Origin of the sequence: Paraburkholderia dinghuensis (genome assembly GCF_003837865.1) — a bacterium.
Classification (GTDB): domain Bacteria; phylum Pseudomonadota; class Gammaproteobacteria; order Burkholderiales; family Burkholderiaceae; genus Paraburkholderia; species Paraburkholderia dinghuensis.
Map to the genome: position 1 here is coordinate 56552 of NZ_RQIS01000003.1, position 115343 is coordinate 171894.

A 115343-nucleotide genomic window follows, 5' to 3' on the forward strand; every position below is an offset into this window, starting at 1 on the left:
CAACCAATCGGGCGCCATGAACCGGAGTTCCACTTTCTGGACGCCTGCGAGCGGAGCAGTTTGCACCTTTAGACTGTCGCCGAGCCAGCCGTCGGCGTGCACACCGGTTAGCAGATTCTCGTTTCGCGGTTGGCCCATCGCATCCTGGAACAACGTCCAGTATTCATCTGCCATGCGTTTCGAGTCCGAGAATTCGGCCACGCGCGCTCTCCCTGCCTCCACTAGCCGGGCACGTAGCGCGTCATCGTGAACGAGAGAACTCATTGCGGCTGCCATCGCACTGGGAATACGCGGATCAAAGAGAATCGCCGCATCAGCCGCCACTTCCGGAAGCGACGTGGTGTTGCTGCACGCGACCGGGACCCCTGCAGCCATTGCTTCAAGGACCGGAAGACCAAAGCCCTCATAGAGCGACGGAAAGACCACGCCGCTGCAATTCGATATCAGGGCCGACAACTCTGCGCCAGGCAAGTACCCTGGGAATATCACTCGATCACCGATATTCATGCCGTGCGCTGCGCTCTTCAACCATTCCTGGCGCGGACCGGGTGCGCCGGTGCAAACCAGTTTGATGTCCGTCGAGAGCCTGCCGTCGGCGCAAGCCATACCGAATGCGGTTAACAGCATTTCGTGGTTCTTATGCTTCCAGAAATTAGCCGGGTAGATCAAATATTGGCGACGTGTGAGGCCCAAATTATTCAGAACTTCCGTATTCTGACCCGATTCCGGCGCAATCCGCTGCGCCATGCGTAAATGAATGGTACGGATACGCGACGGATCAAGCTCGCCGTGTGTGATTGCCGAGTGCCGCGAATAGTCGGAAATTGCCGCGAGTGCGGTCGCACGACGCGAAGCATCGGTAAATGTTTGTGACCGATGCGCCACGTCCTCCGGCGCGAAGAACTCCGGATAAGTTTTGTACTGGAGATCGTAGATAGTGCAGACCGTTGGAATGCCAGGTTCGTAGTATGTGGGCGCTGTAAACGGGCAAAAGAGCAGATCGACTTCCAGATCGCGCAACAACGTTCCGGCACCGCGTCGCTTCAGGTTCCTGTTGAGCAAATATCCGGCGCGACCGAGCACACGCCGAAGCCTGCCACCTATCAACGGCGTGATGCGCGAAGCGATTCGCCTTAGGCGTGGTCGAACGGAGCTGGCTTGGGCCGCACCAATGACCATTCTGCGCTCCACATTTGGCCGATCGAGAGCCGCCAGTTCTTCGTGAGATGCTGCTTGGGTAAGCAGAATAAACCGCGTATCCGGTGCCATCGCCGTTATCTGACGGAGCAAATCCAGCACAAAAATTTTTGCTCCGCCATTCTCACCACCAGGTAGAATGGGTGTGAGGTCCACCGCAACCTTGAGAGGTACTTTGCTCATGGCTGTTTAATCCGGGTTTCGAGCTTTTTCGCTTCCCGCCACCGTGCGATTTTCGCCAATAAACGAAACGCACGATGACCAAACAACCTCCGAAGGTCCGTTTCGAGCGAGTGAATCTCCTCGTCTCGGGCAGCGGTTTCTGCTTTCAACTTATCAACTGAACTCGCCAATGCCGTAACGCTTTCGGTTTTTGCGTTTCGGTCGGCCTCTGCAGTGGCGAGCCGGGCAATCAGTCTGTAAATCTGTTCGTTTCGCCTGGCGCGGTCGGCTTCAACCTCTTTGATTATCCGGGAAAGCGTCTCGACTTGCTCACCACGCCCGGCGCGGTCGGCCTCAACCTCTTTGATTATCCGGGAAAGCGTCTCGATCTGTTCACCACGCCCGGCGCGGTCGGCTTCAACCTCTTTGATTATCCGGGAAAGCGTCTCGATCTGTTCACCACGTGCAGCGCGGTCGGCTTCGGATTCTTTTACCATCCGCGTAAGTGTCTCGATTTGTTCGCCGCGCGCGATCCGGTCGGACTCGGAGGCCAATTCGCGCTCGCGCAAGTCAAGCAGAGCCAAAGTCATGCGCCCATTGGGCACGGCCATCAGTGCGGCCTCAACTTCCTGCGGCGCATGAGTTTGCAGCGGAACTCGGCTGACCGCGAAAAACATATCGTAGCGGCTAAAGATCGCCGGCTCGAATTGCATGTGTTCGGCGCCGATCTGCCGGAACAGACGTGTCGCAGATTCCGCAGTAAACAGGAAGAGGTGCTCGTCAGATTTCAACTGCTCAAGAAACGCGCCGTTTGCTTCCAGGAGTTCGGTGTACTTCATCTCTCGCTTGAATTGCGGAGTCTGGATCAGCAACACGCCGTCAGGCTTCAACAGCTTTAAACAGTGGGTCAGCGTGGCGACCGGATCCGGCAGATGCTCCATCACGTCCATAAGCGCTATGACATCGACGCTTCCTTCCGGGATGTCAAGATTCTCGACTGGTCCGACGTAGATGGGAACGTTGAACGTCTTCTTGCCGAAATCGACAACCCAAGGGCTCATTTCCACCCCGGACGCTTCAAACCCTGCATGGCGCAACAAAGCGACGAAGCTGCCATGAGAGCAGCCAAGTTCCATCACTTTGGACCCGGGCAATCGATATTTCAGAAGCGCCTTCAACCAATGGAGATTACGCTCTGTCAGGTCAGTGCGAGCTCGCTTGTAGATATCGGGAAACCTGAGATCTTCACTTTGATGCTCCAGCCAGTAGGCCTTGCCGTAGAAATCGGCCTCGTCGTCGCTTACCGTCAGTTCTTCCGGAGTCAAACCCACGAGTGAAACCAGCGTTCCGCACGCACCGCATACTGCATACTCGACGCTGAACGGGAGGAATTCGGTGCTTCCGCACCAACACGTAGTCATATTGTCTGCCCGAGTTTGCGCATGAGGAAAACGGCGCCACAACAATCCAGCATATCCTGTTCCATCTCCAGCAGGCCGTCGACGATCTTGCGAAACGCAGATGGGAAGTTAGGATTATTTGAAAGGAAGGGAAAGGCTACATCGCCGCCCTCGCCGCCGGCGGCTTTCTTCACATGCCAGAGGTTGTCCATCAGCAGGAATGCGCCGGCATTGTGCTTGGGCAGAAGTGATATGTGCGCTTCTGCGACCAAGCCGGCCCGCTGAAAATTCGTCGTCCAGCCATCAACCGTAAGCGGATTGACGAGATAATGATAGTCGAGAAATTGATTGCGCAGCGTATCGGCCGACCTGTCGAATCCGGCCAATCGGACGAGCTCGGGCAACACCGACCACTCAACGAACCGCTCGGTGACGACACTGCAAAGCAGCATGCCGCCGGGACTCAGGTAACGTGCAATTTCAGCCAGTCCGGCATCGAGATGGTCCACGTGCTCGATAGAGCAGTTGACGAATACATGGTCGAAGCTCTCAGCCGGTTTCGGTTCCGGAACCGCGTTGGCCACGGCGACGTGAGTCCGGACGTAAACGCCGCTTTGCCGTCCGAGTTCGGCGACTTCGGGATCGATGTCGACGCCGATTACTTCCGCAGCGTGAGGCCAAATAAGGTGGAAATAGCGTCCGTCTCCGCATCCCAAATCGAGAATGCGGCCATCAACCCGGAAGTGCCTGTAAGCAGCGCATTCCCAAGCCCGCCAGTGACTAAGGGAGGGAACGTGGGGATACAGTTGGAAAACGGAATCATAGCCGCGCAATACTTCACTTGCCGGCAAGATTGCGCGCTCCATTACCGAATTCCCGGTTCGGCTAACTGATAGCCTGTCTCGACAAGAAGACGACCGAATAGTCGATTAAACTCATCTGTCACAAGCGGAGTGAAGTAATTCTGCCAGTCACCGGAAATCCCTTTTCGCTCATGAGCCATGCGATCTTCATCTCCCGGTTTTCGACCGTTGGTCAAATTCTCAAAACGGTTCTTCAAAATAATTTTTTCCACGGTATCTTGGGAAACTCCAATATCACACTGTCTAATTAGAACATCCTGCAGTATCTCAGTGTCACCGTGGAGTAAATCTTCATAGCGAATGAAGGTTTCGCCTGAATCGACCCATGAGCGTTGAATATTCGCAGACAAGGGAAGCCATTCTTCCATCAGCATGAGCAGCCCGTCCTCTAAGCTGATCGACTCGAGGCGTTGTCGCCATTCGGCAAGACTTTTATGGATGATCGCATGGCTATAGCGAATGCTGAAATACGCAGAAACAAGGGTATCTCTCAGATCGCGGATCACGACAAACTTCCTGTAATTCGCAGGAAGGTTTACCGAGTAAAACTGTTCTTTGGTTACGTATACGGTGGGATAGACCGCTCCGGTAACGAGCGGCGTGTCGAGAAACTGTCGCTCGAACAACTGTGGGTCGACGATCCGGCTCGGCGCGATATCGCGCAATATCCTGTGCAGCCACTGAGATCCGGCTTTCCAATGCGTCACGTGAAATACGGTCGACAATTGATTTTGATCTTGGTTCATTTGCGCTGGTGCGTTAGGACGCAATCGAGGTTTTTTGCGGATGCTCCGCCGTTATAGAGATCTTTCCCGGCAGGTCCGCAACACCATGGTGTGTCAGTATTGGCACACCGTTGCTGAGCGCCAGTCCTACGGAGAAAGAGCCAGCGTTTGCAATGTGGCACTTCCGGATGTGTAGGGCCGACATTTCATCGTGCGAGATACTCGCGCGTGCCGCCCAAGCATCTCTCGGCACTGAAGCGAGGCCGATTTCGAAGACATATTCTCCGGGGCCGATGTTAAGGGCAATTTCCTGTCTGCATAATATCTTCGTTCCGCGGTAGCATATCGCGGGAGCATCGCCATCCAATTGCCAGCTATTTTTTCCGTGAACCAGCGTGCCGCGTTCGTTTTGCACAACGATACCGCATATTGGTACGTCAATATCGCCGACGATGTCGAACTCATAGTAGAAGACGGCAACGTCTCCTTGGCGGAAGCTATTGCAGGGTACGCCGGCTTCGTTGCAGATCGCCACTCCGATGCATCGAGCGCTTCCGTCGCTGATCTGTGATTTGCCGGTCAGATCAATATAGGCTGCTGAATCGGGGCGCGCGGGCGCCTCGCCTACCAAATCGACAGCTTGAAGCGGTGTTGGTTTTGCCACTCGTTCAGGCTGAGCTGGCTTGCTTGTTTGATGCAACAAATAATAATGTTTCGCCGCTTCCGATGACGGCCCGATAAATTTCGTAACCCCATGATCGAGCAAGATAGCGCGCTCACAATATTGCTCGATTTCCGGCATCGAATGCGAGACCAGCAGGATAGCGACACCTGCGTCGCGCAACTGCTCGAGCCGCGTGTAGCACTTTTTCCTAAAGAATACGTCGCCAACCGCGAGCGCCTCATCAATGATGACGATGGACGCGTCAATATGTGCCTGCACCGCAAACGCAAGACGGACGAACATCCCGCTCGAATACGTCATGACAGGTTGATCAATGAACTCACCGATGTCTGCGAATTCGACGATCTCGTCGTAGCGCTCTTCGATCTCTCTTTGACTCAGACCCAGAATGCGTCCGTTAAGGAACACGTTTTCCCGGCCACTGAATTCCGGATTGAAGCCACTTCCCAATTCCAGCAATGCCGCTACGCGGCCGTTCACTTCCACCTCTCCTGCCGTGGGGGTCAAAGTTCCGGCCAGAATTTGCAGCAGCGTGCTCTTGCCACTGCCATTGCGGCCGATGATGCCCATCGTCTCGCCGCGGCGTACGTGAAACGAAACGTCCCGCAACGCCCAGAATTCCTGGAAATAGTGGGGCGCCGGCCAGGGCCCGGAAACATGCATAGCCACGGCAGCCCGATTGATCGTTCGATGCAGGCGCGGCAAGACGAGTTGTTTCAGCCGATCTCTCGGCGCGCCGTAGATTTCATAGCGCTTACTAAGATGGCGGACGTCAATGACCGTGTCTTCAGACGACATCAGCAAAGCCTCTACGTGACTTCTGGAACCACCAGTAACCTGCCTGGAAAATGCCCAGACCGAATACCAGACTCACGGCCCATGGATACCATTGGAAAGGATTGCCAAAGAGCAGTAAATTTCGCAGTTGAATGACCGGTAAGGTAATTGGATTCCACTGAAGTACCACCTTGTACGCGCTGGGCAGTGAGTCAATCGGGTAGAAGATGGGCGCGAGAAACAGTGTGATCGTGACCAGCATCCCGATCACCTGCGAGAGGTCGCGCAGGTACACGCCGAGCGATGCCAGGATCCATGACGCTCCCATGGTCATCAGGATCAGGGGAATTAGAGCCAGAGGAATCAACAACGCCTGGATATGCAGTGTCGTGCCGGACAGAATGCAAAATGCGAGCAGGGCGCCGAAGCTCACCAGAAAGTGCAGGAAGGCCGAAAGCAAGGCCATCCACGACAGTATCTCAAGGGGGAAAACAACCTTCTTTACGTAGTTGGCGTGGCTCGTAACCAGGCTCGGTGAGCGATTGAGGCATTCCGCGAAGAACGTGTGAACGATGATTCCCGAGAACAGCACTATGGCGAACGCCACTTTGCTTTCATCGCTATGTCCGCCCCAACGGGCTTTGAACGCCACGCTGAAAACGAACGTATAGATCGCCAGCATTAGCAGCGGGTTAAGAAGCGACCAGGCGACTCCCAGCACCGAACCCTTGTAGCGTCCGATGAAGTCCCGCTTTACGAGATCGCGGAGCAAATCCCAGTGTTGCACGAGGCCACGAAGCATGGTCGCTGGCGAGGCGGAGTGTTGATTGCTCATTAACTGTATGAACGGCTGGTTGAGGGAGTACGCGATATCCGCACCGTGCTTAACCAACTATGGGCTCGGCACGGCAATGGCCGGGTCATGCGCGTCCGTATCGGTCTTCAAAGCGGACGATATCGTCTTCGCCAAGATAGGGTCCGCTCTGAACTTCGATCATTATCAGGCTGAGAATGCCGGGATTCTCGAGTCTATGCTTGTGCCCCGCCGGGATGTAGGTGGACTCGTTCGTGTTGACGTACAACTCCTTCTCGCCATTGACGACCTTCGCCATGCCATGCACCACGATCCAGTGCTCGCTGCGGTGATGATGCATTTGCAGGCTGAGACTAGCACCTGGCTTTACCTCGATGCGCTTGATCTTGAAGCCGTTGCCCTCTTCGAGTACGGTATAGGTGCCCCAAGGTCTATGGACCGTGCGATGCAGTTTGTAAGCTGCATGACCCGATGCCTTCAACTGCGCGTAGATGTGCTTGACATCCTGCGCACTCGACTTGTGAGCGACCAGCATCGCGTCTGGCGTGTCGATCAGAATGAGGTCGTCGACGCCGACAGCGCCCAGCAGACGGTCGTTACTCTGGATGATGCAGTTATGTGTATTGTGTACAACCGCCTCACCCTGGATACGGTTGCCCGCACTATCCGGTTCCAATAGATTGCCCAACGCCGTCCACGAGCCAATGTCGCTCCAGCCGATGCTGCACGGGACGACGGCGATCTGGTCAGATTTCTCCATCACGGCGTAATCGATCGAGAGATCAGGTACGCTGGAAAAGGTCTTCGCATCCAGTTCGATTTGTGAATAATCCTCGCCTGCAGCGGTCCTTGATTGCTGCACACACGCGGCGCTGGCCGCAAGAATTTCCGGGCAATGCTGCTTCATCTGCTGGAGCATGGTGCCCGCTGCGAAGCAGAAGATTCCGGAATTCCACAGGAAGCGCCCCGAGTCGATGTACTCTCGCGCCTTCTCGAGCGATGGCTTTTCGACGAAGCGGCGTACCTTGTTGCCTTCCGCTTCAATGTAGCCATAACCCGTTTCGGGACTATCAGGCTTTATGCCGAAAGTGACCAGCTTGCCGGCCGAAGCCAGATCGCGTGCCTTCGACACAGCGTCTGCGAACGCTCTCTGATCGGTGATCAAATGGTCTGCTGCAAGCACCAGCATAAGCGCCTCAGGGCCGTGCTTTTCTGCAACTCGCAGAGCGGCGATAGCGACTGCGGCGGCCGTGTTGCGTCCGCACGGTTCGAGCACGAACGACATCATAAGTCCTGCCGAATTCACCTCGCGATATGCGTCCTGAGTGGCGAACAGCAGCTCACGGTTGGTGACCGTCATCACTTCGGTCACGCCGGGAAGACCTACGCCGCGGAGGAATGCTTTCTGCAGGAGACTCTGCCCATCTCCGAGGCGAATGAACGGTTTCGGATGGAGTTCACGCGAAACTGGCCATAGCCTCGAGCCGGCCCCGCCACAAAGAATGGTCGTAACGAACTGCATAGACTTCCCTTGTCGGTTACTCGGCCTTTGCAGCGCCTTGACGTGGATAAGTATTTGCCAACTCATTCCTGTTCCGCGCAGTTCGCTTCGAAGCTACGCCTGCGTGGCATGAAAAGCGCGTTGCGAACTACGATGACGCTAGAGCGACTACTGAGTTTGCGCCCTTGTCATGTTGGCGGGCGACCTTCCTGGTACTTTTGCCAGCTGAGGCTTCGTCGTTTGGTGAGGCGTTGATCGGTGGCCGGGTCGAGCCCGACATGGGCCGTATCTGCAAGATGCGGCATCACGGTCGCGGCTATCATCATCAGCTTTCGCGCTTGTTACCGTTTTCTTACCACGCAGTGCGTCAATCACCGGCTCCAGCAGCCGCGCCCGAACACTTCACACCGGCCGCGCCGACGGACGTCTACTGAACCAGATCACCTGCTCAGTTGGTCTTTGGCACGTCAACTGCTTTCCGCTACAAAACCTAGTATAACTAGACGGGCAATTTCCGTGCACCTGAGGGGCTGACAGCCAGTTCAGGATGTTTCGATTTGTAACCCCGTCATGCTTTGCCCTATCTTTGCCGTCTTTCATTGCCATGTTGGGCCCTGTTAAATGGCGATTACTTGCGGCGGTGCGAGATGCGACCTCGTGGACTGATGAGAGTCTTATACAGGTCGCGGTGATGGAATAGATTTGATCTGTCCGCTGCGTCGGACGGTGGCGCTGGCTTGGCGCGTATTGCCTGGAGGTGGTCGGGGTTTCTTCATACGGTCGCGCTCTTACAAACAGCAACACTTTTGCATGGGGCGTTGTGCCACGATGTCGTTTCAGAACGAGTCGTACGTTTATCGGCATCTATTGTTTGGCCCCGGGCATGAGGGTCAGCCCCAGCAGCAAGTGTATTCAGCGTGCAGATAGCCAGCGCTAAACGGAGGGGCATGTTGCGAGAATATGTCGGCAACTGGCGAAGCCCCAAAACTTGCGCTGGGGTTGAGTCAACAGGGTTCGGCTTCGCGTGGATCGGGCGTTGGGCTTCGAATTCCCGTCGCACTTTCCCGTCCGTCCGGAGGTTGGCACGGTGTCGGGGTACTGTACCGTGTGATGCGGTGCGCCAGTGGGGACTCTGAGGCGATTGGATGCGCGCGGCAAACGAGCGGCGGTATGTTGGCAGGCACAAACCAAGCAATCTGTAAGATCAGGGTGAAAATGTCGTCTCGTCAAATCTATTTGCAGCTCGTTTAAGGACGAAGTCCGGACTATGCATATAGGATTCGATGTTTCTCAAACCGGGTCCGGCAAGGCCGGGTGTGGTTATTTCGCGCATGCCATGGTGCAGGCAATATTGGACATCGCGCCTCAGAATAATTATTCGTTGTATCCAAGTTTTGGGGATTTTTATTTTGATCCACTAATGCCGGTTCTAAATCCTTATTCTGGAAGAAATGTGCAGTATGGGCCGCGGCATTTGACGCGAGAAAAGGCTCGCGCATTTTGGGCTGGAGGAACGCTGGATGAATCGCTAGGTGAGCCAGACATTATTCACTCCAATAATTTCTGGTCGCCAGAAAAAACGCCGTCAGGCCGTCTTGTTTATACCTTTTACGATATGGGATTTCTTGTCGATCCCTCGTGGACAACTGAGGCTAACCGTCTTGGATGCTTTGAAGGTGTATTCCGCTCTTCTATTTCGGCTGATTGGGTTGTTGCGATTTCAGAGGCGTCAAGAGCTCATTATCTTAAGATATTCCCGCATTTTAGTGAGGATCGTATAAGGGTTGTCTACCCGTGTTCGCGCTTCGCCGATTCATCCGCAACCGGAAAACATCCCAAGGCGCTTGAGGGCCTGCCGGCCGGTGGTTTTTTACTTAACGTCGGAACTATTGAGCCGAGGAAAAACCAGCGCCGCCTGACTGAAGCGTATGCGCGCTATCTCGCGCAGGGCGGCGCACCGATGCCGCTCGTCCTCGCGGGGGGAAAGGGCTGGTTAATGGAGGACTTCCAGAAGCATTTGAGTGCACTGGGCATTAAGGAGCGCGTCGTGATGACTGGATACGTGACCGACGACGAACTGATCTGGTTGTATCGCAACTGTTATGCCAATCTGTATCCGTCACTGTTCGAAGGTTTTGGTTTGCCGGTGCTCGAAGGTATGCAGTTCGGCGCGCCGACCATTACTACGACGTCCAGCTCGGTGCCAGAGGTTGCGGGCAATGCGGCCATCCTCCTCGATCCAGCGGATGTGGATGCGTGGGCTCAGGCCATGTTGCGCCTAACCGCGAACCGGAACGAGCGTGACGCCCTCAGTGCGGCAGCCATCGAACAGGCTGGCCGTTTCGACTGGCGGGTCAGTGCCACCGCTTTGTTGCAGCTGTATGACGAGGCGTTGGCTTCACCGAAGCGGCGCGTAGCTCAATGAAAAAAGCACTTATTACAGGTGTCACGGGGCAAGACGGCTCTTTCCTGGCGGAATTGCTGCTTGAGAAGGGGTACGCTGTCTATGGTTTGAGCCGACACGAAAGCTGGATGCATGCGCACAGCGCGAGCCATCTTGCGGGTCGGATCACTGTGTTATTTGGCGATATGTCGGAGGGGGTGGACATCGCGTCTGCGATACAGCAGACGCAACCCGACGAAGTTTACAATCTCGCGTCGCAATCGCGCCCGGGCGAGTCCTGGGCGCGCGCGCAGGAAACGCTCATGATTAACGGCATGGGTGCGATCCGGCTGTTTGAGGCGATACGTCACGCATGTCCAAAAGCGCGCGTCTACCATGCGTCTTCTTCGGAGATGTTTGGTGGCACGACCAGCGGGCCACAGAACGAGGAGACGCCTTTTCTACCCGCCAATCCGTACGCTGCTGCCAAGGTCTATGCCCACAATATGGTTCGCATTTGCCGCGAGAGCTATGGGCTGTTCATCTCAAGCGGGATTCTGTTCAACCACGAGAGCGAGCGGCGACCTCTGCATTTCGTCACGCAGAAGATTGCCTATGGTGCAGCCTGTGCGGCGTTAGGCATCAGTAATTCGCAGGATCTGAACGAACTTGGCCATCCTATCGTCGCGGACGGACGGCTGGCGCTTGGGAATCTCGACATCGCACGCGATTGGGGGCATGCGAGCGACTTCGTGCGGGCGATGTGGCTGATGCTGCAGCAGGAGAAGGCAGACGATTTCGTCGTCGGTACAGGCAAGCTGCACACGTTGCGCGATTTGTGTCAGGCAGCCTACGGTCACGTTCGGCTTGAGTGGAAAAATCATGTGGTGAGTGATCCCGCGCTGGTCCGGCCGCTGGAAACGAGGCAGACGCTGGCGGACGCTTCTAAAGCGCGCAAGGTTCTCAATTGGGAGCCCACCATTAGTTTTGAAGAGATGGTTGGCAAGATGGTTGATGCCCAGATCGAACGGCTGCAAGCTCGGGGTAGCCGTTGAGGAGCTGCTGTCGGCTCGGTTTTGCTTACTTTCGTAATTTGTTTACGGGGGATGCTTAAGATGAAAAAAGCGTTGATTACCGGGATCACGGGGCAGGATGGTTCGTATCTGGCGGAATTTCTGCTCGAGAAGGGCTACGAAGTCCACGGCATCAAGCGGCGCGCTTCACAGTTCAACACAGGCCGCATTGATCACATCTATGAAGATCCGCACGCGGAGCACCAGCGACTCAAGTTGCATTACGGTGACCTGTCCGACACGTCGAACCTGATCCGCATTCTTCAGGAAGTTCAGCCGGACGAAGTCTACAATCTCGGCGCCCAGTCGCACGTGGCGGTGAGTTTTGAGGCGCCCGAGTACACGGCGGATGTCGACGCGATCGGCGCGCTGCGTCTGCTCGAGGGCATCCGCTTCCTTGGACTCGAGAAAAAGACTCGCTTCTACCAGGCCAGCACCTCGGAGCTCTATGGTCTCGTGCAGGAAACGCCCCAGAAAGAGACGACCCCCTTCTACCCGCGTTCTCCCTACGCGGTTGCCAAGCTGTACGCGTACTGGATCACCGTGAACTACCGGGAGGCCTACGGTCTTTACGCGTGTAACGGCGTCCTCTTTAACCATGAATCCGCGCGCCGTGGTGAAACGTTTGTCACGCGCAAGATCACGCGCGGTTTGGCCAATATTGCACAGGGCCTCGAAAATTGCCTGTTCATGGGTAACCTCGATGCTTTGCGCGATTGGGGACACGCAAAAGACTATGTCGAAATGCAGTGGCTTATGTTGCAGCAGGACAAGCCCGAGGACTACGTGATTGCCACGGGCGTTCAATACAGCGTGCGGACCTTCATCAACAAGGCTGCTGCACAGCTTGGCATCACGCTGGAATGGGAAGGTGAGGGCGTGAACGAGCAAGGGCGGGTGAGTGCGGTCACAGGAGAAAAGGCGCCGGCGGTCGAGGTCGGCGACGTCGTGGTTGAAATCGACCCGCGATATTTCCGGCCGTCGGAAGTTGAAACCCTGCTTGGCGACCCGACCAAGGCGAAGACCAAGCTTGGCTGGGTGCCCCGGATCACGCTGGATCAGATGGTCGCGGAAATGGTCGCTCATGATCTCGACAAGGCGAGGCAGCACGCCTTGTTGAAGAGCGTTGGATTCACAGTCTCAGTCGGGCACGAATGATGGACAGTCTTGCGAAAAACGCGAAAATCTATGTGGCTGGCCACCGTGGGATGGTTGGCTCCGCGTTGGTGCGCAATCTCGTGTCGAAGGGTTATACGAACCTTCTGACTCGAACCCGTGCAGAACTGGATCTGCTCGATCAATCGGCCGTCCGTGATTTTCTTGAGTCTGAGAGGCCCGAATATATCTTCGTCGCCGCAGCCAAAGTGGGTGGCATCTACGCAAACAACACCTATGGCGCGGATTTCATCTATGAAAATCTGGCGGTCGAGACCAATGTCATTAACGGGGCGCACCGGGCAGGTATCGAGCGGCTGTGCTTTCTCGGCTCGAGTTGCATCTACCCGCGCGACTGTCCGCAGCCGATCAAGGAGGAATATCTCCTGACGGGGCCGCTCGAGCCTACAAACGAGCCCTATGCGATTGCCAAGATTGCCGGGGTGAAAATGTGCGAGAGCTACAACCGCCAGTATGGGCGACGTTATATCTCGGTGATGCCGACCAATCTGTACGGCGCCAACGACAACTATGACCTGAACAACAGCCACGTGTTACCCGCGTTGATCCGCAAAACGCATGAAGCAAAGATACGTGGGGAGGGCGAACTGAATGTTTGGGGTTCGGGTAGGCCGATGCGTGAGTTCCTGTTCGTCGACGACCTTGCCGATGCCTGCGTATTTCTGATGGAGGCGGCCGTCAACGAGGGGCTCTTCAACGTTGGTACGGGCGAGGATGTGACGATTCGCGAACTGGCCGAGACGATCATGAGCGTGGTCGGCTTCAAAGGCAGAATCGTGTTTGATGCTAGCAAGCCCGACGGTACGCCGCGCAAGCTGCTGAACGTAGCCCGAATGCGTGATCTCGGCTGGCAGGCGAGGACCGGATTACGCGATGGAATTGCGCAGGCTTACGCGGACTTTCTGAGCAGGCCGGAAAGCTGACTGCGCTGTCGATGTGCGCTGCGGTGCGTCGACCTGATGACGCTGCGACGCCGGCATCCGCCGGTGGCCTCCGGTAGCGCGCCAATTGGCGAATGATGACCGTTCGTCGATTTGCGGCAGCTCGACGCCTATGCCTGGAAAAATGCTTCGTGCAATCCTGATCCGTGCTGTCCAATTCGCTAACTCACAGTCATGACCTTGTCCGTCGTCGTCTCTGGTGCGAGCGGTTTCGTGGGCCGCGCCGTCTCAGCTGCTGTCCTTGACTGCGGCGGCAGTGTCATTGGACTGGTGAGGCGTCCTCAAACTGCCGGTCAGGGCGTGCACGAGCGGGTCATCGCTGGCGACGATTTTGTCGACGTGGAGGCTGCCTTGCCGCGAGACCGGAAGTGCGATGCAGTAATCCATCTCGCCGCGCGCGTACATCTGATGCGCGACACGGAGGTCGATCCGTTGGCGGCATACCGCAAGACCAATGTTGACGGTTCACTACGCGTCGCGCGTGCGGCGCACGCGGCGGGCATCCGTCGTTTCGTTTTCGTTAGCAGCATCAAGGCGCTGGGGGACAGCGACCCCGGCCGGCCGTTGCGTGAGTCCGACGAACCTGGTCCGACCGATCCGTATGGCGTTTCCAAACTCGAAGCGGAAAACGCGCTTTTGAGCTTCGGCGAGGAAACGGGCATGGAAATCGTGATCGTTCGGCCGCCGCTTGTCTACGGGCCGGGCGTCCGTGCGAACTTCCTTCAGCTCATGCGCGCAATCGCGAAAGGGATTCCGTTACCGCTAGGTGCGATCGCCGCCCGTCGCAGCCTGATTTACGTGGAGAACCTGTCATCTGTGCTGATCGAGTGCGCAACAAACCCATCTGCCCCGGGCAAGACCTTTCACGTTGCCGATAGTCTTGATCTGTCCGTTACGGAACTCGCGCGAATGTTGACTGCGCAATTGGGCGCGCCGCAACGCCTCGTACCTGTTCCGGCTTCGTGGCTTCGCCTGGCAGGGGGGGTGACCGGACGTTCGGCGCAGGTCGAGCGCTTGATCGGCAATCTGCGACTGGATTGCACGCGCGCGCGTGAGGTGCTGGGATGGAATCCGCCGTATCCGGTTGAGCAAGGACTGTCGAAGACGGCCGCCTGGTACCGCTCGGCATATTGATCTCGCCATGCATTACGCTCTTTCGTCCCTCGGCCCCGTGTATGGCGCACTTTTGTGCGCGGTCCTTTCGCTATGCATTAGTGCCGTCGTTCTGTGGAGCCTGCTTCGGACCGGTATCGCCTGGCGCCTTGCAACCGATATTCCGAACGATCGCTCGCTTCACACTCGCCCGACTCCCCGAGTTGGCGGATGGGGTGTCGTGCCGATTTCGGCCGTGCTGATCTGGTGTTTCGCACCGGCGTTATGGCTGCCTGTGCTGGCCGCTGTCCTGCTGGCCATTCTGTCGCTGATCGACGACCGTAGCGGTCTTCCGGCTCGCGTGCGTTTTGGTTGCCATGTCATAGCGGCCGTAGCGCTTCTAGCGGTTTATCCTGGGGGCATGAGTTGGTGGGCATTGGCACCGGTGGCGTTTTTACTCGTCTGGCTTGTCAATTTGTACAACTTTATGGACGGCTCCGATGGCCTTGCGGGCGGAATGGCGCTGTTCGGATTCTCCGGGTACGCAATAGCAGCGCTGACGGGTGCACAGCCGGACATGTCACTGGCCTATGCGTGCGCTGCTGTGGCCGGTGCCGCCGGCGGTTTTCTGCTGTTTAACGTACATCCAGCGAGGATCTTTCTCGGCGACGCGGGTTCGATTCCGATAGGCTTTCTTGCAGGCGCCTTCGGCTATTGGGGGTGGATTGGACACGTCTGGCCCATCTGGTTTCCTGCAGTAGTATTTTCTCCTTTTATAGCCGACGCCTCGGTTACGTTGCTCAAGCGAGTCGCTCGCGGCGAAAAGTTCTGGCAGGCACACAGGGAACACTATTACCAGCGCATGGTGCGCTCCGGTCTGGGACACACCGGAACGGCGCGGATAGGGTATGCGGTGATGGCGGCGGGCATAGTGCTTGCCTGCACGGCACGTGGGTTTTCTCCGGCAGTCCAGTGGTGGGTCGTGGTTGGGTGGACTTTCGTTCTTTGCCTCATCGGTGTTGCCGTCGATCTTCGGTGGCGGCATTTTCAAGCAAGACCAATCGAACAGTCCTCTGAGGTACGTCGCTGATGACAAAAAGCAAAGGCAACTGGCTATCACTCAGCGCTTTCGTTTTTGATCTGTGCGCAGTTGTGGCCTCATGGCTTGCCGCATACGTCGTTCGGTTCAACGGCTCGGTCCCGCTCGACTTCAGACAAAGTGCACTGCATTCCCTTGTCTGGGTTTTACCGGTCTATGGCGTGATGTTCCGCATCTTCGGCCTCTACAGGGGCATGTGGGTATTCGCCAGTCTGCCCGACATGATGCGTATTTCGAAGGCGGTCATCACCGGTGCGATTGTCGCCATGGTGGCGTCCGTGATGATTCAGCCCGTGCCGATCACGCCACGCTCGGTTCTCGTGGTTTCTCCGCTACTGTTGTTTCTCATGATGGGAGGCGCGCGTGCGCTGTATCGAGCGTCCAAGGAGTTCTACCTGTACGGCGGTCTCGTAGGGCAGGGCAAGCCGGTACTGGTGATCGGCGCAGGCACGGCCGGCGCGAACCTGGCGCGTGAACTGTCGCACTCGGGAGAGTGGCGTCTCGTTGGCCTGCTGGATGACGACGTCATGAAGCACGGTCGCGAAGTTTACGGCTACAAAGTGCTCGGTTCACTCGACGACCTCGCGCAGTGGGCCGATGCGATGAAGGTCGAGTACGTGATTATCGCGTTGCCGACGGCGTCGGTTGAGGTGCAGCGCCGGGCAGCGACCCTCTGCGTGCGCGCGGGTATGAAGGCGATGGTGTTGCCATCGCTGACCGCGCTGATGCCGGGCCAGGGTTTCCTGTCGCAGGTTCGGCAGATCGACCTCGAGGACCTGCTCGGCCGCGACGAAGTGACGATCGACACGCCCCATGTCGAAGCGCTTCTCGGCGGACGCGTCGTCATGGTGACCGGCGCGGGCGGCTCGATCGGCTCGGAATTGTGTCGGCAGATTCTGCGTTTCTCGCCGGTGCAACTCGTTGCGCTCGACGTGTCCGAATATGCGATGTACCGGCTGACCGAGGAGATCCGCGAGCGCTTTCCCGATCTTTCAGTTGTGCCAATCGTCGGCGACGCGAAGGATGCGCTTCTGCTCGATCAGGTCATGGCGCGTTACACACCGCACATCGTATTCCATGCGGCAGCGTACAAGCATGTGCCGCTGATGGAAGAAGTGAATGCGTGGCAGGCGATTCGCAACAACGTGCTCGGCACGTATCGCGTGGCGAGCGCAGCGATCAAGCACCACGTCGGTCACTTCGTGTTGATCTCGACCGACAAGGCTGTGAATCCGACGAATGTGATGGGCGCGAGCAAGCGCCTCGCAGAAATGGCTTGCCAGGCGCTGCAGCAGACGAGCGAACGCACGCAGTTCGAGACAGTGCGCTTTGGCAACGTGCTTGGCAGCGCGGGCAGTGTGATTCCGAAGTTCCAGCAGCAGATTGCGAAGGGCGGACCGGTCACGGTCACTCACCCGGAAATCACGCGCTTTTTCATGACGATTCCAGAGGCGTCACAACTCGTGCTGCAGGCGTCGAGCATGGGGAAAGGGGGCGAGATTTTCATTCTCGACATGGGCCAACCGGTCAAAATCGTCGATCTCGCGCGTGACTTGATCCGTCTCTACGGCTTCACCCAGGAGCAGATCCGCATCGAGTTCACAGGGTTGCGCCCTGGCGAGAAGCTCTACGAAGAACTGCTCGCCGACGCCGAAACGACCACACACACGCCGCATCCGAAGCTGCGGATCGCGCGCGCGAGAGAGGTGCCGGAAAACCTGATCGACGAGTTGCTGCCGTGGCTCATGCAGCATCGTGTGCCGGGAGACGACGAGGTGCGCCGCGATCTGCGGCGTTGGGTACCGGAGTATCAACCGGCGATGGTGCCGATGCTCAAGGACGTAAGCGCGCCCCAGGTACGTGTGATCAGGTGAGGTTGCGGGAATGGCGAAGCGCGCTTCGTTGCAGCGCTTGCGCTTCGAGGGTGTCTGGGCCGCAGTACATTCTCCACTACCGCGTGTATTCGGCTGCTGGATCGGCGATAGAAACGGGCCGTTCGTGTCTAGTTGCGGCCGGCGATTGACCGTGCGCGTTGCATTCCACTTGACAGGCTATCGCGCAGCTTCTGTTTCGATTCGAACTGTCGCGCAACGATCAGATAATCGATGATTTGCTGCGCACATTCATCCACGCTGGCGTCCTGAGTCCGGAGGACAAGATCGGGATCGACCGGTGGATGGTACGCCGCGCCAATCCCGGTGAACTGAGGTATCTCTCCGCGGCGAGCCCGCTTGTACAGGCCCTTCGGATCGCGCATCTCACAGAGGTGAAGGGGCGTGTCGATGAACACTTCGACGAACGATTCAGCACCCACGATGTGCCGCGCGTTTGTGCGATGCTCGGGCTCCGGCGAGATCGTTGCCGTGACGGCGATAAACCCCTCGTTTCTGAAGAGCGCCGCCACATGCGCCACGCGCCGCAGGTTTTCCGTTCGGTCCTCGTTGCTGAAGCCGAGGTCGGCGTTGAGTCCGGTGCGCAGGACGTCGCCGTCCAGTAACGTCGAACGGATATCCAAGGTTTGCATTCTTGCAACCAGGGCGCGGGCAATTGTCGATTTTCCTGCCCCCGACATGCCGGTGAGCCAGATAACGATTCCAGCCGATTTGTACGATTCCACGTTTTACGTTTCCCCGTGCTGAAGGCTGCCGAACTGAAAGTCCATTCTAGCCTCGCAGCACACGGCTGTAACGCGGACGTAATAATCTGCAACAATATTTGAAGGCTTTAAAACTGCGGTCGACGGGGCCGGAATCGCAGGCGAGGGGACTTCACAGGGCGTCGCTATGATTTACGGTTTACGCAAACCCGCGCGGGTTTTTTTCCTGCCACCGCCAGTGATCCTCGCACATGCGTTCGATTCCAAACCGCGCTTCCCAGCCCAGCAGGCTTTGTGCCAGCGCGGCGTTGGCATAGCATTCGCCGATGTCGCCCGGTCGTCGCGCGACGATCTCGTAAGGCACGGGCCGGCCCGAGGCCTGCTCGAACGCCTTCACGACTTCGAGCACGCTATATCCGCGCCCGGTGCCGAGATTCACGACAAACCCCGAATCGCGCTTCACTAGGGCATCGAGTGCTGCCAGATGCCCGCGCGCGAGATCGACCACGTGGATATAGTCCCGCACGCCTGTGCCGTCCGGTGTCGGGTAGTCGTTGCCGAACACACGCAGCGTTGCGAGCTTGCCGACTGCCACTTGCGCCACGTATGGCATCAGGTTGTTCGGAACGCCCGCGGGGTCTTCGCCGATCAGCCCGCTTTCGTGGGCGCCGACGGGGTTGAAATAGCGCAGCACCGCAATGCGCCACGACGGATCCGCCTGGGTGACATCGCGCAGGATCTGCTCGGCGATGACCTTGGACTGGCCGTAGGGGTTCGTGGCCGAGAGCGGAAACGTCTCGTCGATAGGCGAGCGCTCAGGCACGCCATACACCGTCGCCGATGAACTGAATACGAATTGCTTCACGCCGTGCTTGCGCATGACGTCGAGCACGACGAGCAGGCCATCGACATTGTTGCGGTAGTACTCGATCGGCTTCGCGACCGATTCGCCCACGGCCTTGAGCGCCGCAAAGTGAATCACGCCCGTGATTGCATGCGCCTCGAAGATGCGGTCCAGCGCGGTCTCGTTGCACACGTCGATTTCGTAGAACGTAACCGGTTTGCCGGTGATCTGCTTTACGCGCTCGAGCGATTCACGATGACTGTTGATGAGGTTGTCCGCGGCGATGACCTCGTAGCCGCTATTCAGCAGTTCAAGACACGTGTGCGAGCCAATGTAGCCCGCGCCGCCGGTGACCAGGATGGTGCCTCTCGAAGTCGTCGTCATACTTTATTTCCGGATTCCGAACAGGGTGTTGTTCACTCAGAACGTTACGCCAGTGAGCTGGCGAACGAGTTTCCGGTAGCGTTGTACCACAACACGCTCATCGAATTCTTTCTCAATTTTTTTTCTGCCGCGCTTGGCCATCGCCTGACGCTCGCCCTGATCGAGTTCGAGCATTTGCGCGAGTTGTTGCGCGAGCGACGTCGCGCTGCGCGCATCGCAGAGCAGCCCGTTGACCCCGTTTTCGACGACCTCGCGGCAACCCGGCACGTCCGTCGCGACAATGGGGCGGCCCATTGCACTCGCTTCCATCAGCGTGCGCGGCACGCCCTCGCGGTAAGAGGGCAGTACGACGCAGTCGGCACCGGCGATGAACGGACGCACGTCGGCGGTTTCACCGAGGTACTCGATCACGCCTTCGCGCTCCCAGGCGGCCACTTCTTCGCGCGAGATTGCGCTCGGATTATCGACGCCTACGGGCCCAAGCAACTGGAAGCGCGCATGCGGGTAGTTCGCGCGTAGCGTGCGAGCGGCTTCGACATATTCGCCGACGCCCTTGTCCCACAGCAGCCGGCCGATCAACACGAACGAAAAGGTGTCGCGTTCCGGCAGCGACGTGAAGGCAAACTGTTCGAGGTCGACACCTTCACCGTGTAACAACCGCGCCCGGTCGGGGTGGGCGAGCAGATTTCGCTCCCTGAATGCCGCTTCGTCGTCTTGATTGAGAAACCAGACTTCGCGCGGGAAGCGGAACGCGAAACGATAGAGCAGCTTCGCGACCTGCGCTGCGCGGCTCTTCTGGATGAACACATAGCCGAGCCCGGTCGTCACCGCAACCGACGGCACGCGCGCAAGCCATGCTGCAATCGATCCGTAGATATTCGGCTTGATCGTGTAATGGAAGACGACATCGGGCTTGAGCGCCCGATAGCAGCGATAGAGCGCACGCAGCGTGCCAAGATCATCGACGGGATTCGTGCCCTTCGACGCGACCGGGAGTTCGACGCAGCGGCAGCCCATCGCAGTGAGCGGCTCGAAAGTGCGGTCGCGCGGTGCGATCACCGTGACCTGCGCACCGGCGTCGGTCAGTGCGCGCAGCAAGCCTTGCCGGTAGGTGTAGATCGCCCAGGCCGTGTTGCAGACGAGGGCGACGTGCAGCGATGATGCAGGTCGGGCGGCCAGAGCGGCAGAGGTTTTCACAGTGCGGAGTCGGGGTTGGTTCAGGCGAGCAGCACGCGCTTTACGCGCTGCAACGCGCGATACGGCGTAACGAAGTGCAGGAGGCTCTTGGCGAGCCCGGCCCAGTCGCGCCAGTTGAGCGCATTGAAGTGCACCAGTTGCAGGCGCAGCGTGGAAACGATCTGCCGCCGCCGCTTCGTTGCACTAATGCCGCCTTCGTTCAGTTCGTAATAGAGGCCCGGTTCCGGCAGATTGGCGCATTCGTAGCGATCCATCAGCCGCAGAAACAGGTCGAGGTCCTCGGCCGCGGGATACTTCGCGCGATAGTTGCCCACTGCCTTGACGGCATCCACGCGGAGCATCACCGACGGATGGGCCATGGGCGAGCGCAACAACCGCTCGCGCCGCAGGCGCGCTGGGTCCGCAGCCGGCCTGAGCATGAAGAGCGGCTCCCCCGCGCGATTCACGACCTGCGTCCACATGCCGAGTGCCGCGAGCGTCGGCGACGCCTCCATGCGCGCGCGCTGCTTCGCAAGCCGATGCGCGAAGGCGAGATCCCCTGCATCGATGCGGGCGGCGTAACGAAAACCCCGTTCGGCGAGCGCGTCGATGCCCGCTTCAAGCGCACGCTCGATGCCGCCGTTCTTCGGCATGCGCAGGATTTCGATGTGCATGCCCGGCACGTCGGGTGCGACGATCGGCGGCGTGCTGCCGTCATCGACGATGAGTGCGTAGACCGGTGCCTCCTCCTTGAACGACGCCAGCGTGCGTTCGACGTCGGCCTGGCCGTTATACGCGGGCATCAGTACGGCGACGTCGGCTAGCGCACCCTCACGCGCAGCGCTTTCGATGGAATTCGTCATGAAGCGAGCTTGAAGCGGATGTAATAGAAGTTCACGCACGCGGCGGCGACATAGCCTGCCGCGAGTCCTGCGAGCGCGCCATACGCACCGAAGCGTCCAATGGCGACGAGATTCACGGCGAAGGCCACTGCGAGCGCGAGCAGCCACTTGGTGAGCAGCACGAATTTCGCCTGGTACTTGAGCACGACGAGGTTGCCGATTGCCTCGATGCCCGCAGGCACGGAAAGCCACACGGCCCAGCGGAAGATGCCGGTCGCTTCCGCAAAGTCCGGTCCGAAAACGTGGCCGATGATAAAGCCCGCGAGCGCGTCGAGTACAAGCGCGCCCGACACCATCAGCACAGCGGTCATGGCGAAGAGTCGCAGCAGATTGCGGCGCAGTTGCGCGGTCTGTTGCACGCGATAGACGAACGCGGGCGCGATCGTCTGCGCAAGCATCAGCGCGAGGGTGATCCAGTTTTCGTTGAGCTGCTGCGCGGCCGAATAGCGGCCGAGATCCGCGAACGAGATGGCGCGTTCGAGCATCAGGCGGTCGAGCTTCAGGAACAGGTACATGCAGATCAGACCGAGCCAGAATACCGTGCCCGCCGTGGCGAAGTGCTTGAACAGCGCACGGTCGACGCGCCAGCCGAGCTTGCCGCCGTGACGGCGCCGGAAGTAGAGCACGAGGACCGCGCCGATCACCGCAGATTCGAGCGCCCACAGCCAGCCGAAGCTCGCGGGCCCGAACGCCGCGCGTGCGAGCAGCCAGACGAGGATCGCCTTGACGATGGCCGTCGACATGCTCGCCAGCAACTGCGGCTTGCTGTAGGTCATGCTCTGCAGCCAGGCGTTGATTACGCCGACGAAAGGTTCGCGGAACAGCATCGTGACCGCAAGCCCGGCGAGCATGGCACCGACGAGCGGGTCGGTTGCGCCCATCGCGATGCCGGCCCAGGTCACGAGGAGCGCCGCCGCGGATACGCCGATGCGCAACGCGAACGCGCTGCCGAGCACCGTGCCCAGCTCCTGCTGCGGCCGGTTGACGATGGTCGGGACGAGGATTTCCGCGCCGCAGACCCACGTGATGGGCGCGAGGACGAGTAGCAGCGTGTTGGCGTACTGCCACTTGCCGAAGACATCGGGGCCGAAATAGCGCGCCAGCACGCCGCTGATCGCGATGGCGACTGCGATCTGCGTGACCCGTTCGAGGCCGAGCCACATGATGTTCGCAAAAGCGCGGGCGACGTCGGGGTTGGCGTAGCGCTTGAGGCTCAGCATGGGCGGGCGGCGCAAGTCCCGGCCGGGCGGGCAGGCGCTGCGCACGCCCGGCGCCGCGCAGGCATCATTGATTTTCCAGACGGGAGAAAATGGCCAGGCATTAAAATAAGCGCCTGACGTTCAGGCAGCACGGAAGAAAGCAGCAATTATAGTTTGTAAAGGATTCGACTTTTCGTAACAGCCTGCAGAATAATGCAGCCCGGCTGTGTTACGAATAGGCACGGTATTAACGGACTGTGAGCCCCATCATGATTTCTCAATCGATTTTCAAGGCCTACGACATTCGCGGCGTGGTCGGCAAGACGCTCGACGCAGACACGGCGCGCGCCATCGGCCGGGCATTCGGCAGCGAAGTGCGTGCGCAGGGCGGCGACGCGGTCGTGATCGCGCGCGACGGCCGGCTCTCCGGGCCGGAACTGATTCGCGCGCTCGCAGATGGCCTGTGCGAAGCGGGTGTCGATGTCGTCGACGTGGGCATGGTGCCGACGCCGGTCGGCTACTTCGCGGCCAGCGTGCCGCTGAAGCTGGCCCAGGCGGCCGGCGGCGAGCGCAGCGTGGATTCGTGCATCGTCGTGACCGGCAGCCACAACCCGCCCGACTACAACGGTTTCAAGATGGTCCTGCGCGGCAAGGCGATCTACGGCGAGCAGATCACCGCGCTCTACGAGCGCATCGTCGCGGGCCGCTTCGAGGCGGGCAAGGGCAGCTACACGCAATACGACATCGCCGACGAATATCTGCAAAGAATCGTTAGCGACGTGAAGCTCACGCGCCCGATGAAGATCGTCGTCGATACGGGCAACGGCGTGGCCGGCAAGCTCGCGCCGATGCTGTTCAAGGCGATGGGCTGCGAACTGGTCGAACTCTTCACCGAAGTGGACGGCACGTTTCCGAACCACCACCCGGACCCGGCGCATCCCGAAAATCTGCAGGACGTGATTCGCGCGCTCAAGGAAACGGACGCCGAGATCGGCTTCGCATTCGACGGCGATGGCGACCGCCTCGGTGTCGTGACGAAGGACGGCCAGATCATCTACCCGGACCGTCAGTTGATGCTGTTCGCGCAAGACGTGCTGACGCGCCATCCTGGCGAGCAGATCATCTACGACGTGAAGTGCACGCGCAATCTCGCGACTTGGGTGAAGGACCACGGCGGCGTGCCGCTCATGTGGAAAACCGGACACTCGCTCGTGAAGGCGAAGCTGCGCGAGACGGGCGCGCCGCTGGCGGGCGAGATGAGCGGCCACGTGTTCTTCAAGGACCGCTGGTACGGCTTCGACGACGGCCTTTATACAGGCGCGCGTCTGCTCGAAATTCTCTCGCGCGTCGCGGACCCGAGCAAACTGCTCAACGATCTGCCGAACTCGCACGCCACGCCGGAACTGCAGTTGAAGCTCGAAGAAGGCGAGAACTTCGCGCTGATCGCGAAGCTGCAGAAGAACGCGAAATTCACGGGCGAGGATGAGGTCATTACGATCGACGGCCTGCGCGTGGAGTATCCCGATGGCTTCGGGCTTGCGCGCTCGTCGAACACGACGCCGGTGGTCGTGATGCGCTTCGAAGCCGACAACGACACCGCACTCGCGCGCATCCAGGCCGACTTCAAGCGCGTGATTCTCGCCGAGAAGCCGGACGCGAAACTGCCGTTCTGATGACGCAGCAGACGGCCCGGTGCCCGCCGGGCCGTGCGCACGTGGCGCGAGCATAACGTCGCCTCGACGTCCCTATGTGGACTCCCGAACGAATTCGCACACTTTCTGGCTGACGGGTGCCTTTCCGTTCCCTCATACTCCGCGAAACGATCTATTGCGAGGCATGGCCGGCATAAGATGCGCGCTGTCGCGTGTCCCGGCTTCCCGGCCCGAGCCTCGCATATCTTCGGGAGCGTCGGGGGATGCCGCGGATCATCAGGTTCGTACTCGCCGGGGGCGTGGCGACGCTCGTTCATGTTTCGGTCGCCTGGTTAGTTTTTAACTGGCTCATTCGCGACTCGACCGTCGCGAACGTGGCGGCGTTCGTCGTCGCCAACGTTGTTTCGTTCCTTTTGCAGACGCTGTGGAGCTTTTCCTCGCGTCCGACCGTCACGCGCTTCCTGCGCTTCGGCACGGTTTCGATCGGCGGATTTCTGATTGCCGCGCTCGTTCCTCTCTTGTGCGGGCGGCAGAATCTCTGGCTGCCTACCATCGCGGTCGTCGTCTGCATTCCCGCGCTTTCTTATGTCATGCATGCCCGATGGACCTTCCGGGAGGCCTGACCGTGCGCGATGAATGGCCTTCGCATTTCAGGTGTGCGCTCGCATCATGCGACCGATACGGAACTCTGCGTAATGGTTGTCGATCGTGGCTTTTCCCGCGGTACGGCGCGCGGCGGGCGCTGGACAAAACTCATTCATGACGTTCGGACGCCTGTGGACGGGGCTGCTCTGTCTCGACAGGCGTCCACGGCTCGCGGGAGTTTTCTTTGGTGTGGTTACCATCAAGCCGCAAATTGGGTCTATTCGCCAGCGGTCTGCGAACCCGGCGGAATACGCTGAACCCGATTCGCCACGTCGCCACGGGTTTGCGCCGGCGCCGGATGCGTGGTGTTGCGCATGCAGGCTTCGTGACCGGCGTAGCGAGTTGTCGCGAGATGACGTCGCATGACGATGACGAGCAAAGCAATCATCACGGCGGGAAGGATGTTCAGGTACTGGCGACAGTACGCGGAGAGGAGTGCCTGGGCTGGCGCCAGCCAGGCTGCTGCGATGACGACCCATTCCATTCGCACGAGCACCGACGTCCTGTTATCGCGTATGAGCAGAACAAGCGGCAAAATGAGCCAGGCCAGGTCGTAGAACATGACATAGGGTTGCACCAGCAGCGTGGCGATAATCAGCGAGCTTGCCCGCAGTTCGAATCTGGCGCGCTGCGCCCACAGGAACGCCATCGCAAGAACCGCTGGTACTGCGACAAGACCGTGCAACAGGTAAGCGGCATTAACGGATAAACCGGCGCTTCGGCCCAGCGCGAACGTTGTCGGCATGCCTGGCCACATCATGCTGCCGCCTTGCGTTACCGCCATCGTGTTGAATTGCGGCAGAAACGTCGCAAATGCGCTCCAGGCATCCAGTCCGAATACCACAACGCTGATTGCGACAAAGGCAAGTGCGCAAAGTGCGGAAACGCCGAATACCTTCCAATGCCTGCCGCAAACGAGTGCGAGTGGAAACAGCACGCCGAATTGCGGTTTGATGGCGAGCATGGCGATGCACAGCCCAGCAAGTCCCGCATCAGTCTCGATCAGTGCCAGCGCCGCACCGGCAGCCGCAACCGTGAATAAGGAATTCTGGCCAAGCCCGATGGCAATCGCGATACCGGGGAACGCCAGAAGTGGCGGAAGCCAGGCACGGTCGAGCCTGCGAACGAAGTGCGCCAGAACGGCGCCGTAGAGCAGCACGCCGAGAAGTGAATACAGCATCAGCGCGGCACCAAAGCGCAGCAGCCCAAATGGCAAGACCGCTAGCAGGAATGTGGGCGGATACGGCCATACAGAATACTGGTCAAGCCCCAACGCAACTTCGGTCGGCAGCATCCACTGCGGTGAGAATACGGACGCTGCCCCATGCACCATGGCCACTCTTGCCGCAGACCAGAAAATCGCGAAATCGATGCCAACCATCGGCGATGAGTGGTCTTCGAGGAAGTAGAAACGGACGATCCAGATCGCGAGCGAAATAATCTGGACCGCGAGCGCCGCCAGGGCGTAGACGGTCAGGCGTGACACGCCTGCGCGTTTTGCATGCAGCGATCTCATGGGCGCCCTGCCGAATGGTCTGGTCGCAGAGTTTGATTTATCTAACGCCGCCCTCAAGCGGCTTGCTGACCGGCAAGGTGGTCTCGCGGGCCAGCAGCCGTTGCCGGGAAGGACGCACGATCACCTGGCGGTCGCCCGCAACCGGGATGCGCCCCGCTTGCGAACCAGTTCCAGCGCAGGGCTATCGCTTCGGGCGTCTGCTCGCTCGACCGGCAGCGTGCTGACTTTTGCACGCGCTTCGTAACGTTGGCGCACGAGATAAACGGGGCGCGCTTTCGACTCGTCATAGATGCGCCCGATGTATTCGCCTATCACGCCGATTCCCGCCAACTGCATGCCGCCGATGAACAGCACAACCGAAATCAGCGAAGCGTATCCAGGGACCGGATTACCGAATAGCACCGTGCGGCCGACGATCACTCCGCCATAGCAAAACGCCAGCGCGGCAATCCCGCAACCGATATAGGTCCAGCTGCGTAGCGGAACGGTGCTGAAGCTCGTAATCCCTTCGAGAGCGAAATTCCACAGACGCCAGCCCGAGAATTTGGTCTTCCCGGCGCTGCGCGGCGTTCGTTCGTAGTCGATCGTCACGGTGTTGAAACCGACCCACGCGAAGAGGCCCTTCATGAACCGGTGCCGCTCTGGCAGGCTGCGCAGCGCGTTGACGACCTGGCGATCCATGAGCCTGAAGTCCCCGACGTTTTCGGGAATCTTCACTTCGGACAGCGCATTGTGAACGCGATAGAACAGCGCCGCACTAGTGCGTTTCAGAACCGAATCGCACGCGCGATTCGCTCGCCGCGCAAGCACGACTTCGGCGCCTGCCAGCCAGCGTTCGACCATCTCGGGGATCAGTGACGGCGGATCCTGAAGGTCAGCATCTATCACAACCACGGCATCGCCGTTGGCCTCATCGAGCCCAGCCGTGAGCGCCGCCTCTTTGCCGAAATTGCGCGTGAAGTCGATCACCTTGACGCGCCGGTCGCGCTCGCCCATGGCGACCAGCTTTTCGAGCGTGCCATCGCGACTGCCGTCGTTGATGCAGACAATTTCGTAGCGAATCGTGTCGACGGATTCGAGCACATGCCGGACCTCCTCGAAGAACCGGTCGACCGCCTCGCACTCGTTGTAGAACGGGGCGATCAGCGAAATCAGCGGTTTCTTCGAGGCGGGCGTACCCGCAGCCGTGTCCTCGATGGGTGCGTTTTTCATGGCATCTCCTGCGTGGCGAGGAGGGTGGCGGAATGGGCGGCGTTGCGTCGTTCGGCGGCGATGCGTCTTAGCACGATCGCAAGCGATGCGACCGTGATCAACGGAAGAAACTGAAAGTGCAGGCGCGTGATGACCGCTATGCCAGCGAACGGCGCGACCCACAGCAGTACAAGCCATTCACGCTCGCCGCGATTAAATCCGTTCGCCATCGCATAACGAGCGAACCATACGATCACAATTCCATACCATGTGAGGTCGTAGTCGAACAGGTAGGGGCTCACGAGCAGGCTTGCGCAGACGAGCGTGGCGGCCCGCAGCTCGAACGCGCATTCGCGCTTCCATGCGTACACGACGGCGAGCGCGGCGGCGCAGGCAGCTACGGTCTGCAGCGCGTAAGCGAGCGTAGTGGGGACGTGGAGCATTCTCGCCATGGCGAAGAACGTGGGAATGCGCGCGAGCGCGGCCTGACCGCTGTCCACGTAACCTGAAATCAGGCCCATGTTGTGAACCCATGCCATGAGCGTCGCAGTTCCGAAGGCCCAGATGGACGCTGCGAGCATTGCGAGCGCGGTGAGGGCGGTTGCCGCAAGCGCACGCCAGGACCGCGAGCACAGCAGCGCGAGCGGGATCAGAACCGCCAGATGCGGCTTCACGCAGAGCAGGCCGAAGCTGATGCCCGACAACACAGGATGCCGGCGCAGCAGCACGAGCCCCGACCCGATGAGCGTTGCCGTCAACAGGCCGTTTTGTCCTGCCGCGAGCACGAGAGCGGAACAGGGAGCTGCGAACGCGATGAGCGCAACGCGACGGCTTTTCAGCGTTGCGTAGCAGACACCTGTGAACCCGAGAAGCGTCAGGCCGAGAAAGATGGTCGCCGATAGACGGTAAGACACCAGGGCGAGCGGCAAGACAAGGAGCAGGTAGGTTGGCGGATAGAGCCACGGAAGGATGCCAACCGGTCGCGCAAGAGCGGCCGTTTCCACGGCAGTGATCTTGACGAGGTCATAGGCGTCGATCGCATGGCCTTGCAGAGCGAGATGCGAGCCACTCCAGAACGCGACGTAATCGAGCGCGATGGGCCCGAGTTGTTCGCCGGTGTGCAGCCAGTTCACGCGCACCAGATACGACAGCACTGCCAGTACGTAACACGCCAGAGCGACGCAAGGGTAGAGCCACAACCGCTCGCTGTTGAGCCAGTGGCCCTTGCGGTCCGCACTCTGCGAGTGCTGCGGGCTGCTGGTGGTGTCGATGCCGGCGGGTGGCGATGCCGACGCGGGCGTGTTCATACGCGATCTCCAGGTGAGACACGCTGGCGGCGCAGCGCTGCGAGCAGCAGAAAGAGAAGGACGACTGCGCCGGGTTGCGGCATGTGAACGAAGCCGTTGAACAGTTCATAGACGGGAAGCAGCCAGCCGATGACGATCGCTTCCTGTTCACCCGCCATCCAGCCGTCACGCAGACCGATCGCGAGGAGGCAAGCCAGTGCGAGTCCGAGCCAGGCGAGTTCGTAATGCCAGACGTAGGGGTTGGCCAGCAACGTTGCGATGGTGAGCGCGGCGGTGCGCAAACGGACATCGCGTGTCGCGCGCCACACCACGCAAGCTGAGCCGATCACGACGAGCGCAACGCATGCCTGTACGGAATAAGCAGTAAGCAGCGTGTACCCTGCGCCGCGCAGGGCGGCAAACGCAGTAGGCGAGGACTGCCAGAAGTGCTGGTTGTGCTCGAGTATCGCTTCGCGCACGAACCGCGTGTTCGCGAAGAACATCGTCAGCGTTCGCGTGCCGCAGATCAGCGTGCTGATCGACGTGAATGCGCACGCGCTCGCGGCTGCCGCGAAGAACGTGCGCCAGTTCCGCGTGGCAACGAGCACGAACGGAAACACCACCGCCAGTTGTGGTTTGATGGCGAGCAGCCCGATGCAGATACCGGCGACAAGCGGTTTCCTGTCGGCCCACCAGATTGCGAGCGCAGCAAGCGCGGCGGTGAGCAGGGCGTTCTGTCCATACAGCACCGCGATGAAAACACCGGGGCTCGCGATCAGCGCAAGGACGCCCACGTCGCGCCGGACCGTCGTCTGGCCGAGCGCTGATACTCGCATCGCGGCGAAGGCATACGCAACGATCCCGCCAATCGCAGTCAAGGCATACGCGAACGTAAGCGGTAGCAACGAAAGCGGCGTCACAACGAGCAGGAACGTGGGCGGATACAGCCACGGCAGCAGGGTGAATTCTGGGCGATTGCCGAACAACGATCGTTCGATGGCGGCGAACGATGCGTAGTCGTAGGCCTGCCAGCTTTCGCCGTGCAGCATGACGTGGGAAGCGGCCCAGAAAACGGAGAAGTCGCTGGCAGGTCGAGCGACCGTGATCGATGTGAAGCCGTTAGTGTGCTGGGCCCAGACGGCTACGAATACCGCGTAAAGCGCCAGCATTGCGACGCTGTACAGTCCGATTCGCGACCGCGTGATCCAGTGGCGAACGGGTCGAGCCACCCCCGTCAGGTCGTTCGTCAACAGGTCCATTTCCCCGCCTTTGGTCATTGCCCGAAGTCGCCGGAACATCGGCATCACGACGCATCGGGCGTCTTGTATATACCGCTTTTATCGCCGTCCTGAAGCTGGAGCGCCAGCATCGGCGGCTTGGTTGGGGAATTATGTTCGACGAAAAATGCGTCCTTCAACGGCGTTTCGCGTGCGAACGTGTCCGATCCCACATAGCGGGCGAAAAGCCAACGAGAAGTTATGCGCCTGCATAAAGCCATTGCCGGGTGATCGCGACGAAAGGCGCTGCGGTATGGCGGACGCTGATCGGTAAAGGCTCAAAGGCAAACGTTTGATTTGCCAGGTGATCGACGGACATGGCGCATTCCGGTGCCAAAAGAGCTCAGGCGGTTGCGACGATGTCGATGGATACGTGTCCCATCCAACAAACAATTGGTTTTTCGTCACCTAAAACCTAAGCGCCTGACCTGCTTCGCAGTTACGTCGATCGTCGTTCCGACGACATCAGGCCATCAAACGTCAGCGTTCTGATTTCGCTAAAGGGGGAAAGCCATGAAATTTCTCGTCGTAGCCGCGCAACGTTTTCTGAAAGACGACGCGGGGGTAACGGCAATCGAATACGCGCTGATCGCGGCGCTCATTGCGTTGGCAATCATCGCAGGGGTGACTGCCGTTGGTTCCAACCTGAGCGTGCTGTTCTCGGAAGTTGCTGCGTCGGTTTAATGCAGTCGACGGCGTAAATGGTAGTTCGGCATGCTACATGAATGGGTGCGTGCACAAGCGAACACACAAACCGCGAGACATCGCCTAAAAATCAGGTGCCTGTCATGTTGTTGGCGGTAGGTATCGAAGAGATCTCTGGACTTCAGGCCGTTCAGGGTAATGGGGTAAAACGATCCATAAGGGGTTAGTCATGACTCAATTCTTTGCTGGTGTAAAGCGCTTCATCAAGGACGAAGACGGTGTAACGGCGATCGAGTACGGCCTCATCGCCGCGCTGATCGCGATCGCGATCATTGCGGGCGTGAAGGCGATCGGATCGAACCTCAGCACCGTGTTTAACGACATCGCGCTCGACGTGTAAAGCGGCGGCCGGGCGAGCGTGACCGCGTCTCGCCCGGTAGTTCGAGGTCACAGGCTGTAGCAGTCCATTGAATCGCAGAACAAAAGTGCTTAACCGTCTTGCCGGGGCAGGCTCGAAATGAGCGTTGCCAGTAGTGAGCGACTCACGGCGCGCCCAAGCGGACGAGGAGCGCCGAAATATAAAGGCTTTCGGGGGATTCATCCATGCATCTCACACAACTCCCGCCGTATCCCGTGCCGCTGTGCGTTAGCGCATGGGTGCTCATTGCCGCGAGCATGGATATCGTCTCGCGCCGCATTCCGAACTGGCTCGTCGGCTCAGGACTCGTCATCGCGCTTGCCGTGCAGATCTGGCTGCACGGCGCTGCGGCCGGCAGCGTGGCCTGGCTTGCGGGCGCGGCCACGGGTTTCGTCGCCTTGCTGCCGTTTTATCTCCTGCGCGGCATGGCAGCCGGCGACGTCAAGCTGATGGCGATGGTAGGCGCATGGCTCGGCGCCAGCACCACCTGTGAAGTCGTACTCGTGACATTCATCGTGGGCGGGATCGGATCAGTGCTGCTGGTCGCGGGCCGCGGTCATCTTGTGCGGTTGTTGCGCAACGTGCGTGCGCTGACGCTCCGGCAGCTGGCCCCTCGCGGCACGCCTGTGCCGTCTGGTCAGGCGGACCCGCAGTCCGTCGGCTCGATTCCATATGGTGTCGCGATCGCGGCTGGAACGCTCGGTGTGCTGTACGGCATGGCGGGCTGAATCGCTCATACAGGTCATCAAGAAGTTGGTGTCTTTCAGGAGGGGGTCATGAACAACGGTCGTGCTTTGATCATGTTTGTCATCGCGCTGCTTGCGGGACTTGCGGCGGTGGTGTCCGTGTCGCGTTGGCTGATACAGACTTCTTCGGACTCGGTGACGCAAGTGTCTGTCGCCGCCGCCGATATCGGGCCCGGCCAGCCAATCTCGGTCCCGATGGTCAAGACTGTGAACTGGCCGAAGGACAGCTTGCCGGCCGGTACGTTCGCCGATCCAAAGGCGCTCGAAGGCCGCGTCGTACGCACAAGCCTCTCGCGCGGCGAGCCGGTGCTCGAAGCGAAGCTCGCGCCGGCCGGAACGAAGGGCGGGCTTTCGGCGATGATCGACGCAGGTCACCGCGCCATCACCGTCCGCGTGAACGATGTCGTCGGCGTCGCCGGATTCGCGCTGCCCGGCAACTATGTCGATGTGATCGTCAATACGCAGGCGCCCGAATCAAAGAACACCAACAATCAGAGCATCTCGAAGATCGTGCTCGAGCGAATTCTCGTGCTCGCCGTCGCGCAGGAAGTCAGCCGCGACGAAACGCAGCCGAAAGTGGTCAATGCGGTGACGCTCGAGGTCACGCCCGATCAGGCCGAGAAGCTCGATCTCGCACGCAGCGTCGGCACCCTGTCGCTCGTGCTGCGAAACCAGATCGACAACGACAAGCTCTCGACGGACGGCGCGACCAAGCTGACATTGCTCGGTGCGCCGCCCGTACCCGCATCGGCGCCGGCCGCGCCGCACCCGGTACCGGTCAAGTACGTGGCCAGGCCCGCGGTAAAGCGCGACTGTATCGGCGTGCTGTCCGGCGTAGCAGGTAGTCAGGAATGCTTTTGATCGACAAAGACAAGAATTTACGGTGGGGGCGCGTCTGACTATACGAATCTGACCGGACGCACAAAACATAACCAGATGGATCGAACGGCGGGGTATAACGACATGAAATCCAGAATAAAGACTTTGCGGGGTAGCGGGCGAGAGACCGTACGCCCGGTGCGGTCGGCACTGGCCGCCGCGACCTGTGTGGGACTCCTCGTCGCCGTGCAGGCGATGGCTCAGGAGGCGGTGGAAAGTACGGCGGCGGCGCGAGCCGCCACCGTGCCGATGCCGAATGGCCCGATGCAGATGACCATCAGCATGGGGCCACAGTCGGCTGCGGGGGCGCACGCGGCGCCTCCCTCCGGTCCGTTGCGCGGACCGAACTGCGCCGGGCCCGTGCGCGGCGAGAAGACCGTTATCGTGCCGCTCGGCAAGTCGCTACTTGTCCCGCTGGACGAACCGGTGCGCAACCGCACGCTAGGCAATCCGGCCATCGCGCAGGCGACGATGGTGTCGCCGCAGACGCTCTATGTCCTCGGCGAGTCGGTGGGGACGACCAACATGATCGTTCAGGGCCGCAGCGGCGCATGTCAGGTTATCGACGTGGTCGTCAATGCCGATGCGGGCGGACTTCAGTCCTCGCTCCAGCAGCTCTTGCCCGGGGAGCAAGATATCCACGTCTCGACGGCGGCGGACAATCTCGTGCTCATGGGCCACGTGTCGACGGCGCAAGCCGCGCAGCAGGCCGCGCAGATCGCATCGGTCTACAGCGTCTCGCACGGTGCGGCCGGCGGCGGCGCGAAAGGCGGCGTGCTCAACATGCTGACTGTCGATTCCCCGGAGCAGGTGATGCTCGAAGTAAAGGTCGCCGAAGTCGACAAGACGCTGATCGACCAGCTCGGCGCGGCCGTCAACATCCAGGGCGGCTTCGGCTCGTGGTCTGGCGCCCTCGTGAGCAACCTGCTGGCGGGCGTGTCGAGCGCGCTGGCACTCAGCAAGGCCAACAACAAGCCGCTCCAGTTCGCCGTCGATGCCCAGAAGACCGACAACCTGGTCAAGATTCTCGCGGAGCCTAACCTGGTCACGATCAGCGGCCAGGAGGCCACGTTCCTCGCCGGCGGCGAGATTTTCATTCCGGTTCCGCAAAGCAGTGGCAATGGTACGACGACGATCACGCTGCAGGCGCAGGAGTTCGGTGTCGGGCTCAAGTTCACGCCGACCGTGCTCGGCAACGGGCGGATCAACCTGAGGGTTGCGCCGGAGGTGTCCGAGCTGTCGCCGACGGGTGTCACGCTGACCGCGACGAACGTGAGCGGGACGTCGATCCTGCCGCTCATCACGACGCGGCGCGCTTCGACAACCGTGCAAATGCGCGATGGCGAGTCGTTCGCGATCGGCGGCCTCATCACCAACAACGTGACGGGCTCGCTCAAGGCGCTGCCGGGCATCGGCGAACTTCCGGTACTGGGTGCGCTGTTCCGCAGCACGTCGTTCCAGCAGGACCGCTCCGAACTCGTGTTCATCGTGACGCCGCACCTCGTCCATCCGATGCCGGGCCCGCAATACCGCATGCCGACCGACAGCTTCACGCAGCCGAACGAAGCCGACGTCTATGCGACCGGCAACATGGAAGGCCGCGGCGCCGCCAGGGCGCAGCATGCACAACCCGCAGGCGCTGCACCCGCGTCGCCTGGTTCGCCCGCATCGCCCGGATCTCCCGCAGCACCGGCCGCGCCTCAGGGCCAGCCGATCAGCGGTCCGGTCGCACCCGCAGCACCCGCAGCACCCGCAGCGCCTGCAGTGCCGGTTTCGTCTCGCACCGTACCTGCAAGCGAGCAGGACGCTGTGACGGCATCGGCCGCGCCGGCACCGGTCGTGACGAGCGCGCCGCTTCAGCCCACGCAAAGCGAGGCTGAACGGATAGAGCGCTCCGCGCACCGGATCGCGTCGAACGACGCTCCGGCCGCACCCGCGGCGCCCGCGGCACAGGTCGTCGCAACTGCGCCGCCGAGGCCAAAGGAAAGCGACGTCGAACGGATCGAGCGCAGCGCGCGCCGCATTGCGGCGGAAAACGGCCAGAGCGGCCAGAGCGGCCAGACCGGCCAGACCGGCCAGACCGGCCAGACGGACGCGGCGCAGGCAACGCCACCGGCGGCAGCGACACCGACGAGCGATCAGGCACACGTGGCGTATGTCGCGCGCGTGAACCTGCCGGGCAAGCCGGGCGCCATCGCGCAAGCACCCGGCGCGAGTGCCGATCACTGATGCGAGGCAAGGGGGAACCATGAAACCTGAAACCGTTTTCTTGGCACGTCGCGCGGCACTCGTTGCCGTCGCGTGTGCGGCGCTCGGCGGCTGCATGAGCAGTTCGCCGGTCTGGGATAAGCACTTCGGTGAAGCGGCGCGCACGACGGCGCAGGTGCAGATCATCAATCCGCATGCGGGCGAGGACGCGCCGTCGCCTCAGAGCATCGACGGGAACGCGGCGGTATCGGCGATGGAGCTTTACGACAAGTCGTACAAGTCGCCGCCCGCCCAGGCAAATCCTTTCGCGATCGGCGTGAGCGGCGGCTCGGGCGGAGGCGGAGGGACCTCGCAGTGAAGACCGGCGCGCTGTCGCGGCCCTGGAAGACACGGGCGGTGGCGCGTGCCGGAGAAATTGAGCGGGCCGGCGTCGCGGCGCCGTTCGGCCGATGCAACGACAAGTGGCGCATACGATCATGATCGATATCCTCAGTATTTCTAATGACCAGCATCGGCTCGACCACCTCGCGCGCCTGATTGCTGCGTGCGGCAACTACCGGACTACGCGCGCGGCCGGCGGCCCGGCGCTGCTGCTCGATCGAGCCGACATGCTCGGCGCGTTCGACGTGCTGATCGTCGATGCGCCGTCGATCTCGGAGGGCGAACTCGCCACGATGGCCGAGTTGTGCCGCCGCCATAAACGCCTCACGTGCATCCTGATCACCGCGGACACGAGTTCGGCCACCCTGATCGCCGCGATGCGCGCGGGCTTTCGCGATGTGCTCAACTGGCCGCTCGATCCCGCGTCCCTCAGCGACGCGCTGACGCGCGCAGCGGGCCAGCGTGCGGCCGATGCGGTCCGCGCGACGCCGGTCGCCACGTTCATGGCGAGCCGGGGCGGCGTGGGGACGAGCTTCATCGCCGCGAATGTCGCGTATGCGATGGCGAAGTTCGAGAAGAAGCGCGTGCTGCTCGTCGACCTGAACCAGCAGTTCGCGGACGCCGCTTTTCTCATCACGTCCGCAGCGGCGCCGTCCACGCTGCAGCAGATGAGCACGCAGATCGACCGCATGGACGCCGCCTTCTTCGAAGCGAGCGTCATTCACGCCGCCGAGAATTTCGACATCCTCGCGGGCGCGGGCGACCCGATCAAGGCCGCCGACATTCGCGCGGACCGGCTCGAATGGATACTCGGCGCGGCGACACCGCGTTACGACTACGTCATCGTCGAACTCGGGCAGACCATCAACCAGCTTTCGATGCTCGCACTCGATCGCAGCGATCACATTTACGTCGTGCTGCAGGCGACCATGCCGCAACTGCAGGCGTGCCGCCGGCTCTTCGATATTCTCGGTTCGCTCGGCTATTCGAACGAGCGCCTGAGCCTCGTCCTGAACCGCTATGGCCGTGACGGCGCGCGAGCACGCGACGCGATCGCCCGCACGCTGGGCCGCGAGCCGTATCACGTCATTCCCGACGATCCGCGCGCGGTGCTGGCGGCCATCAACCAGGGCTTGCCGGTCGAGGAAGCCGCGCGCAAGAGCGCCGTCGCGCGCAGCCTGCGCGCGCTTGCCGGAAAACTCGCGAGCGGTGTGGGTGAGGGTGCCGGTAAGGCCACGTCGCATGAGTCGCTGCTCGGCCGGCTGGTTGGGCGTCGCGCAGCAGCATCGAACGGAAACGAACTGAGACAGGAGCACTGCCATGTCGCTACGTGACCAGATTGCCGCACAACGTGTCCATCTCGTCGGCGACCTTGCCGATGCAGCATCGGCCCCGTCCTCGACCTCGCGCGTGAAGGCGGAGGCCTATCAGAAGCTCAAGTACGAGATACATCAGAACGTGCTCGATCGCGTGGAGCTGGAGCGCCTCGCGCGAATGCAGGAGGAGCAGATCCGCAGCGAGATCGGCGTGCTCGTCGCGCGCATCCTCGAGGAGCGCAAGGAGCCCGCAAACGACCTGGAGCGGCGCCAGCTGACCATCGACGTCTACGACGAAATGTTCGGCTTCGGACCCCTGGAGGTGTTGCTGCGCGACCCGACCGTGTCCGACATTCTCGTGAACACGGCGAAGCAGACTTATGTCGAGCGACGCGGACGGCTCGAAATGACGGACGTCACCTTCTACGACGACGCGCACCTCATGAAGGTGATCGAGAAGATCGTCTCGCGGGTGGGACGGCGTATCGACGAATCGAGTCCGATGGTCGACGCGCGCCTGCCCGATGGCTCGCGCGTGAACGCCATCATCCCGCCTTCGGCCGTCGATGGCCCGCTCGTTTCGATCCGGCGTTTCGCGGTGAATCCGCTGCAGGTCTCGGATCTCGTTTCGCTGCAGACGCTCACGCCGCCGATGGCCGAACTGCTCGACGGCCTTGCGCGCGCGAAGGTGAACATCCTGATCTCGGGCGGTACCGGCAGCGGCAAGACGACGCTTCTGAACGTGCTCTCGGGCTTTATTCCGAACGATGAGCGCATCGTGACGATCGAAGACGCCGCCGAGCTGCAACTGCGCCAGGAACACGTACTGCGTCTCGAAACGCGGCCGCCGAACATCGAAGGCCGTGGCGAGATCACGCAGCGTGCGCTGGTGCGCAACGCGCTGCGGATGCGGCCGGACCGCATCATCCTCGGCGAAGTGCGCGGCGCCGAAGCGCTCGACATGCTCAACGCGATGAACACGGGCCACGAAGGTTCGTTCGCGACGATCCACGCGAATACGCCGCGCGACGCACTCACGCGCCTCGAGAACATGATCAGCATGGGCGGCCTGTCGCTGCCGCCGAAGACGATGCGCCACCAGATCGCCTCGGCGATCACGGTAGTCGTTCAGGCCGCGCGCCTCACCGATGGCCGCCGCAAGATCGTCAGCATCTCGGAGCTGACTGGGCTCGAAGGCGACATGATCAACATGCAGGAAATCTTCACGTTCCGCCGCTCCGGTCTCGATTCGGACGGCAACGTCCGCGGGTACTTCTGCGCGACGGGCGTGCGACCCAGGTTCTCGGAGCGCCTGGAAGCCTTCGGCATCAAGCTGCCGGAGAACATTTACGAACCGAACCGGCGCTTCGAGACGACGTGAGCAAACCGAGCGCACGCATGACCCGATATCGGTGTGACTGGAGACACGCATGAGTTCGATCTTCTACGCCTCGATCATCCTCGTATTCGTCGCCGTGGTGATGGCGATCGAGGGTGCCTGGGAGTTCTGGAACAGCCGTCATGGTCCCGCCGCGCGTCGGCTCGAGTCGCGTATCCGGTCCGTGTCGGCGGCTAACGGCGCGCCGCGCGAATCGGTCTCGATGCTCAAGCGGGGCGCGCACGAGAACGCCTCGCCGCTGCGCCGCAAACTCGCGAAGCTCGCGCTTGTGCAGACGGTTACGCGGCAGTTGCAGCAGGCGGGCTTGACCTGGTCGGTGGGGCAACTGCTCGGCTTTTGCGCCGTGATTCCCCTCGTCGTCGTGGCCGTGGGCTCGCTGTCGCCCGTGCGGTTCGACTACGTGATTCTCGCAGCGGCGCTGTCCGCGATGCTGCCCGTGCTCTACATGCGGCGCCGCCGCGGGAAACGCCTGTATCAGTTCGAGCGCCAGTTGCCGGATGCGTGCGACATGCTCGCGCGTTCGCTGCGCGCCGGGCACGCATTCGCGGCGGCGATCCAGATGGTCGGCGACGAGTTTCCCGAGCCGATGGGCGGCGAATTCCGGGTGACGTTCGACGAGATCAACTACGGCTTGTCGCTCAACGACGCGCTCACGAATCTCGCGCAGCGCGTGCCGATCCACGATTTGCGCTACTTCGTGATTGCCGTGCTGATCCAGCGTGAGACCGGGGGCAACCTTGCAGAGCTGCTGGACAGCATCACGGCGCTCGTGCGCGAGCGCTTCAAGCTGTTCGACAAGGTGCGGGTGTTGTCGGCCGAGGGCAGGATGTCGGCGTGGGTGCTCATCCTGCTGCCGTTCGTGACCGCGGGGCTGATGCTGATGATCAATCCTGGCTTTCTCGATGTGCTGTGGGAGGACCCGGCGGGTTTGCGCGTCGTCCAGACGGCGGCCCTGCTGATGGTGCTCGGCGTGTTCTGGATCCGGCGCACGATCGCGATTCGCGTGTAGTCGCGCGCAGTAACGCAAAAGCAACGCAAAAGCAACGGGGAACGACGATGGACCTTTTCCACATAAGCATGAGTTCGATGCTGCTTCTAGGCGGCGTGTTCGTCATCGTATTTGCGCTTGCGTTCGCGGCGATGCACTTCGTCGCGTCGCGTGACCTGAGCCACCGGATCGGCCAGCCGGGGGCCGCACCCGTCGATTCGCGCTTTGGCAACGCCAGCGACGCTGGTGCGGGAGACGGCAACGTGTGGTTCGAGCGGCTCGTCGAATTCTCGCGGCCGATCTCGAAGCTCTCGGTGCCGAAGGAGGGCTGGGAAGGGTCAGCGCTGCGCGTGCGGCTCATGAACGCGGGCTGGCGCGCGCCGGGCGCGGGCGCTATCTATTTCGCCGCGAAAACCGTGCTTGCGCTGGTGCTTCCGTTGCTTGCGGCGATCTGGCTGTTCGGTTCGCCCACGTCGACCAGCACGCTCAACTTTACGGCGTTGCTCGTCGCGCTCGGCGCGGTGGGTTATTACCTGCCGAATGTCATCGTCGCGCGTCGAGTCGAGGCGCGTCAGCGCACGATCTTCGAAGATTTTCCCGACGCCATCGACCTGATGACGGTCTGCGTCGAAGCGGGCCTCGGCCTCGATGCCGCGCTGATGAAAGTGGCCGAGGAAGTGCGCCTGCGCAGCCCCGACGTCGCGGACGAACTCGAACTGCTGTTGCTTGAAATCCGCTCGGGTTTCTCGAAGGAAAAGGCGCTGCGCAACTTCTCGCTGCGCACCGGCGTCGAGGACATAGACTCGTTTGCCACGATGCTGATTCAGGCCGAGCGCTTCGGCACGAGCATCGGCTCGTCGCTGCGCGTGCTCTCCGACACGCTGCGCGTGCGCAGACGCATGCGCGCGGAAGAGCAGGCCGCGAAGATTGCGCTGAAGCTGCTGTTTCCGCTGATGTTCTGCATCTTTCCCTCACTGATGGTGGTGCTGATGGGGCCGGCGATGCTGCACATCTATCGGTCGCTGCTTCCGGCGATGGGTGGGGGTTAGGAAGGGGCGAAGGGAACAGACCCAGGCCCTGTATGGGCAATTCATTCGGGGGGACTTATGGAATTCGCGAAAACAAGTGTGCAGACGTATCGATCGCGGGCGAAACAAGCAAGAGTGGGTGGGGCTGGGCGGCGGCGTCGCGCGCAGCGAGGCGTGGCAGTGGTCGAGTTCGCCCTCGTGCTGCCGTTGTTGCTGCTGGTGCTGTTCGGCATCATGGAAACGGGCTTCCTCCTCTACGACAAGGCCGTTATCACGAACGCGAGCCGCGCTGCGGCACGGCAGGCCGTTGCGTTTGGCGAGGACTCGACGGGAGCTCCGCTCTACATGTCTCCCGCCAGTGCCACCGCCATAGCCAAAAACGGCTTTTCAGGGATGCTGATCAGCCCTGCGCCGGCAAGCGGCGCGACCGTGACCCTCACGTTGTGCTCGTCGCCGACGTCAACGTCCTGCGTCACCAATACGCCTTGCAGCGTCACCGGTCAGTCCTTGACCGTTGCGGTCAGTTATCCGTTCACGGGGCTGAGCCTGGGGTCGGGCACGATCCTGGGGATGTCGATCAATCCGCTGGCTTCGGTGTCCAAAAACCTGCTGACACTCAATGCGTCGACCACCATGAACTGCGAGTAGGTGTCACTGCCATGTTCCTCATCATGCGAGGCTAGTCATGATCAGATACCCTGCGCGCCGCCGCGCAAAGGGCGGCCAGAGAGGTATGGTCGCCGTGCAGGTTGCGCTGTTTCTCACTGTCCTGCTGGGTTGCGCCGCGTTGACGATCGACGTGGCGCGGTGGGTCATCGTGCGCAACGAGTTGCAGAATGCGGCCGACGCCGCGGCGCTTGCCGGCGCGATCCAGTTGCCGGGTCCACTGGTCGCCAGCGCCACCCAGGCGACCTGGTCGTCCGCTGCTGCGGCCGCGACCAGCGCTGCGAACGCCGCGGCCGGCGCCAACTATGCCAATGGCCAGGCCGTCGTGACGCCGCAGACCGTCGCGGTGGGGTACTGGGACGTGAATCCGGCGAACCAGCCTTCGACGGTTCCGACATCGCTGACGCAGAGCAACGCCCCGACCGGCACCCAAAAGCCCGCCGTGTTGGTGACGGTCAACCTGAATCCGACGAGCGGCGCGGGCTTGCCGCTGCTGCTCGCCCCCCTACTCGGCGTGTCGAGCCTGCACGCCAGCGCGACGGCTATCGCTATCATCTCGGCGCCTGGAACCGCGCTGCCTGGCAGCCTTTTCCCGATGGCCATCAGCAATTGTCTCTGGACCTCGCTGGGAGTCGCTTCAACCGCGGAGTTCGCGGTCGGATACGGTGCCAGCCCGACGTCGACGTGCCAGAACACGGCCGGACAGTGGACGACGTTTAGTTATACTAACTACAATAGTGCCAACGCTGCTGGAAACCTCATCGATAGCGGAAATCCTCTTTCGCTGTCGGTTGGTCAGAACACCTATATGCAGCCAGGCGCCGAGTCATCCGTCTACGGTACTCAGTACCCTATTGATGCCATACCGCCGCGAACGGTCTTACTGCCGGTCGTTCCGGACAGTGCGATCGGCACTTCGGGGAATGCGCAGGTCCAGGGATTCGCCACGTTTCAGATCGACTACGTCGTGGCGTCCAATGGGAAGTGCGTTACGGGCGTCAAGAGCAACGGTAATCCGGATCTAACGAACTGCAATCCGCCGGCGAATCTTTGCAACCACGGTGCCGGCGGCGATTGCATCATCGGGCATCTGGTACCGGCCAAAGCCGGCAGCACGGGGGCAGGCGGCACGGTGTCGTCGGTCTTCTACGGTGCGTGGACCCCCCCCACGCTGGCGGGAGTGCCCAGCAGCGAATGGTATTAGACAGGCAGCCCATTCCGTACCTTGGCGCGCGCCGGCCACGGCGGCGCCAGCCCGTCGCGCCTGTTTTTCCCGCTTTTCCACCCCGCTCGCGCTAAAATCACGAACCTTTAACGCCTGTTTCGGCGCAGATGCGCCGTCCCACCCGTCTTGACCGTCCAAAAGATCCTGATCGTGCGTGTCTCGTCGCTTGGCGACGTCGTCCACAACATGCCCGCGATCGCCGACATCCGGCGGCGGCATCCCGATGCGCAGATCGACTGGCTCGTCGAGGAAAGCTTCAAGCCGCTCGTCGAACTCGTGCATGGCGTGCGCCGCGCGATCCCGTTCTCGCTGCGCCGCTGGCGCAAGAGCCTTCTCTCGCCGGCGAACTGGCGCGAGATCGGCGCATTCCGCCGCGCGCTCGCCGCCGAGAAGTACGACCTCGTCATCGACTGCCAGGGTCTCATCAAGACCGCCTGGGTCGCGAGCTGGGCCCATGGCCCGCTCGTCGGCCTCGGCAATCGCACGGACGGCGCGGGTTACGAATGGCCCGCGCGCTACTTCTACGACCGCTCGATCACCATCGAGCCGCACACCCACGTTGTCGAGCGCACGCGGCAACTGGTCGCGGCCGCGCTGGACGAGCCGGCGCCGCAGCCCACCGACGACATCGACTTCGGACTCGATACCGGCCTCGCCGCCAAGGCGCTGGCGGGCGCCGGGCTGAATCTGCCCGTGCCGTACGTCGTGCTCGTGCACGCCACCTCGCGCGCCGACAAGCAATGGCCCGACGCGCACTGGATCGAGCTGGGTCAGGCGCTGGTGCGGCGCGGAGTATCGCTGGTGCTGCCGTGGGGCAGCGACGCCGAGCGCGCGACCAGCGAGCGTCTCGCACGCGAGTTCGGCGAGGCGGCCATCGTGCCGCCGAAGCTGACGCTTCCGGCCGTCGTCGGTCTGATCGACGGCGCGGCGGCGACCGTTGGCGTCGACACGGGCCTCGTGCACATCGCGGCGGCGCTCAAGCGCCCGACCGTCGAGTTGTACAATTTCGCGACCGCCTGGCGTACGGGCGGCTACTGGTCGCAGGATGTCGTCAATCTCGGCACGGAAGGGCAGCCGCCGACGCTCGCGCAAGTCAAAACCGCGCTGGCGGGTTTCGGGCTGCTGTAACACGGGCGCACCGCCTTGACGCGCCGTACACTGCTGCCGGTCAACACGCCGGGCCGGGCCAACAGGTATAAGGATTGCCGCGCACGTGCGCGTGCCCTGCACGCCGTGCGCTCCCGGGAGCGGCCCGCCGCGATGCGCCCTGATGTGGCGCGCGAGGCGTGACTGCTTTGCTACGCAACCCGATCCATCGCTTTCAGGGGCGACCATGACAGAATCCCAGATCATTGAAGTCACTTCCGCCGACTGGCACGGCCAGCAACTCTCGCAGCCGCGCAAGGTGCTGCTCGACGCCGTCGAGCAGGGCAAGGTGCTGTATTTCCCGAACCTGGCGTTCGCGGTAGAAGGCGGCGAGCGCGCGCTGCTCGACGCGGCCATTGCCGATCCGAAGCGCAAGAACATCAGCCTCGACCCGAACGGCGGCGCGCTGCACGGCGTGCTCGGCGACGCGGTCACGCAGTCCGCGGTGCGTGCGCTGGTCGCGCGTTACCAGGCCTGCGCACGCACGCTCGTCAATGGTCTCTTCCCCGAGTACCAGGGCAAGCTGCGCGTCGCGCCGACGAGCCTGCGCCTGCGTCAGGTGGAGACGCGCCAGACGTCGTGGCGCAAAGACGATTCGCGCCTGCACGTCGACGCGTTCCCGTCGCGTCCGACCTACGGCGAGCGCATTCTGCGCGTCTTCACGAACGTGAATCCGAACGGCGTGCCGCGCGTGTGGCGCGTGGGCGAGCCGTTCGAGGACATGGCCCAGCGCTTCTTGCCCAAAATCAAGCCGCAGGTGCCGGGCTCGGCGTGGCTGCAGCATCTCCTGCACATCACGAAGTCGCCGCGCAGCGCTTACGACCATCTGATGCTGCATCTGCACGACGAGATGAAGGCCGATCTCGACTATCAGAAGACATCTCCGCAAGAGACCATCGGTTTTCCTCCGGGCAGCGTGTGGGTGTGCTTCTCCGATCACGCGTCGCACGCCGTGATGTCCGGCCAGTTCATGATGGAGCAGACCTTCTTCCTGCCCGTCAAAGGCATGGTGCATCCGGACTGGGCGCCGCTCGGCATCCTCGAACGCCTCAAGGGCAAGGAACTCGTTTGAGCCCGGACGCGTTGTTTCCGCTGCTTCTTGCGCGGGTTTTCCCATCGCGTCGCGCGGTGGCGGAGGCCCGATGCTGAGGGCCGTCTATCGTGCGGTCTGGTGGCTCGTCGCGCCGCTCGCGGTGCTGCGGCTCTTCATTCGTTCGCGTCGCGAGCGCGGCTATCGCGAGCATATCGGCGAGCGCTTCGGCTATTCGGCCGGGCGGCTGCCCGAGGACGACGCGCCGCTCATCTGGGTTCACGCCGTATCGGTGGGCGAGACGCGCGCGGCAGAGCCGCTAGTCGATGCGCTCCTCGCCGCGCGTCCCGACGCGCGCGTCCTCCTCACGCACATGACGCCGGGCGGGCGCGCGACGGGCGAGCAACTGTTCGGCGAGCGTGTCCTGCGCTGCTATGTGCCCTACGACATGCCGCACCTCGTGCGGCGTTTTCTGCGCGCATGGCGTCCGTCGCTCGGGCTTGTGATGGAGACCGAGGTGTGGCCGACGCTCATCGACGAATGCCGTCGCGCCGATGTGCCGCTCGTGCTCACGAACGCACGCATGTCCGCGCGCTCGGCAAGGCGTGCGGCGAAGTTCGGCGCTGCGGCGAAAGAGGTGTTCGGCGGCTTTGCGCGCGTGCTGGCGCAGAGTCCATCCGATGCCGAACGGCTCACGGCGCTCGGTGCGCGCAACGTCGCGGTGCTCGGCAACCTGAAGTTCGACATGGCGAGCCCGCCCGGACTCATCGCGCGCGGACACGAATGGCGACGCGCGATCGGTGCGCGGCCGGTCTGGGTCGCTGCGAGTACGCGCGAGGGTGAAGAGGAACTCGTGCTGCAGGCTTTCGCGGCGCTCGGCGTGGACGACGCCCTGCTGATTCTCGTGCCGCGCCACCCGCAGCGTTTCGACGAAGTGGCGGCGCTCGTTGCGCGCAGGAATCTCAAGCTCGTGCGTCGCTCGCAATGGGCGACGAGTGCGTCCGCGGGCGCGGTTTCGGGTGAGGCGGCAGACGCGGCAAGTGCCGCAGCCGCATCGGCGCATGCTGCACCGCGCGCGTTGCCCCAGGACGTGAATGTGCTGCTCGGCGATTCGATGGGCGAGATGGGCGCGTATTACGCGGCGGCGGATCTCGCGTTCATCGGTGGGAGCCTGTTGCCGCTCGGCGGCCAGAACCTGATCGAGGCGTGCGCTGTGGGCGTGCCCGTGCTGATCGGCCCGCACGTGTTCAACTTCACGCAGGCCACCGCCGATGCCGTCGCTGCAGGCGCTGCGCTGCAGGTACCCGATCCCGCTGGTCTCGCGAGCACGCTGCGCGAACTTTTCAACGACAAACCACGCCGCGTGGCAATGGGCGCTGCGGCGGCCGCGTTCGCGGCGCGCCATCGCGGGGCGACGGAGCGCACGGTCGACGTGCTGATGGCGTTGTTGCCGGAATCCGCCTCTTCCCAATCGTCGCTCGACGGGCCGTAATCGAGGCCTCATCCACGCCGGCTTCCACAGCAGTTCAGATGTCGTGGCACGGCCACGGCTTCAGTTTTTGTCGCACGAAGGTGCGCTGGCAATCATACGTGCCACTGCGCAGGCTCGAAAATACTCCAGGTTCTGTTTCCAATGTGGACAGATCCCGGTATCGGTTCGGGATATCACCTCGCGCAAATTAGCGGAATCACAAGTATTAAACCGGGTGCCAATGTCGATTTCCTGTCCGGCGCCTGCGCAATTCCTGCTGGACGAGCAACATGACAAGAAAGTAAAACAGATATCCAATTCGGGGGCGGTATGGTCACGCTGAACCTGGTGATTCCATGCTTCTTTGAAGATGAAGTGCGGCCCGAAACGACGCGGCGCCTGCTCGATCTTCTGGACGAACTCGTCGGCGACAGGATAGTCGACAAGGCGAGCGGCATAACGTACATCGATGACGGCTCTCACGATCATACGTGGGCGGTAATCCAGGACATGCACACGGCTCACTCCCGCGTGCACGCCATCACGCTTTCACGCAAGTACGGCCACCGTAATGCGTTGCTTGCGGGTTTGTTGTCCGTCGAGGGCGATTTCCTCATCAGTCTCGATGCTGATCTGCAGGACGATCTTGTCGCAATTCCCCGAATGATCGCCGAATTCCACAACGGCGCCGAAATCGTTTTCGGTGTGCGGGAGCGACGCGACACCGATAGTTTTCTCAAGCGATTCAGTGCGCGTAATGACTACCGGCGGCTGTGGCAATTCGGAGTCGAAATTCTCCAGGACCACGCCGATTTCCGGCTGATGACTCGCCGGGCCATCGATGAACTGCGTGGTTTTCGCGAGGTGAACCTGTTTCTGCGCGGGATCGTCCCGCTGTTGGGTTTCCGCGCCGCGATCGTCAGATATGACCGCCACGCGCCCTTCGCGGGCAAAAGCAAATATCCACTGATCAAGATGATCGCACTTGCATCGGACGGCGTAGCGTGCTTTTCGACCAAACCCCCTGCTTTGGAGCACCTATGTGGGGGGCGTTCTCGCAATGGCGTCACTGACGTTCGGCATTCGGGCGCTATCCATCCCGTTGTTTACCGGCCGGAGCGTACCGGGCAGGGCATCCACTGTGACTCCAATGTATTCTCTCGGCGGACTGCAGTTACTGTTTCTCGGCGTGATCGGCGGGTATATCGCGAAACATACGTTCGGAACGAAGTGTGACCGGGGGCGAGCCGGATTCGCGGTCGTGTCAGCATGAGCCGCGAAGAAAATATTCTCCGGGAATTCAAGAGGATTTCGATGCGGATCCCATATACAGGTCAGCCGTGTGATTCTCCTGTCGACGCGACGCGAATCTTGCTTCGTGCGATCTTTTTCGCGATCACGATCGCGGGCGGCGTGCTGTTCTGGCTCGCGCCACATCCGCCGATGAGCGATCTGCCTCAACATGCCGCTCAAGTTGCGATGCTGCACGATTTGCTGCTCGGCCAGTCGCCATGGCAGCAACTGCTCAGAGTCAACCTGTTCACGCCGTATCTGCTCGCTTACGGGCTGGCTACAGCGCTGTCGTTTCTCATGCCGGTCGCAGCCGCAATCAAGCTGGTGTTGACGTTGTCCTTCTACGGATTCGTTGCCACATGGTGCGCGTTCAGACGGCGCTTTCACGCGGACGAGCGCCTCGACTGGCTGTGCTTGCCGGGATTCTTCGGGTTCGCATACGAATATGGGTTCTTTCCGTATCTCGTCGCCGTCCCGGTCGGAATGGTCTTTCTGCTCACTGCGCTCGACTACGTGGAGCAGCCGTCCTTCAGGAGGGGCATCGTCCTGTTCCTCCTCGGTGTCGCTCTGTTCTTCTCGCACGGGTTGGTGTTCCTGTTCGTGAGTGCCATCGGAGCCGCGTTCCTCCTCGTCGGCAATTACCGCGACTGGCGGCGTGTCGGCCGATTGGTCTGGCCGTATGTGATGCTGGCCGCCCTATGCTTCGTGTACGGATTCCTGCATCGCGGCGTCGACCTGATGCCGATATATCCGTTCAAGGTGATATGGGGCATCAATCCGCTCGTGCGGCTTGTCAGCGCAACTACCTTGCCTTGGGGAATTGCGCCAGCCGCATGGATGCCGGCCGCCACCGTGTTCATGCTGGCCGCGCCGTTCAGCATGAGCGCCAGGTGGAGCGGGCGAGGCATGGCGTGCGTGCCACTCGCGATTGTCGTGCTGGTATTGTTCTTTGTGCCCGTGTTTGCCATAAACACGTTCTTTCTCTTTCACCGGTTCGCGCTATTCCTTCTTCCCTTTTATGCATTGAATTTCCGGTGCGCCGGCCCGCCCGATGAAGATCGTCAAGCCGCCCGCCGCCTGGCGACACTCACTGAATTTGCACTCGCTGCGGTGTGCGTAGCGTTTCTATACACGCAAGGTTTGCGTGCAATGCGCTTTGCGCTGGAAAGCGCGGATTTCGACATCATCGCTACGAAGGTGGAACCCGCTCAGCGTGCTCTGAACGTGGTATTCGACAAGGCCAGTCCGGCAGCCGGAAATGGCGTCATCTACGAAAATTTCGCGCTCTGGTACCAGGCGGATCACCGCGGGCTTGTCGACTTCAATGCAGCCTCGTTCCCGAATACGATTGTCCGCTACCGTTTGAATGCGCTTCCCGCTGTCCGTCCGTCGGACGTGGCGCCCACGCCGTTCTTCAAGACCTTCGACTGGAACAGGCACCAGGGCTGGCTGTATCGCTACTTCTTCGTCCGGCATACGTCGCCGATACCTGATGGATTCTTTGCCAATCGGGACTGCCGGGTCGTTCTCTTGACGACGGAACACGACTGGTCCGTGTATGAAACGCAATCGTGCCATCACGAGTGAACGGCGCGTGTCTGGCCGCACGGCTCGTTGGCTGTGACGCATGATGCGGATCTGGTGGGAATCCTCGTGTTTGGCGAACATGCCGGGTTCGCGCAGCTAACGGGTGCAGTGCTAATCCTTTGCGGGTTGTATCTCATCGTTCACTGATGGCCATCGAGGTGGGTGCTGTTCACGCCACGAGCAAACCCTTTTCCTCGATGAACGCGACCACCTGATCAAGCCCGTCCAGCACCTTCAGGTTGCACATCACGAACGGACGCTCGCCGCGCATCTTCTTCGCATCCGATGCCATTACATCGAGGTTTGCGCCGACGAGCGGCGCGAGGTCGGTCTTGTTGATGACGAGCAGGTCCGACTTCGTGATGCCGGGCCCGCCCTTGCGTGGAATCTTCTCGCCGCCCGCCACATCGATCACGTAGATCGTGAGGTCGGATAGCTCGGGGCTGAACGTGGCCGCGAGATTGTCACCGCCCGATTCGATGAACACGATATCTGCGTCGGGAAATCGCGTAAGCATCTGGTCGACGGCTTCGAGGTTGATCGACGCGTCCTCGCGGATCGCCGTGTGCGGACAGCCGCCGGTTTCGACGCCCATGATGCGCTCGGCCGGGAGCGCGCCCGCTACGGTCAGGAGGCGCTGGTCCTCCTTCGTGTAGATGTCGTTGGTGATCGCGACGAGGTCGTAGCGCTCGCGCATCGCTTTGCAGAGCATTTCGAGCAGCGTGGTCTTGCCGGAGCCGACCGGCCCGCCGACGCCGACGCGCAGCGGCGGCAGTTTCTTCGTCCGGCTTCTGTATGCGTGCATGTTCATGGGGATGGCGAGGTCAAGAGCGGAAGAGTCTGGAGTATTGCGATTCGTGTCGCGCCGAGAGAATGCCGAGCTGCGGTGCGAAGGTATTGAGTGCGTCGGGCGTTGTGGCGAGCGCACGCGTGACAGCTTTTTCGATCAGCGGACGCAGCGCGAAAATGATCCGCTGTCCCGCGAGCTGGCCGAGCGGCACGGCCTTCAGCGCCGCCGCCGTCTGGTTTTCGACCCAACTGAACGCGTAGGCCGCGAGTGCCGCCTCGGGCGTGACGTCGTGAGCGCTGGCCGCGTATGCGAACGCGCTGGGTTGTGCCACTGGCGTCATGTGTTCGAGCGTAGCGCGCCGCGCGGCGTCACCCCATTCGAGCTGTGCGCAGAGTTGACGCAGCGACCAGCCCATCTGCGCCGTCTCGCGGCGCAGTTCCGCCGATTCGCGGCTCGCAATGAATTGCGCGTTCGCTTCGATCAGCGCCGCGGCATCGTGTGCGTGCCAGCGCTCCATCTGATGCGCGACGAACGGTAGCTCCCCTTGCGCGAGCACGTTCGAGAGGCCGCTTTCGATCCAGCGCGCGGCGTCGTCGGCGCCCACGACCAGGTGTGCATCGATGGCCGCTTCGAGCCCTTGCGAATAACTGAATGCGCCGATCGGCAACGCCGGCGACGCGAGATGCAGCAGCGCCGTGAGATCAGCGATGCGCATGGCTGTCGTGATCGTGGCCTGGTCCGCAGCCGGGGCCATGATGGTGCTCGTGATCGTGCGGATGCGCATGCCCGTGATGCTCGTCGAACACGCGTTGCGCCAGTGCGTAGTCTTCGACGAACGTGTCGTCGTGGCCATGCCTGTGTCCGCCGCCGTAGGCGCCCGTTTCGGGCTGGAACGGCAGCGTGGCGCGCTCCACGTGCGCGCCAAGGCGCTTGAGCATGTCTTCGAGCACGGGGTCCGATTCGAGCTTCAGTTCGTCTGAACCCACTTCGACCGGCGTGTGCCGGTTGCCAAGGTGATACGCGGCGCGCGTGAGCGTGAGGCGGTCGGGCGAGCGTACGAGCAGCACGCTTTGCCCGGCGGCGATGATGCGCACGAGGCCGCCGTCGTCGGCGACCAGCATGTCGCCGTCACGCAGCACCGTGCCGCGTGGCAACACAACCCCCACCTCTTCGCCCGTGTCGAGCGTGGCTGCAAAGCGGCTCTTGCAGCGCACGTCATAGGGCAACGTGAGCGTTGGCGCGCGCTTCACCAGAACCGGCGCGAGCTTCGCATTGAGTCGTTTGTCGATCGTGCGCATGTCAGTCCTTGCCGTGGTGCTCTCAATCTCAAGTGCGTTCAGAACAGGAAATAACGCTGCGCCATCGGCAGCACCGCGGCCGGCTCGCACGTGAGCAACTGGCCGTCCGCGACGACCTGATAAGTCTCGGGATCGACGCCGATCGACGGCAGGTACGCGTTGTGAATCATGTCGGTTTTCGTCACGTTGCGGCAATGGCGCACGGCCACCACGCGTTTTTGCAGGCCATAGTGCTCCGGAACACGCTTTTCGAGCGCGAGCTGCGAGACGAACGTGAGTGAGGTTTGCGCGAGCGCGCGCCCGCGCGTGGCGAACATCTCGCGATAGTGAACCGGTTGCGGTGTAGGGATCGACGCGTTCGGGTCGCCCATCTGCGCGAGCGCGATCATGCCGCCCTTGAGCACGAGCGAGGGCTTGACGCCGAAGAACGCCGGTTCCCAGAACACGAGGTCGGCCCACTTGCCCGGCTCGATCGAGCCCACCTCATGCGCGATGCCGTGGGTGATGGCCGGATTGATCGTGTACTTCGCGATGTAGCGCTTGACGCGAAAGTTGTCGTGGCGCGCGGTGTCTTCGGGCAGCGCGCCGCGCTGGACCTTCATCTTGTGCGCGGTCTGCCACGTCCGGATGATGACCTCGCCCACGCGGCCCATCGCCTGGGAATCCGAAGAAAGCATGGACAGCGCGCCGAGATCGTGCAGGATGTCTTCGGCGGCGATCGTTTCGCGGCGGATGCGCGATTCGGCGAACGCGATGTCCTCCGCAATCGACGGATCGAGGTGATGGCAGACCATCAGCATGTCGAGATGTTCGTCGAGCGTGTTGACGGTGTACGGGCGCGTGGGATTCGTCGAGGAGGGCAGCACGTTCGGCTCGCCGCACACCTTGATGATGTCGGGCGCGTGGCCACCGCCCGCGCCTTCGGTGTGATACGTGTGGATCGTGCGACCCTTGAACGCCGCCACGCTCGCTTCCACGAAGCCGGCTTCGTTCAGCGTGTCGGTGTGGATGGCGACCTGGGTGTCGGTGGCGTCGGCCACGGTGAGGCAGTTGTCGATGGCGGCGGGCGTCGAGCCCCAGTCCTCGTGCAGCTTCAGGCCGATCGCGCCCGCGGCGATCTGCTCCTCGGCGGGCTGTGGCTGGCTCACGTTGCCCTTGCCGAGAAAGCCGAGGTTCATCGGCCAGCCGTCGGCGGCCTGCAGCATGCGCTCCAGGTGCCACGGACCCGGCGTGCAGGTCGTGGCGTTGGTGCCTGTTGCGGGGCCCGTGCCGCCGCCGAGCATGGTCGTCACGCCCGAGGCCAGCGCTTCGTCGATCTGCTGGGGGCTGATGAAATGGATGTGCGAATCGACGCCGCCCGCGGTCACGATCAGCCCTTCGCCCGCGATCACTTCGGTCGAGGCGCCGATGGGAATTGTCACGCCAGGCTGCACGTCCGGATTGCCCGCCTTGCCGATGCGCCAGACACGCCCATCCTTGACGCCGATGTCGGCCTTCACGATGCCCCAGTGATCGACGATCACCGCGTTCGTAACGACCGTGTCGGCGACTTCGGCGGCGAGGCGTTGCGACTGGCCCATGCCGTCGCGGATCACCTTGCCGCCGCCGAACTTCACCTCGTCGCCATAGACGGTGTAATCGCGCTCGATTTCGATGAGAAGTTCGGTATCGGCGAGCCGCACGCGGTCGCCAGTGGTCGGACCGAACATTTCTGCGTAGGCGCGGCGGCCGATTTTCAATGTCATGTCGGATTCCTGATGAATGTGCGTCGCGTCGGTGGCGCTCAGAGCGGGCCCATGATCTTGCCGTTGAAACCGTAGACGGCGCGATCGCCCGCGAGCGCGACCAGTTCGACGGTACGCTCCTGGCCGGGCTCGAAGCGCACGGCGGTGCCTGCCGCGATGTTCAGCCGGAAGCCGCGCGCGGCCTCGCGGTCGAACGCGAGCGCCTCGTTGACTTCGTAGAAGTGGTAGTGCGATCCGACCTGCACCGGACGATCACCCTTATTCGCCACCGTCACGGTGACGGTCGGGCGGCCCGCGTTCAGTTCGAGTTCACCGTCTTCGATCAGCATTTCGCCGGGGATCATGCGCGGCCCCATTCACAGGTTCACGGAATCGGATGATGGACGGTGACGAGCTTCGTGCCGTCCGGGAAAGTTGCCTCGACCTGGATGTCGGGGATCATCTCCGGCACGCCTTCCATCACGTCCTCGCGCGTAAGCAGCGTGGTGCCGTAATGCATGACCTCGGCGACTGTCTTGCCATCGCGGGCTGCTTCCATGAGCGCGGCGCTGATGAACGCGACCGTCTCCGGATAGTTGAGCTTGAGGCCGCGTGCGCGGCGCTTTTCCGCAAGCAGTGCGGCGGTGAAGATAAGAAGCTTGTCTTTTTCGCGTGGCGTGAGCTTCATCGTTCGGAGTCGGTTGGGACGGGCGGCGCACGGATTTGCGCCGCACCGCAGCGTAAAAGAGCCCGGTTGCGGTCGCGTTGCAGCACGCGAACGCGCAGCAAGGCGCGTGCCAGTGATGGGGACAGCCTGGATGCACCATTCGCATGGCGTCGATGCACCAGACTGCAGCGCGCGGATGATGCTGCGCCGCGATGCGGTGCGCGAGGATTCCGTCGTGGTGCGTGCGTCGCGGATCAGGTGGTCCAGAGGCGTAGCGGCGTGGGGTCGACGCCGTGGACGCTGTGGCGCAGCGCCGTCCAGCAACGCGTGAGCGTCTGTTGCAGCGGCTCCATCGATCGCGCGAGCACGCGCACGAGCAGGACGCCGGGGCAGACGCAGGTCACGCCACAGCGCAGCGCGTCATCGAACGGGAGCGAGGTGGCGAGTTGCTGCGCGAGCGCGTCGTCGCAGGCAGGACTCACGGCCCACAGCACGCCGAACGCCGGATAGCCCGCAAGGCCCTGCGGCGCATCGCGCAACGGATCGGCGGCGTCGAGCAGCGTGCGTTCGAACCAGAGCAGTTCGCCCGGCTCGTCGTCGTTGTGCTCAACGTGCTTAAGTCGCTCGACACGTGTCAGCGAGCGCAGCATGCCCGCCGACCAGCGTTCACCGGCAGCCTGGCGTCCCAGTTGCACGGCGTCCCAGCCGATGGCCGTCGCGTTCGCGCCGAGCGTCAGCGAGAACTCCAGTTCGGCGTGAGCGTGATCGAAGATCAGGTTGTTTTGGGGCAGCCAGTCGAGCTTCGCGCCGTCGCCGACATGGAGGGCAATGCGCTGGCGCGCCACGCGTCCATTCGACTTGTACCATTTCGTCGCGCCGGGCGTGGTTAGCACGGCGTGCGCGCCCTCGCCGATGTTCACGTCGATGTCGAGCCGGTCGCCGCCCGCAATCCCCGCGGGCGGATGCACGATCACCGCATGGCAGATTGCATCGCCTTCGGGATAGAGCGGCCGTTGAACGCGCAGCGGCCCCATGTGACGCCGATGTGTGAGCACCGTGCGCGCGCCTTGACGCTCGAAGCCGAGTTCGAGGCGTGCAGGCCATTCCTGCGCGGCAGTGCAACGAGACTGGAGAGACGCGGCAAGCGCGGCGTGGTCTTCGTGAAGCGACATGCTGGCGGCGGGAAGGCGGTAGGTGGCGTCGAGGATAGCATGCGCGTTCACGCCGAATGATCCTCCCTCACACCGCGATCAGGGCGCGCACGCCGTCGGCATCCATCGTCGCGCCGTTGCCGCCCGCGACGATTTCCCCGCGGCTCATCACCCAGTAGCGGTCCGCGACGGCCTTCGCGAAATCGTAGTACTGCTCGACGAGCAGCACCGTCATGTGCATCTCCTCGACCAACTGACGCAGCGTGCGCCCGATGTCCTGGATGATCGAAGGCTGGATGCCCTCGGTGGGCTCGTCGAGAATCAGCAGTTGCGGCTCGCTCATCAACGCGCGGCCGATCGCAAGCTGCTGCTGCTGGCCGCCGGAGAGATCGCCGCCGCGCCGCGCCTTCATGTCCTTGAGCACGGGAAAGAGCGTGTAGATGTGATCGGGCACGCGGGCAGGCGCGCGTTTTTTGCTCGCGGCGCCGACCAGCAGGTTCTCCTCGACGGTAAGCCGCCCGAAGATGTCGCGGCCCTGCGGCACATACGCGAGGCCATTGGCGACGCGCGACCACGTAGGCAGTTTCGTGAGGACCCGCCCGTTCCAGGCGATCGAGCCGCTTTTCGCCGGCACGACGCCCATCAGGCAGCGCAGCAACGTCGTCTTGCCCACGCCATTGCGCCCGAGCAATACCGTGAGCTTGCCCTCCGGCACGGTCATCGAGACATCGCGCAGGATGTGGCTGCCGCCGTAGTACTGGTTCAACGATTCGATTGTCAGCATGTCGATGCCTGTCGTGTACGCGGGGTGTGCGCGGGGTTTGCGGTCACCGGCCAAGATACGACTCGATCACCGCCTCTTCGCGCTTCACATCTTCGAGCGTGCCATCGGCAAGCACGGTGCCTTCCGCCATCACGGTCACGCGGCCGGTCGCGCCCGCAAGTGCCGCGACGAATTCCATGTCGTGCTCGACCACCATCATCGAGCAACTGCCGCGCAGGCGATTCAGCAGTGCGGCGAGTTCCATCGTCTCGTCGTCGGTCATGCCCGCGACGGGCTCGTCGAGCAGCAGGAGCGCCGGGCGCTGCATCAGCAGCATGCCGATTTCGAGCCGCTGCTTCTGGCCGTGCGAGAGTTCGCCCGCGAGCCGCCGCGCGTCGCTTTCCAGGCGGATCACTTCGAGCGTCTCTTCGATCTTCGCCTGTGCCTCGCGGTCGAGCCTCGCGCGCAGCGTGGCGAACCAGCCCTTGTCGGCCTTCATGGCGAGTTCGAGGTTCTCCCACACGGGATGCTGCTCGAACACGGTCGGCTTCTGGAACTTGCGCCCGATGCCCGCGCGCGCGATGGCCGGTTCGTTCATCCGTGTGAGATTGAGCGTCTGGCCGAGAAACACCTTGCCGGAGTCGGGTTCGGTCTTGCCGGTAATGACGTCCATCATCGTCGTCTTGCCCGCGCCGTTCGGGCCGATCACGCAGCGCAGTTCGCCCACGTCAATCGAGAGCGTGAGCTTGTTTAGCGCGCGAAAGCCGTCGAAGCTTACCGTCACGTCCTCCAGATAGAGGATCGTGCCGTGCGACGTGTCGATCACGCCTGGCAGGGCGACGTGGCCCATTTTCGCCACGCCGGAGAGCGTTGGCTGGTCGAAAGCGTCGGATGAATCGTGGTTGAGCGGGGCGCTTGCCAGGACGATCCGGTTCATGTGCGCTTCTCCCGCTTCGTGACGAGTTCGATGAGGCCCATGATGCCGCCCGGCAGCAACAGCGGCACGAGCACGAAGATGAGGCCGAGAAAGAAGAGCCAGTACTCCGCGAAATACGCTGTGAAAAAGCTCTTCGCGCCGTTCACGGCGAACGCGCCGATGATCGGGCCGATCAGCGTGCCGCGTCCGCCCACGGCCACCCAGATCGCCATTTCGATTGAGTTGCCCGGCGACATCTCGCTCGGGTTGATGATGCCGACCTGCGGCACATAGAGTGCGCCCGCGATGCCGCACAGGATCGCCGAGACGGTCCACACGAACAGCTTGTAGCCGAGCGGGCTGTAGCCGAGAAACATGAGCCGCGTTTCGCCGTCGCGCACGGCGGTGACGACGCGGCCGAGTTTCGACGTGACGATCGCGCGCGCCGCGAGAAACGCGAGCACGAGCGCGGCGAAGGTCATGAGAAAGAGCACCGTGCGCGTGCCCGGGTGCGTGACGGAGAAGCCAGCGATGCGCTTGAAGTCGGTGAAGCCGTTGTTACCGCCGAAGCCTGTTTCGTTGCGATAGAAGAGCAGCATGGCGGCGAACGTCATGGCCTGCGTGATGATCGAGAGATACACGCCCTTCACGCGCGAGCGGAACGTGAAGAAGCCGAACACCCACGCGAGCACCGCGGGCACGAGCACGACGAGCGCGAGCGCGTAGGCGAGATGCTGTGTGCCGTGCCAGTACCACGGCAGTTGATGCCAGTCGAGGAACACCATGAAGTCGGGCAGGTCGCTGCCGTACTTGCCTTCATGGCCGATCTCGCGCATCAGGTACATGCCGATCGCGTAGCCGCCCAGCGCGAAGAAGAGGCCGTGGCCGAGGCTCAGGATGCCGCAGTAGCCCCACACGAGATCGAGCGCGAGCGCGGCAATCGCGTAGCACATCAGCTTGCCGACGAGCGTCATCGCGTAGGCGGAGAGATGGAACGCGCTCGACTGCGGCAGCACGAGCGCGCACAGCGGCACGCCCGCGCCGATGGCGAGAATCAGCGCGATCAGCGCGTACCAGGCGCGCCGCGTGAGCAGCGGTGCGCGCGCGGGCAAACCTAGCGCAAAAATTTCGGGGCCGTCGCCGCTGTGCGGCGCGGGCGGACCAAACGTTGTGCTCGGGGACGTTGAAGTGGCGGTAGTCATGTCAGTACTCGCCGGGCCGCCCCTAGAGTGCTGACCGCCCCCTCGGGGGGCAGCGGCCGAAGGGCCCGTGGGGATAGTTTCATTTTTTATGCTTCCGCGCTACGGCCCTTCAGGGCAAAAAGCCCCTGCGGACGCTTCTGGATGAACAGCACGATCAGCACGAGCACGGCGATCTTGGCGAGCACCGCGCCCCAAAACGGCTCGATCGCCTTGCTCACGAGCCCGAGGCCGAAGCCGCCGATCACCGTGCCCGCGATCTGGCCGACGCCGCCTAGCACGACCGCCATGAACGAATCGATGATGTAGTTCTGGCCGAGATCGGGGCCGACGTTGCCGATCTGCGAGAGCGCGCAGCCGCCGAGGCCCGCGACGCCCGCGCCGAACGCGAACGCCCATGCATCGACGCGTGCGGTCCGCACGCCGACGCACGCGGCCATGCGTCGGTTCTGAGTGACGGCGCGCACGAAGAGGCCGAGGCGCGTTTTCGTGAGCACGGCCCACGCGATGCCCACGACGATCAGCGAGAACGCCAGGATCGCGAGGCGGTTGTACGGGAGGATCAGGTTGGGCATGACGGTGAGCCCGCCGCTCATCCACGCGGGGTTTTCGACTTCAACGTTCTGCGCGCCGAAGATCGTCCGCGTGACCTGGATGAGGATCAGGCTGATGCCGAACGTGGTGAGCAGGGTTTCGAGCGGGCGTCCGTAGAGATGGCGGATCACGAGCCGCTCGATGATGACGCCCACGAGCGCGGCGGCGATGAACGAGGCCGGGACCGCAAAGAGCGGATACCAGTTGAAAGCGCCCGGCGCGTAGTGCTGCACGAGCGTCTGCACGACATACGTTGCGTACGCGCCGATCATCAGGAATTCGCCGTGCGCCATGTTGATCACGCCGATGAGGCCATACGTGATTGCGAGACCGAGCGCGGCGAGCAGCAGCACGCTGCCGAGCGAGAGCCCGGCGAACAGCGTGCCCGCGATGGCGCTGCGGCGCTGGATCGCGTCCAGTGCGGCGATGCCTTCCTGCGCGGCGGCGCGCACCTGCGCATCGGGTTCGGCCCACGCGCCCGCCGAAGTCTTCGCGACGAGCGGGCGCAGCAGTTCGTACATGTCGAGGTCGTGCCGTGACGCGACGAGCTTCGCGGCTTCGCGGCGCGCGGCCGCGTCGGGATCGTGCAGCGCGCTCATCGCCCAGAGGACGTCGAGGCGGCGTTTGAGCGTCGGGTCGGTTTCCTTCGCGCGCGCGGCGTCGATCATCGGCTTCATCGCCGGGTCGGGATTCTTCAACAGTCCTGCGATTGCCGCGCGACGCGTTTCAATATCGGGCGATGCGAGCTGCAGGCCGGACACCGCGCCCGCCACTTTCGAGCGCAGCAGGTTGTTGAGCGTGACGGGCTGCGCGTTGCCCGCGATGTCGGCGGAGACGGGCTTGCCGGTGATCGCGTCGCGTGCGCTTTGTGCATCCGCGCTGTCCTGCACGAGCACAACGCCTGAATCGGTCGCGGTGACGTTGTTGTCGGCGAGCGCCTTGAGGAACTCGAGCGAGGCGGCGTCATGCGCCGCGATGAGTCTGTCGATGGCCGCGGACTTCGCGTCGAAGTCGTCGCCGCCGAGCGGTGTCACGTCGGCGGCGTCGAGTGCGTGCGCGCTTTGGCACAGCACGACGAACAGCGCCGGCCACAGCGCGCACGCGCGGGCCAACCTCTGGAGAGAGTGCACCATGATCGCTCTTTATCGAAGGGGGCCGCCGCGAAATGTCGCGCGGCGGCGGGTCTGGCTCGGGCTTGCCCGGTCTGACTCAAGCACCACGCGCCGCGCTCACGAGGCGCGCGGCGCGAGCGTTGCGTCAGTGCGTCAGGCCACGCGCGAGCGGCGCAGGAAGTCGGGCAGCACGGTCGAGCTGACCACGTCCGGCTTGCCCTCGTTGCCGGCGATGAACGGGCTCCACGGCTGCGCGCGGATCGCCTTGGTCGTCTTCCAGACCACGTTGAACTGACCGTCGGCGCGAATCTCGCCGATCATCACGGGCTTGTGCAGGTGGTGGTTGCCGTCCATCGTGAGCGTGAAGCCCGAGGGCGCCGCGACGGTCTGCCCGATCATCGCCATGCGCACCTTGTCGACGTCCGTGCTCTTCGCCTTTTCGACCGCCTGTTTCCACATGTGGATACCGACCCAGGTCGCTTCCATCGGATCGTTGGTCACGCGCTTGGCGCCGCCCGGCAGATTCTGCGTCTCTACCCAGTTGGCGAACTGATCCTTGAACTTCGTGTTCGCCGGGCCCTTCACCGACATGAAGTAATTCCAGGCCGCGAGGTGGCCGACGAGCGGCTTGGTGTCGATGCCGCGCAACTCCTCTTCGCCCACCGAGAACGCGACGACCGGCACGTCGGTGGCTTTGAGCCCCTGGTTGCCGAGTTCCTTGTAGAACGGAACGTTCGAGTCGCCGTTGATCGTCGAGACGACCGCCGTCTTGCCGCCCTGCGCGAAGGTCTTGATGTTCGCGACGATGGTCTGATAGTCGCTGTGGCCGAACGGTGTGTAGACCTCCTGAATGTCGGCATCCTGAACGCCCTTCGAATGGAGGAAGGCGCGCAGGATCTTGTTGGTCGTGCGCGGATAGACGTAGTCAGTGCCGAGCAGGAAGAAGCGCTTCGCGCCGCCGCCTTCGGCGCTGATCAGGTACTCGACGGCAGGAATCGCCTGCTGGTTCGGCGCGGCGCCCGTGTAGAACACGTTGCGCGACATTTCCTCGCCTTCATACTGCACCGGGTAGTAGAGCAGGCCGTTGAGTTCCTCGAACACTGGCAGCACCGACTTGCGCGACACCGACGTCCAGCAGCCGAACACACAGGCCACCTTGTCCTGAGTGAGGAGCTGGCGCGCCTTTTCGGCGAAGAGCGGCCAGTTGGAGGCCGGATCGACCACGACCGGCTGGATCTGGCGGCCCATCACGCCGCCGTTCTTGTTGATGTCGGCGATCGTCATCAACGCGGTGTCTTTCAGTGAGGTCTCCGAAATCGCCATCGTGCCGGACAGCGAGTGCAGGATGCCGACCTTGATCGGGCCGGTGTCCGCGTGGGCGAACGGCACGCGCCCCGCAGCAGCAAGCGCCGCCGACATCGTCCCGAGTTTCAACAGACTTCGACGTTTCATGCTTTTCCCCTTCACGGTGGGATGGTTGAAAACGTGAGCCCGGCGCATGGGGTTATGCGCCGCCCATTGAGTGGCCTGTCTTGCGAGCAGTGTTACTGCAAGCGTCGTGCCAGTGGGGCGTTTGTGCGCGATGCTTGTGGAATAAGGCTTGCAACGTCGCGCTGTTGTTGTCCTGGCGGATGAATGTGGTGCACCAGGTTGCATGTTCGGGCGCAGTGCATCGTGGCAGTGCGTCGTTGCATCGATGCGTGCGCTAGCGTGCAGCGCGCGTCGCGCGAGGTGTTCCTGGTTGTGCAAATGGGTTCTGCGATGCGGTTTGTGCTGCATTGCTGTGCATGCACGGCACGCTGCCTGGGCTGGATTTCGTCGCCGCGCGTCGTCGACGTGGCGCAGATCGAGGAAATCTTTTCGACGGTGGCGCTTTTTCGGTGCGAAGCGGCGTAAACGAAAAAGGCGCGGCCTGCGCCGCGCCTTTCATCGACTGCGAGTCTGGCGGCCAGGCCAGACGCCGCCGCCAGCGATCCCTCAGTAAGTCGGCACCTTGGGATCGACCTGCCGCGACCACGCGTCGATGCCGCCTTGCAGGTTGAACACCTTCGTGAAGCCACGCGATTCGAGGAACATCGCGACATTGGCGCTGCGCGCGCCATGGTGGCACACGCAGACGATCTGCGCTTCGTCGTCCAGTTCCTCGCTGCGCGCGGGGATCTCGCGCATCGGAATCGACACGCTGCCGGCGATCTTCGCCGTCTCGATCTCCCACGGCTCGCGCACGTCGAGCAGCACAGGGGCCGCGCGTGAGTCGTCGGCGAGCCATTCGGCGAGGGCGGGGGCGGTCAGGTTCTGCATGAAAAACTCGGTCGGATGAAAAGCCACGCCGGGCCGCGAGACCCGGCGCGTGGTGCGTCAAAGCCGGCGTCAGAACTTGAAGCGCGACGGCTGGACGGCGTTCTTCAGCGGCTCGACATACGTCTCGAACACGCTGGCGATGCGGTATTGCTTGTCGTCGATGCGGGTGATGATCTGCATTTCCATCACCGGCGCGGTGCCGACGAACGCGGCGAGACGCCCGCCCACCTTCAGTTGCTCGAGCAGTTGCTGCGGCAGGACAGGCAGGCCGCCCGAGACGCAAATCACGTCATAGGGCGCATTCGCGGGCCAGCCGTTCGCGCCGTCGCCGAGCGCGACTTCGGCGTTGAGCACACCGTTCTTCGCGAAGTTGGCGCGCGCGAATTCCGCGAGTTCGGCGTCGATTTCGACAGTCAGCACCTGCTGCGCGCGATTCGCGAGCAGCGCCGCCATATAGCCCGAACCGGCGCCGATTTCGAGCACACTCTCGTGCTTCTTGACTGCAAGCTCCTGCAGCACGCGCGCTTCGACGCGCGGCGCGAGCATGTGCTGGCCGTTGGGCAGCGGGATTTCGAGGTCGGCGAACGCGATGTCCGCATAGGCCGCGGGGACGAATTGCTCACGCTTGACGATCGAAAGCAGGTTCAGCACGTCCTGGTCCAGCACTTCCCAGGGGCGAATCTGCTGCTCGATCATGTTAAAGCGCGCTTGTTCGATGTTCATGGTGACTCGGCGTTGTGGTTCGATTTCGGAACGGACAGCCCGGACTGAACAGCTGATGCGCGGGGTCCGCGCGGCCGCTGGAAAACGGTGCCAGGCAACCGCAGGATTGTACCAAAGCGCCTCGCGTCGGCATTATCCCGGTTTCAGCCGGGCGCGCCTGTGTCGCGCAGGCGCCGCAGCAGGACGCCGCCAGCATGCGCTGCAAACTGGCGCGGCGGCAGCGCGGCGAGGCGCTAGCGCCGCCTCACTGCGCGAGATAGACGAACTTGCCGCCGCGGATCGTGCCCATCACGCTCGCGCGTTGGTCGAGGCCGACGTGGTCGGTCGCGCTCGTGTTCACGACGCCGTTCGGCACGACCAGTTCATGCGCGTGCTCGAGTTCGCCGCGCAATGCGATGCGGAACGCTTCCGTTCCTGGCTGCGCGGTCTTCAGCGCATGGGCCACGGCATCCTGCAGGCGGGCGTAGACGCCCGCGGCATCGCCGGCGAACTGCGTGACCGTGCCGGCGCCGTACTTTGCTTCGTAGGCGTCGACGAACGCGAGCGCCGCCTTCTGGGCCGGCTGGTCGGCGGGCAGCGTGCGCGCGACGACGACCGGCTGCGTCGGGAACAGCGTACCTTCCACGTCCTTGCCGCCGAGCTTGATGAACTCGGGCGTCGCGATGCCGTGCGTCTGATAGATCGCGCCCTTGTAGCCGTACCCGGCCAGCGTGCGCTGCGGCAGCACGCTCGGCGTGCCCGCTCCCGCGATCAGCACCGCGTCGGGCTTCGCCGCGATCAGCTTGAGCACCTGGCCGGTGACGCTCGCGTCGGTGCGGTTGTAGCGCTCCGTCGCCACGATCTCGATGTGGCGCGCCCCGGCCGCCTTCGTGAATTCCTTGAGCCAGCTGTCGCCGTAGCTGTCCGCGAAGCCGATGAAGCCAACCGTCTTCACGTTGTGCGCCGCCATGTAGCGGGTCATCACGTCGGCCATTGCGGCGTCGGTTTGCGCCATCTTGAACGCCCACACGCGCGCGCCTTCCTGCGGCTCGACCACCGATCCCGAGCCGACCAGCGTGATCATCGGCGTCTTGCCCTCCGACACGGGATCGAGCGCCGCGAGCGCAGCCGGCGTGATGTTCGGCCCGACGATCACGTCGACATGGTTCTCGTCGATGAGCTTGCGGATATTGCGCACGGCCACGCCCGGATCGGAGCCGTCGTCGAGCACGACGTAGTCGGTTTTCTGGCCCGCGATCGTGGCGGGCCACATCAGCATCGCGTTCTTGCTCGTGATGCCGATCGCGGCGGCGGGGCCGGTGCTCGACAGGTCGATGCCCACTTTCAGGTCGGCGTGGGCGCTCGGTGCGGCGGCGGCGATGAGCGCGGCCGTCGCCATGACGGCGAGCGGGCGCAGGAACGGCTGCGGCTTCATGCGGTGAGTCTCCAGCGGTAGAGCTGCATCGGATCGGATGGGGGCGGAGTCTGGGCTAAAGGCCCTGACTCCGGTTGGCAAGCGCTGAAGCGCTGACTCCCGTTTGCTCCGATCGACAGCCATCAGTTGTAGTTGTGATGCGCCTTGTCCTGCTGTCCTTCGGGTGTTGCTGATTAGTGTGAAGCGAAACGCTGCTTTGAAGCGGCGAAGTAAAGCGTCAAAGCTCGTAACTCTCGTGTTCGCCCTTGAGGGCCTGCTCGATGAGCTTGCGGTTCAGGCTCGGCGAAAGCAGTTCGACGAGCGTGTACACATAGCCGCGCAGATAAGCGCCCTGCTTGAGCGCGACACGCGTGACGTTGCTGCCGAACAGATGCCCGACCGGTATCGCGCGCAGGTGGCGGTCGCGTTCTGCGTTGAAGGCGATGTCGGCCATGATGCCCACGCCGAGGCCCAGCTCGACGTACGTCTTGATGACGTCGGCGTCGATGGCCTCCAGCACGATGTCGGGCGAGAGGCCGCGCAAGCGGAACGCCTCGTTGATCTTCGTGCGGCCCGCGAACGCGTTGTCGTAAGTGATGAGCGGAAATTGGGCCAGATCGTCGAGCGAGAGCGGCTTGCGCTCCAGCAACGTGTGGTCGTCCGGCATGACCGCCACATGGTGCCAGGTGAAGCAGGGCAGCGACACCAGTTCCTTATAGCCGGAGATGGCTTCGGTCGCGATGGCGAGGTCGGCCTGGTCGTGGAGCACCATTTCCGCGACCTGGGTCGGGCTGCCTTGCAGGATCGACAGGTGGACCTTCGGGAAGCGCCGCTTGAACTCGGCGATCGCCGTCGGCAGCGAGTAGCGCGCCTGGGTGTGCGTCGCGGCGATGACCAGGTTGCCCTGATCCTGCGCGGCGTAGTCCTTACCGACGCGCTTCAGGCTCTCCACCTCCTGCAGGATGCGCTCCACCGAGGCGAGGATGAGCCGCCCCGGCTCGGTGAGCGAGCGCACGCGCTTGCCGTGCCGCTTGAAGATTTCGACCCCAAGCTCGTCCTCCAGCTCGATGATCGCCTTCGAGACACCCGGCTGACTTGTATACAGCGCCTTGGCGGCATCGGTGAGATTGAAGTTCTGCCGAACGGCTTCGCGCACGAACCGGAACTGGTGCAGGTTCATATATAACCCCTTGGCATATAAACCTAATTTTTAAGTCGTTTGAAATATAAGGGCAGTTTATTACGATTCCATCAACTTTTCCAATATGGATATCTGTTTTGGTCATAAGCACATGACTGGCAGCAGTAACAAACGCCGGTTGCGACCGATGACCGCAGCGCAGTCGAAGTCGGAGTGCGCGGCGTAACAGGAAGACAGCAGGAAGACAGCAGGAAGACAGCAGGAAGACAGCAGGAAAACTGCAGGAAAACTGCAGGAAGCTGCAGGAAGCTGCAGCAAACGCCGCGATCGAGCCAAACCCCTGGGGTCCCCGAATGTATCAATACGACCAGTACGACCAGACTATCGTCGACGAACGCGTCGCTCAGTACCGCGACCAGGTTCGCCGCCGCCTGTCGGGCGAATTGACCGAAGACGAATTCCGCCCGCTTCGCCTGCAGAACGGCCTGTACATGCAGCGGCACGCGTACATGCACCGCATCGCGATTCCGTACGGCAACCTGCGCAGCGACCAGTTGCGCATGCTGGCGCGTATCGCACGCGAGCATGATCGCGGCTATGGCCACTTCTCGACGCGCACGAACATCCAGTACAACTGGATCAAGCTCGAAGAAACGCCGGAGATCCTCGCGAAGCTCGCGTCGGTGCAGATGCACGGTATCCAGACCTCGGGCAACGATATCCGCAACATCACCGCCGACCAGTTCGCGGGCGTCGCGCCCGACGAGATCATCGACCCGCGTCCGTGGGCCGAAATCCTGCGCCAGTGGTCGACGTTCCACCCCGAATTCTCGTGGCTGCCGCGCAAGTTCAAGATTGCCGTGTCCGGTTCGAAGGAGGACCGCGTGGCCGTGCAGATCCACGACCTCGGCGTCTATCTCGATCGCAATGAAAACGGTGAAGTCGTCGCGAGCATCCTCGCGGGCGGCGGGCTCGGCCGCACGCCGATCGTCGGCGCGATCATCAAGCGTGATCTGCCGTGGCAGCATCTGCTGACCTACTGCGAAGCCGTGCTGCGTGTGTACAACCGCTTTGGACGACGCGACAACCTCTTCAAGGCGCGCATCAAGATCCTCGTGAAGGCGCTCTCGCCCGCGAAGTTCGCGCAGCAAGTGGAAGAGGAGTGGCAGCACCTGAAGGACGGCCCGTCGACGCTCACGCAGGCCGAAGTGGACCGCGTGTCGCAACACTTCGCACCGCCCGCGTATGAGAAGCTCGCCGATACCGACGCCTCTTACGAAACGCACCTGCTGGAGAACCGCGCTTTCGCGCGCTGGGTCGAGCGCAACGTGCGCACGCATCGCGTGGCGGGCTACGCGTCGGTGACGCTCTCGCTCAAGCCGCACGGCATCGCCCCCGGCGACGCCACCGACAAGCAGATGGAAGCCGTGGCCGACTGGGCCGACGAATACGCGTTCGGCTATATCCGCGTGTCGCACGAGCAGAACCTGATCCTCGCCGACGTCAGGAAGCGCGATCTTTTCGCGCTCTGGGAAAAGGCGAAGGCGGAGGGTTTTGCGACGCCGAACATCGGCTTGCTGACCGACATCATCGCGTGCCCGGGCGGCGACTTCTGCTCGCTCGCGAACGCGAAGTCGATTCCCATCGCGAAGGCAGTCCAGGCACGTTTCGACGATCTCGATTACGTCCACGACCTGGGCGACCTGTCGTTCAACATCTCGGGCTGCATGAATTCGTGCGGTCACCATCACGTCGGCAACATTGGCGTGCTCGGCGTCGACAAGGACGGCGCCGAGTGGTATCAGGTCTCGCTCGGCGGCGAGCAGAGCACGGGCGCGAACGGCGCGCGTCTTGGCCGCGTGATCGGCCCGTCGTTCTCGGCCGAAGAAATGCCGGACGTCGTGGAGAAGGTGATCGACACGTTCGTTGCGAACCGCATCAACGGTGAGCGTTTTATCGACACCTATGACCGCATCGGCATCGCGCCCTTCAAGGAGCGCGTGTACGCATCGCGCCAGCCGGCCCACGCCTGAACCGCACGATAACAAGGATTGAGTTTCATGACGCTGATTATCAAAAACCGCGCGGTCGTCGAGGACAACTGGACGGTGGTGCGTCCCGCGGAAGACGGCGCGCTGCCCGAAGTCGCCGCGCTGCCCGCAGGCAAGGTCATCGTGCCGCTGGCGCTGTGGAAGTCTTCGCGTGAGGCGCTCGTCGCTGCGAAGTCGCGCGACGAACTCGGCGTGTGGCTCGCGCCCGATAGCGAACCCGCTGACATCGCCGCCGACTTCGACCAACTCGCGCTGATCGCCGTCGATTTCCCCGTGTTCCGCGATGGCCGCGGCTATTCGATCGCGCGTCTGTTGCGCGAGCGCTTTGGCTACAAGGGCGAGCTGCGCGCGATCGGCGACGTGCTGCGCGACCAGTTGCGCTTCTACGAGCGCTGCGGCTTCGACGCCTACGCTGTGCGCGCCGACAAGGACATCCACGACGCGCTGAAGGCGTTCACCGAGTTCACTGTGCAGTACCAGGGCGCGTTCGACGAACCGTCGCCGCTCTTTCGTCGCCGCGCTGCGCAGCAGGCACAAGCCGGTAGCGCAGCATGAGCACGGTCGCTGACGAAATCACGCCTGAACTGCAGGCGAAGATCGCGCTGCTCGATGTGCTGCTCGATTCGATCGCGGCACGCCACGCGAGCGTGAAGTTCGCGAGCAGTCTCGCTGCCGAGGACATGCTCCTCACGCACGCAATCCTTTCGCGGTCCGTTGCGATCGGCATCTTCTCGCTGAACACGGGACGTCTGCATGCGGAAACGGTCGGCATGTTCGACCGCGTGCGTGAGCGCTACGGCTACGAGATCGAACAGTTTCACCCGCAGCAGGACGCCGTCGACGAATACGTCTCGCAGCACGGTCTGAACGCGTTCTACGAGAGCGTCGATCTGCGCAAGCGCTGCTGCGAGATTCGCAAGGTCGAGCCGCTGAACCGCGCGCTCGCCGGTGTCTCGGCGTGGGTGACGGGGCAACGCCGCGAACAGTCGGTCACGCGCGCGGAGCTGCACGAGGAAGAGCGCGACGACGCGCGCGGCATCGCCAAGTTCAATCCGCTCGCCGACTGGACCGAAGCCGAAGTGTGGGCTTATCTGCGCGCCTTCGACGTGCCGGTGAATCCGCTGCATGCGCGCGGCTATCCGAGCATCGGCTGCGAACCTTGTACGCGTGCGGTGCGCCCCGGCGAAGACAGCCGCGCGGGCCGTTGGTGGTGGGAGTCGCGCGACACGAAGGAATGTGGGCTGCATATCACGGCGTTGTCGGCGATTCCGGTCATCGAAGTGCGGCAATCGGAACGCGAGAGCTAGAATCAAGGCGCTGGTGCGCGAGTTTGATCTGCGGGTTTACCGCAAAGCGTGCGCCAGAGTAGAACAAGCATTCCGTGCCCCTCATGGCGGCACGGAACAACGAAGGACCTCAACATGAGCACGACGCTCGATTCCACTGTGAACGCGCCGCAACAAGTCACTTCGAACCGCATGGACCACCTCGACTGGCTCGAAGCCGAGTCGATCCACATCCTGCGCGAACTGGTCGCCGAATGCAGCAAGCCCGCGCTGCTGTTCTCGGGCGGCAAGGATTCCGTGGTCGTGCTCGCGCTCGCCCTGAAGGCGTTCGGCCTCGGCGCGAACCGCAAGACCTCGCTGCCGTTTCCGCTCGTGCATATCGACACGGGTCACAACTACGAAGAAGTGATCGACTTCCGCGACCGCCGCGCTGCCGAAATCGGCGCGCAACTCGTGGTCGGCCACGTCGAGGATTCGATCAAGCGCGGCACCGTTCGTCTGCGCCGCGAAACGGATTCGCGCAACGCCGCGCAAGCGGTCACGCTGCTCGAAACCATCGAGCAACATGGTTACACGGCAATGATCGGCGGTGCGCGCCGCGATGAAGAGAAGGCTCGCGCGAAGGAGCGCATCTTCTCGTTCCGCGACGAATTCGGCCAGTGGGACCCGAAGGCGCAGCGCCCGGAACTCTGGAGCCTCTACAACGCGCGCCTGCATAACGGCGAGCACCTGCGCGTGTTCCCGATCTCGAACTGGACCGAACTCGACGTGTGGCAGTACATCGCGCGCGAAAACCTCGAACTGCCGCCGATCTACTACGCGCATGAGCGCGAGATCGTGCGCCGCAATGGTCTGCTCGTGCCGGTCACGCCGCTGACGCCGATGAAGGAGGGCGAGACGAGCGAAAAGGCGATCGTGCGTTTCCGCACGGTGGGCGACATCAGCTGCACGTGCCCGGTGGAAAGCGACGCGGACGACGTCGAGAAGATCATCGCCGAAACCGCCGTGACGGAAATCACCGAGCGCGGCGCGACGCGCATGGACGACCAGACGTCCGAAGCCGCGATGGAACAGCGCAAGAAGCAAGGTTATTTCTAAGAGCACGCAGAGGAACAATCCAGTCATGAGCCGCATTGAGCAACCCGCGTATCAACATGAAGACCTCGGCGTGCTGCGTTTCATCACGGCGGGCAGCGTCGACGATGGCAAGAGCACGCTGATCGGCCGTCTGCTTTACGACAGCAAGGCCGTGCTCTCGGACCAGCTTTCGGCGCTCTCGCGCGCGAAGAACAAGCGCACCGTGGGCGACGAGATCGACCTCTCACTCTTGACCGACGGCCTCGAAGCCGAGCGCGAACAGGGCATTACGATCGACGTGGCGTACCGCTATTTCGCCACGGCGAAGCGCAAGTTCATCATCGCCGACACACCGGGCCACGAACAGTACACGCGCAACATGGTGACGGGCGCCTCGACGGCGCACGCCGCGATCATTCTCGTCGATGCGACGCGCGTCACGGTCGAGGACGGCGTCACGCAACTGCTGCCGCAGACGAAGCGCCATAGCGCGATCGTCAAGCTGCTCGGCCTGCAGCACGTCATTGTCGCGATCAACAAGATGGACCTCGTTGAGTACAGCGAGGCAATTTTCGACCAGATCCGCGACGCCTATGTCGCGCTCGCGCGCCAGCTCGGCCTCGAAAACGTGCGCTTCGTGCCGGTCTCGGCGCTCAAGGGCGACAACATCGTATCGGCAAGCGAGCGCATGCCGTGGTACGCCGGCGAGCCGCTGCTCGACGTGCTCGAGTCACTGCCGGTCGAACAGGCGGCGGGCCAGGCGCTGCGCTTCCCGGTGCAGTGGGTCGCGCGCCAGGACGGTTCGAGCGCCGACGATTTCCGCGGCTACATGGGCCGCGTCGAGGCAGGCGAGGTGAAGGTCGGCGATGCGATCACCGTGCTGCCCGCGGGGCGTCAGGCCAGCGTGGCGGAGATCATCGCGCCGGTGCCGGGCGGTACGGCGCAGGTCGAGCGCGCGTTCGCGGGCCAGACGGTCACGATCCGCCTCGCGGAAGACGTGGATGTCTCGCGCGGCGACACGTTCGTGCCCGTCACGGATGCGGTGGAGCCGGCGAAGAAGCTCGAAGCCGACCTCTGCTGGTTCGACGACGAGCCGCTTTCGACGCAGCGCAAGTACCTGCTCAAGCAGACGACGAACACGGTGTTCGCGAAGATCGGTGCGATCAAGCAGGTGCTCGACGTGCATACGCTTTCGCATGCCACCGACCGCCACAATCTCGCGATGAACGATATCGGCCGTGTCGCGCTCACGCTGCAAAAGCCGCTCGTCTGCGACCTCTACGATACGCATCCCGGCACGGGTGCGTTCGTCCTGATCGACGAAGCCACGCACCACACGGTGGCGGCCGGCATGATTCGCGCGTTCGCGGCGTGAGCCTGGCCACGCGAGGTACGAAGTCGATGAGCAAAATGGGCAAGGTTTATCTGATCGGCGCGGGCCCCGGCGCGGCGGACCTCATCACCGTGCGCGGCGCGCGGCTTCTCGGCACGGCGGACGTCGTGCTGCACGACGCGCTCGTCGAGCAGGCGATGCTGGACTACGCGCCAAAGCATGCGAAGGTCGTCGCAGTGGGCAAGCGCTGCGGGCAGCGCTCGACGGCGCAGCACTTCATCAACAAGCAGCTCGTCGATGCGGCGCGCGAGCACGGCGTGGTCGTGCGCCTGAAGGGTGGCGATCCGATGTTGTTCGGCCGCGCCGACGAAGAGATGCGCGCGCTCGAAGCGGCGGGCATCGAGTACGAGATCGTGCCGGGCATCACGGCCGCGCTCGCGAGTGCCGCCACGCTGCGCCGGCCACTCACGGTGCGCGGTGTGGCACGCAGCGTCGCGCTCGCGACGCACTCACGCGCGGCCGACACCGCCGATATCCGCGAGCAGGTCAACGCCGATTCGCTCGTGTTCTACATGGGCCGCGACAGCGGTCCCGACATCGCGCGCGAGTTGATCGAGGCGGGCCGCACGGGCACGACGCCGGTGGCGATCGTCGAGGCGTGCAGCACGCAGCGCGAGCGCACGCTCACGCTCACGCTCGCGGCGCTGGCGGCGGGCGAGGCGCAGGACTGGCTCGACGCGACGCAGCCGAGCCTTTTGATGATCGGCGATGCGTTTGCGGCGCGCGCCGGGCAGTTCAACGACGAAGACCTCATGACCCGGCAGGCGCAAGGGCAGCGGGCGGCCGCTTAAGAGCACAAGGGGCGCGATTCGCGCCCCTTTGTACTTTCGTACCGTTTGCGCACCGTGCGCCGATTCCGCCTCGCACGGTGCACGTCACGCTTCAGTCTATGCGTCAGGCATTCCACTCCCAATAAGCATCGCGCTTTTGGGCTGGCTCGACTCCTTTCGCTCGCGCAGGACACGCGCGACAGTGCTGTCCCACAACTTGCTGCCGCGCGATATCCCCACGACTGGCAACTCCTCCGGGGACTGGATCCGGCGAATCCTGTCGGCCACACGGGCCAATTTGCGCCGCGAATATCTTTCACCACGCCCTTTTCTCTTTGACCAGCGCTCAGGGCTTCTGAGTAATTCGTAGGGATCTGGCGCGTGGCATGTAAGTGCCGTATTACAATGTCGGCAAAATAAACACTGCCCGGTACGCCGGCATACAGACCAGAATTTTTCGATGTCGACCCAGCTTTCGAACCTTACGTCGCTCGCCACGGCTTCCGACGAGCGTGCCGTCGCACGCAACGCTTCACTCCGCTGGTTATTGCCGTTCCACGCGCTGGTCTGGACGCTGGCCGCCTGGCTCGCGCGCGGCAATCTCGACATCCAGGGCGACATGGTCGAGACGTATGTATGGGGCATCGAATGGCAGGCCGGTTACGCGAAGCACCCGCCACTTTCGTCATGGGTCGCAGCGGCCTGGTTCAGCGTGTTCCCGCATACCGATCTCGCCTATTTCGCGCTGTCGGCGGTGAATGTGCTGGTCGGCCTCACGGGAATTGTTGCGCTCGCCGGGTGCTTCGTGCCGCGCCGGCTCGCGATCATCGCCGGGCTTGCGATGGCGGTCTCGCCGCTCTACTCGAATCTCGCGATCAAATTCAATCCGAATGCGATCCTGCTGTCGGTCTGGCCGTGGACGGCGTACTTCTTCGTCCGCTACGTGCAGCCTGGCAGCCGCCTCGCGCGCAGCCGCGCTGCACTCGGTCTCGGCGTGTGTGCGGCGCTTGCGGTGCTCGGCAAGTACTTCTCGATCGTCCTGCTGCTCGGGCTGTTGCTGGCCCTGCTCGTACGTCCCGCATGGCGTGCGCGCCTCATCAGCGTCGATTCGCTGATCGCGGTGGCGGCAGGTGTCGCGGTGCTGACCCCGCACGTGCGCTGGATGATGCTCAATCATTTCCCGACGCTGGAATACGCCGCGCAGCGCACCGGAGGCACGCTTTTCGCCGCGGTGGGGCGGTTTGGCATCTATACGCTCGCGCAGATCGGGTATCTCGCGCTGAGTTTCGTTTTCGTGCTGCTGATGGTGCGTAAGTCGGGTGCTGCGCGGCGGATGGTGCAGAGCGTTGTTCGTCCCTCGCTGCATCCGGATCTTTGGTGGCTCGCCCTGGGGCCATTATTCGCGGTGGGTGTGCTGTCTGTGATCGGCAAGACGCAGATGGCCTCGGTCTGGGGCATGGCGCAGTGGTTCGCCATCGTGCCGCTCTGGCTCGCCGCGCTCGAGCAGGGCCGGTTCGAGATCGCACCGCAGCGGGCCGTGCGCGTCATGGTGGTGTACTGGGCGCTGGTCCTCGCGGTGTCGGCCGTGGTCGGCTACACAGGGGCGCGGCGCAATACCGACGACGCAGCCGAGCCGCGCGCGGAACTCGCGACCGCCGCGCAGACGGTGTGGCGCGAACGCACCGGGCAGCCGCTGTCGATCGTGGCGGGCTCGACGCACGAGGCCGGTTCTGTGGTTTTCTATGACGGTGGCCGCGCCCGCTTCTGGGATCTCAGCTGGCCGGCACTGACACCCTGGTTCACGCCCGCCGATTTCGCGCGCCGAGGCGCGCTGTTTGTGTGCCGTGGCGATGACCCCAACTGCATCGCGACGGCATCGACGCTAAGCCATGCCGCGCCGGTTGCGCTTAGGGTGAGCAAGAACGCGTGGGGACGGGAATTGCCTGCGCGCGCCTACCAACTGTTCGTGCTCGCACCGCAGTCATGAGCCACGTCCCCGTGACGCCGTATCGCAGTCGGCCGCTCGTCGTCGACCTCGATGGCACGTTGTTGCGCTCCGACGTCCTGATCGAATGTGTGTGGGCCTTCCTGAAGTCCTCGCCGCTGCGCTGCTGGCAACTGCTGGTCTGGCTGCTCCGTGGCGGCAAGGCGGGCCTGAAGGCGCGGCTCGCGGCTGCCACGGATCTCGATGTCACGGGGCTGCCGTATGACGCGTCGCTGCTCGCGCAACTGGCGACGGAGCGTGCGACCGGTCGCGCGCTCGTGCTTGCGACTGCCACGCACCAGCGTTATGCGCAGGCCATCGCGGACCACCTCGGCTGTTTCGACGAAGTCCATGCGACCGAGGGCGCGGTGAACCTGTCGGCGCGCCGCAAGCGCGACCGCCTGATCGCCGTCTTCGGCGAGCAGGGTTTCGACTACGCGGGCAACTCGCACGACGACGTGCCGGTCTGGGCCAGCGCGGCGCGAGCGTGGGTCGTGAACCCCGGACGTGGCGTCGAGCGCGCGGCGCTCGCGCACGGCAATGTCGATCGTGTGATCGAGAACCGGCCGGCGCGCCTGAAGGTGCTTGGCAGGGCGTTGCGCCTGCACCAGTGGCTCAAGAACCTGCTGATTTTCGTGCCGGTGCTCACCGCGCACCTGTTCGGGCAGCCGGCGACAATGCGCGCCGCGGCACTCGCGTTTGTCGCATTCGGGCTCTGTGCTTCGAGCGTGTATCTGCTCAACGATCTGATCGATCTCGAGGACGACCGCCACCATCCCTCCAAGCGCAACCGGCCGCTCGCGTCCGGTGCGTTGCCGCTGCGCTGGGGCGTTGCGTTGTGCCCCGTATTGCTCGTGGGTGCCGCGCTGCTCGTGTTCTACTGCCTGCCGCTGCGCTTCGCGCTCACGTTGTTCGCCTACTACGCGCTCACGCTCGCGTACTCGCTCTACCTGAAGCGGCTGGTGATGGTCGACGTGGTGGTGCTTGCGGCGCTCTACACCGCGCGCATCGTGGCCGGTGCGGCCGCGATCGGGGCGCATCTGAGCTTCTGGCTGCTCGCTTTCTCCATGTTCGTGTTCCTGAGTCTCGCACTGGTCAAGCGTTACGCGGAACTGCAGGCTCTGCAGGATCGAGGGCTCGCGAAGACACGCGGTCGCGGCTATCAGGCCGACGACCTCTCGCTGATTGCGTCGCTCGGGTCCGCGGCCGGCTATCTCGCGGTGCTGGTTCTCGCGCTCTACATCCAGGACCGTAATACCGAACTGCTTTATCGTCATCCGCAGATGATCTGGCCTGTGTGCGCGATCCTGCTGTACTGGGTCAGCCGTATCTGGCTGATCACGCATCGCGGACAGATGCACGACGATCCGGTGCTGTTTGCTGCGAAGGATCGTGCGAGCTGGCTCGTGATCGCGCTCTGCGCGGCATGTTTCTGGATGGCGATCTAGTTGGGCTCCCTGCTGTCCTGGGGGCGTTATCCGTGCGCGCCGCAGCTTGCGCACACGGTAGCGTGGCGCGACGCGCTCGCACTCGCATGGCGAGAGGCGGCTGCGGGCACCGGCACGACGCTCGGGTTCGGCAACGGCCGCAGCTACGGCGACAGCTGTCTCGCCGCATCGGGCGAAGTGGTGCACATGCTGCCGCTCGACCGGATGATCGCGGCGGACTGGCAGACAGGCGTCGTGCGTGCCGAGGCGGGCGTCACGCTCGGCCAGCTGCTCGTGCTCGCCTTGCCGCGCGGCTGGATGCTGCCGGTCACGCCGGGCACGCAGTTCGTGACGCTCGGCGGCGCGGTTGCGAACGATGTGCATGGCAAGAACCACCACGTTCGCGGGACGTTTGGGCGCCATGTGCGCCGCTTCAGTCTGTTGCGCAGCGACGGGAGCCGGCTCGATTGCTCGCCCGCGACAGAGCCCGATTTCTTCGCAGCAACCGTGGGCGGGCTCGGCCTGACCGGCCTGATCGAATGGGTCGAGGTGCAGTTGATGCCGGTTGCGTCGAGCCGTATCGACGTCACGCGGATTCGCTTCGATAATCTCGACGGCTTCTTCTCGCTGTCCGAACAGCTCGACCCGTTGCACGAATACAGTGTCGCGTGGGTCGACTGCCTGGGTCGCGGCGCCTCGCTCGGACGCGGCGTGTTCATGGCGGGCGATCATGCGCCGGATGGCCCGCGCACCCTCCCGCCGCGCCGCGCGCGGACCGTGCCGTTCACGATGCCGGTGCCGCTCTTTAACCCGCTTACGCTGCGCGCGCTCAACGAGGCGTATTTCCGCCGGCAGCGCACGCGCGCGACGCCGGTTGCAATGGACTGCGACACATTCTTCTATCCACTCGACGCGATCCGCGAATGGAACCGCATCTACGGCCGCGCGGGCTTCCAGCAGTATCAGTGCGTGATACCGCCCGACGCGGCGCGCGACGCGGTCCGCGAGATGCTCGATGCGATCGCGCGCAGCGGCACCGGTTCGTTTCTGGCGGTGCTCAAGCGTTGCGGCGCGATCGAATCGCCTGGTTGGCTGTCGTTCCCGCGCGAGGGAACTTCGCTCGCACTCGATTTTCCGCAGCGCGATGCGTCGAACCTGGCGCTCTTCGCGCGGCTCGACTCAATCGTGCGCGCGGCGCGCGGCCGTCTGTATCCGGCCAAGGACGCGCACATGTCCGGCGAGGATTTCCGGGCCGCCTATCCGCGCTGGGAGCAGGTTGAAGCCCTGCGCGATCCGGCTTTGCTGTCACGTTTCTGGGAGCGTACGACCCGTACATGAAAAACATCGTCATCATCGGCGCCACTTCGGCCATCGCCACGGCCTGCGCGCGTGCATGGCTCGACCCGCAGGCGCGTTTCGTCCTGGTCGCGCGTCACGCGGAGCGTCTGCAACAGGTCGCGGACGATCTGCGCGCGCGCGGCGCGGCGGACGTGTCGTGCATCCCGCTCGACATTGACCGGCTCGACGCACACGAGGCCGTGGTGCGGCAGTGCGTAGAGACGCTTGGCACGCTGGATATCGTGCTGGTCGCGCCGGGTACGCTGCCCGACCAGCAGGCCTGTGAGGCCGACGCCGAACTCGCGGTGCGCGAGTTCACGACCAATGCGACCTCGGTGATTGCGCTGCTGACGCGCGTCGCGAACGTGCTGGAGGCGCAGCGCGGCGGCACGCTTGCGGTGATCTCGTCGGTGGCGGGGGAGCGCGGACGGCCATCGAATTATTTGTATGGCAGCGCGAAGGCCGCACTTTCTACGTTCTGCGAAGGATTGCGCGTGCGCCTGAGACGCGCGGGCGCACGGGTCGTCACGATCAAGCCCGGCTTCGTCGCCACGCCGATGACAGCCGGCTTGCCGTTACCGGGGCCGCTCGTCGCGACGCCCGAACAGGTCGCGCGCGATATTTCGCGGGCCATCGCGCGCGGCCGCGACGTGCTTTATACGCCCTGGTTCTGGGGGCCGATCATGCTGATCATCCGCTCGATCCCGAAGCGCGTCTTCAACCGGATGTCGCTATGAACGTGATGTCGGCAACTGAACCGCGCGAGCTGTCCCTGACCCATCTCACGCTGCTCTACGGGGCCTTTGCGCTGCTCTCGATCGTGGCGAACCTCGGTCTGCAGAAACTCGCGCTGCTTGCTTATGAGGGGTTGTTTGCGGTGCCGCTGTCGGTTGTGATCGGCACCGGCGGCGGGCTCGTGCTGAAGTTCCTGCTCGACAAGCGCTGGATCTTCCGCTACCGCCACCGCGATCTTTCGCATGGCGTGCGCAGCCTGCTGCTCTACACGCTGATGGGTGTGGCGACGACCGTCGTGTTCTGGGGCTGCGAATTCGGCGCGTGGGCGCTCTGGCACTCGGAGCACGCCCGCTTTGCGGGCGGCGCGTTCGGCCTGACGCTGGGCTACATCGTCAAGTACCGGCTCGACCGGCGTTTCGTCTTCGCGTAACGCTCGCCCACTTAGGCGAGCCGCTATTGCGCGCCGCCGGTTTCAACAGCGTTTCAAGCAGCTTTCCGCTGAGGGCGGTCAGTCCTGCGCCGCGCCGAGACAATACTGCACGATTGCATCGAGCACGGCTTCGTCCTCGCCGACCGCGCCCGCGCAGCGCAACTGCACGCCGGGATGCCCGGCCTGGCAGCGCGCGACAATCTCGGGCAGATCGCGCCGCACGTGCCCGCCCTGGCCGAAGAACACGGGCACGACCGTGATCGACTCACAACCGGCGTCGGCCTGTGCCGCGATGGCAGACGGAAGATCGGGTGTCATGAGTTCGAGAAAAGCGAGTCCGACCGGACCCGCTTCACCACGCGCTGCGGCGAGCTTCGCGGCGAGTCGCGTGAACGGCTCTTTCCAGCGCGCGTCGCGCGCGCCGTGGCCGAAGAGGATCATGCCGTGCTTGCCCATCGTCGCGAAGTCTCAATGAGTCTCGAAGCAATCTCGAAGCGCGTGCGCCCCGCGGCGATGCCGGCGGGCGCAGCGGAATTCACAAGGCTGGCGTCAGTGCCGCTCGACCCATTTCAGGCCGATCAGCCCGAGCGCGAGATAGATGACGCCGGGTGTGGCCGCCGTGAGCGGCGCGGGCCACGTGTTCAGTGTACCCATGTGGGAGAACAGCGTATTGATGAGCTGGAAGCTCATCCCGAGCATGATCCCGCCGAACACCTTCACGCCCACCACGCCCGCGCGCGTATGGAGATACGCGAACGGCAGCGAGAGCACGAGCATCACGAAGACGGCGAACGGGTAGACCAGCTTGCGCCATAGCGCGACCTCGTAGCGCTGCGTGTCCTGATGGTTCTCGTTCAGGTGCTGGATGTAGCGGAACAGGTTGAACATCGACATGCGATCCGGCGACACGAGCAGCACCGACAGGATCTGCGGCGTGAGTTCGGAGCGCAGCGAATACTCGGGCAGCGTGGACTGCTCTGCGCGATAAACCGGACTGAGCGCGTCGGCGGGCTGGTTCTTCGGTGGCGGTACGCTGATGAGTCGCGTGTCGGTGACGTCTTTCAGCAGCCAGTGGCCCGGCGGCTGAAAGCTGCCTGTCTTCGCGAGCCGCACGTTCGAGAGCCGGAACTGCGAGTCGAATTCGTAAATGCGCACGTTGGCGATCGTCGCGTCGGGCTGCAGCTGGCCGACGTTCACGAAGCGCGTGACCTGCTCGCCGTCGGCGCGCGCGGTGAGCGTGTCCTTGACCCAGACGCCGGACTTGAAGTCCGAGGACACGGCCGAGCCGAGCGCCTCGAGGCGCACGCGTTCCGAGAGCTGGTCCGTGTAAGGCCCAACCACTTCGCCGATCAGATAGGTCAAGAACACGAGCGGAATGCCGATCTTGAGCAGCGAGCCAAGCGCCTGACGCGTCGCGAGCCCTGAAACGCGGAAGATCGTGTATTCGGAGTTCGCGGCCATCTGCGCGAACACGTAAATCGCGCTGATGAGCGCCGCGACCGGGATGATCTCGTAGAAGCGCGACGGCGCTTGCAGCGCAACGCGCAACACGGCATAGCTGAACTTGTAGTTGCCATGGCCGACCGAGTTCAGCTCGTTGATCAGGTCGAAGAAGAAGAACAGACCCGAGAACGCGAACAGGATGAAGACGAACGCGAGGTAGACCTGCTTCGCGAAATACTTCTCATAGATGCGCATCGGTCAGCTCCCTTGCGTTGCACGCGAGAACATCGCGCGAGTAAAGAGCGGCCGGTTGCGCACGCGCAGCCAGAACAGGAACGCGACGAGCGCCAGCACCACGATATGCAGCGCCACGAGCCCGACGCCGAACGGCAGCTTGCCCTGCTCGATCTGCGACTGCACGACGTTGAGCAGGTTCGAATAGGTGAGGTAGATCAGCACGGCCATGACGAGGTTGATCGTGCGGCCGCGGCGCGGGTTCTGGTAGGCGAGCGGAATGGCAAGCAGCATCAGGTTGATCGCGATGAGCGGCAGACCGCAGCGCCAGGCGAATTCCGCGAGGTTTTCGGCGGTCGGCTGGCGCAGCAGGCCGGGCGTGGACGTGCTGCTCGCCGTGGGCGTCGCGACGACAGGCTGGCTCTGGATCTTCACGCCGTAGCGCTGGAACTCCGAAATGCGAAAGTCCGGGTGGCCCGGTTCGCCGTCGTAGCGGCGGCCGTTTTCGAGCACGACGAAGCGATCGCCGTTTTTCTGGGTCTCGGTGTGACCGGTGCGCGAGACGATCACGCTGACCTTGCCGTTCTCCGTGGTCGTGACGAACACGTTTTCGACGCGCGCCTGGTCGGAGCTCATGCTCTCGATGAAAAACACGCGGTGCGTGGCGGGCGATTCGCGGAACTGGCCGGGAGCGAGCAGCGACACTTCGTCACGCTGCTGGAAACGTGCGCGGATCAGCTTGCTCTGGGCGTTCGACCAAGGCCAGCCGACGAAGGCGAAGAACAGGATCAGGATCAGGATCGGCGTGGCAAACGTGGCGACCGGCTTGATGAGCCGCGTGAGGCTCACCCCGGAGGCGAACCACACGACCATTTCCGAATCCTTGTACCAGCGCGTGAGCACGAACAGGATCGACACGAACATCGTGACGATCAGCATCACGGCCATGTAGCCGATTACGGTCAGGCCGATGAGGACGAGCACGTCGCGCGGGTCGACCTGACCTTGCGCAGCAAAGCCGACGATGCGGATCATCATCGTCGTCAGCATGATCGTGAGCAGAACCATGAACACGGCGCCGGCCGTGTACGCGAGTTCGCGCTGCAGGGAACGTTCGAAGATCATTCTTGATGGACAGGGAGGCCCGTGCCAGACGCCGCTCAGCTCAACTCAGCTCGCGCATCCGGCCTGGAGCCGCCGCGGGAAAAATAGCGGATAATTGCGGCTTTCATCCTAAGCCCTGATTTTATCCGAGGACAAGCGCGATGGACTTTAGCATAAAAGCCTGTGACTGGAGCAAAGGCGGACAGGGCACCTTCCTGACCGGCAAGTCGGATTGTGTCGTGATCGGCGTGTTCGAGGCGCAGACCCTCTCGGGTCCGGCGTTCGTGATCGACGACGCGATCGGCGGCACGATCTCGCGCGTGGTCAAAGCCGGCGATATGAGCGGCAAGGCCGGCTCCACGCTGTTCCTGCCCGAGGTGGCGGGGATCGGCGCTTCACGGGTGTTGCTGGTCGGTCTCGGCAAGCAGGACGAATTCGGCCAGAAGGCCTACGGCGAAGCCGTCAAGGCGGCCTGGCGCGCTATCCTCGGCACGAAAATCGCGCAGGTCACGTTCACGCTCACCCAGTTGCCGATCAAGGATCGCGCGGGCGACTGGGCTGTGCGCACCGCCATCCTCGCGCTGCGCGGCGAGACCTATCGCTTCACGCAGATGAAGAGCAAGCCCGACACGACCGCGCGCGCGCTCAAACGCATCGTCTTCTCGTGCGACGCCGCCGACGAAAAAGCCGCGAAGGTTGCAGCGAAGCAGGGCGCGGCGATCGCCAACGGCATGGATCTCACGCGCGACCTCGGCAACCTGCCGGGCAACGTCTGCACGCCCACGTATCTCGCGGCCACCGCAAAGAAGATCGCGCGCGACTGGAAGCTGAAGGTCGAGGTGCTCGGACAGCGCCAGATCGAGGCGCTCAAGATGGGCTCGTTCCTTTCGGTGACGAAGGGCTCGGTCGAGCCGCCGCAGTTCATCGTGCTGCACTATCAGGGCGCGAGCGCGAAGGCCGCGCCGATCGTGCTGGTCGGCAAGGGCATCACGTTCGACACGGGCGGCATTTCGCTCAAGCCCGGCGAGGGCATGGACGAAATGAAGTACGACATGTGCGGTGCGGGCTCGGTGCTCGGCACGATTCGCGCGGTTGCCGAAATGGGCCTGAAGGTTAACGTGATCGGCATCATCCCGACCTGCGAGAACATGCCCGCGGGCAACGCGACCAAGCCCGGCGACATCGTCACGACGATGTCGGGCCTGACCGTCGAGGTGCTCAACACCGACGCCGAGGGCCGCCTGATCCTGTGCGATGCGCTTACCTACGCCGAGCGTTTCAAGCCGGCCGCCGTGGTCGACATCGCGACGCTCACGGGCGCGTGCATCATCGCACTCGGCCATCACAACAGCGGTCTGTTCTCGAAGGACGACTCGCTTGCGGGCGAGCTGCTCGACGCTTCGCGCGAAGCGGACGACCCGGCCTGGCGCCTGCCGCTCGACGATGAGTATCAGGACCAGCTGAAGTCGAATTTCGCGGACCTCGCGAACATCGGCGGCCGTCCGGCGGGCAGTGTGACCGCCGCGTGTTTCCTCTCGCGCTTCACGGAAAATTACCCGTGGGCGCACCTTGACATCGCGGGCACCGCCTGGAAGAGCGGGGCTGCGAAGGGGGCGACCGGTCGTCCGGTGCCGCTCTTGTCGCAGTTCCTGATCGATCGCGCGGCGCAATGAAGTACGGTGCCAGGCGGGTGGCCGGCAGATGACGCGCATTGACTTTCACACGAACGTCGGCGACTCGCTGACGTACGCGTGCCGGCTTGTGCGCAAGGCGTATCTGGCGGGCGAGCAGGTGGTCGTGCTGGCGGAGCCGGCGCGCTTGCGCGCCTTCGACGAGATGCTCTGGACCTTCTCGCCGCTCGACTTCGTGCCGCATTGCATGGCCGAAAGCGCGCTCGCGAATGAGACGCCCATCGTGCTGGCGGCGGATCTCGAGCGTGCGCCGCATCATCGAGTGCTGCTCAATCTCGGCGCGGCGGTGCCGCCGCAGTTCGCGCGCTTCGAGCGCCTGCTCGAAGTGATCGGCGATACGCCGGACGAACTGGCGGCAGGCCGCGACCGCTATCGTTTCTACCGCGACCGCGGCTATGCGCTGAACAACTACAAGCAGGGTGGCTGAAGCCTTGCGTGCGTGGCGCGTGTGGCGTGTGTCGGTTACGCGCGCTCTGCTGAGTGAAGGAGGTTTTCGTGCCGGACGAACATGAGGTAAATGACGCTTCGATTCCGCTCCTGACGGATATTCTCGTCCCGGGCAATGTGCTGCGCGCTCGGGGCGGCGTCGCGCCGGCCGCCGTGCCCGCCGGGGTCGAAGGCTTGTTCGCCGGCGATGTCGATGCGCTCGCCGAGCGGCTGCGCGGACGGTGCCTCGGCTGGTTGACCGGCGATGGCCGGGGGGTAATCGAGTCCCGTTGCAGCGCCGCATTGCAGGAGCATTCGCGCTGGCTCGTAGGGCAGGTGTCGCGCGAGATCGGTCTTGCGCTGGAAAGTGAGCTGAAGGGCTGGGTGAAGGCTGCCGTGCGCGAGGAATTGGCGGCGCGTGCCACCCATGGACCAGGTTCCGGCCCGGGCTCGTCGGCGGGCGGCGCCTGAGCCGGCCGCAAGCGGTCGATGCGGCGCAACGTGCCGCCGCGCTTATCGCTTATTTGAGCGTGAGTATCCAGCCCGCAAGCGCGGCCGCCTGACCTGGGCTTAGCTGTGTGTTCGCTGGCATCGGCACGTTACCCCATGTGCCGCTGCTGCCGTCCTGGATCTTGTGGGCGAGATACGCTTGCGCGTCGGGCTTCGACGCGTATTTCGACGCCACATCGCGCAACGACGGCCCCATCAACGCGCGGGTCACCGAATGACAGCTCATGCAATTCTTCTGCTGCGCGAGCGTGAGGCCTGACTGGCCCGCCGTGGGATTCTGCGCACCAGCAGTCCCTGCTGCGAAAGCCAGCGGGAGCGCGGCGGCGAGCGTCGCCGTTGTCTTTTTCGCTTGCGACTTCAGGTTCATGCTGGTCTCCGCCGACTGAGCGCCGACTATGGTGTGGTCGCATTATAGAAGCAAAGGGCGCACGACTTTTGCGTGCGCCCTTGCTCGTTGACGGTCGTATGGTGTGCGGCCGCATCCGCACGGCGATTGCCGGGATGCCTAGCCCGTCACCGCGCCCTCGTTTGCCGGGCGCGCGAGCGCCGCGTACTTCGCAAGCACCCCGCGCGTGTAGCGCGGAGCGGGCTGTTTCCACGCGGCACGGCGGCGCGCGAGTTCCGCGTCGTCGATGTTCAGTTGCAGCAGCAGCTTGTGCGCGTCGATGGTGATCGAATCGCCTTCCTGCACGAGCGCGATCGTGCCGCCCTCGAACGCTTCCGGCGCGACGTGGCCGACCACCATGCCCCATGTACCGCCCGAGAAGCGGCCATCGGTGACGAGGCCCACGGATTCGCCGAGACCCTTGCCGATGATCGCCGAAGTCGGCGCGAGCATCTCGGGCATGCCCGGGCCGCCCTTCGGACCGAGGTAGCGCAGCACGACGACGTCGCCGGCCTTGATCCTGTCCGCGAGAATCGCTTCCATCGCGCTCTGCTCGTCGTCGAACACGCGCGCCGGGCCTGTGATGACCGGGTTCTTCAGGCCCGTGATCTTGGCGACGGCGCCTTCGGTCGCGAGGTTGCCCTTGAGGATCGCGAGGTGGCCTTCCCTGTACAGCGCTTTGTCCACCGGGAAGATGACCTTTTGATCGGCGCGCGGTACCGACGGCACGTCCTTCAGTTCCTCTGCGATGGTCCTGCCCGTGATGGTCATGCAGTCGCCGTGCAACAGGCCCGCATCGAGCAGGAGCCTGAGCACTTGTGGAATTCCGCCGGCCTTGTGCAGATCGGTTGCGACGTACTGGCCCGAGGGCTTCAGGTCGCAGAGCACCGGTACTTTCTTGCGCATGCGCTCGAAGTCGTCGATGGTCCAGTCGATTTGCGCGGCGTGCGCGATCGCAAGATAGTGCAGCACCGCGTTGGTCGAGCCGCCGGTCGCCATGATGAGCGCCACGGCGTTCTCGATCGACTTCTTCGTGATGATGTCGCGCGGCTTGAGGTCCTTCCTGACGGCTTCGACCAGCACGCGCGCCGACGCGGCCGCCGAGTCCACCTTTTCCTCGTCGGGGTTGGCCATCGTCGACGAGTACAGCAATGACATACCCAGCGCTTCGAACGACGAGCTCATCGTGTTCGCGGTGTACATGCCACCGCACGAACCCGTGGACGGGCACGCGTTCTTCTCGATCCCTTCAAAATCCGCTTCGGACATGCGGCCGGCAGTGAATTCGCCGACGGCCTCGAACGCGGACACGATCGTCAGGTCCCGGCCCTTCCAGTTGCCCGGACGGATGGTGCCGCCGTACACGTAGATGCCCGGCACGTTCATGCGCGCGAGCGCGATCATGCCGCCCGGCATGTTCTTGTCGCAGCCGCCGATCACGACCACGCCGTCCATCCACTGACCTTGCACGCAGGTCTCGATACAGTCGGCGATCACTTCGCGCGACACGAGCGAGTACTTCATGCCTTCGGTGCCCATCGACATGCCGTCCGAAATCGTCGGCGTGCCGAAGGTTTGCGGGTTCGCGTCGGCGCCCTTGATCGCCGCGACGGCGGCGTCAGCGAGACGCTGCAGGCCCGCGTTGCAGGGCGTGATCGTGGAGTGGCCGTTGGCGATGCCGATCATCGGCTTGTCGAAGTCGGCCTTTTCGTAGCCGAGTGCGTAAAACATCGAACGGTTCGGCGAGCGGGCGACGCCTTGCGTGATGTTCTTCGAGCGACGGTTATACGACATGGGGAAGCTCCAGTGGGATGTGTCCCGGATGCCGGGCCAGGGCGCTTTCTTGTGTTTGTTGCTTGTGTCCTTTTTGGCGCGCGCCGGCATGCTCGCGAAAGCATGCGATTTCGCGAGCACAATGTCCAGTATATTATTCCCGTCTCTCAAGGTCGCGAAACATATCACTGCGCATATCACCGCGCGTATTCCCGCACACTGCACCCATGGACTCGACGATTCCCGATCTGCGCCAACTGCGCTATTTCGTGGCCGTGGCCGAAGAGCAGCATTTCGGCCGCGCCGCCGCGCGCCTTTCGATGACGCAGCCGCCGCTTTCGCAGGCGATCCGCGCGCTGGAGCAGACGCTCGGCGTCGAGTTGTTCGCGCGTACGCGCCGTTCGGTCGAGTTGACGGCGGTGGGCGCTGACCTGCTGCCCGAGGTGCGCCGCATCCTCGCGTCGGCGCAGGCGCTGCGCCCGCTCGCACAGAGCCTCGCGCGCGGCGAGGCGGGCGTGCTGGCGCTTGCCTTCGTCTCCACCGCCGATTACGGCCTCTTGCCGCTCTTGCTGCGCGACTTCGGCGCGCGCTATCCGCGCGTGCGGCTGCAACTGGTCGAAGCCACGAGCGACGTGCAGGTGGAGGAACTGGTGGCGGGCCGCATCGACGCGGGCCTCGTGATTGCGCCCTTGCCGCCGCGCCACGCGGCACAGTTGTCCTGGCTGCCGATTGCGCGCGAGCCGCTGGTGATTGCGATGCCGGCGGAGCTGGCGGCGCGCACGGGCAGCACCTCGGCCGACGACTGGTGCGAAGCACCGGTGAGCCTGCGCGATCTCGCCGACGCGCCGCTCATCGTCTTCCCGCGCCATCTGGCACCGGGCTTTTATGACATCATCATGGACTGCTACGGTGCGGCGGGGCTCGTGCCGCGCGTGGGGCAGGAGGCGATCCAGATGCAGACGATCGTGAGCCTCGTCTCGGCCGGCATGGGTGTCGCGCTCGTGCCGCAATCGCTGCGTCATCTGCGGCGTACGGGCGTGGTCTACCGCCCGCTCGCGGAAGCGGTGCCCGCCATCGAAACAGGGCTCGTCTGGCGTTCGGCGGAGGTGAGCCCGGTGCTGGCGGCCTTCATCGAGATCGTCCGCGCCCACGCGTCGACGCTCGGTGCGCCAGGCTGAATGGCGGGTCTGCGGTGTTTCGTCATTCGAAATCGCGCGCGGCCTCCCGACTCGGCGATAATGCTGGCGCTGCGAACCGCCTCGCGCCGGAACTGCGTCTGGACCTTTCGACGCGCGCAACACGATACGCAACCCTGATGACACTCTTCGTCGACAAGAACTGACCTAACGATGCTCATCCACCCGAACTTCGACCCCATCGCCATTCATCTGGGGCCGCTTGCCGTGCGCTGGTACGGCCTGATGTATCTCGTCGGTTTCATTCTTGCCATCGTGATCGGCCGCCTGCGTCTGCGGCTGCCCTACGTCGCGGCGCAAGGCTGGACCGCGAAGGACATCGACGACATGCTGTTTTACGGCGTACTCGGCACGATCCTCGGCGGGCGCCTCGGCTATGTGCTGTTCTACAAGGCGAGCTGGTATTTCGCCCATCCGCTCGACATCTTCAAGGTGTGGGAGGGCGGCATGTCGTTCCACGGCGGTTTTCTCGGCGTGACCTTCGCGATGATTCTGTTCGCGTGGCAGCGTGGCCGCACGTGGCTGCAGGTGACCGACTTCGTCGCGCCGATGGTGCCGACGGGTCTCGCCGCCGGGCGTCTCGGCAACTTCATCAACGGCGAACTGTGGGGCCGTGTGACGTCGCCCGACGCACCGTGGGCGATGCTGTTCCCGAGCGCCGCCAACGATGACGCCGCCTGGCTCGCCGCGCATCCGCAACTGGCGGCGCAATGGCACCTCGGCGACGTCTTCGCGCAATATCACCTGCTGCCGCGTCATCCGTCGCAACTCTACGAGATCGCGCTCGAAGGTCTCGCGCTCTTCCTGTTGATTATTTTCTTCTCGCGCAAGGAAAGGCCGGTGGGCGCGATTTCGGCGATGTTCCTGATCGGCTATGGTCTCGCGCGCTTCACCGTCGAGTTTGCGCGCGAGCCCGACGACTTTCTCGGCTTGCTCGCACTCGGGCTGTCGATGGGCCAGTGGCTTTCGCTGCCGATGGTCATCGTGGGTGTGGGCGTGCTCGTCTGGTCGTACCGGCGCGCGGGTCGCAACGGCGCGCAGGCGGTCGGCGCGAAAAGCTGAACGCATTCATCGTCGAGTCCACGAAAAAGCCCCGCAAATGCGGGGCTTTTTGTTGCGCGCGGCGCTCGTGCGTCGCGTGTTGCGTGCTGCGTCTGGCTGCGCGTCACTTCATCTGCACGGACCCCGAAACGTTGACTGTCACTGTCGACGTGCCGCCTTCGAGCGGTATCGGCTGCGCGACTTTCGCGTCGGAGGACATCGCGCGTGCGCTCATCATCATGACTGGGCGAGGCTGGTTGAACCCGTGGCCGACGTTCACATCGCGGATCGTGTAGCCGCTGTAGCCGAACGCGCGCGCAGCGGACATGGCCTGTTCGCGGAACGACGCGATGGCCTGGCCCGAGAGCTTTTGCTCGGCGGCGCGTTGCGCCTCGGGCGAGAGCGAGAACTGCACGTTGGCGACCTGCATGCCAGGCGAGATGTCGCCCGCGAGCTTCGCGGCGGCAGCGAAGTCGTGCGATTCGAGCACCACTTCCGTGCGGCCGCGCCACGCCGAGATGCGGCCGTCACGATCGGTGGACGGAAAGATCGCGAACTGACCCGAACGCGCGGTGACGCCGGACACGCCTCGTGCTTTCTGCAACGCGGCATCGGCGCGTTGATTGAGCGTGGCGGTGAGGGAGGTGGGATCGTTGGCTTCCTGCTCGAAGAACAGCGTGATCGTCACGACGTCCTGCGCGACTTCCGCGCTGGCCTGCGCGGACAGCGACAGCACACCAGCGGGCTGGAAGCGCGCGTCGCTCTGCGCGAGGGCGGCGCGAGGCGTGAGCGTCAACGCAAGCGGTGCGGCCACGGCGAGGGCGGCGGCAAGGACGGGTGCAAGCGCGGCGGCTTTGTTGCTCTTCATCGTCGACTCCTTGCTAAACGGATTTTGCGATAGCCACGCGTGCAGAAACGGCCGCACGAAGGCGAGTTCGTGAGTGTGTCTCGCACAGGCTTGTGCGGCATGCGTTCCCACGTGTCATTTGCGTGAGCGTTAGTCGGGTGTGGCGTGGGCGCAGTTCCCGTCAATGTAAGGCTTTTTAAAACTCTTGAGTGCGAAGGTGCTCGCGACGCCGTCGCGAGGCGAGCATCACATCAGATGGTTTGTGATGAACGTCCATTCGGCTTCGGTCACGGGCGTGATCGAAAGTCGATTGCCCTTCGCCAGCACGCGCATATCGGCAAGCGCTTCGTGTTCGCGCAACGCGGCGAGCGGAATCAGCGCGCACTTCTTTTCGAACACGACATCGACGAGCATCCAGCGAGGATTCTCGTGCGTCGATTTTGCGTCGTAGTAAGGGCTCTTCGAATCGAATTGCGTGGGATCAGGATAGGCCGTCGACGAAACGTGAGCGAGCCCCGCAATGCCGGGCTCGGGGCAACTGGAGTGATAGAAGAGCACGCCGTCGCCGACGCGCATTGTGTCGCGCATGAAGTTGCGCGCCTGATAGTTGCGCACCCCGGTCCAGGGCAGCGTGCGATGCGGTGCGTGAGCGAGGTCGTCGATGCTTGCTTCGTCGGGTTCGGACTTCATCAGCCAGTAGCGCATGAGTCGGAGGTCAGATCGAAAGAGAGCGGGGGACATGAGCGCGATGCTCGGCGCGCGGGCGTTTGGGGACAGCCAGATGGAACGAAACAGCGTGGAACGATGAGGCGGTGCTGCAAAGGGCACCACAAAGAAAAACGGCACCGGACACGAGTCCGATGCCGTTCGAATTGGTCCCCGCCTTAGCCGCTAGGCCGGCATCCTGAACCGGGGGTTCAGAATTGGTCGCAGTTAGCAGCACTTCGGGTACATCAGACAGAGTGACGTTCACGCCCGTGCTACAAATTTCCGCAACCGTGCACATGGCATTGGTTCAAGGAATATATGACCTTGGCGAACCAGGCAGGGAAGCTAACTAAACCTTTTAAAACGTGTTATTGCTACAACTCGTGAAGTGCTTGAGCACTTGTTATTGCGCGCCACCTACTGCTGAATGCTGCTGGATGACCGCGCCGAGTTGTTCATTCATTGAGTGCATTGTACGACGGATTTCTTCGGCTGGGAATGCTTCGCCGTGTCGCACACTAGTCTGCAGACGCAGCAGTTCGGACGCGAGCGAGAGTGCCGCCATCACCGCGATTCGATCAGTGCCGCGCACGTTGCTATGCGTGCGGATTTTTGACATTTCCGCATCCACGCGTGCGACCGCTTCGAGCAGCGCGCCTTCGGTTTCCGGCGAACAGGCGAGGCGATAGGTCTGTCCGAGAATCGTCGCTTCGATCTGCTTGGTGGTCATGCATTTTCTCCGTGGCGGGCCGCGCTGCTGTCGTCGTTGCCCGGCGACTGTTCAAGCAGATCGAGCTGGCTGTCGGCTTCACCGTGCGCACGTGCGCGCGGCAGCTTTTCGAGAATCGCGTTCAGGCGCACTTGCGCGTCGTCGATTTTCGCGGTCAGCGCGTCGCGCTCTGCTTGCAGCGCGTTGCGCTCTTCGCGCACCTGCTCGAGTTCGGCGCGAGCCGCATCGCACTGCGCCTGCGACTGTGCAAGTTGCGCTTCGAGTGCGAGGCGTGCTTCGTGTTGGCGCTGATTGATCTCGATCAGCCGCCCAATATTCTGTGAGAGTGTTTCGAGTTCGTTGAGCATGTGCTGCGTCCTCTAAAGACAGGCATTCTAGCGCGGATTACTGCGCTTGCCGATAATTGTGGCGTTTCCAGTCGTAACAACCCTGCTTCGTGCTGACAACGGCAGCGAGGTGGCGCGGCAGGAACGCATTTTGCCAACGTTTGCGCGGTAAAGCGAGCAGGGCGCGGAGGCGTTTCTTGACGTGCATGCGGGCCCCTCCTACACTTGCCGCACCCTTGGTGAGGGTGCCTGATCTGTGGTGGCAACTGCGCTGTCGAACGGGAAACAGTGAGTGAAGTACGGCCGATTCGGCGCTTCGCGGCGCGGCGCAGCCGCGGTGCGCGCGTCTTCTGCATGACGCGATTGCCCACCCCGATTCCAGTTCACGAGTTTCATGTGTGCATCCGTCGCCGCTGCTGGCATGTGCGCTCACGTGGGTCGTGTCGTCGCCAGTACGGATACCGGGCGCAGTGTGAGGCGCCGGCGATGTAATGGTGCAGCGCTTGACTGCGCAGCTTTGCGGTGAGTGGAGCGCGTGCAGGCTGGCTGCCGGAACGTCATCTTCATGTATTCAACGCCCGCCTTCACGACTACGCGCGATGCGTTAGTGCGACGTGCGTGTCGTTGTGGCGTTCCCGCAGGCACGCGGTGCGCGTCCGATGCGCTCTCACGAGCGTTCGCAGCGCGCCGCTTCCATCGAGCGCTTATCGCCAGGGCATGCAGGCTTAAAACGATGCGAGCGCATCGTTCGCGTTCGAGCGTGTCTCACAAATGCATTGCACGCGCCTCGGCGATGGGGTCGCACGTGTTGCCCGGTACAGCGCAAAACACGGTAAGGCCATTCGCGCGAACCCGGCGATGGCATCTCGAATTGCCCGCCGCGTTATAACATCGCGAAATCGCAGCACTTCGCTGCGCACCATTTCGACTCTTCGAATCTCACAACGTACCCGTCCGACCCGCACGATGCGATCCGCCCAACGCGATAACATCCCCGCCGCGCGCGAGCGCACGCTCAGACCGTCGATGAGCGCGCGCCGCGCGGGAACCGTCTGGCTCGCGCTGGCGCTCGCGGCGCTCGTCGTGTTCGTCATGTCGCTCGTTGCGGGTAGCGTGCGCGTGACGCTGGCCGATGTGTTCACCGCGTTATCCCCTTCGCACGCCAGCGCCGACATGGCTGCCGAAATCGTTCGCACGCTGCGCCTGCCGCGCGCGCTCGGCGGATTCGCGTGCGGCGCATTGCTCGCGATCGCCGGAGCGCTCTTGCAGGTGCTGCTGCGCAATCCGCTCGCGGAGCCGTACGTGCTCGGCGTGTCGGGCGGCGCAGCGGCGTTCGCGCTCGTCGCGATGATGGCGGGCGTCGCGTTCTGGGGTGTGCAGGCGAGTGCCTGCGTCGGGGCATTCGCTTCGATCCTGATCGTGCTCGGCCTCGCGCGCCGCGAGTTGTGGCGCGGCGAGCCGCAGGACAGCTCGCCGCGTCTACTGCTTACCGGCGCCGTGACGGCCGCGGGGTGGGGCGCACTGATCACGCTGCTTCTCACGCTCGCCCCCGATGCACAACTGCGCGGCATGCTGTTCTGGCTCACCGGCGACCTCAACGGCGCGGGCATGCCGTGGGCGGCGCTCGGCGCGCTCGTGCTCGTGCTGGCGGCCATCGTGCCGGTCGCACCGCAACTGAACGTGCTTCTGCGCGGCGATGCAGCCGCACAGGCGCTCGGCGTGCCGGTGCTGCGCCTGCGCCTGCGCGTCTATTTCGCCGCTTCGATCGCAGCGGCCGCCGCGGTGACGACGGGCGGCACCATCGGCTTCGTCGGCCTCGTCGTGCCGCATATGCTGCGGCTCGCGTTCGGCAACGACCAGCGCATGCTGCTGCCCGCCGCCGCACTCGCGGGCGGAGTTGCCGTGATGGGCGCCGATCTCGTCGCGCGCACCGTGGCCGCGCCCGCGCAGTTGCCGGTGGGTGTCGTGACTGCGCTCGCGGGCGTGCCCGTGTTCCTGTGGATGCTGCTTCACCGGCGCACGCGATGAACCGGACAACCTCGACGACCGACAGCGCGCCGCTCCTTGCGGCCCACTCGCTGACCTTGCGGGCCGGGATTCGCACGCTCGTCGAGTCCCTCACACTGTCGTTCGGTGCCGGCGAAATCTGGTGTGTCGCGGGGGCGAACGGTGCGGGCAAGACCACGCTGATCGGTGCGCTGGCCGGGCTGCGTGCGAGCGCTGCGGGCCGCGTCGAGATCGACGGCCGCGCGCTCGAAGATTGGGCGCCCGTGCGGCTCGCTCAGCGTCGCGCGCTGATGCCCCAGGACGTGCACGACGCGTTCAGCGCGAGCGTGCTCGACATCGTGCTGCTCAACCGCTATCCGCATCTCGCGGGCTGGGGGTGGGAGCGCGACGAGGATCGCGTGGCCGCCCACGACGCGCTCGCCGCGCTCGGACTCGAAGCGCTGGTTACGCGCGACGTGCTTTCGTTGTCCGGTGGCGAACGGCAGCGCGTCGCGCTCGCCGCCGTGCTGTGCCAGGATGCGCCGCTTCTGCTGCTCGACGAGCCGCTTTCGCACCTGGACCTGCATCACCAGATCGCCTGCCTTGAAGCGCTTGTCCGCTGGGTGAGCATCGACGCTCGCACGATCGTTTTTTCCTGTCACGATCTCAATCTGGCGCGGCGCTACGCAACGCACGCGCTGTTGCTCGACGGTCGCGGCGGCTTCCACGCAGGGCCAGTGCGCGAGGTCCTGACGCCCGCGCGCGCAAGCGATGCGTTCGGGCATCCGCTCGTGCTGATCCGCGACGGCCCTCACGAGGCGCTCGTGCCCGCGCTTTCGCGCGGGCCAGTGCCGTCGCCCGGCGGCGAAGCATGAACATCGCGCCCGTATGACCTTGAACCCTCTGAAACGAACATGACGTCGAACCTTTCCCATTTGCTCGCCATCGAGCCGCTTGATCCGTCGCTGCGCGACGAACTGCAGCACAAGATCGAGACCCGGACCAAACCCCCCGGGAGTCTAGGGCGCATCGAGACGCTCGCGCGCCAGCTCGGCATGATCCAGCGGACGACGAGCCCGACCGTCGCGCGCCCCGTGATGATCGTTTTCGCGGGGGATCACGGCATTGCGAACGAAGGCGTGAGCCCGTATCCGCAGGCCGTGACCGTGCAGATGGTCGCGAACTTTCTCGCGGGCGGCGCGGCGATCAACGCGTTCAGCGGCGTCGCGGGCCTGACGCTCGAGATCGTCGATGCGGGCGTCGCCACACCGTTGCCGCCTTCGCCCTCGCTCGTCGAAGTGCCCATCGCGCGCGGCACGCGCAACTTCGCGCACGAGCGGGCGATGACGCGTGACGAGGCCATCGCCGCGCTCGAAGCGGGCGCGGCGCGCGTGCGCCATCACGCGGTACTCGGCACGAACGTGATCGGCTTCGGCGAGATGGGGATTGCGAACACGTCGGCTGCAGCGTGCCTGATGAGCCGCTTGTGCGGCGTGTCCATCGACGAATGCGTCGGGCGCGGCACCGGTCTCGACGACGACGGCCTCGCAAAGAAGCGCAATGTGCTCGCAGCGGCGCTCGCGCATCACGAGGACGCGCGCGAGCCGCTCGACGTGCTCGCGACGTTTGGCGGCTTCGAGATCGCGATGATGGCCGGCGCGTATCTCGAAGCGGCGCGCTCACATATGGCGATTCTCGTCGATGGCTTCATTGCCACGTCGGCACTGCTGGTTGCCGATGCGCTCGCCCCGAATGTGCGCGATTACTGCGTGTTCGCGCATGCGTCGAACGAGGCGGGGCATCGGCGCATGCTCGATCACTTCGGTGCGCGCGAACTGCTTGCACTCGACTTGCGCCTCGGCGAAGGCACGGGCGCGGCGCTCGCCGTGCCGCTTCTGCGAGCGGCGTGCGCGTTCCTCAATGAGATGGCGAGCTTCGAGTCGGCGGGCGTGGCTGATCGCGGCGATGGTGGCGCGTGATGTCTGCGCGAGGCCGCGTGCGCATGAGGCTTGAGCGATGAATCCGCTTGCCGAGTTGCGCTACTTCTTCACGGCGCTTGGTTACTTCACGCGCGTGCCGGTGCCGCGCTGGGTCGGGTTCAAACCCGAATGGCTCAATTCGGCGGCGCGCTATTTCCCGCTCGTGGGCGCGCTGCTCGGCGCGCTCGCGGCACTCGTGTATCTCGCGGCACTGCATGTTTTTCCGCCCGGTGTTGCCGTGCTGCTATCGATGGCGGCGACGCTTCTCGCAACCGGCGCCTTCCACGAGGACGGACTCGCCGATTGCCTTGACGCGTTCGGCGGCGGCTACGCGCGCGAGGACGTGCTGCGCATCATGCATGATTCGAGGATCGGCGCTTTTGGGGCGATCGGGCTCGTCGTTGCGCTCGCGTTGAAGTGGCAAGTGCTTGCATCGTTGCCGCCCATGCGCGCTGCGATGCTCATGATCGCCGGGCACGCCGCAAGCCGTGCGTGTGCAATCAGCTACCTCGTTTCACTCGACTACGTCCGCGCCGAAGGCAAGGCAAAGCCCGTTGCGCAGCGCATGAGCTTCGCTGCGTTGCTGTGTGCGTTTGCCTTCGGCCTGCCGTGGCTCTTCTGGCCCGCGTGGCCCGACTGGCGCGCTGGTATCGCAACGCTCACCGTGCTTGTCGCGCTGCGTTACGCGCTAGGGCGTTATTTCGTGAAGCGCATCGGCGGCTACACTGGCGACTGTCTCGGCTTCGCGCAACAGGTATTCGAACTGGCGATCTATCTCGTGGGGCTCGCGTGGATCTCGTTCTGATCCGGCATCCGGCGGTGGCCGTTGAGCCGGGCGTTTGCTACGGCAGAAGCGATGTGCCGCTCGCAGGCGAAGCAGCGCATGAAGCAGCTTGCTTCGCGCGGCGGCTCGTTGCGCTTCATGCCCCTGTGCCGCTGCGGATCGAATCGAGTCCGCTCACGCGGTGCGAGCGCGTCGCCCATGCGCTTGCATTGGCACACGGCCTCGCGCCGTGCGTCGATCCCCGGCTCGCGGAGATGGATTTTGGCGCGTGGGAGATGCAGCGTTGGGATGCCATCGAGCGCGCGCAGATCGACGCCTGGGCCGCCGATTTCGAGCATGCACGCGCGCACGGCGGCGAAAGCGTCGCACAGTTCGACGCGCGCGTCGGCGCGTGGTTCGATGAAGTGGACGCCAGGGGCACCAAAGAGGCAACCTGGGCAGTGACGCACGCTGGCGTGATCCGGTCGATCGCGGCCCGCGCGCTGGAACTGCCGTTGTCGCGCTGCGCGCGCTGGCCGCTCGAAATGGCCGCGCTCGTGTGGTTGCGGCGTGATGCGGCTAGCGGGCAGTGGCAGCTGGTTCGCTGGAACGTCTAGCCATTCGATTCGGATGCCGAATCAATTGGGCGCGCTCGCGTCCCGCTTGCGGGCCTGATCCAGATCCTCGCACAGTTGCGCCGCGCCCTGCGCGATGCGCGGCGCGGGACGCGTGAGCAGATCGCCATCGACGGAAAAGAGGTTGCCGTGCTTGACGGCCGATAACGCTGGCCATGCACGCCAGCTTTCGAGCGTGGGTAGCGGATGCTCGGGCGCGGTAGCGCCTTGCGACGACGTCACGATCGCATCGGGGTTCGCCGCGAGCACCGCTTCGGTCGAGACGGTCGGCACGAGTGGCTTCAGGGCCGCGAATACGTTGCGCCCGCCGCACAGCCCGATTACGGCGCTGACCATGTGCTCGCCGTTGAGGGTCATCAGCGGTTGATTCCACACCTGGTAGAAAACGCGGACCGGCGCGCGGTTCGCGTAACGCATGCGCAATTGCGCGATGTCGCGGCGAAAGGCCTGGGCTGCGGTCTGTGCGGTCGGCGACGTGTCGAGCAGCACGCCGAGGCGCGTGAGCGACGTCGCGATGTCGTCCAGCCGCCTCGGTTCGCTGAAGAACAGGGGGATGTGCAGGTCGCGCAACCGGTCGATCTGCTGGTCGGTGTTGCCATGCTGCCAGACCACGATCAGGTCCGGTTTGAGCGCGGCGATGCGTTCGAGGTCGAGCGCGAGGCTATCGCCGACGCGCGGCACACGCTTTGCGGCACCGGGGTAGTCGCTGTAGCTCACTGCGCCGACTAGCCTGGCACCTCCGCCTGCCGCGTAGATCAGTTCGGTGACATGCGGTGCGAGGCTGATCACGCGCTGTGCGGGCGCGCGGAGCGTGACGGTGTTGCCGGCGTCGTCGACCGCGCTGACCGACGCCAACGCGGCGTGCGTACCGAGCGTGAGCGCCAGGCCCGCGAGAAGGCGCCTCATCGCGACACGGCTGCCGGATCCGTGCGGCCTCACGGCGATTTGAGCGTAAGCGGCAGGCCGGCGGCGACGAGCGTCGCGCGGTCCGCGAGGGCGGCAATGCGCTGGTTCAGCCGGCCGAGTTCGTCGACGTAAAGACGCGTGGCCGCGCCGAGCGGCACCACGCCCATGCCGATCTCGTTACTCACGACGAGCACCGTGCCTTGCGCGCGCGCGCAGGCGGCGGTAAAGGCATCCAGGCGCGCGGACCAGTCCGGTAGCGGAACTTCGGAGTCGCGCGGGCAGAGCAGGTTGGCGAGCCAGAGCGTCAGGCAGTCGATCAGCACGCATCGGCCCGCAGCGGCGGCGCTGTCGAGCGCGCCCGCAAGATCGAGCGGCGCCTCGACGAGCGCCCAGTGCGCAGGTCGCCGCGCGCGATGATGCGCAACGCGCGCGGCGAATTCGTCATCCGCGATGCGCGCCGTTGCGATATAGGTGACCGGCAGGCCGCTTTCGAGGGCGAGGCGCTCGGCGTGCGCGCTCTTGCCCGAGCGCGCGCCGCCGACGATGAAGGTGAGGTCGCGCGAAATCATCGCGTGATTGTACCGGCGTGTACTGGCGCGGCCATGCCGGTCAGTAGAGCACCATCTGCGTGCAGCGAAAGAGCGCGATGGTCTTGCCGTCGGGCCCGCTCACCGTCGCGTCCCAGACCTGCGTGCTCCGGCCGAGATGGACGCCTGTCGCGACCGCCGTGATCGTGCCTTCGAGCGCGGTGCCGAGAAAATTGCTCTTCAGCTCGATCGTCGTGAAGCTTTTTGCGCCCGGCGGCAGGTGCGCAAGGCATGCGTAGCCGCAAGCCGTGTCCGCGAGCCCGATCACGGTTGCCGCGTGGAGGAAGCCGTTCGGCGCGAGCAGATCGTCGCGGACGTCGAGTTCGGCGCGCAGCACGCCCTCTTCGAGCGCCGTCGCGCGAAAGCCCAGCAGATCCGGCAGGCGGCCGCGCTGGCGCTCGCGCAGGGAGTCGATCGTGACATCGGTTCGCAGCTTGCTCATGGTCGAATGTTCCGTGGAAAATGGGGGGCAATGATGGTGGCCGTACGTCCAGGGCTTCGGCGGCGACGGATTTGCCGATATTATCGGGCGGTTGACTCAGGGCGCGGGGCCATTCCGGTGCGCGGGCGATCAGCCTGAGCGCCGCGGCGAGCGGCCCGCGTCGCGTGACGGACGCATCTGGCAGACACATCGGCAATCCGGCTGGCCCGCGTGCCAGCCATCCTGACGGGAGTATTCATGACGGTAATCGTGGTGGCGAATCCCAAGGGCGGCGTCGGCAAGAGCACGCTGTCCACCAATCTGGCGGGCTTTTTTGCCGCGCAGGGCGAGTGGGTGGCGCTCGCCGACCTCGACCGGCAGCAGTCCGCGCATTCGTGGCTCGACCTGCGGCCCGAGACGCTGCCAGCCATCGAAAGCTGGAACGTCGACCTGGACAACCCGCAAAAGCCGCCCAAGGGGCTCGAGCATGCGGTCATCGACACGCCCGCCGGCCTGCACGGCAACCGGCTCGGCACGATCGTCGAACTGGCGGACAAGGTGATCGTGCCGCTGCAGCCGTCGATGTTCGACATCCTCGCCACTCAGGACTTCCTCGACCGGCTCGCGAAGGAAAAGTCGGTCCGCAAGGGGGCGATCGAGGTCGGTGTCGTGGGCATGCGGGTGGACGCGCGTACGCGCTCGGCAGACCAGCTGCAGCGTTTTGTCGAGGGGCTGAAGCTGCCAGTGCTCGGTTATCTGCGCGACACGCAGAACTACGTGCAACTGGCGGCGCACGGGCTCACGCTGTGGGACGTCGGGAAGAGCCGTGTGGAGAAGGATCTGGAGCAGTGGCAGTCGATCCTTGCCTGGGTCAACGGGAAATGACCGGCAGGCGCGTGCGCGAGGCTGCCCGAACGGCGCGCGCGGCCCGCAAAGAACCAGGCGGGGCGCCTGAAAGCGCCCGGCAAGCGCGGGCGGCCGAGGCAGGGCGCCCGCCGCCTGCAGCCGGACTTCAGGTCCAGTTTTGGGTCGGCACGTGGTCGCGGCTGCCCTTGATGCGGTTGCTTTCGTCGACGAACACCAGGTCCGGCTTCCAGCCCGCCTTGAGCTCTTCCTCTTCCACGTTCGCGAAGGCCGCGATGATCACGAGGTCGCCCAGTTGCGCGCGGCGCGCGGCCGAACCGTTCAGCGAAATCATGCCGCTGCCACGCTCGCCCTTGATCGCGTAGGTGGAGAAACGCTCGCCGTTGTTGACGTTCCAGATGTCGATGCGCTCGTTTTCGACGATGTTCGCCGCTTCGAGCAGGTTTTCGTCGATCGCGCACGAGCCTTCGTAGTGCAGTTCGCAGTGCGTGACGACGGCGCGGTGGATCTTCGACTTGAGCATGTGGCGTTGCATGAGACTTCTCCTCTCGCGAGCGGGCGTGCGGCCCGTCGCAGGTCAGGCCAGGGGCGGCGAGGCTGCAGCCCGTAAAGCAGGTGTCAAAACAGGTTCTGCACGTGGCCGCGTTCGGACGCGGCGGCAGGGTCAGATTTCGAGGTTGTCGATCAGGCGCGTCGCGCCGAGTTTCGCGGCGGCCAGCACGACGAGCGGGGCCTCGGCATCGCTCGCGACGCCTGGGGCCGGCGGCAGCAGGTCCCCGCGCTTGCGGATCGCGATGTAATCGGGCTTCCAGCCGCGTGCGGCGAGGGTCGCCATCGCGTCGAGTTCGATTTGCTGGAAGTCGCGGCGGCCCGAGAGAACCGATTCGCGCACCGCGCGCAGCACGCCGGCCAGTTGCGGCGCTTCCGCGCGTTCGAGTTCCGACAGATAGCGGTTGCGCGAACTGAGCGCGAGGCCGTCGGCGTCGCGCACGGTTTCGGCGGCGATGATTTCAGTCGGCAGCGCGAACTGCTGGCACATCGCCCGCACGATCATCAGTTGCTGGTAATCCTTCTTGCCGAATACGGCGACGCGCGGCTGCACGCACGACATCAGCTTCATCACGACCGTGCAGACGCCCTCGAAGAAGCCGGGGCGGAATTCGCCTTCGAGGATGTCGCCGAGGTTGTGCGGCGGGTGGACGCGATATTCCTGCGGCTGCGGGTACATGTCGACCTCGGTGGGCGCGAACAGCACGTAGACGTTTTCCTTTTGCAGCTTGTCGATGTCGGCCTGGAGCGTGCGCGGATACTTGTCGAAGTCCTCGTTCGGGCCGAACTGGAGCCGGTTGACGAAGATGCTCGCCACAACGGGATCGCCGTGCTGGCGCGCAAGCCGCATCAGCGACAGATGGCCCTCGTGAAGGTTGCCCATGGTCGGCACGAACGCGGTGCGGTTTTGGCCGCGCAACTGGTCGCGCAGTTCCTGAATCGAGCTGATGACTTTCATGATCGGGTGCGTTATGCCTCGCTCGGGGCAAGACTTGGGTTACAGCCACCGGCGGCCAGGTGCGGCGGGCCGGTTCGGGAGCCGTCTGGAGCCAGGCTGGGCCTGTTCGGAGCGGCGGCGCTCGCCTGGCTGCTGACGGCAGGGCAGGCGCGGGCGATTGTAGTGGATTTATCCGGGCAGCGCAGCCGCCTCGGTCACGAAGGCGTAAGACAAAACGCCGGTTCGGAGCGGGAAATCGGGGTCATGCCGGGGCGCGTAGAGCCCGCGGGCCGGGCGGCATCCGTCGGCGCCGCGGTGCGTCTACTGACGAGGCCGCTCATACGCGCCGGGTGCAGCGGTATCGCGCCGACGGCTCAGGCCGGCAGGTAGGCGAGCCTGACGTAGATCGGCGCGAAGGGTTCGGCCTGGGTAATCTCGATCAGCGATTCACGCGACAGTTCCAGCATGGCGATGAAGTTCACGACCACGACCGGCACGCCGCGCGTGACGTCGAAAAGCTCCGAGAACTCCATGAATCGCGAGTTCTGAAGCTTGCGCAGGATCGTGCTCATGTGCTCGCGCACCGACAGCTCCTCGCGCGAGATCTTGTGGTGCTGCACGAGCTTCGCGCGCTTGATGACGTCGGCCCATGCGGCGCGCAGGTCGGCCGTCTCGACGTCGGGAAAGCGCGGCGTGATGCTCTGCTCGATGTAGACCTCGGCGCGAAGGAAGTCGCGGCCCAGTTGCGGGAGCTGGTCGAGGCGTTGTGCAGCGAGCTTCATCTGCTCGTATTCGAGCAGGCGGCGCACGAGTTCGGCGCGCGGGTCTTCGGCTTCGTCGCCCGTGTCGGCCTTCTTGACCGGCAGCAGCATGCGCGACTTGATCTCGATGAGCATTGCTGCCATCAGCAGATATTCGGCCGCGAGTTCCAGATTGGTCTTGCGCAGTTGCTCGACGTAGCCGAGGTACTGCGTGGTGACATCTGCCATCGGGATGTCGAGGACGTTGAAATTCTGCTTGCGGATCAGGTAAAGCAGCAGGTCGAGGGGGCCTTCGAAGGTCTCGAGAAAGACTTCGAGCGCATCCGGCGGGATATACAGATCCTGCGGAAGCTTGAAGAGCGGCTCGCCGTATAGACGCGCGAACGCGACGCCGTCAACCGTGTCGGGCGTCGAGTCGGTTGCGGGCGCCGTCAGCGCCTCGTCCGCCGCATTGTGCGCCGGCGCGCTCGCGGCGTGACCCGCCTCGTGCGCGCTGGCCCCATCGGCCTCGGCCATCAGAAGTTCTGGTAGTAGACGTAGGAAGTCTGCTTGACGCGCGAGGACTGCGTGCGTTCGCGCTCGTCGAGATCCAGAGGCTGCTTGTCCCACAGGAGCGAGCGGCCCTTGCGCTGCTGCTCCTCAAGTTGCGGCTGTTGCTGCTTGAGCTGATTCAGGAACTGCGTAATGTCCGACTGATACATGGCCGACGTCCGTCAAAAATGGCGGGCTGCACCACTGCGCGCCCGCCGCTGTTCATGTAGCCGGCAATTTTACAGCAAGCGACGCCTACGGAACATCCGGCGCGGGAGGTGCGTGGTCGGGGCGAAGTCCGGGCGCAGTGGGGACGCAGTCGGGACACGGTCGGGGCGCAGTTGGCGCCGCGCGTGCGATTTCCTCTGACGGAATGGGGGCCACTGCAGTCGGCCCGGAGATGCACTTGCTGCTCTTTGCGCGTCGTTCCTGGGTTTGAGGGTGCTGATGTGGTGAAATAACACGTTTGCGCCCCCAGACCCGCCACGCGCTGCCATCGCGCGCGGCACGGCGCCGGGCGGCCAGTTCGACCAAGGCCGGAGGTTTTGTTTGGCGGGATCGGTGATCGAAGCTTCGTGCGCAAGGCGGCGTCCCTCGGGGGCGGCGCGGTCGGCGCGCGCCGGCAGCTCAGCCACGGCTGGCGGCGCAGCGGTGGGGCGCAGCCGGGGAGCGGTCGCCGCCCGGTTTGCTGTCTGCTTTTCCGCCCGGTTTGCGGCCGGATTCGCAGCCGCTTTTGCATCCAGTTACGCAGCCCGTTCAGCAGCCCGTTACGCCGCCAGTTTTGCCGCCTGGCTTGCCGTCGCGTTCGTCGCGGGCCTGTTCACCGCGACATCCGCGCAAGCCGCATCGGACAGCTGGCTGCCGTGGGCCCGCGCGCGCACGTATTACGACGTCGAGATCGATGCCACGCCGCGCGAGTTGCGCAAGCTGCTGGAGACGCATCTCGACATCGCGCGCTTCGCGACGCGCAACGACATCAGCGACGACCAGTACGAGTTCCTCGTGACCGCCACGCCGCAGCAGGTGCGCGACCTCGCGTCCACGGTCGGCTATTTCACGCCGGTCGTGCGCACCGACTCGAAGATCGTGGACGGCAGGCGGCGCGTGCGCGTGAGTATCGATCCGGGTCCTCGCACGACGATCTCGTCGGTGACGCTCACGTTCCGCGGCCCCGTGCTCACCGAAGACAAGGCCCAGGAGAACGCCGCCCGGTTCGCGTTCTCGCTGCATGATGGCGATCCGTTCACGCAGTCGGGCTGGGACGACGCCAAGAACGGGTCGCTCAAGGCGCTCCAGTCGCGGCGCTACCTCGGTGCGAAGATCGTGCAGTCGGAGGCGCGCGTCGATCCGCTGAAGCGCGATGCGCAGCTTTCGGTGACCTACGACAGCGGCCCGACTTTCACGATGGGTGAGCTCGACGTGCAGGGCATGCGGCGTTATCCGACGTTCATCGTGGCCAACGTCAATCCGATATCGCCTGGCGAGATCTACGACGCCAATCGCGTGACGGAACTGCAGCGCCAGATGCAGAACACGCCATATTTCGCGAGCGTCGCGATTGCCGTGGACGACAATCCCGAGAAGCCGCAGCAGACGCCGCTGCACGTCAAGGTAAGCGAGTTCCCCTATAACAACTTCCGTGGCAGCTTCGGTTACTCGACCGATACCGGCCCGCATGTGCAGGGCTCCTACACGTATCTGGACACCTTCGGCGCCGCCTGGCCATTCCAGATACAGGGCCGGCTCGACCAGATCCAGCAGTTCGGCCAGCTCCAGCTCTCGATGCCGCCGGGGCCGCGCGCCTGGACCAACAGCGCACTCGTCTCGTACACGACCACCGATGTGTCCGATACGAAGATCTTCAGCCTTCGCGGGGGCGTGCAGCGCGCGCGTACAGCGCAGAACATCGACATCGCGTACTCGCTGCTCTACTACCAGGACCGCCTCGAGCAGAATGCCGCGCCGCCATCGATAGCCCGCGCGCTGGTGCCATCGTGGGCGTGGACGCGCCGTAGCGTCGACGATCCGATATTCCCCCGCTCGGGCAACATTATCCGCGTGGAGGCCGGCTTCGCCGTGAAAGGCGCGATCGCCGACGCGACCTTCATCCGCGGCTACATGCGCGGTCAGCAATATCTGCCGATCGGTCGCAGCGACCTCATGCTGTTTCGCGCGGAAGCCGGCGGCGTGTTCACGGGCGCCAGTTCGAGCGACATTCCGGCCTCGCTGCTGTTTCGCGCGGGCGGCTCGAATTCGGTGCGCGGCTATTCTTTCCAGAGCATCGGTAACAATGTCGACGGTTCGATTTTGCCGACCAAATATCTCGTCACAGGTACGGCGGAATATCAGCACTGGTTCAGCCACGACTGGGGCGGCGCGGCGTTCTTCGATATCGGCACCGCAACCGACACCTGGGGCGAAAAGGTCTTCGATCCAGGCGCGGGTATCGGCGCACGCTGGCGCAGCCCGGTCGGTCCTGTCAATCTCGATGTGGCGTATGGCTTTCGCACGCACAACGTGCGGCCCTATCTGACGCTCGGGATCGCTTTCTGATGATGACGCACGCCACGTTTCGCTTCATTTCGATGCCGCCGCCCGCCGGGAGGGCCGCCGCATGAGTGCGCGTTTCGTCGTCCGATTGCTGGCGCCTCTCGCGGTTGCGCTCGACGCGCCAACGCCCGGCGCCGGTGTCCCGCCCGAAGGGCCGCCTCCCGCCGATCCTGGCGGCGGTGACGGGCCGCCCGCGCCGCCGCCACGCCGCCCGCACCGGATCTGGCACTCGCTCGTGTGGGCGGTGGCGGCGCCGGTCCTGATCCTTGCGCTCGCGGCGGCGCTGCTCTACGGCGCTGTGACCACCGAACGCGGCACGGCGCTCGTGTGGCGCGCTGCGGTGAAGGTACTCGGCGGGCAGCTCGCGGGCACGCTCGATGGCGGCACGCTCGCGACGGGTCTGCAACTGCGCAACGTGCGCTGGCGCGGCGCCGACGGCACGACTTTCGCCGTCGATCGCGCGAGCGGCAAGTGGGCGCTCTCCAGCCGGCCGTGGCACTTCGTCGTGGACTATCTGCATATCGGCGACGTTGATCTGCGAATCGTGCCGTCCGCCGAGCCGTCCACGCCGATGACGCTCCCGAAAGACCTGCAATTGCCGCTCGCGCTCGACATTCGCGACCTGCGAGTGGCGAAGCTCACGCTGCACCAGGGCGCTTCGACGACCGAATTCTCGCGCTTCGTGTTTCACGCGCGCAGCGACGGACGGCACCATGCGGCCACCGTCGAGCAACTCGACACGCCGTTTGGCGCGGTGAACGCCAGCGCAAAGCTCGATGGCGTGCGGCCATTCCCGCTCTCGGGCGAGCTCGGCTATGCGGGAAAGGTCAACAACGAGGACGTCCAGGTCAACGGGCGTATCGGCGGGACGCTCGAGGCGCTGACCGCCGACCTCGACGCGACCGGCATGAAGCTCGCAGGACGTGCGCATATCGTGGCGGCGCCGTTCGCGGCCGTGCCGCTCGAACGCGCGATGCTCGCGTTCGATCACGTCAATCCGCAGGCCTTCGCGCCCGGTGCGCCGTTTGCCGATCTCGCGCTGCGCGCCGATCTGAAGCCGGTGGAAAGTCCGGCTGGCAGCGCGAATTCCGCGGGCACGGCGCCGACGACGCCCGCACCCGCTGCCCACACCGGCGCGAATAACCGCGCTGCCGGTTTTACGGTCGCTGGCAACGTATCGATCGTGAACGCGAAGCCGGGTGCAATCGATGCGAATCTGCTGCCGCTCGTCTCTGCGCGCACGGACGTCGTGCTCGACGCCCATACGCAGCGGCTCGCCAACCTCGACGTGCGGCTCGTGAAGGACGCCACGCTGACGGGCGGCGGGACGATCAGCGGACGCAACGGCCGCTTCGACCTCAAGGTGGCGCGGCTCGATCTGAACGCGCTCGAAGCGCGCGTGCGCCCGACCCAACTGGCCGGGCCGATCACGGTGCATCTTGCCGGCGATGTTCAGAGCATCACACTCGACCTCGCCGACCCACAGGCCGCCCTGCGCGCGCAGGGCAAGGTCACGTTCGATCCGGCGCGACTCTCGTTGAGCGACGTGCGCGTGAGTTCGGGCGCGGGGCGGATCGACCTGTCTGGCGCGATCAAGCACGACGCGAATTCCACGTACACGCTCAAGGCGGCGATGACCGATTTCGATCCGCTCTCGCTCACATCGCAGGCGCCGCCGCGCGCAGCGGCGAGGCCGTCAACGGCACCTTTGGGCGCGGCGCGCAACCGGCCTGCGCACGCGGCTGGAAGCAACGCTCCGAGCCTTGCGCAATTGCCTGAACAGGCTGACGCACTGAGCAGCGCACGCAACACGACGCGAGACGGCACGTCGACGCCTTCCCCGGTATCGCGCACCGCGCCGCGCCGCATCGAGGCGCGCGTGAACGGTACGGTCGACGCGAACGGCACGCTCGCGCCCGTGTTCACGACGAAAGCCCAATTCAGGCTCGGTCCGAGCGTCTACGACGGCCTGCCGCTCACCGGCGAGGGCGTCGTCCAGCTCGCGGGCTCGCGCATCCTTCCGAGCGAGGCGCATCTCTCGGTGGCGGGCAACGACGTGGCGCTGCAGGGCAGCTTCGGCGCGCCGGGCGACCGGCTGCGCTTCACGGTGGACGCGCCGCAACTCGACCGGCTCGGCTTCGGCGTCGCGGGGCAGGTCGCGGCGAGCGGCGATCTCTCCGGTACCTTCGCGCAACCCGACGTCGCGCTCGATTACAAAGCCGCGCACGTCGTCTTCGGCGACAACCGGCTCGGCCACGCGCAAGGGCATGCGGAACTGCGCGCCGGCGCGAACGGCGCGCTCGCGTTCAGCACCGACGCCAGCGAGATCGCCGTCGCAGGCGTCGAGGTCTCGACGCTGACCGCGCGGCTCTCGGGCACGCGCGCGAAGCACACGCTCACTGCGAGCGCGAAAGGCAAGGTGCAGGGCCAGACGGTCGACGTTCAACTCGCTGCAAACGGCGCGCTCGCGGACACGCATGACGGCACGCGCTGGACCGGCACCGTCACGCAATTGCAGAATCGTGGCGCGCCGGCTATCGATCTCGAAGCGCCGCTTGCGGTGAGCGCGGGCGCCGGCAAGGTGACGCTCGGCGCTACGCGCCTCGTGGTCGAAGGCGCATCGCTCGATCTCAAATCGTTCGATCTCGACAACGGCCGCATCCGTTCGGCGGGGTCGCTCACCGGTGTGTCGCTCGCCCGCGTACTGCAACTGCGCCAGCAGCTCACGGGCGTGCAGTCGAACCTCAAGACCGACCTCGTCTTCGACGGCGACTGGGACTTCTCGATCGGCGCGAGCGCCACGGGCCACGTGCAGATCGGGCGCCGCTCGGGCGACATCACGGCCGAGGTCGGGCGCGGACTCGCCTCGCTCGGCATCAGCGACATCAACGCGCGCGCGGCATTCAGCGGCGGCAACCGGCTCGACGTGACCGCGCACGCGAAGGCGACGCGCGTCGGCACGCTCGACGTCGCGACATACACGTCGCTCGTGCCGCGTGACGGAGTCCTCACTATCGCGGAGGAGTCACCGCTCGGCGGCACGATCGTCGCAAACGTGCCGTCGCTCATGACCACGGGCGGACTGTTCGGCCCGGGCTATCTGCTCGATGGCCACATCGCGCTGCAGCTTGTGCTGAACGGTACGGTTGCGCAGCCGGCCGTATCGGGGTCGCTCGTCGGTGACCGCATTTCCGCGACGCTCGTCGACCAGGGGCTCCAGCTCAAGGACGGTGTGGTCCGCGTGCTGCTCTCGCACAACCTCGTCGACTTCCAGCAGGTGGAATTTCATGGCGCGAGCGGCACGCTGCGCGCCACGGGGCGCGTGCGGCTCGACAACAACGAACCCGATCTCACGGCGAGCATCGTCGCCGACAAGCTCGAGTTGTTCGCCTCACCTGACCGGCAGATGTCGCTCTCGGGTAGCGCAAGTATCGCGAACCAGGGGCAGGCCGGCGGCCTGCAGATCAACGGCAAGTTCACCGTCGATCACGCGCTGTTCGACATGCCCGAATCGCCCGCGCCGGAACTGAGCGACGACGTGGTGATCGTGCGTCCGGACGGCACGACACGCGGCGGCCCGCCGCCGCTGGACGTAGCGGCGGCGAAGGCCGGGACGAGGCCGGCGTCGCGTTTCGCGCCGAGCGCGAACATCGGCATCGACCTTGGCCGCAGCTTCCGTTTCCGCGGCAGGGGCGCGGACCTCGGTCTCGCGGGCATTATCACGGCGATGAGCGAACCCGGCGTGCCGCTGCGCGCAGTGGGCAACGTGCGTGTGACAGAAGGATCGACGTACACGGCGTTCGGCCGCAAGCTTGCCATCGAGAACGGCTTCTTCACGTTCAACGGCCCGGTTGCGAACCCGGGCATCAACATTCTCGCGATGCGGCGCAATCAGCAGGTCGAGGCGGGGGTGCAGGTGACGGGCACGATCCAGTCGCCCGTTGTGAAGCTCATCTCAGAACCCACCGTGCCCGACAACGAAAAGCTTTCGTGGCTGCTGTTTGGCCACGGCACCGACCAGGGCAATAACCTCGGCCAGCAAAGTGCGATGACGTCGGCGCTCGCGCTACTCGGCAGTGCGAGCGGCAAGCGTATTGCGCAGTCGGTGGGGCTCGACGAATTTTCGATTGGGCGCAGCGAGGTGGGGCTTACCGATCCGCAGGTTGTGATGATCGCGAAGGTGATCAACGAGTGGCTCGTGATCGGATTCGAGCAGGGGCTGCAGTCGGCGTCGAACGCGGTCAAGGCGACTGTCAATCTCTCGCGGTACTGGTCGGTGTCGGCGTATGGCGGTACGTTTTATGGCGCTGATCTTTCTTATACGCGGCGGTTTGACCGGATTGGGCGGTAGGGGGGCGAACGGCTGCTACTGCCATTGCGTCTGCAGAACATCGAGATCGCAGACCCACACAGTGTCGATGGCATAACCTCGGTCACTCGCCGCTGCCGTAAGGCCGGGTGATCACTTCGAGGTAGTGGCCGTCAGGATCGCGAAAATAGACGCCACGCCCGCCATCGTTGTGGTTGATCTCACCCGGCCGGCTACCCCTCGGATCGGCCCAGAATTCCAGTCCGCGATCCTTGATGCGGGCGAAGACAGCGTCGAAATCAGCTTCGCTGATCAGGAAGGCGTAGTGCTGCGGCTGGATGTGGCCCGCAACTTTGGCAAAGTCCAGCGAGACGCCGTTGTCCAGCTCGACGACGTCAAAGTGGCCGAAGCGATCCGGCGCCGGCCGGCCCAGCATGTCGGCCAGAAACCTGGCTGAGGTGCTCTGGTTCGAGCACCACACAATGGTGTGATTGAGCTGGGCGACCATAACGTGGGCTCCGGCGACTGGGGAATACAGTGATTGGAGTGTGGTGACGATCCGTTTCAGTCGCGACGTCAGTGCGTGACGTGCTGAGACGATGGCAAAGGCGGACAGACTGTCGAGCCGGCACTTGAAGGGTCGATACTTGAGTATAGCCGTCGTTCGAATGTCCGCTGGAGGGCCCTGGCGTACGTCGCCTCCTGGTCGCCCTCTGCCCCGATTAACAGGCCAAACGCAGCGTCGCGCGGGCGTCACCCGGCGGGGTGCAACGTCTGGGCCTGCAAAGCCGGATCATCCAACACACGCACGTCTCTCGAGTACGTGCCGAGGCATCACTTCAAACCCAGCCGCAACGCCAGACGATGCAGGTTCCCCGGATCAAGCGATAGCTGGCGCGCCGCTGCGGCCCAGTTGCCGTCACAGTCGTCGACTGCCTTGCGGATCATCCTGCGCTGAAAGGCGCTGGTGGCGTCGTTGAGGCCCATCTCTTGCACGGTATCGGGCGTCGCCAACAGTGGAGCGTGCCGGGCGACCGGCTGCCCATCGCCCGGACAGATGTGCCGCTCATGGATGACCGCCGCATTTCCCCCCTGTTCGGCGCGCGCAAGCACAGCGGCGCGGCGCAAGACGTGCTCCAGCTCGCGCACGTTGCCGTGCCACTGACGCGCGGTCAGCGCATCCAGCGTATCCTGGTCGATCGAAAGGGTATTGAGACCCATCGTGCCGCGCCAGCGCTCAAGGAAAAATCCCGTCAGCAGGGGAATGTCCTCGAGACGCTCGCGCAGCGCCGGTGCGTGCAGCGGAAACACGCTCAGTCGATGGTACAGATCGGCGCGGAACTGGCCCGCGACAATTTCGGCCTTGAGGTCCTTGTTGGTGGCGGCGATGACACGGACGTCGACCTTGCGCTGGGTGTCGTCGCCGATTCGCTGCAGGTCGCCATATTGCAGTACCCGCAGCAGCTTGGCCTGCAATGACAGCGGGAGTTCGCCGATCTCGTCGAGAAACAGCGTGCCCTGGTGGGCCAGCTCGAACTTGCCGGTGCGATTGTGGATGGCCCCGGTGAAGGCGCCTTTCACGTGGCCGAAAAGCTCGCTCTCGGCCACGTTCTCAGGCAGCGCTGCGCAGTTCAGGTAGACGAGCGGGCTCGCCCGGCGCGTCGAGCCGATGTGGACCGCCCGCGCGATCAGCTCCTTTCCGGTACCGGTCTCGCCGAGGATCAGCACGTTGAGATCCGTGACCGCCACGACGTCGATCTCGCAGCGCAGCCGCTGCATGGCCTCGGATTCCCCGATCATCTCGCCCTCGCCGGCGGTTGCGGCAAGTTGGCGCACGGGCGGCGTTCCGGCCCCGTGCGGGTCGCTCGCCATCTGCTCCAGCAGCAGCGCGTTCGCCAGTGCCGCCGAGGCCAGCGCGCCGATCAGACCAAGATCTTTGTCATCGAAGTCGTCGAACTGCGAAGGGTTCAGGCCATCGATGGTCAGCGCACCAATGAGCACCCCTTCGCTCAGCAGCGGGATTCCCATGCAGGCGTGTACGGGCAGATAGCCGAGGCTGGCAATCAGGTTGTCGTAGGGGTCGGGCAGATCGCTGTCCGGCGGAAAGCGCACGACATCGCCCGCGCGCGCAATGGCTTCCAGACGCGGATGCTCGCTGACGCGGAAGCGCCGGCCCATGACGTCGGGCGACAAGCCGTCCATAGCAAGCGGGACGAATGTGCCGCGGTCGTAACGCAGCAGCGCGGAGGCGTCCGAGTGGAATAGCTGTCGCACGCTCTGAATCATCTGCTCGAAGCGCTCGCTATGAGAATTGCCCCGCTGCAGATCGAGGGCGATACGGGTGAAGGTGTCGGCACTAAGCATGATTGTCGAACTGACAATTCGATTGTCAAAAGCACAATCCGCGATTGTAGTCCTTTTGACAATGGGTGTCCCGAAGACGCCAGTGAATCAGCGGTTTTCGGGCTGGCACGCTGTTTGCGTTAGTTGTCCCTGCAACTGCACACACACCAAAGGAAACACCATGTCAATTCTGGTCAAAAACAACGTTCACTGGGTCGGTCAGCGCGATTGGGAAGTGCGCGATTTTCACGGGACCGAATACCGTACGTTGCGGGGCACCAGCTACAACAGCTACCTGATCCGCGAGGAGAAGACCGTCCTCATCGATACCGTGGATCATCGCTTCAGCCGTGAATTTATCCGTGACCTGGCCGCCGAAGTCGACCTCAGCACGATTGACGCCGTGGTGATCAACCATGCCGAGGAAGACCACGCTGGCGCGCTGGGCGAACTCCTCGCCCTGATTCCCGGTACGCCGGTCTACTGCACGAACAATGCGCTCGACTCGATCGTCGGCCACCATCACCATCCGGAATGGAATTTCCAGCCCGTGTGCACGGGCGACAAGCTGGACATCGGCAATGGCAAGCAGCTCGTCTTCATCGAGACGCCGATGCTGCACTGGCCCGACAGCATGATGACCTACCTCACCGGCGATGCCGTGCTGTTCAGCAATGACGCCTTCGGCCAGCACTACTGCGACGAACACCTGTTCAACGATGAGGTCGATCAGGGCGAGCTGATGGACCAGTGCCTGCGGTACTACGCGAACATCCTCACGCCGTTCAGCCCGCTGGTGACGGCGAAGATCAATGAGGTGCTCGGGTTCGGCTTGCCCGTCGACATGGTGGCCACCGCACACGGCGTGGTCTGGCGCGACAACCCGACCCAGATCATCCTGAAATATCTGGAGTGGGCGAACAACTACCAGGAAGACCGCATCACGCTGTTTTACGACTCGATGTCGAACAACACGCGCATGATGGCCGATGCAATTGCTCAGGGCATCCACGAAGCCGACCCGCTCGTCACCGTCAAGATTTTCAACGTCGCCCGCCACGACAAGAACGAAATCCTCTCGAACGTGTTCCGCTCGAAAGGCGTCCTCGTGGGTTCATCGACGATGAACAACGTCATGATGCCCAAGGTGGCCGGCATGCTGGAGGAAATCACCGGGCTGCGGTTCCGCGGCAAAAAGGGTTCAGCGTTCGGCAGCTTCGGGTGGGCCGGAGGCGCGGTCGATCGCATCCAGACCCGTCTCATGGATGCGGGCTTCGATATTGCCCTGTCGCTGAAGGCCAAGTGGCGCCCCGATGCCCGGACGGTCGAACTGTGCCGCGAGCACGGCCGCCAGATCGCCCGCCAGTGGGCGCTGCGTCGACTTGAGCCGGCCCGTAGCCTCGCGACACACGGCGCGGCGAATGACCCGGCCGTCAGCAAAGTCCCCGCCGCAAGCAAAGCCCCGGCCGCCACGTGTGCTGGCGAGTCCATGCTGTGCACGGTGTGCCAGTGGGTGTATGACCCAGCGCTCGGCGAGCCGGATCAGCTCGTGGCGCCCGGCACGCCTTGGGACGCTGTGCCCGAGACCTTCCTGTGCCCGAAGTGCGGCATCGGTAAGGCTGTGTTCGAACCGGTATTGGGGAAGGCTGCAGCATGAACCGCACTATCACAATCGTCGGCAGCGGTTTCGCTGCCCAGCAACTGGTGCGCAGCCTTCGCAAACGCGACACCGATGTGCCGATCCGCATGATCACCGCCGACAACGGCGATGAATACAACAAGCCTGATCTGAGCCACGTGGCCAGCCGCGCCGCCACGGCTGCGGGCATGCCGTTGCGTTCGGGAGAGGCGTTCGCGGCGGAACTGGGCATTACGCTGCAGGCGCGCTGCCGGGTCGAGGCCATCGACCCGGTGCGCCAGGTACTCGTGACTTCGCAAGGAGAGTGCGTCTACGAGCAGTTGGTGCTGGCCACCGGCGCACGCGCGGTGCGGCCTGCGGTAGCGGGTTCGCATCTGATGCACACGCTCAACAGTCTGGAAGAATTCGCGAGGCTCGAGCCGCAGCTTGCGGCGGCGCGCAGCGTACTGGTGCTCGGGGCAGGCCTCATTGGAACGGAGCTGGCGATGGATATCGCCAGTACCGGTCGTGAGGTCACGCTCGTCGATATCGCTCAGAGCCCGCTCTCCGCGCTGCTGCCTGCTGCGTTGAGTCAGCCTCTGATCAACGCGCTGCAGGCCGCCGGGGTACGGCTGCAACTTGGCCGCGGCCTGCACTCGATCGAAAAAGCGGGCGATGGCCTCCAGGTCAACATGAGCGATGGTTCGAGCAGCCACCACGACCTGGTCCTCGCCGCGATAGGGCTTGCACCTGAAGTCTCGCTTGCCCGCGACGCGGGGATCGACGTCGGGCGCGGCATCATCGTGGACGAACACCTTCGCACCAGCGTCCCCGATATCTACGCGCTCGGTGACGGCATGGAATTCCAGGGCACGCTCCTGCCTTTCCTGCAGCCCGCCTTGCTCGGGGCCACCGTGCTGGCGGCAACCCTGCTTGGCAAGCCGACACCGCTGGTGCTCCCGCATATGATGGTGCGCGTCAAGACACCGGCCTACGTCATGCAAATGGCCGGACGCACGCGCGGCGAGGGGCTCTCCTGGCAGTCCGAATGGAATGCGAGCGGTATGCTCGCGCGTTCCTTCGATGCGGCAGGCAAGTTGTGCGGTTTCGTCGTCGGCGGTGATCGGATAAGTCAGGCTTTTGCCGTGTACCGTGAACTTCCGCGGCTAGCTGCCTGAACGGGAGGCCGTAACGCGGGGGATCTCCCGCGTTACGGCAGTTCGCTACGCGCCTCAGGCTGTCGGGGGGATAGACAGCACGTGCGCGCCCTGGCGCGATCTCGTACGCAACCGCTGGCGCGACGGTCGTTTCCCAAGGGCACAGCAGCCATTCGACGCTCTGCCGCCGAACGACCGCTGTCCTGCACGAAACGCCCCGTTCCGCCTTACTTGCGCTTGAGTTGCGAGATATCCCGCACGGCGCCACGATCGGCCGACGTCGCGAGCGCAGCGTAGGCCTGCAGCGCCTGGGACACCACGCGCTTGCGGTCCGCCGGCATCCAGGCCTTGTCGCCGCGCGCTTCCATGGCTGCGCGACGGCGAGCCAGCACGTCGTCCGACACCGCGAGGTGCATCTTGCGCTGCGGGATGTCGATCTCGATGACATCGCCGTCTTCCACGAGACCGATCGTGCCGCCTTCGGCCGCTTCAGGCGACGCATGCCCGATCACGAGGCCCGACGAGCCACCGGAGAACCGGCCGTCGGTAAACAGCGCGCAGGTCTTTCCCAGCCCCTTCGATTTCAGATACGACGTGGGGTAGAGCATTTCCTGCATGCCGGGGCCGCCCTTGGGGCCTTCGTAACGGATCACGACGACGTCACCCGCGACGACCTTGTCGCCGAGAATGGCGTCGACGGCCTCGTCCTGGCTTTCGAACACGCGCGCGCGCCCGGAGAAGATCCACTGCGATTCGTCGACACCGGCCGTCTTGACGATGCAGCCCTTCTCGGCGAGGTTGCCGTAGAGCACGGCGAGGCCGCCGTCTTTCGAATACGCGTCTTGCTTGCTGCGGATACAGCCGTTCTTGCGGTCGCTATCGAGCGACGCATAGGTCGCTTCCTGGCTGAACGCGACCGTGGTCGGAATGCCGCCCGGCGCCGCGCGGAAAAACTTCTGCGCTTCTTCGCCCGCGCCGCCCGCGATGTCCCACTTGGCAATCGCGTTGCCGAGTGAGCCGCTATGCACGTTGCCGCACGACAGGTCGAGCAATTCAGCGCGGGCCAGTTCGCCGAGAATGCCGAGGATGCCGCCCGCACGATGCACGTCCTCGATGTGGTACTTGTCGGTCATCGGCGCAGCCTTGCACAGGCACGGTACTTTGCGCGAGATGCGATCGATATCGGACATCGTGAAATCGACGCCCGCTTCCTGCGCGGCTGCCAGCAGGTGCAGGACGGTATTGGTCGAACCGCCCATGGCCACGTCGAGCGCCATCGCGTTCTCGAATGCGGCCTTGGTGGCGATGCTGCGCGGCAGGACCGACGTGTCTTCTTCCTGATAGTAGCGGCGGCACAGATCCACGACCAGGCGGCCCGCCTGTTCGAACAGGCCCTTGCGCCATGCGTGCGTCGCGACGATCGTGCCGTTGCCGGGCAACGCGAGACCGATTGCCTCGGTCAGGCAATTCATCGAGTTCGCGGTGAACATGCCAGAGCAGGAACCGCATGTCGGGCAGGCGCTGCGCTCGACTTCGGCCACGTCGGCGTCGCTGATCGCCGGGTCGGCGGCCTTGATCATCGCGTCGATCAGGTCGATCTTGGCGATCACCTGACCATCGGTCGGCGACTTGATCTTGCCTGCTTCCATCGGGCCGCCGGAAACGAACACGACGGGGATGTTCAGGCGCATGGCGGCCATCAGCATGCCCGGGGTGATCTTGTCGCAATTGGAGATGCAGACCATGGCATCGGCGCAATGCGCGTTGACCATGTATTCGACCGAGTCTGCGATCAGTTCGCGCGAGGGCAGCGAATAGAGCATGCCGCCGTGGCCCATGGCGATGCCGTCGTCCACGGCGATTGTGTTGAATTCCTTGGCGACGCCGCCGGCCGCCTCGATCTCCTTCGCGACCAGCGCGCCGAGATCGCGCAGATGCACGTGACCCGGCACGAACTGCGTGAACGAGTTCACCACGGCGATGATGGGCTTGCCGAAGTCGCCGTCTTTCATGCCGGTGGCGCGCCACAAGGCGCGAGCGCCCGCCATGTTCCGGCCATGAGTCGAAGTTTTTGATCGATAGTCAGGCATCTCTGTCCTCAGGTCTTGCAGTCGTCGAAAGTGAAATGGGGTCCGGGTCCGGGTCCGCGGCCAGTGCACCGTTGCGCACGGCGGGCGACGGCTCGCGGTGCCGCACAGGGAGAACGTCCGGAAAGCGCAAATAGTGCTGGAGCGCCAGTGAGACGTCCAATATATTTTTCCGCGTGAATAAAGTCGAAAAAAATATCAATCGATGACGGCGCCCGTCAAAACCGGGCCGCGCCGCGCGGACGAATGAACGTCGTGACCGAAACCGGTTGCGGGTTTGCCCGCGATGAACCCGAAAGAAGGGGCATCGAGGATAACCGGGGAATGCAGAAGAAACGGCCGGGTTCGGCCAGGTAGCGTCGTTCGCGCCAATCCCAACGAACGGCAGCCTTGAATCGATTCTGTTGAAAAACTCTCTTATCTGGGCAGCAGGACCGGCGCGCGAAAAATCGACCTCTCAGATCGTTCCACAAACCGTTCGTGAGCATCGATTAGGGGTAAGAGGACCCGTGAAAACCTCCCTGAATGCCTGACTGCGGAGTTTTTCAACAGAATCAATCATTAGCGGCCGTTCGACATCGCGGCGTAGATCGCCGACAATCTCCTTCATTCGCGGACGATGCTTACGGTGACTTGAATAACTAACACTAGCTCGACGCTTGTGACTGCAGGGTGGCTACCCAATCAGGTCAAAGATCGTC

Annotated in this window: 104 protein-coding genes, 1 other RNA gene and 1 pseudogene (1 of these 106 cut by a window edge); 53 read left to right on the plus strand and 53 right to left on the minus strand. The window is 63.7% G+C overall.

All coding sequences use genetic code 11. From position 1 onward, the window contains the following. The 7 genes from D1Y85_RS04885 to D1Y85_RS04915 form a co-directional block, all read right to left on the minus strand. Positions 1–1380 carry the 5' portion of a glycosyltransferase family 4 protein gene (locus D1Y85_RS04885; protein ID WP_246024783.1) on the minus strand. Its footprint begins 270 nt before the window's first position, so only the first 1380 of its 1650 coding nucleotides appear in the window; its start codon is at positions 1378–1380; its stop codon lies beyond the left edge, outside the window. Continuing rightward, positions 1377–2690 (minus strand): class I SAM-dependent methyltransferase, encoded by a 1314-nt coding sequence (locus D1Y85_RS04890; RefSeq protein WP_185218909.1) that lies wholly within the window; start codon positions 2688–2690, stop codon positions 1377–1379. The genes D1Y85_RS04885 and D1Y85_RS04890 overlap by 4 nt, the downstream gene beginning before the upstream one ends. 86 nt (positions 2691–2776) lie before the next feature. Next, positions 2777–3625 carry a class I SAM-dependent methyltransferase gene (locus D1Y85_RS04895; protein WP_124149924.1) on the minus strand — a complete coding sequence of 283 codons (849 nt, stop codon included), beginning with the start codon at positions 3623–3625 and terminating at the stop codon, positions 2777–2779. After that, positions 3625–4368 (minus strand): sulfotransferase domain-containing protein, encoded by a 744-nt coding sequence (locus tag D1Y85_RS04900; RefSeq protein ID WP_124149925.1) that lies wholly within the window; start codon positions 4366–4368, stop codon positions 3625–3627. Before D1Y85_RS04900 ends, D1Y85_RS04895 begins: the two co-directional genes overlap by 1 nt. Before the next feature lie 13 nt (positions 4369–4381). Continuing rightward, entirely contained in the window at positions 4382–5830 is a 1449-nt protein-coding gene (locus D1Y85_RS04905; RefSeq protein ID WP_124149926.1) for an ABC transporter ATP-binding protein, read from the minus strand. Beyond that, entirely contained in the window at positions 5820–6644 is an 825-nt protein-coding gene (locus tag D1Y85_RS04910) for an ABC transporter permease (RefSeq protein WP_246024784.1), read from the minus strand. Before D1Y85_RS04910 ends, D1Y85_RS04905 begins: the two co-directional genes overlap by 11 nt. 85 nt (positions 6645–6729) lie before the next feature. After that, complete coding sequence (locus tag D1Y85_RS04915) at positions 6730–8145, minus strand: mannose-1-phosphate guanylyltransferase/mannose-6-phosphate isomerase (RefSeq protein ID WP_124149927.1); 1416 nt, start codon at positions 8143–8145, stop codon at positions 6730–6732. Between the two features lie 1246 nt (positions 8146–9391). Here D1Y85_RS04915 and D1Y85_RS04920 point away from each other — a divergent pair. The 7 genes from D1Y85_RS04920 to D1Y85_RS04950 all read left to right on the plus strand — a co-directional run bounded on the left by D1Y85_RS04920 (position 9392) and on the right by D1Y85_RS04950 (position 17762). Continuing rightward, positions 9392–10549 (plus strand): glycosyltransferase family 4 protein, encoded by a 1158-nt coding sequence (locus tag D1Y85_RS04920; protein ID WP_124149928.1) that lies wholly within the window; start codon positions 9392–9394, stop codon positions 10547–10549. Continuing rightward, entirely contained in the window at positions 10546–11562 is a 1017-nt protein-coding gene (locus tag D1Y85_RS04925; RefSeq protein ID WP_124149929.1) for a GDP-mannose 4,6-dehydratase, read from the plus strand. The genes D1Y85_RS04920 and D1Y85_RS04925 overlap by 4 nt, the downstream gene beginning before the upstream one ends. A 60-nt stretch (positions 11563–11622) precedes the next feature. Then, entirely contained in the window at positions 11623–12738 is a 1116-nt protein-coding gene (gmd, locus tag D1Y85_RS04930) for a GDP-mannose 4,6-dehydratase (protein WP_124149930.1), read from the plus strand. Beyond that, positions 12738–13679, plus strand: coding sequence for a GDP-L-fucose synthase (gene fcl / locus D1Y85_RS04935; RefSeq protein WP_124150193.1), 942 nt, complete (start codon positions 12738–12740; stop codon positions 13677–13679). The genes gmd and fcl overlap by 1 nt, the downstream gene beginning before the upstream one ends. A 192-nt stretch (positions 13680–13871) precedes the next feature. Then, the gene (locus D1Y85_RS04940) at positions 13872–14831 is read left to right on the plus strand and encodes a UDP-glucose 4-epimerase family protein (protein WP_124149931.1); all 960 of its coding nucleotides are present in this window, start codon (positions 13872–13874) and stop codon (positions 14829–14831) included. Positions 14832–14838: 7 nt separating this feature from the next. Next, positions 14839–15879, plus strand: a complete 1041-nt coding sequence (locus D1Y85_RS04945) for an MraY family glycosyltransferase (RefSeq protein ID WP_124149932.1) — start codon at positions 14839–14841, stop codon at positions 15877–15879. Then, on the plus strand, positions 15879–17762 hold the full coding sequence (locus tag D1Y85_RS04950) for a polysaccharide biosynthesis protein (RefSeq protein ID WP_124149933.1): 1884 nt from the start codon (positions 15879–15881) through the stop codon (positions 17760–17762). The genes D1Y85_RS04945 and D1Y85_RS04950 overlap by 1 nt, the downstream gene beginning before the upstream one ends. A 128-nt stretch (positions 17763–17890) precedes the next feature. Here the strand turns inward: D1Y85_RS04950 and cysC are convergent, their stop codons facing one another. The 5 genes from cysC to D1Y85_RS04975 all read right to left on the minus strand — a co-directional run bounded on the left by cysC (position 17891) and on the right by D1Y85_RS04975 (position 23010). Further along, complete coding sequence (gene cysC, locus D1Y85_RS04955; protein ID WP_246024785.1) at positions 17891–18505, minus strand: adenylyl-sulfate kinase; 615 nt, start codon at positions 18503–18505, stop codon at positions 17891–17893. Positions 18506–18683: 178 nt separating this feature from the next. Further along, positions 18684–19712 (minus strand): UDP-glucose 4-epimerase GalE, encoded by a 1029-nt coding sequence (gene galE / locus D1Y85_RS04960; RefSeq protein ID WP_124149934.1) that lies wholly within the window; start codon positions 19710–19712, stop codon positions 18684–18686. A gap of 36 nt (positions 19713–19748) precedes the next feature. Beyond that, positions 19749–20909 carry a glycosyltransferase family 4 protein gene (locus D1Y85_RS04965; protein ID WP_124149935.1) on the minus strand — a complete coding sequence of 387 codons (1161 nt, stop codon included), beginning with the start codon at positions 20907–20909 and terminating at the stop codon, positions 19749–19751. 20 nt (positions 20910–20929) lie between these two features. Next, a complete protein-coding gene (locus D1Y85_RS04970) occupies positions 20930–21751 on the minus strand; it encodes a glycosyltransferase (RefSeq protein ID WP_124149936.1) in 822 nt (273 codons plus the stop codon). After that, complete coding sequence (locus tag D1Y85_RS04975; protein WP_124149937.1) at positions 21748–23010, minus strand: oligosaccharide flippase family protein; 1263 nt, start codon at positions 23008–23010, stop codon at positions 21748–21750. The genes D1Y85_RS04970 and D1Y85_RS04975 overlap by 4 nt, the downstream gene beginning before the upstream one ends. Before the next feature lie 248 nt (positions 23011–23258). Here D1Y85_RS04975 and D1Y85_RS04980 point away from each other — a divergent pair, with 248 nt between their 5' ends. From D1Y85_RS04980 to D1Y85_RS28060, 3 genes and pseudogenes are all read left to right on the plus strand, one after another. Further along, positions 23259–24662, plus strand: coding sequence for a phosphomannomutase/phosphoglucomutase (locus tag D1Y85_RS04980; protein ID WP_124149938.1), 1404 nt, complete (start codon positions 23259–23261; stop codon positions 24660–24662). Between the two features lie 242 nt (positions 24663–24904). After that, the gene (locus D1Y85_RS04985; protein ID WP_124149939.1) at positions 24905–25264 is read left to right on the plus strand and encodes a GtrA family protein; all 360 of its coding nucleotides are present in this window, start codon (positions 24905–24907) and stop codon (positions 25262–25264) included. An 85-nt stretch (positions 25265–25349) separates the two neighbouring features. After that, positions 25350–25490 (plus strand): annotated as a pseudogene (locus D1Y85_RS28060) (glycosyltransferase 87 family protein); the annotation flags it as partial. Between the two features lie 13 nt (positions 25491–25503). Here the strand turns inward: D1Y85_RS28060 and D1Y85_RS04995 are convergent. The 4 genes from D1Y85_RS04995 to D1Y85_RS05010 form a co-directional block, all read right to left on the minus strand. Then, positions 25504–26802: a glycosyltransferase family 87 protein gene (locus D1Y85_RS04995; RefSeq protein WP_124149941.1), complete on the minus strand. Its 1299-nt coding sequence runs from the start codon at positions 26800–26802 to the stop codon at positions 25504–25506. Positions 26803–26922: 120 nt separating this feature from the next. Continuing rightward, a complete protein-coding gene (locus tag D1Y85_RS05000) occupies positions 26923–28014 on the minus strand; it encodes a glycosyltransferase family 2 protein (protein ID WP_124149942.1) in 1092 nt (363 codons plus the stop codon). Next, complete coding sequence (locus tag D1Y85_RS05005; protein ID WP_124149943.1) at positions 28011–29300, minus strand: glycosyltransferase family 87 protein; 1290 nt, start codon at positions 29298–29300, stop codon at positions 28011–28013. Before D1Y85_RS05005 ends, D1Y85_RS05000 begins: the two co-directional genes overlap by 4 nt. Next, complete coding sequence (locus D1Y85_RS05010) at positions 29297–30538, minus strand: glycosyltransferase family 87 protein (protein ID WP_246024786.1); 1242 nt, start codon at positions 30536–30538, stop codon at positions 29297–29299. Before D1Y85_RS05010 ends, D1Y85_RS05005 begins: the two co-directional genes overlap by 4 nt. Positions 30539–31069: 531 nt before the next feature. Here D1Y85_RS05010 and D1Y85_RS05015 point away from each other — a divergent pair. The 17 genes from D1Y85_RS05015 (at position 31070) to D1Y85_RS05095 (ending at position 48982) form a co-directional block, all read left to right on the plus strand. Then, positions 31070–31240, plus strand: coding sequence for a Flp family type IVb pilin (locus tag D1Y85_RS05015; protein WP_124149944.1), 171 nt, complete (start codon positions 31070–31072; stop codon positions 31238–31240). Positions 31241–31430: 190 nt separating this feature from the next. Further along, a complete protein-coding gene (locus D1Y85_RS05020) occupies positions 31431–31601 on the plus strand; it encodes a Flp family type IVb pilin (RefSeq protein WP_124149945.1) in 171 nt (56 codons plus the stop codon). A 203-nt stretch (positions 31602–31804) separates the two neighbouring features. Beyond that, positions 31805–32347: an A24 family peptidase gene (locus D1Y85_RS05025; RefSeq protein WP_124149946.1), complete on the plus strand. Its 543-nt coding sequence runs from the start codon at positions 31805–31807 to the stop codon at positions 32345–32347. Between the two features lie 48 nt (positions 32348–32395). Further along, a complete protein-coding gene (cpaB, locus tag D1Y85_RS05030) occupies positions 32396–33226 on the plus strand; it encodes a Flp pilus assembly protein CpaB (protein ID WP_124149947.1) in 831 nt (276 codons plus the stop codon). A gap of 102 nt (positions 33227–33328) precedes the next feature. Then, positions 33329–35473: a type II and III secretion system protein family protein gene (locus D1Y85_RS05035; protein WP_124149948.1), complete on the plus strand. Its 2145-nt coding sequence runs from the start codon at positions 33329–33331 to the stop codon at positions 35471–35473. 19 nt (positions 35474–35492) lie between these two features. After that, positions 35493–35810 carry a hypothetical protein gene (locus tag D1Y85_RS05040; RefSeq protein WP_124149949.1) on the plus strand — a complete coding sequence of 106 codons (318 nt, stop codon included), beginning with the start codon at positions 35493–35495 and terminating at the stop codon, positions 35808–35810. Positions 35811–35928: 118 nt separating this feature from the next. Continuing rightward, a complete protein-coding gene (locus D1Y85_RS05045; RefSeq protein ID WP_185218910.1) occupies positions 35929–37167 on the plus strand; it encodes a CpaE/TadZ family protein in 1239 nt (412 codons plus the stop codon). After that, positions 37154–38530 (plus strand): TadA family conjugal transfer-associated ATPase, encoded by a 1377-nt coding sequence (locus tag D1Y85_RS05050; protein ID WP_124149951.1) that lies wholly within the window; start codon positions 37154–37156, stop codon positions 38528–38530. The genes D1Y85_RS05045 and D1Y85_RS05050 overlap by 14 nt, the downstream gene beginning before the upstream one ends. A 49-nt stretch (positions 38531–38579) precedes the next feature. Continuing rightward, positions 38580–39557 (plus strand): type II secretion system F family protein, encoded by a 978-nt coding sequence (locus D1Y85_RS05055; protein WP_124149952.1) that lies wholly within the window; start codon positions 38580–38582, stop codon positions 39555–39557. Positions 39558–39604: 47 nt separating this feature from the next. After that, positions 39605–40585, plus strand: coding sequence for a type II secretion system F family protein (locus D1Y85_RS05060; RefSeq protein ID WP_124149953.1), 981 nt, complete (start codon positions 39605–39607; stop codon positions 40583–40585). Between the two features lie 159 nt (positions 40586–40744). Beyond that, complete coding sequence (locus D1Y85_RS05065) at positions 40745–41212, plus strand: TadE family protein (RefSeq protein ID WP_246024787.1); 468 nt, start codon at positions 40745–40747, stop codon at positions 41210–41212. An 85-nt stretch (positions 41213–41297) separates the two neighbouring features. Continuing rightward, the gene (locus D1Y85_RS05070) at positions 41298–42434 is read left to right on the plus strand and encodes a TadG family pilus assembly protein (RefSeq protein WP_185218911.1); all 1137 of its coding nucleotides are present in this window, start codon (positions 41298–41300) and stop codon (positions 42432–42434) included. 147 nt (positions 42435–42581) lie between these two features. After that, positions 42582–43583, plus strand: a complete 1002-nt coding sequence (gene waaC, locus D1Y85_RS05075; protein ID WP_124149956.1) for a lipopolysaccharide heptosyltransferase I — start codon at positions 42582–42584, stop codon at positions 43581–43583. 205 nt (positions 43584–43788) lie between these two features. Continuing rightward, positions 43789–44673 carry a Kdo hydroxylase KdoO gene (gene kdoO, locus D1Y85_RS05080; protein WP_124149957.1) on the plus strand — a complete coding sequence of 295 codons (885 nt, stop codon included), beginning with the start codon at positions 43789–43791 and terminating at the stop codon, positions 44671–44673. A gap of 70 nt (positions 44674–44743) precedes the next feature. Next, positions 44744–46123, plus strand: coding sequence for a lipid IV(A) 3-deoxy-D-manno-octulosonic acid transferase (gene waaA / locus D1Y85_RS05085; protein ID WP_124149958.1), 1380 nt, complete (start codon positions 44744–44746; stop codon positions 46121–46123). A gap of 309 nt (positions 46124–46432) precedes the next feature. Continuing rightward, positions 46433–47338 (plus strand): glycosyltransferase family 2 protein, encoded by a 906-nt coding sequence (locus tag D1Y85_RS05090; protein WP_246024788.1) that lies wholly within the window; start codon positions 46433–46435, stop codon positions 47336–47338. 135 nt (positions 47339–47473) lie between these two features. Further along, complete coding sequence (locus D1Y85_RS05095) at positions 47474–48982, plus strand: glycosyltransferase family protein (RefSeq protein WP_124149959.1); 1509 nt, start codon at positions 47474–47476, stop codon at positions 48980–48982. 169 nt (positions 48983–49151) lie between these two features. On the opposite strand, the gene ureG is transcribed toward D1Y85_RS05095, so the two are convergent. The 16 genes from ureG to D1Y85_RS05175 all read right to left on the minus strand — a co-directional run bounded on the left by ureG (position 49152) and on the right by D1Y85_RS05175 (position 64793). Continuing rightward, the gene (ureG, locus tag D1Y85_RS05100; protein ID WP_124149960.1) at positions 49152–49793 is read right to left on the minus strand and encodes an urease accessory protein UreG; all 642 of its coding nucleotides are present in this window, start codon (positions 49791–49793) and stop codon (positions 49152–49154) included. Positions 49794–49806: 13 nt separating this feature from the next. Continuing rightward, positions 49807–50487 carry an urease accessory protein UreF gene (locus tag D1Y85_RS05105; RefSeq protein ID WP_124150196.1) on the minus strand — a complete coding sequence of 227 codons (681 nt, stop codon included), beginning with the start codon at positions 50485–50487 and terminating at the stop codon, positions 49807–49809. Beyond that, entirely contained in the window at positions 50474–51070 is a 597-nt protein-coding gene (gene ureE, locus D1Y85_RS05110) for an urease accessory protein UreE (RefSeq protein ID WP_124149961.1), read from the minus strand. Before ureE ends, D1Y85_RS05105 begins: the two co-directional genes overlap by 14 nt. A 38-nt stretch (positions 51071–51108) precedes the next feature. After that, positions 51109–52815: an urease subunit alpha gene (ureC, locus tag D1Y85_RS05115; protein WP_124149962.1), complete on the minus strand. Its 1707-nt coding sequence runs from the start codon at positions 52813–52815 to the stop codon at positions 51109–51111. Positions 52816–52853: 38 nt separating this feature from the next. Next, complete coding sequence (locus D1Y85_RS05120) at positions 52854–53159, minus strand: urease subunit beta (RefSeq protein ID WP_124149963.1); 306 nt, start codon at positions 53157–53159, stop codon at positions 52854–52856. Positions 53160–53179: 20 nt separating this feature from the next. Then, the gene (gene ureA / locus D1Y85_RS05125) at positions 53180–53482 is read right to left on the minus strand and encodes an urease subunit gamma (protein ID WP_124149964.1); all 303 of its coding nucleotides are present in this window, start codon (positions 53480–53482) and stop codon (positions 53180–53182) included. A 233-nt stretch (positions 53483–53715) separates the two neighbouring features. Continuing rightward, positions 53716–54633 (minus strand): urease accessory protein UreD, encoded by a 918-nt coding sequence (locus D1Y85_RS05130; protein ID WP_124150197.1) that lies wholly within the window; start codon positions 54631–54633, stop codon positions 53716–53718. A gap of 67 nt (positions 54634–54700) precedes the next feature. After that, the gene (gene urtE, locus D1Y85_RS05135) at positions 54701–55396 is read right to left on the minus strand and encodes an urea ABC transporter ATP-binding subunit UrtE (RefSeq protein ID WP_124149965.1); all 696 of its coding nucleotides are present in this window, start codon (positions 55394–55396) and stop codon (positions 54701–54703) included. Between the two features lie 43 nt (positions 55397–55439). Beyond that, on the minus strand, positions 55440–56312 hold the full coding sequence (urtD, locus tag D1Y85_RS05140; protein WP_124149966.1) for an urea ABC transporter ATP-binding protein UrtD: 873 nt from the start codon (positions 56310–56312) through the stop codon (positions 55440–55442). After that, on the minus strand, positions 56309–57493 hold the full coding sequence (gene urtC / locus D1Y85_RS05145; protein ID WP_124149967.1) for an urea ABC transporter permease subunit UrtC: 1185 nt from the start codon (positions 57491–57493) through the stop codon (positions 56309–56311). Before urtC ends, urtD begins: the two co-directional genes overlap by 4 nt. 86 nt (positions 57494–57579) lie before the next feature. Then, entirely contained in the window at positions 57580–59217 is a 1638-nt protein-coding gene (urtB, locus tag D1Y85_RS05150) for an urea ABC transporter permease subunit UrtB (protein WP_124149968.1), read from the minus strand. 132 nt (positions 59218–59349) lie between these two features. Then, entirely contained in the window at positions 59350–60648 is a 1299-nt protein-coding gene (gene urtA / locus D1Y85_RS05155) for an urea ABC transporter substrate-binding protein (RefSeq protein ID WP_124149969.1), read from the minus strand. A 525-nt stretch (positions 60649–61173) separates the two neighbouring features. Further along, complete coding sequence (locus D1Y85_RS05160; RefSeq protein WP_124149970.1) at positions 61174–61497, minus strand: rhodanese-like domain-containing protein; 324 nt, start codon at positions 61495–61497, stop codon at positions 61174–61176. A 69-nt stretch (positions 61498–61566) separates the two neighbouring features. Beyond that, on the minus strand, positions 61567–62220 hold the full coding sequence (locus D1Y85_RS05165) for a protein-L-isoaspartate O-methyltransferase family protein (RefSeq protein WP_124149971.1): 654 nt from the start codon (positions 62218–62220) through the stop codon (positions 61567–61569). A 244-nt stretch (positions 62221–62464) separates the two neighbouring features. Beyond that, entirely contained in the window at positions 62465–63598 is a 1134-nt protein-coding gene (locus D1Y85_RS05170; RefSeq protein WP_124150198.1) for an ABC transporter substrate-binding protein, read from the minus strand. A 253-nt stretch (positions 63599–63851) separates the two neighbouring features. Further along, entirely contained in the window at positions 63852–64793 is a 942-nt protein-coding gene (locus D1Y85_RS05175) for a CysB family HTH-type transcriptional regulator (protein WP_124149972.1), read from the minus strand. A 314-nt stretch (positions 64794–65107) separates the two neighbouring features. On the opposite strand from D1Y85_RS05175, the gene D1Y85_RS05180 reads away from it, so the two are divergent. The 11 genes from D1Y85_RS05180 to D1Y85_RS05230 all read left to right on the plus strand — a co-directional run bounded on the left by D1Y85_RS05180 (position 65108) and on the right by D1Y85_RS05230 (position 77245). Beyond that, a complete protein-coding gene (locus D1Y85_RS05180) occupies positions 65108–66787 on the plus strand; it encodes a nitrite/sulfite reductase (RefSeq protein ID WP_124149973.1) in 1680 nt (559 codons plus the stop codon). 27 nt (positions 66788–66814) lie between these two features. Continuing rightward, the gene (locus D1Y85_RS05185) at positions 66815–67360 is read left to right on the plus strand and encodes a DUF934 domain-containing protein (protein ID WP_124149974.1); all 546 of its coding nucleotides are present in this window, start codon (positions 66815–66817) and stop codon (positions 67358–67360) included. After that, positions 67357–68112 carry a phosphoadenylyl-sulfate reductase gene (locus D1Y85_RS05190; protein WP_124149975.1) on the plus strand — a complete coding sequence of 252 codons (756 nt, stop codon included), beginning with the start codon at positions 67357–67359 and terminating at the stop codon, positions 68110–68112. Before D1Y85_RS05185 ends, D1Y85_RS05190 begins: the two co-directional genes overlap by 4 nt. A gap of 114 nt (positions 68113–68226) precedes the next feature. Then, complete coding sequence (gene cysD, locus D1Y85_RS05195) at positions 68227–69189, plus strand: sulfate adenylyltransferase subunit CysD (RefSeq protein ID WP_124149976.1); 963 nt, start codon at positions 68227–68229, stop codon at positions 69187–69189. A gap of 25 nt (positions 69190–69214) precedes the next feature. Further along, positions 69215–70543: a sulfate adenylyltransferase subunit 1 gene (locus tag D1Y85_RS05200; RefSeq protein ID WP_124149977.1), complete on the plus strand. Its 1329-nt coding sequence runs from the start codon at positions 69215–69217 to the stop codon at positions 70541–70543. 35 nt (positions 70544–70578) lie between these two features. Next, the gene (gene cobA / locus D1Y85_RS05205) at positions 70579–71352 is read left to right on the plus strand and encodes a uroporphyrinogen-III C-methyltransferase (protein WP_124150199.1); all 774 of its coding nucleotides are present in this window, start codon (positions 70579–70581) and stop codon (positions 71350–71352) included. Between the two features lie 439 nt (positions 71353–71791). Further along, positions 71792–73318, plus strand: coding sequence for a glycosyltransferase family 39 protein (locus D1Y85_RS05210; RefSeq protein ID WP_124149978.1), 1527 nt, complete (start codon positions 71792–71794; stop codon positions 73316–73318). Further along, positions 73315–74763 carry a UbiA family prenyltransferase gene (locus D1Y85_RS05215; RefSeq protein ID WP_124149979.1) on the plus strand — a complete coding sequence of 483 codons (1449 nt, stop codon included), beginning with the start codon at positions 73315–73317 and terminating at the stop codon, positions 74761–74763. The genes D1Y85_RS05210 and D1Y85_RS05215 overlap by 4 nt, the downstream gene beginning before the upstream one ends. Continuing rightward, on the plus strand, positions 74764–76080 hold the full coding sequence (locus D1Y85_RS05220; RefSeq protein WP_124149980.1) for an FAD-binding oxidoreductase: 1317 nt from the start codon (positions 74764–74766) through the stop codon (positions 76078–76080). Then, a complete protein-coding gene (locus tag D1Y85_RS05225; protein WP_124149981.1) occupies positions 76077–76817 on the plus strand; it encodes an SDR family oxidoreductase in 741 nt (246 codons plus the stop codon). The genes D1Y85_RS05220 and D1Y85_RS05225 overlap by 4 nt, the downstream gene beginning before the upstream one ends. Beyond that, positions 76814–77245 (plus strand): GtrA family protein, encoded by a 432-nt coding sequence (locus tag D1Y85_RS05230; RefSeq protein WP_246024789.1) that lies wholly within the window; start codon positions 76814–76816, stop codon positions 77243–77245. The genes D1Y85_RS05225 and D1Y85_RS05230 overlap by 4 nt, the downstream gene beginning before the upstream one ends. Before the next feature lie 78 nt (positions 77246–77323). On the opposite strand, the gene D1Y85_RS05235 is transcribed toward D1Y85_RS05230, so the two are convergent. The 3 genes from D1Y85_RS05235 to lptF all read right to left on the minus strand — a co-directional run bounded on the left by D1Y85_RS05235 (position 77324) and on the right by lptF (position 80047). After that, positions 77324–77701 (minus strand): sirohydrochlorin chelatase, encoded by a 378-nt coding sequence (locus D1Y85_RS05235; RefSeq protein ID WP_124149982.1) that lies wholly within the window; start codon positions 77699–77701, stop codon positions 77324–77326. A 93-nt stretch (positions 77702–77794) separates the two neighbouring features. Then, the gene (lptG, locus tag D1Y85_RS05240; protein WP_124149983.1) at positions 77795–78943 is read right to left on the minus strand and encodes an LPS export ABC transporter permease LptG; all 1149 of its coding nucleotides are present in this window, start codon (positions 78941–78943) and stop codon (positions 77795–77797) included. A 3-nt stretch (positions 78944–78946) separates the two neighbouring features. Continuing rightward, positions 78947–80047, minus strand: a complete 1101-nt coding sequence (lptF, locus tag D1Y85_RS05245; RefSeq protein ID WP_124149984.1) for an LPS export ABC transporter permease LptF — start codon at positions 80045–80047, stop codon at positions 78947–78949. 140 nt (positions 80048–80187) lie between these two features. Here lptF and D1Y85_RS05250 point away from each other — a divergent pair, with 140 nt between their 5' ends. The 3 genes from D1Y85_RS05250 (at position 80188) to D1Y85_RS05260 (ending at position 82614) form a co-directional block, all read left to right on the plus strand. After that, entirely contained in the window at positions 80188–81699 is a 1512-nt protein-coding gene (locus D1Y85_RS05250; protein ID WP_124149985.1) for a leucyl aminopeptidase, read from the plus strand. Positions 81700–81727: 28 nt separating this feature from the next. Next, positions 81728–82144 carry a DNA polymerase III subunit chi gene (locus D1Y85_RS05255; protein WP_124149986.1) on the plus strand — a complete coding sequence of 139 codons (417 nt, stop codon included), beginning with the start codon at positions 81728–81730 and terminating at the stop codon, positions 82142–82144. Between the two features lie 68 nt (positions 82145–82212). Then, on the plus strand, positions 82213–82614 hold the full coding sequence (locus tag D1Y85_RS05260) for a DUF2486 family protein (RefSeq protein WP_246024790.1): 402 nt from the start codon (positions 82213–82215) through the stop codon (positions 82612–82614). A 49-nt stretch (positions 82615–82663) separates the two neighbouring features. Here the strand turns inward: D1Y85_RS05260 and D1Y85_RS05265 are convergent, their stop codons facing one another. Beyond that, positions 82664–83020, minus strand: a complete 357-nt coding sequence (locus D1Y85_RS05265; protein WP_124149988.1) for a c-type cytochrome — start codon at positions 83018–83020, stop codon at positions 82664–82666. Positions 83021–83158: 138 nt separating this feature from the next. Next, positions 83159–84832, minus strand: a complete 1674-nt coding sequence (ilvD, locus tag D1Y85_RS05270; RefSeq protein ID WP_124149989.1) for a dihydroxy-acid dehydratase — start codon at positions 84830–84832, stop codon at positions 83159–83161. A gap of 206 nt (positions 84833–85038) precedes the next feature. Here ilvD (D1Y85_RS05270) and D1Y85_RS05275 point away from each other — a divergent pair, with 206 nt between their 5' ends. After that, positions 85039–85989, plus strand: a complete 951-nt coding sequence (locus D1Y85_RS05275) for a LysR family transcriptional regulator (RefSeq protein WP_124149990.1) — start codon at positions 85039–85041, stop codon at positions 85987–85989. A gap of 171 nt (positions 85990–86160) precedes the next feature. Beyond that, complete coding sequence (gene lgt / locus D1Y85_RS05280; RefSeq protein ID WP_124149991.1) at positions 86161–87069, plus strand: prolipoprotein diacylglyceryl transferase; 909 nt, start codon at positions 86161–86163, stop codon at positions 87067–87069. A gap of 103 nt (positions 87070–87172) precedes the next feature. Here the strand turns inward: lgt and D1Y85_RS05285 are convergent, their stop codons facing one another. The 6 genes from D1Y85_RS05285 to D1Y85_RS26965 all read right to left on the minus strand — a co-directional run bounded on the left by D1Y85_RS05285 (position 87173) and on the right by D1Y85_RS26965 (position 89867). After that, a complete protein-coding gene (locus tag D1Y85_RS05285; RefSeq protein ID WP_124149992.1) occupies positions 87173–87916 on the minus strand; it encodes an SIMPL domain-containing protein in 744 nt (247 codons plus the stop codon). A 225-nt stretch (positions 87917–88141) separates the two neighbouring features. Further along, positions 88142–88600 (minus strand): EVE domain-containing protein, encoded by a 459-nt coding sequence (locus D1Y85_RS05290; protein ID WP_124150201.1) that lies wholly within the window; start codon positions 88598–88600, stop codon positions 88142–88144. Positions 88601–88767: 167 nt separating this feature from the next. Beyond that, a non-coding RNA gene (ssrS, locus tag D1Y85_RS05295) (6S RNA) lies at positions 88768–88949 on the minus strand. Positions 88950–89006: 57 nt separating this feature from the next. Further along, positions 89007–89333 (minus strand): cell division protein ZapA, encoded by a 327-nt coding sequence (locus D1Y85_RS05300; protein WP_124149993.1) that lies wholly within the window; start codon positions 89331–89333, stop codon positions 89007–89009. Then, positions 89330–89680: an ATPase gene (locus tag D1Y85_RS05305; RefSeq protein ID WP_124149994.1), complete on the minus strand. Its 351-nt coding sequence runs from the start codon at positions 89678–89680 to the stop codon at positions 89330–89332. Before D1Y85_RS05305 ends, D1Y85_RS05300 begins: the two co-directional genes overlap by 4 nt. A 37-nt stretch (positions 89681–89717) precedes the next feature. After that, entirely contained in the window at positions 89718–89867 is a 150-nt protein-coding gene (locus tag D1Y85_RS26965) for a hypothetical protein (RefSeq protein ID WP_185218913.1), read from the minus strand. Positions 89868–90625: 758 nt separating this feature from the next. On the opposite strand from D1Y85_RS26965, the gene D1Y85_RS05310 reads away from it, so the two are divergent. From D1Y85_RS05310 to cobC, 5 genes are read left to right on the plus strand one after another with little or no spacing between them, the layout of a single operon-like run. After that, positions 90626–91687, plus strand: a complete 1062-nt coding sequence (locus D1Y85_RS05310) for a FecCD family ABC transporter permease (protein ID WP_246024791.1) — start codon at positions 90626–90628, stop codon at positions 91685–91687. Continuing rightward, positions 91684–92520 (plus strand): ABC transporter ATP-binding protein, encoded by an 837-nt coding sequence (locus D1Y85_RS05315; protein WP_124149995.1) that lies wholly within the window; start codon positions 91684–91686, stop codon positions 92518–92520. Before D1Y85_RS05310 ends, D1Y85_RS05315 begins: the two co-directional genes overlap by 4 nt. A 39-nt stretch (positions 92521–92559) precedes the next feature. Continuing rightward, the gene (gene cobT / locus D1Y85_RS05320; RefSeq protein WP_124149996.1) at positions 92560–93624 is read left to right on the plus strand and encodes a nicotinate-nucleotide--dimethylbenzimidazole phosphoribosyltransferase; all 1065 of its coding nucleotides are present in this window, start codon (positions 92560–92562) and stop codon (positions 93622–93624) included. A gap of 37 nt (positions 93625–93661) precedes the next feature. After that, positions 93662–94429, plus strand: a complete 768-nt coding sequence (locus D1Y85_RS05325) for an adenosylcobinamide-GDP ribazoletransferase (protein WP_124149997.1) — start codon at positions 93662–93664, stop codon at positions 94427–94429. Next, positions 94414–95004 carry an alpha-ribazole phosphatase gene (cobC, locus tag D1Y85_RS05330; protein ID WP_124149998.1) on the plus strand — a complete coding sequence of 197 codons (591 nt, stop codon included), beginning with the start codon at positions 94414–94416 and terminating at the stop codon, positions 95002–95004. The genes D1Y85_RS05325 and cobC overlap by 16 nt, the downstream gene beginning before the upstream one ends. Positions 95005–95025: 21 nt before the next feature. Here cobC and D1Y85_RS05335 read toward each other — a convergent pair whose 3' ends face one another. The 3 genes from D1Y85_RS05335 to D1Y85_RS05345 are packed head-to-tail and all read right to left on the minus strand — an operon-like array spanning position 95026 to position 96957. Beyond that, positions 95026–95928 carry a cobalamin-binding protein gene (locus D1Y85_RS05335; RefSeq protein ID WP_124149999.1) on the minus strand — a complete coding sequence of 301 codons (903 nt, stop codon included), beginning with the start codon at positions 95926–95928 and terminating at the stop codon, positions 95026–95028. 29 nt (positions 95929–95957) lie between these two features. Continuing rightward, entirely contained in the window at positions 95958–96497 is a 540-nt protein-coding gene (gene cobU / locus D1Y85_RS05340; RefSeq protein ID WP_124150000.1) for a bifunctional adenosylcobinamide kinase/adenosylcobinamide-phosphate guanylyltransferase, read from the minus strand. A gap of 40 nt (positions 96498–96537) precedes the next feature. Then, positions 96538–96957: a PaaI family thioesterase gene (locus D1Y85_RS05345; RefSeq protein WP_124150001.1), complete on the minus strand. Its 420-nt coding sequence runs from the start codon at positions 96955–96957 to the stop codon at positions 96538–96540. 237 nt (positions 96958–97194) lie between these two features. On the opposite strand from D1Y85_RS05345, the gene D1Y85_RS05350 reads away from it, so the two are divergent. Continuing rightward, complete coding sequence (locus tag D1Y85_RS05350) at positions 97195–97821, plus strand: ParA family protein (RefSeq protein ID WP_124150002.1); 627 nt, start codon at positions 97195–97197, stop codon at positions 97819–97821. Positions 97822–97948: 127 nt separating this feature from the next. Here D1Y85_RS05350 and panD read toward each other — a convergent pair whose 3' ends face one another. The 4 genes from panD to D1Y85_RS05370 all read right to left on the minus strand — a co-directional run bounded on the left by panD (position 97949) and on the right by D1Y85_RS05370 (position 100748). Continuing rightward, a complete protein-coding gene (gene panD, locus D1Y85_RS05355) occupies positions 97949–98335 on the minus strand; it encodes an aspartate 1-decarboxylase (RefSeq protein WP_124150003.1) in 387 nt (128 codons plus the stop codon). A gap of 129 nt (positions 98336–98464) precedes the next feature. Continuing rightward, positions 98465–99307 carry a pantoate--beta-alanine ligase gene (gene panC, locus D1Y85_RS05360; RefSeq protein WP_124150004.1) on the minus strand — a complete coding sequence of 281 codons (843 nt, stop codon included), beginning with the start codon at positions 99305–99307 and terminating at the stop codon, positions 98465–98467. Between the two features lie 353 nt (positions 99308–99660). Beyond that, a complete protein-coding gene (locus tag D1Y85_RS05365; protein WP_246024792.1) occupies positions 99661–100563 on the minus strand; it encodes a segregation and condensation protein A in 903 nt (300 codons plus the stop codon). Then, on the minus strand, positions 100563–100748 hold the full coding sequence (locus tag D1Y85_RS05370) for a DUF3460 family protein (RefSeq protein ID WP_124150005.1): 186 nt from the start codon (positions 100746–100748) through the stop codon (positions 100563–100565). The genes D1Y85_RS05365 and D1Y85_RS05370 overlap by 1 nt, the downstream gene beginning before the upstream one ends. Before the next feature lie 688 nt (positions 100749–101436). Between D1Y85_RS05370 and D1Y85_RS05375 the strand changes: the two genes are divergently transcribed. Both D1Y85_RS05375 and D1Y85_RS05380 read left to right on the plus strand, forming a co-directional pair. Next, positions 101437–103131: an autotransporter assembly complex protein TamA gene (locus tag D1Y85_RS05375; protein ID WP_246024801.1), complete on the plus strand. Its 1695-nt coding sequence runs from the start codon at positions 101437–101439 to the stop codon at positions 103129–103131. Between the two features lie 61 nt (positions 103132–103192). Beyond that, a complete protein-coding gene (locus D1Y85_RS05380; protein ID WP_124150006.1) occupies positions 103193–107479 on the plus strand; it encodes a translocation/assembly module TamB domain-containing protein in 4287 nt (1428 codons plus the stop codon). A gap of 82 nt (positions 107480–107561) precedes the next feature. Here the strand turns inward: D1Y85_RS05380 and D1Y85_RS05385 are convergent, their stop codons facing one another. Next, complete coding sequence (locus D1Y85_RS05385; RefSeq protein WP_124150007.1) at positions 107562–107945, minus strand: VOC family protein; 384 nt, start codon at positions 107943–107945, stop codon at positions 107562–107564. Between the two features lie 326 nt (positions 107946–108271). Then, positions 108272–109801: a nitric oxide reductase transcriptional regulator NorR gene (gene norR / locus D1Y85_RS05390; RefSeq protein ID WP_124150008.1), complete on the minus strand. Its 1530-nt coding sequence runs from the start codon at positions 109799–109801 to the stop codon at positions 108272–108274. Here norR and norV point away from each other — a divergent pair. Both norV and norW read left to right on the plus strand, forming a co-directional pair. After that, positions 109800–111437 carry an anaerobic nitric oxide reductase flavorubredoxin gene (norV, locus tag D1Y85_RS05395; RefSeq protein ID WP_246024793.1) on the plus strand — a complete coding sequence of 546 codons (1638 nt, stop codon included), beginning with the start codon at positions 109800–109802 and terminating at the stop codon, positions 111435–111437. The two genes, norR and norV, sit on opposite strands and share 2 nt — an antisense overlap. Continuing rightward, positions 111434–112576: an NADH:flavorubredoxin reductase NorW gene (gene norW / locus D1Y85_RS05400; RefSeq protein WP_124150009.1), complete on the plus strand. Its 1143-nt coding sequence runs from the start codon at positions 111434–111436 to the stop codon at positions 112574–112576. Before norV ends, norW begins: the two co-directional genes overlap by 4 nt. Before the next feature lie 206 nt (positions 112577–112782). Here the strand turns inward: norW and ilvD (D1Y85_RS05405) are convergent, their stop codons facing one another. Then, entirely contained in the window at positions 112783–114645 is a 1863-nt protein-coding gene (ilvD, locus tag D1Y85_RS05405; protein ID WP_124150010.1) for a dihydroxy-acid dehydratase, read from the minus strand. Positions 114646–115343: the final 698 nt, after the last annotated feature.

Bases quoted from the DNA above. Each gene is read 5' to 3' on its own strand.
- D1Y85_RS04895 (WP_124149924.1), bottom strand. From the start codon at position 3,625: ATGGAGCGCGCAATCTTGCCGGCAAGTGAAGTATTGCGCGGCTATGAT.
- D1Y85_RS04900 (WP_124149925.1), bottom strand. From the start codon at position 4,368: ATGAACCAAGATCAAAATCAATTGTCGACCGTATTTCACGTGACGCAT.
- D1Y85_RS04905 (WP_124149926.1), bottom strand. From the start codon at position 5,830: ATGTCGTCTGAAGACACGGTCATTGACGTCCGCCATCTTAGTAAGCGC.
- D1Y85_RS04910 (WP_246024784.1), bottom strand. From the start codon at position 6,644: ATGAGCAATCAACACTCCGCCTCGCCAGCGACCATGCTTCGTGGCCTC.
- D1Y85_RS04915 (WP_124149927.1), bottom strand. From the start codon at position 8,145: ATGCAGTTCGTTACGACCATTCTTTGTGGCGGGGCCGGCTCGAGGCTA.
- D1Y85_RS04920 (WP_124149928.1), top strand. From the start codon at position 9,392: ATGCATATAGGATTCGATGTTTCTCAAACCGGGTCCGGCAAGGCCGGG.
- D1Y85_RS04925 (WP_124149929.1), top strand. From the start codon at position 10,546: ATGAAAAAAGCACTTATTACAGGTGTCACGGGGCAAGACGGCTCTTTC.
- gmd (WP_124149930.1), top strand. From the start codon at position 11,623: ATGAAAAAAGCGTTGATTACCGGGATCACGGGGCAGGATGGTTCGTAT.
- fcl (WP_124150193.1), top strand. From the start codon at position 12,738: ATGGACAGTCTTGCGAAAAACGCGAAAATCTATGTGGCTGGCCACCGT.
- D1Y85_RS04940 (WP_124149931.1), top strand. From the start codon at position 13,872: ATGACCTTGTCCGTCGTCGTCTCTGGTGCGAGCGGTTTCGTGGGCCGC.
- D1Y85_RS04945 (WP_124149932.1), top strand. From the start codon at position 14,839: ATGCATTACGCTCTTTCGTCCCTCGGCCCCGTGTATGGCGCACTTTTG.
- D1Y85_RS04950 (WP_124149933.1), top strand. From the start codon at position 15,879: ATGACAAAAAGCAAAGGCAACTGGCTATCACTCAGCGCTTTCGTTTTT.
- galE (WP_124149934.1), bottom strand. From the start codon at position 19,712: ATGACGACGACTTCGAGAGGCACCATCCTGGTCACCGGCGGCGCGGGC.
- D1Y85_RS04970 (WP_124149936.1), bottom strand. From the start codon at position 21,751: ATGACGAATTCCATCGAAAGCGCTGCGCGTGAGGGTGCGCTAGCCGAC.
- D1Y85_RS04975 (WP_124149937.1), bottom strand. From the start codon at position 23,010: ATGCTGAGCCTCAAGCGCTACGCCAACCCCGACGTCGCCCGCGCTTTT.
- D1Y85_RS04980 (WP_124149938.1), top strand. From the start codon at position 23,259: ATGATTTCTCAATCGATTTTCAAGGCCTACGACATTCGCGGCGTGGTC.
- D1Y85_RS04985 (WP_124149939.1), top strand. From the start codon at position 24,905: ATGCCGCGGATCATCAGGTTCGTACTCGCCGGGGGCGTGGCGACGCTC.
- D1Y85_RS04995 (WP_124149941.1), bottom strand. From the start codon at position 26,802: ATGAGATCGCTGCATGCAAAACGCGCAGGCGTGTCACGCCTGACCGTC.
- D1Y85_RS05000 (WP_124149942.1), bottom strand. From the start codon at position 28,014: ATGAAAAACGCACCCATCGAGGACACGGCTGCGGGTACGCCCGCCTCG.
- D1Y85_RS05005 (WP_124149943.1), bottom strand. From the start codon at position 29,300: ATGAACACGCCCGCGTCGGCATCGCCACCCGCCGGCATCGACACCACC.
- D1Y85_RS05010 (WP_246024786.1), bottom strand. From the start codon at position 30,538: ATGGACCTGTTGACGAACGACCTGACGGGGGTGGCTCGACCCGTTCGC.
- D1Y85_RS05015 (WP_124149944.1), top strand. From the start codon at position 31,070: ATGAAATTTCTCGTCGTAGCCGCGCAACGTTTTCTGAAAGACGACGCG.
- D1Y85_RS05020 (WP_124149945.1), top strand. From the start codon at position 31,431: ATGACTCAATTCTTTGCTGGTGTAAAGCGCTTCATCAAGGACGAAGAC.
- D1Y85_RS05025 (WP_124149946.1), top strand. From the start codon at position 31,805: ATGCATCTCACACAACTCCCGCCGTATCCCGTGCCGCTGTGCGTTAGC.
- cpaB (WP_124149947.1), top strand. From the start codon at position 32,396: ATGAACAACGGTCGTGCTTTGATCATGTTTGTCATCGCGCTGCTTGCG.
- D1Y85_RS05035 (WP_124149948.1), top strand. From the start codon at position 33,329: ATGAAATCCAGAATAAAGACTTTGCGGGGTAGCGGGCGAGAGACCGTA.
- D1Y85_RS05040 (WP_124149949.1), top strand. From the start codon at position 35,493: ATGAAACCTGAAACCGTTTTCTTGGCACGTCGCGCGGCACTCGTTGCC.
- D1Y85_RS05045 (WP_185218910.1), top strand. From the start codon at position 35,929: ATGATCGATATCCTCAGTATTTCTAATGACCAGCATCGGCTCGACCAC.
- D1Y85_RS05050 (WP_124149951.1), top strand. From the start codon at position 37,154: ATGTCGCTACGTGACCAGATTGCCGCACAACGTGTCCATCTCGTCGGC.
- D1Y85_RS05055 (WP_124149952.1), top strand. From the start codon at position 38,580: ATGAGTTCGATCTTCTACGCCTCGATCATCCTCGTATTCGTCGCCGTG.
- D1Y85_RS05060 (WP_124149953.1), top strand. From the start codon at position 39,605: ATGGACCTTTTCCACATAAGCATGAGTTCGATGCTGCTTCTAGGCGGC.
- D1Y85_RS05070 (WP_185218911.1), top strand. From the start codon at position 41,298: ATGGTCGCCGTGCAGGTTGCGCTGTTTCTCACTGTCCTGCTGGGTTGC.
- kdoO (WP_124149957.1), top strand. From the start codon at position 43,789: ATGACAGAATCCCAGATCATTGAAGTCACTTCCGCCGACTGGCACGGC.
- waaA (WP_124149958.1), top strand. From the start codon at position 44,744: ATGCTGAGGGCCGTCTATCGTGCGGTCTGGTGGCTCGTCGCGCCGCTC.
- D1Y85_RS05090 (WP_246024788.1), top strand. From the start codon at position 46,433: ATGGTCACGCTGAACCTGGTGATTCCATGCTTCTTTGAAGATGAAGTG.
- ureG (WP_124149960.1), bottom strand. From the start codon at position 49,793: ATGAACATGCACGCATACAGAAGCCGGACGAAGAAACTGCCGCCGCTG.
- D1Y85_RS05105 (WP_124150196.1), bottom strand. From the start codon at position 50,487: ATGCGCATCGCTGATCTCACGGCGCTGCTGCATCTCGCGTCGCCGGCG.
- ureE (WP_124149961.1), bottom strand. From the start codon at position 51,070: ATGCGCACGATCGACAAACGACTCAATGCGAAGCTCGCGCCGGTTCTG.
- ureC (WP_124149962.1), bottom strand. From the start codon at position 52,815: ATGACATTGAAAATCGGCCGCCGCGCCTACGCAGAAATGTTCGGTCCG.
- D1Y85_RS05120 (WP_124149963.1), bottom strand. From the start codon at position 53,159: ATGATCCCCGGCGAAATGCTGATCGAAGACGGTGAACTCGAACTGAAC.
- ureA (WP_124149964.1), bottom strand. From the start codon at position 53,482: ATGAAGCTCACGCCACGCGAAAAAGACAAGCTTCTTATCTTCACCGCC.
- D1Y85_RS05130 (WP_124150197.1), bottom strand. From the start codon at position 54,633: ATGTCGCTTCACGAAGACCACGCCGCGCTTGCCGCGTCTCTCCAGTCT.
- urtE (WP_124149965.1), bottom strand. From the start codon at position 55,396: ATGCTGACAATCGAATCGTTGAACCAGTACTACGGCGGCAGCCACATC.
- urtD (WP_124149966.1), bottom strand. From the start codon at position 56,312: ATGAACCGGATCGTCCTGGCAAGCGCCCCGCTCAACCACGATTCATCC.
- urtC (WP_124149967.1), bottom strand. From the start codon at position 57,493: ATGACTACCGCCACTTCAACGTCCCCGAGCACAACGTTTGGTCCGCCC.
- urtB (WP_124149968.1), bottom strand. From the start codon at position 59,217: ATGGTGCACTCTCTCCAGAGGTTGGCCCGCGCGTGCGCGCTGTGGCCG.
- urtA (WP_124149969.1), bottom strand. From the start codon at position 60,648: ATGAAACGTCGAAGTCTGTTGAAACTCGGGACGATGTCGGCGGCGCTT.
- D1Y85_RS05160 (WP_124149970.1), bottom strand. From the start codon at position 61,497: ATGCAGAACCTGACCGCCCCCGCCCTCGCCGAATGGCTCGCCGACGAC.
- D1Y85_RS05165 (WP_124149971.1), bottom strand. From the start codon at position 62,220: ATGAACATCGAACAAGCGCGCTTTAACATGATCGAGCAGCAGATTCGC.
- D1Y85_RS05170 (WP_124150198.1), bottom strand. From the start codon at position 63,598: ATGGCGACGGCCGCGCTCATCGCCGCCGCCGCACCGAGCGCCCACGCC.
- D1Y85_RS05175 (WP_124149972.1), bottom strand. From the start codon at position 64,793: ATGAACCTGCACCAGTTCCGGTTCGTGCGCGAAGCCGTTCGGCAGAAC.
- D1Y85_RS05180 (WP_124149973.1), top strand. From the start codon at position 65,108: ATGTATCAATACGACCAGTACGACCAGACTATCGTCGACGAACGCGTC.
- D1Y85_RS05185 (WP_124149974.1), top strand. From the start codon at position 66,815: ATGACGCTGATTATCAAAAACCGCGCGGTCGTCGAGGACAACTGGACG.
- D1Y85_RS05190 (WP_124149975.1), top strand. From the start codon at position 67,357: ATGAGCACGGTCGCTGACGAAATCACGCCTGAACTGCAGGCGAAGATC.
- cysD (WP_124149976.1), top strand. From the start codon at position 68,227: ATGAGCACGACGCTCGATTCCACTGTGAACGCGCCGCAACAAGTCACT.
- D1Y85_RS05200 (WP_124149977.1), top strand. From the start codon at position 69,215: ATGAGCCGCATTGAGCAACCCGCGTATCAACATGAAGACCTCGGCGTG.
- cobA (WP_124150199.1), top strand. From the start codon at position 70,579: ATGGGCAAGGTTTATCTGATCGGCGCGGGCCCCGGCGCGGCGGACCTC.
- D1Y85_RS05210 (WP_124149978.1), top strand. From the start codon at position 71,792: ATGTCGACCCAGCTTTCGAACCTTACGTCGCTCGCCACGGCTTCCGAC.
- D1Y85_RS05215 (WP_124149979.1), top strand. From the start codon at position 73,315: ATGAGCCACGTCCCCGTGACGCCGTATCGCAGTCGGCCGCTCGTCGTC.
- D1Y85_RS05225 (WP_124149981.1), top strand. From the start codon at position 76,077: ATGAAAAACATCGTCATCATCGGCGCCACTTCGGCCATCGCCACGGCC.
- D1Y85_RS05230 (WP_246024789.1), top strand. From the start codon at position 76,814: ATGAACGTGATGTCGGCAACTGAACCGCGCGAGCTGTCCCTGACCCAT.
- D1Y85_RS05235 (WP_124149982.1), bottom strand. From the start codon at position 77,701: ATGGGCAAGCACGGCATGATCCTCTTCGGCCACGGCGCGCGCGACGCG.
- lptG (WP_124149983.1), bottom strand. From the start codon at position 78,943: ATGCGCATCTATGAGAAGTATTTCGCGAAGCAGGTCTACCTCGCGTTC.
- lptF (WP_124149984.1), bottom strand. From the start codon at position 80,047: ATGATCTTCGAACGTTCCCTGCAGCGCGAACTCGCGTACACGGCCGGC.
- D1Y85_RS05250 (WP_124149985.1), top strand. From the start codon at position 80,188: ATGGACTTTAGCATAAAAGCCTGTGACTGGAGCAAAGGCGGACAGGGC.
- D1Y85_RS05255 (WP_124149986.1), top strand. From the start codon at position 81,728: ATGACGCGCATTGACTTTCACACGAACGTCGGCGACTCGCTGACGTAC.
- D1Y85_RS05265 (WP_124149988.1), bottom strand. From the start codon at position 83,020: ATGAACCTGAAGTCGCAAGCGAAAAAGACAACGGCGACGCTCGCCGCC.
- ilvD (WP_124149989.1), bottom strand. From the start codon at position 84,832: ATGTCGTATAACCGTCGCTCGAAGAACATCACGCAAGGCGTCGCCCGC.
- D1Y85_RS05275 (WP_124149990.1), top strand. From the start codon at position 85,039: ATGGACTCGACGATTCCCGATCTGCGCCAACTGCGCTATTTCGTGGCC.
- lgt (WP_124149991.1), top strand. From the start codon at position 86,161: ATGCTCATCCACCCGAACTTCGACCCCATCGCCATTCATCTGGGGCCG.
- D1Y85_RS05285 (WP_124149992.1), bottom strand. From the start codon at position 87,916: ATGAAGAGCAACAAAGCCGCCGCGCTTGCACCCGTCCTTGCCGCCGCC.
- D1Y85_RS05290 (WP_124150201.1), bottom strand. From the start codon at position 88,600: ATGCGCTACTGGCTGATGAAGTCCGAACCCGACGAAGCAAGCATCGAC.
- D1Y85_RS05300 (WP_124149993.1), bottom strand. From the start codon at position 89,333: ATGACCACCAAGCAGATCGAAGCGACGATTCTCGGACAGACCTATCGC.
- D1Y85_RS05305 (WP_124149994.1), bottom strand. From the start codon at position 89,680: ATGCTCAACGAACTCGAAACACTCTCACAGAATATTGGGCGGCTGATC.
- D1Y85_RS26965 (WP_185218913.1), bottom strand. From the start codon at position 89,867: ATGCACGTCAAGAAACGCCTCCGCGCCCTGCTCGCTTTACCGCGCAAA.
- D1Y85_RS05310 (WP_246024791.1), top strand. From the start codon at position 90,626: ATGCGATCCGCCCAACGCGATAACATCCCCGCCGCGCGCGAGCGCACG.
- D1Y85_RS05315 (WP_124149995.1), top strand. From the start codon at position 91,684: ATGAACCGGACAACCTCGACGACCGACAGCGCGCCGCTCCTTGCGGCC.
- cobT (WP_124149996.1), top strand. From the start codon at position 92,560: ATGACGTCGAACCTTTCCCATTTGCTCGCCATCGAGCCGCTTGATCCG.
- D1Y85_RS05325 (WP_124149997.1), top strand. From the start codon at position 93,662: ATGAATCCGCTTGCCGAGTTGCGCTACTTCTTCACGGCGCTTGGTTAC.
- D1Y85_RS05335 (WP_124149999.1), bottom strand. From the start codon at position 95,928: ATGAGGCGCCTTCTCGCGGGCCTGGCGCTCACGCTCGGTACGCACGCC.
- cobU (WP_124150000.1), bottom strand. From the start codon at position 96,497: ATGATTTCGCGCGACCTCACCTTCATCGTCGGCGGCGCGCGCTCGGGC.
- D1Y85_RS05345 (WP_124150001.1), bottom strand. From the start codon at position 96,957: ATGAGCAAGCTGCGAACCGATGTCACGATCGACTCCCTGCGCGAGCGC.
- D1Y85_RS05350 (WP_124150002.1), top strand. From the start codon at position 97,195: ATGACGGTAATCGTGGTGGCGAATCCCAAGGGCGGCGTCGGCAAGAGC.
- panD (WP_124150003.1), bottom strand. From the start codon at position 98,335: ATGCAACGCCACATGCTCAAGTCGAAGATCCACCGCGCCGTCGTCACG.
- panC (WP_124150004.1), bottom strand. From the start codon at position 99,307: ATGAAAGTCATCAGCTCGATTCAGGAACTGCGCGACCAGTTGCGCGGC.
- D1Y85_RS05365 (WP_246024792.1), bottom strand. From the start codon at position 100,563: ATGGCCGAGGCCGATGGGGCCAGCGCGCACGAGGCGGGTCACGCCGCG.
- D1Y85_RS05370 (WP_124150005.1), bottom strand. From the start codon at position 100,748: ATGTATCAGTCGGACATTACGCAGTTCCTGAATCAGCTCAAGCAGCAA.
- D1Y85_RS05380 (WP_124150006.1), top strand. From the start codon at position 103,193: ATGAGTGCGCGTTTCGTCGTCCGATTGCTGGCGCCTCTCGCGGTTGCG.
- D1Y85_RS05385 (WP_124150007.1), bottom strand. From the start codon at position 107,945: ATGGTCGCCCAGCTCAATCACACCATTGTGTGGTGCTCGAACCAGAGC.
- norV (WP_246024793.1), top strand. From the start codon at position 109,800: ATGATTGTCGAACTGACAATTCGATTGTCAAAAGCACAATCCGCGATT.
- norR (WP_124150008.1), bottom strand. From the start codon at position 109,801: ATGCTTAGTGCCGACACCTTCACCCGTATCGCCCTCGATCTGCAGCGG.
- norW (WP_124150009.1), top strand. From the start codon at position 111,434: ATGAACCGCACTATCACAATCGTCGGCAGCGGTTTCGCTGCCCAGCAA.
- ilvD (WP_124150010.1), bottom strand. From the start codon at position 114,645: ATGCCTGACTATCGATCAAAAACTTCGACTCATGGCCGGAACATGGCG.